Source organism: Anabaena sp. CA = ATCC 33047 (assembly GCF_963870205.1).
Lineage (GTDB): Bacteria > Cyanobacteriota > Cyanobacteriia > Cyanobacteriales > Nostocaceae > Trichormus.
Genome location: NZ_CAWMSA010000016.1, coordinates 1 through 115,343, shown reverse-complemented (window position 1 = coordinate 115,343; position 115,343 = coordinate 1). Strand labels below are relative to the sequence as shown.

The window sequence follows — 115,343 nt, the reverse complement described above, 5'->3', positions numbered from 1 at the left end:
CAACCTGACGGTCTACCTTCAGACCAAAGAAACATTTTTTTCCTGCCATTGCTTGATACCTTAATGAAGTGAAGTAGCAATTTCCGCCACTACCGAGCCACCATTGAGAGAATCTACTGATTGACTAGCTAAAAAAGCTGCAATTTCCGCCGCCGCCGACCGTCCATCAGTAATAGATTCCACAATTGCTTTTGGCCCTGTAGCTGTCCCCGCCAGAAAAATACCTTCTCTGGGGGAGGAATTATTGGAATATTGCATATTAGCAGTGACATAGAAACGGTCTGCACCAACCTTTAACCCCGCCACCTGTGATAATTCCGTATTGGCACACATCCCCACCATTAACACCAACATATCCACACTCAACCGCATCGGTCTAGCTGTTAAGGTATCTTCCAGTCTTAACAATAAGCTGCTGTCAGTTTTCTCATTCGCCTCAGACAACCGACCACGAATAAACTGAATACCATAATCTTCCTGAGAAGTGCGATAAAGTTCCTCATAACCGCGACCAAACACCCGAATATCCATATAGAGGCAATAAATCTCACAATTAGGAATCTGCTGTTTAAGTTCAATTGCCACCTTAATTGTGTTCGTACAACAGACTCTAGAACAGTAATTATTATTGACCTTCTCATCCCTAGAACCCACACAGTGAATCATCGCCACCTTTTGCGGCGTTTTACCAGATGCCGTCTTCACAGTGTGATGTTTCAACATAGCATCTAGCTCAATTGAGGTAATAGAATTATCGTAGATGCCATAACCATATTCTTCCTTCAAAGCAGCATCAAACGGCTTAAATCCCGTCGCCACCAAAATCGCAACTGCATCTATGATTTCACCAGTCGAAGTTGTCACTTGAAAATTGGGTGCTGACCCAGCAATCTCCGTCACTGTACAATCAGTTAAAATCTTAGTCTTGTTGAGATTCCCCTTTAAATTACTAATAATTTCCGTAGCATCAGTAAAATCAGGAAACACCTTATACCAATTCTTAACATGACCCCCAATAGCGGCTGCCTTCTCAATTAAAACCACCTCATAACCAAAATCCTGCAATCTCCCCGCCGCCGCCATCCCAGCAACACCGCCCCCAATCACTACAACATTTTTACCCATAACTTTCACCTCTAAACTCTCTTACTCTCTGCGCCTGGAGCGTGACAAAATCCAAAACCATGCAACACCGCAGACGATTAAAATGGCCTCCTACGCTCCTGTGCCGTTTTACTCTTGTCATAAGGAATACCAATCTTCTCCAACAAAGGCTCAATCGGGACAGCCTTAGCATTCAATCCACAATCCTTAAATGGGTCATAACCCAACAACAACCCAGTCAATTGAGCATAGTCAAGAATACTGACATTAAACTCTTCTTCCAAAACTTCCTTAATAGTTCCTTGTTCAGCATCAAGAAACACAGTACACCCCGGACAGTTAGTCAAGATTAAATTACAGTCTGGATGCGCTTCCTTCAAACTGACTAATTTTTTGTAAACACTACTGGCGGTATAGTCTCTGTTTTCTGGGAAAGCACACTGACGAAAACCCATACCACAGCAATGTCTGCGTTCGGGATAATCCACAATCTCAGCACCAAAGGCTTCTAGTAGCCCTACTAACACTTGCGGGAACTCAGCCCCACCCATAGCCTCACCTGGGAAAATCTTCCCGTAGTGACATCCAACATGGTCTGTAGCTTTGATTCCCTTCAGGCTGTACTTAGCTTTTGCCGCTAATTTATGCCGATTCGCAAAGAAAACATCGGAAGCATGAACCACAGAAGGTCTACCCCCAGAAACATGAGGAATCCAAAATTCTCGTCCGGTAGTTTCCTTCAAAGTCTTTTCGGTATACTCTCTTAACTCTGGTTCTTCTTCCCAAAGTTTAATCACTTCCGTATAGTTAGCAAAGGAAGTAACGCAAAATGAGAAGAGATTATCTACACCCAGTTCGTGATGAGCAACAGAAAAATTTCTTGCCGCCATTACCATCTGCGTTTCCAGGTTGGACACATCCCCGTGATAGCCAATAGCACCACAGGAGGTATGTCCGGCAGCTTCCCGCAGTTCCATACCTAAATCGTTTTTCAAGATTTTATAAGCAATACCTTCTGTGTAGGGGGCAGCACTCTGAAGAAAACAACTGCGAAAACATCCCCACAACTTACCACCTTCATCATCTACAGATGGCACAGCTTTTTGGTGTCTTTCCCAAGCCTGATTTTTTCCTGCCAGTTTCATTATTTTTCACCCTATATAGTTATTTCAGTTCGTAATTTCTGCTGTCGCCGGTTTCTAGCCAGTTTTGCCAATATTTATCTACTTCAGCCTTACTACCCAGTTTCTTTTCCATGCCTTGTTCCACTGCATCCATTAAAGAAACTGCACCAGTTTTTTGATAAATTGCCCGTACTTCTTCCATGTCTGTTTCTGGAATCATCCGGTGCGAACCTGCGCTATTTTCCAGATTCATCGGTACATCCCACCATTCCCGCATCTGTTGCATATTGTCGTAATAGTATTCCCAGTTGTCACCGAGTTCGGGGAAGTGGGAAGGCGCGATATTCTCCGCCAGCAAGGTATAACCTCGTTTGAGCATATTTTCCCCAAACAGCCGCTTGGCGATTAATTGCTGTCTGCCTTTTTCCGACTCGGCGAAGTAACCGTACCTAATCGACAGTCGGCGTAAGGCAAGAATGACGGAGGCTGCGCTGTTACCTCTAGGACACCGGGTTTTACAAGAAAAACACTGTCCGCAATACCAAATTTTGTCTGACTTGAGTAATTCCTCAATCAGTTCATCATCTTCCGACTGCACCAGATTCATCACTTCTCTAGGAGAGTAATCGCTAAACTCCGCCGCCGGACATACCGCAGTACATACACCACAATTTAAACAGGCATTCATCCCATGCTGATACAAGATATCTTTCTTCAGCTCGTTAAATAATTTGCCCATACATAAAACCTCGTCATTCCACTTTCTGAATGACATCCCTCTGAATGTTTTTCCATTATATAACTATATAGTAATATTATCAATCATATTAAGGAAACTTTTGTGATTTTTCTTAAAATTGTCTGAGGGATTGGATATTGGGCAAAATTCTCGTTTACACCCCTATTCCTGACTCTAGAATTTGGACTACCGATTTTCAAGTCAGTTACCCTGGAAAATGTCAAAATGAAAGGTGTTTTGCCATTGCCACTTTACACGGTGGGCATTTGAGATTAATAAACTGGTAATTTATGGGTAAGCAGCGTGTTCTTTCTGGAGTTCAACCAACTGGTAATTTACACTTGGGTAACTACTTAGGCGCGATTCGCAACTGGGTGGAAATTCAGGAACAGTATGATAATTTCTTTTGTGTCGTAGATTTACACGCGATTACAGTACCGCATAATCCAGCGACATTGGCAGCAGATAGTTATACAATTGCTGCACTTTATTTAGCCTGTGGTATTGATTTAAAATATTCCAACATCTTTATTCAATCCCATGTCTCAGCCCACAGTGAACTTGCTTGGTTACTCAACTGCATCACACCCTTGAATTGGCTGCAAGACATGATTCAGTTTAAAGAGAAAGCAGTCAAGCAAGGCGAAAATGTGGGTGCTGGCTTGTTAATTTATCCTGTGCTGATGGCGGCTGATATTTTGCTATACCAAGCAGATAAAGTGCCAGTGGGTGAAGACCAAAAACAACACTTAGAGCTAACACGGGATATTGTCAATAGATTTAATCATCAATTTGCTAAGGATCAGCCTGTGTTGAAACTTCCCGATCCTTTAATTCGTAAGGAAGGCGCGAGGGTAATGAGTTTGACAGATGGGACACGCAAAATGTCAAAATCTGATCCTTCAGAGTTAAGCCGGATTAATCTTTTAGATCCACCAGACCAAATTGCGAATAAGATTAAACGTTGTAAAACCGACCCAGTGCGGGGTTTAACTTTTGACGACCCAGAACGCCCAGAGTGTAACAACTTGCTAACATTATATATGTTGTTGTCTGGCAAGACTAAGGAAGAAGTAGCGACTGAGTGTCAAGATATGGGCTGGGGACAATTTAAGCCATTGTTGACAGAAACAGCGATTAATGCTTTGAAACCCATTCAAGAGAAATATCAGCAAATCATGGACGACAAAGGCTATTTAGAGTCTGTGTTGCGTGATGGTCGCGAAAAAGCCGAAGCCATAGCCAACCAAACTTTAAGAGACGTAAAAGCAGCTTTAGGCTATTCGATGCCTTTATGACTGCTGAATGTTGACTGTTGATTGTTGAGTGTCTTGTAGGGTGCGTCAGACTGCTTAAATAATGTCAATAAACAGATTGTTGATATCTGACGCACCCTACTATTATGCCAGTTGCGTAAGTCCTGTTGTTGATTGTTGAGTGGGGAGTGTTGAGTAAGCAATTCTTGAATTTTGAATTTTGAATTTTGAATTTTGAATTGATTAGTCCCCATTCCCCAATGTTTCCCTTTAAGGTGTGATTCATAATACCCTTAAAGAGAAACCACTTATAAACGTTATGGAACATCACCATAGCTGTAGCTATAGCACATTGAACAATTTTCGTAAAGCCGCGCAAGCGGGAGAATTCTTAGTTACCGCCGAGGTAGCACCACCGAAAGGGGTAAATCCAGCACACATGATTGAAATGGCGGCGACCCTTAAGGGGAGGGTTCATGCTGTCAATGTTACCGATGGTAGCCGTGCTGTGTTGCGGATGTCTTCGTTGGTAGCGTCAGTGATTTTGTTGCAACATGGGATTGAACCAATTTGTCAGATTGCTTGCCGCGATCGCAACCGTATTGGTTTACAAGCTGACCTCATGGGGGCGCACGCGCTAGGTATTCGTAATATCTTAGCTTTAACTGGCGACCCAGTAAAAGCAGGTGATCACCCTAAAGCCAAAGCAGTGTTTGATTTAGAAGCTGTGCGACTGTTACAACTGATTCGCAAAATGAATCAAGGTGTCGATAGCAACGATAACCCTTTAACAGATGGCGCAACAGATTTATTTGCAGGTGCAGCCGTAGACCCACAAAGTACCAGTTGGTCAGGTTTGCAAAGTCGCTTTGAACGTAAAATTGAAGCGGGAGCGCAGTTTTTTCAAAGTCAGTTAATAACTGATTTTGAAAGACTAGATAAGTTCATGGACAAGATAGCATCTGCCCATAATAAACCGATTTTAGCAGGAATTTTTCTGTTGAAATCAGCGAAAAATGCTCAATTTATTAATCGCATGGTTCCTGGTGTCAATATTCCTGACCATATCATTGATAGGTTAGCGAAAGCCAAACACCCCCTACAGGAAGGCGTGAAAATTGCCGCCGAACAAGTGCAAATTGCTAGGCAATTGTGTCATGGTGTCCATGTCATGGCGGTGAAGCGGGAAGATTTGATTCCGCAAATTTTAGATTTGGCTGGTGTTGCGCCAGTTCATCAGGTGGTTGTGAAATAGTTTCAGCAAGCCATTTATGAGTTGACAGGGGAGTGGGTAAGCTAGCAAAACCCTAGGTATAGCCCTCCTCCCCTTTGATTGTTAAACTAAAAAAACAACCCTTATCCCTGCAAAGGTAGCTTTATGACCTCTGCAAATCCAGTCACCGACCTCACCCCATTTCCCGACCATACGCAACTACCAGAGTCCGATGGTACATTTGTGTTCGCGAAGCGTGCCGGAGGCAAAAACTTTCAGGAACATCCGCAAAGCATTCTACTTACTGACTCGATTAAACCGATATTGCAACAACGCCATCCCGATGGGCAATATTGTATAGGTCAAGATAGCGGAATCTACTGGCGCATGACTGAACCGCCAGAAAAAGGCGCAGCAGCACCCGACTGGTTTTATGTCCCGAATGTACCACCGTTGTTAGATGGACAAACCCGTAGGTCTTACGTGTTATGGCGCGAGTTTATTGCCCCGTTGATTGTTTTAGAATTTGTCTCTGGGGATGGTAGTGAGGAACGAGACAAAACTCCTTGGAAGGGTAAATTTTGGATCTATGAGCAAGTAATTCGTCCGCCCTTCTATGGTATTTATGAAGTCAATAAAGCTAGTGTAGAAGTTTATCACCTGATTGAAGGACAGTATCAACTCTTACCCGCAAATGAACGGGGACATTATGCCATACATCCTTTAGGTGTTGAGTTAGGTATCTGGCAGGGAGAATATCAGAATATGCAATTACCCTGGTTACGTTGGTGGGATTTACAGGGTAATTTGTTATTAACTGGTGAGGAAAGAGCCGAACAGGAACGCCAACGGGCTGAACGCCTCATGGCTCAATTGCGATCGCTCGGTGTTGAACCAGAAGTATAATGATTTTCCGTTCACTGTTGACTGTTCATCGTTAACTGTTAACTGTCAACAGTCAACAATTATAGGATATTTTTTGACTTGAAGCCCCTTAACTGTTAACATCAGCCAATCGTGATGTTGTAAATCTATCCATCCATTTTTCCAGATAAACTAGGTTAGCATTCTGCTCAGATGGGTCTTCTGTATCCACAGGATGAGGCATTAAGCCTAAAATTGCGGCTGTAGTCACACAAAACATCGATTTTTGGAACGTTATACAAATCTGCACCCGCAAATCATCTTCACCTCTGGGACTGCGGCGATAAACTTCATGCAGATACTCTGGTAAATAATGGCGCATATCCTGCATTAACAATGTAGGCGGAATACCAGCACCACCAATCGGTAAAGGATCAGCGTATAATGCCCCATACTGGAATCGCGCTTGATCCGGTGGAATTTGATAAGCTTGGGCATTGTAGGAAACTGTTCCTAAAAATGGAGTCCCTCTAAAGAAAACTGCTTCTACATAAGGTACTGCGGTATCTGCTAAAAAAGTCAACCCTAAACTTTTAGGAATAATTTCATAAACTGTTTTGTTAATTTTCACAGAATAAGTAATTGGCTTTAACGCATCCGCTACCAATCCGGCTTTAATATGGTCTACAACTTGCGGAATGGTTTGAATTTCACCTCGATCATAGCGGTCTGATAAATTAAGGAAAATATCAGCCATCACTCGCCAAAATTGTCCTAAACCACTGTAATAAGAAGACACCCGTAACTGTTCGATTAAAAAGTCGGGAAATAGTTGATTTAATCCCAATATTAAGGGATTATTTACAAATTGCGCTTTGATAACTGCTTGCGCTATTTCTTGAAATTCTTTAGTATCTAAATAAGCATCTAAACCGCCTCCACCATGCCACATCATGGATTTCATACAGTATTCGGCGTATTCAAAATTGATTCTGTCGTGCCACCAATGGCTAAATAATTTGTTTAAACTTATTTCCCCATTAAAATATTTAAAAAATGGGAAAAATACTAAAAATTGATTTTCTGCTATATAAATTAAATTCTTAGAATAAGCATCTAAAACTACGCCGTAGCTTTTGAGAATCCCCACCACTTCTAAGACATTCTCTGGACTGTCTGCTAATAAAGCCTGTCCAGCTTTTAGACGTTCGATATATTCGGCTAATGGATGATTATTCTGTTTGTTTTTAATTGTTACCATTGTCAATTCTCCAAAATAGTAAAAATATAGTTTTTAATAATGTTTAGTAATTGATCATTGGTAATCGTGGGTTGTTTCCCATGATCAATTACCAATTTTCAAATACATGATATTTAGCTTTTGCTTTTGGGTTTATCTAGAGAGACAGTTGCAATTGGATTTTCTACATTTACCATAGCTGTCAGGGTGGGTTCAGTCCAACGTACTAACCAAGTGGGTTGGATACCGAAAATCACAATTAGCATAGCTAAGATAATTGCAGGTGCGCGATCGCTCCAGTAAACTCTAGGTAGGTTAATCACTGGCTCAGACAACCGCCCAAAAAAGGCACGATTAAGCAGAATTAAAAAGTAAACCGCCGTTAATCCAGTGCCAATCATGGATATCAGAGTCTGTACTGGAAAAACTGCAAAACTTCCCCGAAATACAATGAATTCCGAGATAAAGCCGACCATTCCCGGAGTTCCAGCACTAGCCATCACTCCTAGTACCATTAAACTACCAATCACAGGCAACCCTCTTTCTGGGTTTAGGAGTCCACGAATTACATTTAAATCACGACTACCAGCTTTTTTATACACAACTCCCACTAATAAAAACATCAGGGCAGAAATCAAACCGTGGCTAATCATTTGCATGACTGCGCCCAAGGTGCTTAATGGTGTAGCGGCGGCGGCGGCTAGTAAGACATAGCCCATGTGTCCGATTGAACTATAGGCTACCATTTTCTTCATATCAGTTTGAGCGATCGCACAAGATGAACCATACAATACACTCACCACAGCCCAAACTGCTAACCAAGGAGCTAAATACCCCCAAGCTTCCGGTAACAAGTTCATCCCAAACCGCAATAAGCCATAAGTTCCCAACTTCAACAACACACCCGCCAGTAGCACAGATATCGGTGTAGAAGCTTCAACGTGAGCATCTGGTAGCCAAGTGTGCAAGGGAACTAAAGGCATTTTGATGCCAAAACCAATTAAAATTCCCCCCAGCAGTAACAACTGTGTTGCTAAGGGTAGCGATTTAGCGTTTATCGATGCTAAGGCAAAACTACCAGCATCACTCAACCACACCAAGCCGAGGAAACTAGCTAAAATCAATATCCCAGAAACAGCAGTGTAAATCAGAAATTTTGTAGCTGCATAACCCCGTCTAGCACCGCCCCAAATGGCTATCAACAGATACAGGGGAATCAATTCTAACTCGTAAAACAAGAAGAATAGCAATAAATCCTGGGCGAGAAATGCACCATTCACTCCAGCACTTAAAATCAGAATCAAAGAGTAATAAAATCGCGGGCGTTGCAGAGATTCATCACTGCTATAGATGGCTATGGCAGTCAATAACCCATTTAACACGAGCAATGGCAAAGATAAGCCATCTACACCTAGATTATAATTTAATCCCAAGACATCTATCCAGGGTAGAAACTCTGTAAACTGTTGACTAACTTCCCCTGGATTGAATTGGCTAGCGAGTACCACCGACCACACACAAGTGAAACTCGCCACCCCCAAAGCTAGACTACGGGAAAATTTCCCATTCACACCAGCAGGTAATAAACCAACTAATAGCGCACCCAATAAAGGGGCAAAAATTAAAGCACTTAGCATAAGCAAACATGAGCAAGGGGACTAGGGACTAGGGACTGGGGACTGGAAGGGACTGGGGAAATAAGATAATTCTTCACTCAGCACTCACCACTCAGCACTATCAAAAAGGCAATTGATCTAGTAAGCCTAATGACCAGGCGATGAAAAATCCCAAAGCACTGATAACTGCTAGGATGGTTAACATATAAGCTTGGGATTGACCAGAAACGCTGTAACGTAAGCTTTGTCCGCTAAATATGGCTGCAAATCCGACTAAGTTAACTAAACCATCAACTAAATAGCGATCGCTCCAAGCGGAAATTTTCGATAACATGGCTACAGCACTAACTACGGTGAGGCGATAAATCCGGTCAATATAAAAGTCGTAACCCAATAAATCTTGTACCATCCGCCAAGCCATCATGTTTGACCTAGACCAAGCTTTGTGCAGATGAATAATTGACCCGATAACTACACCAGTGACAGTAGAAGACACCAACACTAAAACCACATACCAATCAATACTTTCCCAAGTTGGTAGTAAGTACCATTGCTGTAACATTAAGGGTAGTAGTAAAGTCAGAATTGTGAGTGTCACCATTGGGAAAGCCATCGGCCAGCCTACTTCCGGGGCGCGACGGGTTTTTTGTTGTGGTTGACCCCAAAATACTAATCTAAATACCCTGGTCAAGTTTAAGGCGGTTAAGCCGTTGACTATGGTTAAAATGGCAATTACCCAAGGGGTGACTCGGACTAAACCATCAGCCCAGGCTAGCATTGCCCAAAAGCTACCCAGTGGTAAAAGTGTGACCATTCCAGCTGCACCGACAACAAAAGCGGTGGTAGTTGCTGGCATTTTCGACCATAAACCGCCCATTTCGGTCATGTTTTGGCTGTGGGTGGTAAAAATGACAGAGCCAGAACTCATAAATAATAATGCTTTAGCGATCGCATGAGTCAGCAGCAACATCAAAGCTACTCCTCCTTGCTCTAATCCCACCGCTAAAAACACCAAACCCATATATGCGCTTGTCGAATGGGATAGAGCGCGCTTAATATCGGTTTGTGCGAGAGAAACTAAACTAGCTCCCACTGCTGTGACGCTACCGATAATGATTAAAGCATTCAATACAAATGGCGATATTACCAAGATTGGCTGCAATTTATACAACACATACGCCCCACCAGCTACCACCAAGGAGTTCCGCATCACAGAAGCTGGGTTCGGGCCTTCCATTGCTTCATCTAACCACAAATGTAAGGGAAATTGAGCGCATTTACCAGCCGGGCCAGCAATCAAACCCAAACACAACAACGCCGCCGTCAAGGAATTTAACTGTGCTGTTTGTGTCCATTCATATAAATCAGAAAAGTTTAAACTACCTGCTATAGTGGCAAGCGTCACCACAGCCATCAACAGCAACAAGTCTCCCACGCGCTTAGTCAAAAAAGCATCTCTGGCGGCTGTAACTACCAAAGGTTGAGCATACCAAAAACCCACCAACAAATAAGTAGAAAGGGTCAGCACTTCCAACAATGCGTAGCTGAGAAACAAGGAATCACTAATGGCTAGACCACTTAATGCGGCTTCAAAAAATCCAATTAGCCCGAAAAAACGAGCTAAAGACCAGTCTTTTTCCATGTACCCCAGGGCATAAATTTGAGCCAGTAGACTCAGCCCGGTGATTAATACTGTCGCCCCAATACTGACTGGTGAAAGTTCCAAGGCAAAAGATAAATTTAAATCCGCAGCTTGTAACCAAGTTACGACTAAATTCTCTTGTTCTCTGTTCCAGATATCTTTAAATACCAATAGGCTATGCAAAAAAGCCAAAAGGGTCGTCAACAAGTTGAGGTAGGCCGCAGGTCTTGGCCCTGTCCGGCGAATTATTCCTATTGCCCACGGCAATGTTAAAAGTGCGCCTAGCAAGCTATATAAAGGGACACACCAACTCGTTGCAAATAGAAATTGATTCATTTAGATTTCCCTTGATGACTCAGCCTTAATCTTTTTTAAACTCTTACAATAATCATTTATTAAAAATAATCACTTTTGCCAAAAACTACGCTTTTTTTAACTTTCTTAATTTTTCAAGTTTAATGCCTATGTTTTACTTAGTTAGCTTTAGTAACCTTTAATTAAACACAGGCGTTTAACTCAAAAACATTCGTTCTGATTACATCTATATCTTTGGCAAAAATGTATGTTACGGTTTTCTACAAATAAATTTATATGACTTATAAGAAAAAGTTATATATTGTTTAGACACTTTTGGTTTCAAATAGAAGATTGAGGAAAGACAGAGACAGCAAAAGCTACAGCCTGTTACTATTCCCCCCAGACATAATTTGTCTTGGTTATCAATATTTGTCTATGAATGTCATAAAAAAATTATAAAGCATAAGTGGTTGCTCTAGAAATCAATGAACTTTGATTGCCCAGAACACAAGTACAAAATTTTGTTAAGTTTTTTTAAACTTTTTAATTATAAACTATTATACTAATTTATATTGCCAGAGATGCCAAGCTTTCCTATGCTTAGTTTGGAAGTGTTTTTGTAGCTCAAGATGAGCTTCCCCGTCCAAAATTTCACACCACAATACTGATTGGATTAATTTTTGTAGGAGTTCTGGGATGCCAATTGCAGTTGGAATGATTGAAACTAAGGGATTTCCCGCAGTAGTAGAAGCAGCAGACGCGATGGTGAAAGCTGCGCGCGTAACTTTGGTAGGATATGAAAAAATTGGTAGTGCAAGAGTTACAGTAATTGTGCGGGGAGATGTATCTGAGGTACAAGCCTCAGTAGCAGCTGGGATTGAAGCAGCCAGAAGAGTGAATGGTGGTGAAGTTGTCTCAACACACATCATTGCTCGTCCCCACGAAAACTTAGAATACGTCTTACCGATTCGTTACACAGAAGCTGTGGAACAATTCCGTACCTAAAAGCTGATTAAAAAAAAGTAATTAACGGGGTTGCCTTCTTGAGCATCACTTAAGTCCAGGGCGAGAAATTTGATCAAGGAAACAAACGGATGTCAATTGCAGTTGGAATGGTAGAAACGCTGGGCTTTCCAGCAGTAGTAGAAGCAGCAGACGCGATGGTAAAAGCTGCGCGAGTCACCTTAGTAGGCTACGAAAAAATTGGTAGTGGTCGGGTGACAGTAATTGTTAGAGGAGATGTGTCTGAAGTTCAAGCTTCAGTAGCAGCAGGTGTGGAATCTGTCAAGCGGGTTAACGGTGGACAAGTATTGTCTACTCATATCATTGCTCGTCCTCATGAGAACTTGGAATATGTTCTCCCAATTCGATATACAGAAGACGTAGAACAATTCCGGGAAAATGTGAATGCAATTCGTCCCTTTGGTGGTAGAAGACCGTAATTCATAATGCAAATTGCCAAAGTTCGTGGCACAGTAGTTAGCACACAGAAAGATCCTAGTCTTCGAGGTGTGAAGCTACTTTTGTTGCAATTAGTAGATGAAGAAGGAAACCTCCTGCAACAGTATGAGGTAGCAGCAGATAGCGTTGGTGCAGGAGTAGATGAGTGGGTACTAATTAGTCGTGGTAGTGCTGCTCGTCAAGTGCTGGGTAATGAACAGCGTCCATTAGATGCAGCAGTAGTGGCGATAATTGATACTATTCACCTGGAAGATCGTCTCATTTACAGCAAAAAAGACCAATATAGGTAGTCATTAGTCAATAGTCAAGGTCTATAGACTATGGACTCCAGATAATAAGCTTAATTTAGGAGGAATCTCGCAATGGCAGTCCGCAGCACGGCGGCACCCCCAACCCCGTGGTCGAGAAATTTAGCAGAAGCCAAAATCCATGAGACCGCATTTGTACATTCTTTTTCCAACATTATTGGGGATGTTCGGATAGGTGCAAATGTCATTATTGCTCCAGGAACTTCCATCAGAGCCGATGAAGGTACACCTTTTCATATTGGAGAAAATACCAATATTCAAGATGGTGTAGTTATTCATGGGTTAGAGCAAGGGCGAGTAATGGGCGATGACGGCCTAGAATACTCGGTTTGGGTGGGTAAAAATGCTTCTATTACCCACATGGCATTGATTCATGGGCCGGCTTATGTTGGGGATAATTCATTTATTGGTTTTCGCTCGACGGTATTTAATGCCAGAGTAGGAGCAGGCTGCATCGTGATGATGCACGCTTTAATTAAGGATGTAGAAGTTCCCCCTGGTAAGTATGTTCCTTCAGGAGCGATCATTACTACCCAAAAGCAAGCTGATCGCTTGCCAGATGTGCAACCCCAAGACAAGGATTTTGCACATCATGTTATTGGCATTAATCAAGCATTGCGGACTGGATATCTTTGTGCTGCGGATAGCAAGTGTATTTCTCCGCTTCTCAATGAACAAGTTAAATCTTATACAACTAATAAAGTTAATGGGTTAGAAAGGAGTAGTGAAGTGGCAAGCAGCTTGGGTGCAGAAACCATAGATCAGGTACGCTATCTATTAGACCAAGGGTATAAAATTGGTACAGAACACGTAGATCAAAGAAGATTCCGCACAGGTGCGTGGACTAGCTGCCAACCAATTGAAGCCAGATCCGTAGGCGAAGCGGTGGCAGCGTTGGAATCTTGTTTGACAGACCACAGTGGCGAGTATGTGCGGTTGTTTGGTATTGACCCCAAAGGTAAACGTCGGGTACTAGAAACTATTATTCAACGTCCCGATGGTGTAGTGGGAGGTGCGACCGGCTTCAAAGCTCCTGCTAGTCAGACAAATGGCAGTTACAACAACGGTAATGGTGCCAGCTACAGTAGTAACGGCTCTGGTAGTGGTAAACTCTCGGCAGAAACTGTACAACAAATTAGCCAACTGCTAGCAAGTGGTTACAAAATTGGTACAGAACACGTAGATGAGCGGCGTTTCCGCACTGGTTCATGGAATAGCTGCAAGCCCATCGAAGCAACTTCTACTAATGCCGTTGTCTCAGCTTTGGAAGAATGTATGGACAGTCACCAGGGCGAATACGTGCGGTTGATTGGGATTGACACCAAAGCTAAACGCCGTGTCCTAGAATCGATTATCCAAAGACCGAACGGCCAAGTAGTCTCCTCTGGCAATGGCCACAGAACGGTTGCTAGTGCGCCAACGGCAACAGCTAGCGCAACAGCTAGCGCAACAGCTACCGCTACCCGTTTAAGTGGGGAAGTAGTAGATCAAATCCGGCAAATCTTGGCTGGTGGGTATAAACTAAGCTTAGAACACGTAGACCAGCGACGTTTCCGTACAGGCTCTTGGAATAGTTGCGGGACAATTGCGGCTAATTCCGAAAGGGAGGCGATCGCGGCTGTAGAATCTGCCTTAGCGGAATATGCCGGCGAATACGTGCGGTTAATTGGCATCGACCCCAAAGCCAAACGTCGGGTACTGGAAAGCATTATTCAGCGTCCATAGTAGAAGGTAGTAGGGAATAGGGAATAGGGAGTAGGGGAGATTTTTCCCCAAAATTCTTGAATTTTGAAGTTTGAATTGATTTATGCCCGATTCCCCATTCCCGATTCCTCATTCCCCATTGATATTTGGCTTCCGAGGTTAAAATTTCCATGTCTGTGCCGCCACTGCGCCTCCAGCATAACTTTGATTCCTACATTAGTGGCGAGGTAATAATTCATCCAAGTGCAGTCATTGCACCAGGTGTGATACTCCAAGCGGCTACAAACAGCAAGATCATCATCGGGGCAGGTGTCTGTATTGGTATGGGGTCAATTCTCCAAGTTGATGAGGGAACTATAGAGGTAGAAGCAGGTGCAAGCTTGGGGGCAGGTTTTTTGATGGTGGGTAAAGGCACTATTGGCAACAATGCTTGTATTGGGGCAGCAACAACGGTTTTCCAATGTTCGATTGCGCCAGGCTTAGTAGTGCCACCAGGTGCGATTTTAGGAGATCCCAGTCAGCCGATTGCTGAAGCAGAACCACCAACATCATCAACTAATAGCACTGCTGAGACAGATACCCAACAGCCTCAAGAAGAAAATGAGAGCAAAGTGATCACTTCAACTAGCGTTTCAGCTTCAGGTTTTGAGGAATTAAAACAAGAGTCTATTTCTGTCTCAGAACCCCCAGCCACACCAGAAAATCAGTCTGCGGCTGTAGAAGAAAATACGCCTTCTACTGACTCTACCCTGACACAACTCAGCCCTGAAGATTCAGAACCTGGTCAAACAGCCACTGAATCACCTAATGGCTTTGGGACTCAAATTTATGGACAAGGAAGCATCAAAAGACTTTTGGTGACATTGTTTCCCCATAGACAAGCCCTAAACAACCCGGTATCTGACGATCTGTCTGAGTAAGTGTTAAGTTGTGAATATCCTGGAGAATTCACATGGAGATATATAATAAAAGTTCTATTAGCACCAACCAGACATCCCATCGTCGAGATCACCTCAAGGATACTGCCCTAGGGTTAGTATCCACCCTCAGCTTCCCGGCGATTGTGGGAACAGCTGACATGATGTTGAAATCGGCTGGGGTTCACCTAGTGGGTTATGAAAAAATTGGCAGTGGTCACTGTACGGCCATCGTCCGGGGTGGAATTGCTGATGTCCGACTGGCGGTAGAATCTGGTGTGCAAACTGCTGAACAGTTTGGTCAGCTAGTTTCTAGTTTAGTCATTCCTCGACCTTTTCCTAATCTAGACGTAGTCCTACCAATTACTAACCGCCTGAACCAATTCATGGAGGAGGGAAAATACAGCCGATTGAGCAACCAAGCGATTGGTTTGGTAGAAACGCGGGGCTTTCCAGCAATGGTAGGCGCGTGTGATGCCATGCTAAAAGCGGCTGATGTCCAGTTAGCATCCTATGAAAAAATTGGTGCGGGCTTGTGTACAGCCATTATTCGTGGCTCTGTAGCTAACGTGGCAGTAGCAGTAGAAGCTGGGATGTATGAAGCAGAAAGAATTGGGGAGTTGAACGCAGTTATGGTGATTCCTCGACCCCTAGATGAATTAGAGCAAACCCTGCCAATAGCAAGTTGCTGGATCGAAGAGCGTCAGCCTTTAAGATTGCCAGTGAACATCAAAGAGCAAGTAGCCGAAGTGGAAGTGTTACAGTTGCCAGATTTAGCCACCCTGCCTGTAAAAATTACAGAAGAAGTATGGAATGATGAATGATGAATTATGAATTGCTAATCAAAGAATGATAATTTATGGGAAATTTTCATTCCACATTCAGCATTCAGTATTCAGCATTCATCTTGCAGCTGGAAGGCATCTTACGCTTTGCTTGTTTTTTTGATGATAACTTCTGAACACCATAAAGAAAATAATTTTCTTCTGATAGCGAGAATAGAGTTTTATCTATAATGAACTCATAACTTTTGTATGAGTGCAGCTGTGTCATGTATTAGTGTTGAGTGATACAAGTTTTATAATGATAAATCGCTATTGGAGGAGAATCACCCTTGAATCAGGCGACCCTACACCAGTTGAAGGTGTTCGAGGCGGCGGCAAGACACGGCAGTTTTACTCGTGCTGCTGAGGAATTATTTCTCACCCAGCCGACTGTTTCCATGCAAATCAAGCAACTGACAAAATCTGTGGGTTTACCACTGTTTGAGCAGGTAGGAAAGCGGCTCTATTTGACAGAAGCCGGGCGGGAATTGTTTGCAACGTGTAGACAAATTTTTGATAATATCGCCCAGTTTGAAATGAAGGTGGCAGACCTGAAAGGATTAAAACAGGGGCAATTACGTTTGGCAGTAATTACAACTGCAAAATACTTCATACCACGTTTACTTGGGCCTTTCTGTCAACTTTATCCAGGAATTGACATTTCGCTGCAAGTAACCAACCATGAACGCATCCTAGAGCGGATGATGAACAATATGGACGACTTGTACATTATGAGTCAAGTTCCAGAACACGTAGATGTGAATTGCCAACCGTTTTTAGATAATCCTTTGGTGGTATTTGCACCTGTAAATCATCCCCTAGCAAAAGAAAAAAACATTCCCATCCAGCGTTTAACTAATGAGCCTTTTATTATGCGCGAACCAGGTTCAGGAACACGCCGTGCTGTACAGAACCTTTTAGATGAACATGGAGTTACAGTCAAAGTCAAGCTGGAACTAGGGAGTAATGAGGCGATTAAACAAGCGATCGCTGGCGGATTGGGAATTTCTGTTTTATCTCGGCATACCCTGTTGTCAGACGCATCAGAGTTCAGCATTTTGGACGTACAATATTTTCCTGTGAAGCGGGCTTGGTATATAGTTTATCCGGCTGGTAAACAGTTATCTATTGTAGCTCGTACTTACTATGAGTATTTGCTAGATGCGGCACAAAAGTTCGTAGCGTCCACTCAGCAAACTGTTGCTTCTGAATACGTTCAGGTTGAGTAAGTTTTCAGGCAGGAGGCAGTCCTGATGAACTTCGTACAACCGTCAGGTACTCTGCGAACAAGTACGGGGAATACCAGTCACCTAGGTTGGTTGGGAAACCCGCCTACAACCTATAGGACTGGTATCACTGCACTAACACGTTTAATTGTGGCAATTTCACCAAAATATTTGCCCCACCTCATGAGTCATCACCGTCACATAACTATAGTGTAATTTCTTAAGATGATGATTTGGATTCAGAGTTTAAAGGTAAAACTATTGTAAATGTAGTACCTTGAGCTTCTTGACTGCTCACACGAATTGTACCTTTGTGAGCGTCAACGCAATTTTTCACTATAACTAAACCCAGGCCAGTCCCTTGAATTGTTTTAGCATTTGAGGCTCGATAAAAAGATTCAAACAGGCGCACTTGATCGGCTTGAGGAATACCAATACCTGCATCTTGAATACAAAAAGTTGCTACGCCTTCTGTTTGGTTACAAATTAATTCAAACTTAATTGTTGAATTTTCAGGTGAATACTTAACTGCGTTAGAAAGTAAATTCATTAACATACAATTTAATAATTTTTCATCCATGCGAGCCTGAGTATTTTCGTTATTACAGGTAAAAATAATTTCATGCCCGCTAGTTCTGACCGAGGTGAATTCTTCAATTAGCTCTTGACAAAATTCTTTCAGGTTCAATTGAATCGGATTACATTCCAGTTTTCCAGCTTCAGTCCTACCTATAAACAACACATCCTCCATGAGTTGCTTCATCGACTGCACAGCTCCTTGAATTCTTTTGAGATAGGTGTTTTTCTTAGCTTCTGTTAAATTTTCTCCTTGCATTTCTATCAGTTCTACTGCCGTTTGAATTACACTTAAGGGATTGCGGAATTCATGAGAAACTGTAGAGATAAATAAAGATTTGAGATGATTAAGTTCTTTTTCTTTATTTAATGCTTGTTCTAATAATTCGGTTTTCCGCCGTTCGCTGATATCCCAACAAACAATCACTACACCATTGACTTGATTGGGTAATCTTCTAATTGGTGACGCACTATCACCAATTGGGACTCGTTGACCATTTTTAGTGATCAAGGATGTAAATTCTTCTAAATAAACAACCTTTTTTTCTCTTAAAACCTTTGTAACTGGGTTTTCTATAGTAGTTTCTGTAACATCATCAACAATATGAAAAACTTGGGAAATATCTGCCCCCAAAGCCTCTGATTCATGCCATCCAGTTAGCTTCTCGGCTGCTGGATTCATAAATGTAATAATTCCATGCTCATTAGTAGCAATCACAGCATCACTCATTGAGTTTAAGAGAGTCGCTAACTGATCGCGATTTTCCCGGAGTTCACTTTCTAGGCGATGTTTTAACAGAGCTATTTCAATTGCTATGCGTAAATCTTTAGAAGTGAAGGGTTTAATAATATATCCAAAGGGTTGGGTAATTTTTGCTCGTTGCACAGTATCGTCATCACCATAGGCAGTTAAGAAGATGATAGGAATATCTAAACGTTCACGAATGTAACTAGCGGTGTCGATACCATCCATTTCCCCTTTGATAATAATATCCATTAAAATTAATGCTGGTTTGCTATCTAATGCTTTGGCGATCGCCGCTTTTCCAGAAGAAGCTGTACCGATAACGGTGTAACCTAATTGAGTGAGTTGACTAGCAATCGTTCTAGCCACAATTACTTCATCTTCTACAACTAATATTTTCGCTTGTTCCATCGCTTGGTTATTAATAAAAGTTTACTGAGGAAATTGAATCCTAAATAATGTTCCATGAAGCCGTTCTATGGTGATAGTGCCTTCAAGTTGTTCTGTCACTAGGTCATAAACCAAAGACAGACCTAACGAATTCGTATTATTCCAATTTATGTCATCTGATAAACCAACGCCATTGTCTTGAATAATCATCTCTATAGTATTATCAAACCGATGCAAAGCAATCATGATTTTGCCAATCTGGCTTTCTTTAAAAGCGTGCTTAAGAGCATTAGAAAATAGTTCATTGATGATTAAACCACAGGCTATAGCTTGGTCAACATTCAAATTAATAGCTTGAATATTAGTTTCTAAATTGATTTTGCCTGGCTGTATTTGATAAGAAATGAGGATGCTAGTGGCTAAATTATAGATATATTCTGCAATATTCAGTTGCCCAATATTAGGAGAAGTATATAAGTTCTTATGAATCAAAGAAATTGACTCAATCCGGTTCTGACTTTCTCTTAATGTTCTAATTAATTCCGGTTCTTTGAGGGTTTGTGACTGGAGTAGTAACAGTCCAGAGACTATTTGTAAATTATTTTTTACGCGGTGATGAATCTCTTTTAATAAAACTTCTTTTTCGGCCAAGGCACTTCTTAATTGAATTTCAGCTTTTTGCCGTTCAGCTAATTCACTCTGGGCTTGCTGAAATATGCTAGATTGTTGGATGGCGATCGCAATTGGTATTGAAAGTTGGTCAAGCAAATCGAGTTCATGTTTTTTCCATTCCCTAGGTGTAGAACACTGGTGCGCTATCAACAAACCCCAAAGGCTACGGCCAGTAAACTCTTCACCTACTTCTAAAAGAATTGGTACGACTAGGTTAGCTTTGACATCAAACTGTTCTAACAACTGAATATGACAATCAGTTAATCCAGCCTCATAGATATTAGCGATCGCTCTTTTTCTTCCTAGATAATAGTCTGCTCCCGCACCTGTCTGGAAACAAGTGTCTTCAATATCTACACCCAAGGAAACCTTCCATCCAGGTTGTACCGATTCTGCTACGATTTTACCACTCATATCTGCGGCAAACTGATACACTATAACTCGATCAACCTGAAGTAAATCTTTCACTTCTTTAACTGTGGCGTTAAGAATATCTTGAAGATTCAAAGACTGATGAATTCTTTGAGCAACAGTTCGCATAAGTTGCTCCCTTTCAGCTTGAGCTTTCAGTGTCCGTTCAGTTTGTTTGCGTTCTGTGATATCTTTACCGATACCGATGACTTGACCATTTGGCAATTTGACATTTGTCCAAGAAGTATCCAGTATCCGACCGTCCCGCAATTTAGTTCTGAGGTCACGCCAATATCCATCTGCCGATTGCATAAAATTAACGACAGATTGATAATATTCAGGGTCAGGGTATAATTCTGCTAAAACATTACGAGTTTGATATTCTTCTAAGCTATAACCTAGAATACTTTGTATTTCTTGGTTAACCCAATGGACTTTACCATCGGTATTTACAAGTGCAATCATTAAAGGTATGCCAGCAAAAATACTCTGTAAAAATGAATTTTCCTCTTGGAGCTTCACCTCAAAATTTTTACGTTCAGTGATGTCATATAGTACAGTTAAAATCGCATATTCATTGTGAAAATTTAAATATTGGAAAGAAGCGATCGCCCAGAAAAAAGTACCATCACCTCGCTTAAACTGGATATCGTAATTTTCTAAAGAACCATTCTGAGCCAGAGTTGCCAAAATAGTTTTTTGCTCATTTGGATTTTGATATATTTCAGAAATATAACGGTTGACTAAATCATTTGTAGTCAACCGAAATTTTTGCATGAATTCTGAATTACTATATAGTATCAAGCCATCTGTCACCCTTGAAATAACTAAAGGCACAGGAATAGCCTCGATAATTTCTCTGAGTCTAGCTTTACTTGTTTTTAGCGCGTGTTCAGTACGTTCACATTCTTTGATATTGATAATTTTCTGCCGTTGCAACTCTAAATGCCTGATTACCTGACGTGCTAATCTTTGTAATGAAGCTTGTGCTTTTAAACTCAAATGTCGTAGGACAAAATCCATTACAGCGAGACTACCTAATGCGAAACCATCAGAGGTAATTAGTGGAATTCCTGCATAGAAACGCACTTGTTTTTTTGACAAAAAGAAAGACTTTTTAGCATAATTATCATCTTGTAAAATATCGGAAATAATGAGGATTTCACTTTGCAAAATAGTATGAGTACCGAAACCCATGCTGCGAGGAAGTTCTGATTCAGTAACTCCTACCTTGGATTTGAACCATTCGCGTTCACTATCCACAAAGCTAACGACAGCAATTGGTGTTTCACAAATGTCAGCAGCAAGCTGTACCAAATCATCAAAAACTGCTTCTGGTTGTGTATCTAAAATCAGATATTGATGGAGTAATTCTAACCGTTGATTTTCGTTTTCCGGTAATAACATTAGTGCTTTCATTATCAAATAATATTAATGTGATCTGATAAGTAAAAATACTTAAAAAATCTCCTCTTGGGAGCAGATCAGCATCATTAAAGGCACTATTATACTGTATGGACAAGAGGACTGTTCGCTAAGTGCATTTGTTGGCAATAGAGATAGCAATGACTGAGATTGTTTCGCTCCTGAAAATCACAGTTTATACCATAATTCTTTACGCATATTTACTTTTAAATTCGATATTATATGTTACGATAAATAAGATACTACACCTATAAAGTTTAAACATAATAAATTTTATTAAAATGCACAGTAATGAGATAGATGAATTAGATAGACGAGAAAGTATCTAATTAAAGCAGTGACGTAATTAGTCAGTTCACCATAATTGATATCTCAGGTTAGAGTTGCTAAAGAAGAATGGTATTTACTCGTGCCAAGACACAAGCAAAAATGTGTAGCAACATCCCAGTCGGCTGGCTACTTTCTCCTATTCCTGAGTTGTTAGGGATAAATCGGCGTAAACACAGAAAATTGAAGATTTATCTTGGTCTACCGAGAGTTGTGATATATAACACAGCTTCATCAGCAGGAATCCCTAAAACTTCATTTACTTGGTTATCGAAGAAGCCACCGATACCACTGACACCCAAATTGAGTTGAATAGCTGCTAAATTTAGGCGTTGTCCCAAATGGCCAGCATCTATATGTAAGTAACGATAAACGCGATCGCCATATTGGGCAATAGCTGATTTTAAGTCAGCCGTATGGAAAATCACGGCGGCGGCATCTCGTCCTAATTCTTGTCCTAAGCAAAGGTAGTGTAACTCGCGCCGGAAATTTTTAAACCGAATTTGACGCAACTCTTGAGCTTTTGGGGCGTAATAGTAACAGCCAGATTCTAGTCCATTGACACCACAGACAGCAATAAATGTTTGGATTAAATTCAAATCGAAGTAATCAGGAGAATTATCTAAACTTTGGTCAATATAATTTTGAGGTTGATAAGTGAAATCCAATAAAGCCTGAAGTTCATCAAAAGTTAAGTTTTCGCTATTATAAGCACGGGTAGAACGTCGCTTGTGGATAGTAAGTTCTAAATCTGATAGGTTTTCTCCCCAGTAAATAGGTGTAGTAGCGGTAGGAATTTTCAAACAAAAAGGAAAATTATATTTATCTTCTAAGGATCTAGGTTGTTTAATCGCTGGTAAATTGAGGTTGCCAGTAATACCTGCCTTAATTTGGGTGTGGTGATGAAAATATCTCAGCAATTCGCCATCGGGGATATAAGGATAATTGGTTGCTGTGGCTGAAGGTAGGGCGGTACATCCAGGGGGTAAGTTTTGTTGAATATCTAATAAATCTGCCAACGGTAAAATAGCGATCGCACCTTCCTGTTCCGCATCGATGTAAAGTAAATCATTAATGGCTTCATCGATAAAACCACCAATCAGGTGTGGGCGATAATCGGTAATAGCCCCTGCTAACTCGATATTGCCCAATAAGTGTCCTATATCTAAACCAATTCGACGGTAAGCCCTGTCTTCATAACGCCACGCCGAACGATAAAAAACCGCCGTCACAATAATTGCTAATTGGGTACTTTCTAAAACCGGATGCCAAAAACAAGCGTCTTGTAATGCTTGCCAAACATCATTTTCCCAAAAACATACTAAAGAATGAGTCCGACATTGGTAGTTATACAGACCAGCCGGTAGTAAAGGCGTACCACGAGAAACTACATACAATTCCGCAGGATACAATCCCCCAGCACTAGGCGCAGAGCGTAAATATACCGTACTACCCATAGAGGGCATTCTCGCAGTCAGCCCATAACTGCAAAATAGTAACCGTGAAAGTCTTTGCCACCATTGAGCATGAGAATCATTAACAAATTTCTCTGGTGTGGCTTCAATATAGGGTATCAGGTCGATGTGAGAACCAATTCTGTATTCTTTAAACGGGACTGGCTGTTTAGCCCAATCTAGCCGATGATTTTTAGATGCTAGAGTGTTAGGGTCGTATTTAGTACGTTCGTGATAATGCTGTGCAATTGATTGGTGTATTTCTGGCATAAAAATTTCAATACCTTGATCATATCCTGATTTTTATCTTGGCATTCATCAGGCCGATTATTCGTTTTAATTAGTACATTCCTTATATTTAGTTAATCTTGTTTGAATAATTACAACGCTGTCATGTTTAAAAGCTTCAATAAGCAATTAAACATATTACATCAGCTTGCATCATGTTTATATATTTTCAATTTAAAAATTTGTGGTCAGCCAATTTTCTAAATTTAAACCCTGTATTCTTGCTAAATCAGAATCATCTTCCCCTAGAAACCGCACCTCCTCTAGTTTGTTATTGACACTTTGATTTTTCTTTAAAATAGCCGTTAAAATATTTGTATCAAGAAGATAGCCCATTTACTTCTATCTCCTGTTTACAGAGGAATCAAACATCTCTATTTGCTCTGGAGTTAAATCATTTAATGTTCCAGAAACAGCCTCTACCACCAAAATACTATCAATTCTATGTACTAATTCTTCATCAGAAATAGCTTTTAAAACTTCTGGAGAAAACTTATCCAACACTTGGATTAAATGTTGAATCATGTCTTCTTTATTAAGTCTTTGCTGATAGAGACGATTGCTTAGAAACAAATCCCCAATAATTTTTGATATTCGTTCTATCGCTAAGTTTCTCTCCCCTGAGAATTCCTGCATAATAGCCTGCTGTATTTTCTTAATTTTAGATTCTTTGATCATCAACCATCTACTTAATTATAACCTCTCGCCTATCTCCTCTCTCCTCTCTCCGCGCCCCTCTGCGTTTCCCTCCGCGCCCCTCCGCGTTAAAAAAAAAGGGCAGACAAAAAGCCCACCCCATAACTAAATTAAGAGAATATTCTATTGCGATTAACCCAACAATTTTTTAGCTGTAGCTAACACATTATCAACGCTAAAACCAAACTTCTCCAAACAAACACCACCGGGAGCAGAAGCACCAAAACGGTCAATAGTAACCGTATCGCCTTCAGTACCGATGTACTTATGCCAGCCGAAGCTACTACCAGCTTCCACAGCCAAACGCTTAGTAACAGCTTTAGGTAGAACAGACTCCTTATAAGCTGCATCTTGAGCTTCAAACAAATCCCAAGCAGGTAAAGAAACAACACGGACTTTCTTACCTTCGGCGGTGAGTTTCTCAGCTGCGGTGACACAGAGACTCAATTCCGAACCAGTACCAATCAGGATTAAATCTGGTGTACCTTGAGAATCTACTACTATGTAACCACCCTTAGCCACATTTTCGACAGATGTACCTGCCAAGTTGGGGACATTTTGACGAGTGAACGCCAACAAAGTAGGAGCATTTTCCTTAGCTCTCTCGATAGCTACTTTGTATGCGCCAGAGGTTTCGTTACCATCGGCGGGACGAATCACAGTCAAGTTAGGAATAGCGCGGAGAGAAGCTAGAGTTTCGATAGGTTGGTGAGTGGGGCCATCTTCACCTTGACCGATGGAGTCGTGAGTCATCACCCAAATCGCACCAGCTAGAGACAGAGCAGATAAGCGGATAGCTGCCCGCATATAGTCTGTGAAAATTAAGAAGGTCGCGCCGTAGGGAATTAAACCGGAACCATGTAACGCAATACCGTTACAAATTGCGCCCATAGCGTGTTCCCGTACACCAAAGTGGATGTTGGGGTTTTGGTATTGTCCTTTTTGGAAGTCGCCCTTACCCTTGATTTCGGTGAGGTTGGAGTGGGTTAAGTCAGCCGAACCACCAATCAGTTCAGGTACAACCGCCGCCAACTTGTTGAGGCAGGTTTCTGAGTGCTTACGGGTAGGAATGCCTTTGTCTTCTGGGGTGTAGGTAGGTAATACTTTGTCCCAACCTTCAGCCAGTTTACCGCTTAGGTAACGCTCAAATTCTGCGGCTTCTTGGGGATACTTAGCTTTGTAATCAGCAAAAGCTTTGTCCCAGTCAGATTCGTAGCTTGCACCACGCTCTACTGCTTTGCGGGTGTAGTTGAGGACATCTTCGGGAATGACAAAAGGCTCGTGTGGCCAATTGAGTTTTTCACGAGTCAGTTTTACTTCGTCTGCACCCAAAGCCGCACCGTGAACACCAGCAGTATTGGCTTTATTAGGAGAACCGTAACCGATTGTGGTTGTCACCTTAATCATGGTGGGCTTATCGGTGACAGCTTTGGCTGCTTCAATGGCTTTAGCGATCGCCTCTAAATCGGTGTTACCATCTTTAACGTGAAGAACGTGCCAGCCGTAAGCTTCAAACCGTTTAGAAACATCTTCGGTGAAGGCTACATCTGTAGAACCGTCGATGGAGATGTGGTTGTCATCGTACAGAGCGATGAGTTTACCTAATCCCAAGTGTCCAGCCAGGGAAGCAGCTTCACCAGAAACACCTTCCATGTTGCAGCCATCACCGAGAATGACATAGGTGTAATGGTCAACAATTTTGGCATCGGGTTTGTTGAATTTAGCAGCTAGGTGAGCTTCAGCGATCGCTAAACCCACACCATTGGCAATCCCTTGACCCAGAGGCCCGGTAGTTACTTCCACGCCAGGGGTGATAAAGTTTTCTGGGTGTCCAGGTGTTTGAGAACCCCATTGGCGGAATTGCTTGATATCTTCAATGCTTACACTGTCGTAGCCTGTGAGATACAGTAGGGCATACTGCAACATTGAGCCATGACCAGCAGACAAGATAAAGCGATCGCGGTTAAACCACTTGGGATTTTTGGGGTTATACCGCATAAAGCGATTCCATAGCACAAAAGCCATCGGAGCCGCGCCCATCGGTAATCCTGGGTGTCCTGATTTTGCCTTTTCTATAGCGTCAACAGCCAAGAAACGGATCGCATTAATAGAAAGTTCTTCGAGGGATTGGGTTGCAACAGCCATAATAAGATTGTTTTTAACGACGGGTTAGCACTCTTCGAGCTACTGTTTCTGGGGTTGTTTTTCACAGTTAACAGTTAACAGGTTAACAGTGAAAGCTGATTAGTTTTATGCGTTAGGGTTCAAATCCCTGACTATGAGCTGAATCACTGATTACTGATAACTGAACTACTGCTTGAGGTTCCCCTGCGGTATTCTCATCATCCCATTCCCAATTGTGTATGGACAAGCGGGATCTCTTGTGTTTGTGGTAATTTATCACGCCAAGAATCAGATTATGTTGAACTCTTGGCTGATTAGGGAATGAGATTGATGATACTTTTTCTGCCTTGATCACAGAATGCAAAACTGGGAAGTCAAAGCGAAGAATTCAGAACTCAGGAATCAGGATGCAGAATGGCAAAATTTGAAATTCTCAATTATTGCTCAAGGTTGGAAATTATGAGCAAGTTGATTACTCAAATTATCTCCTGATTTTGGAACTATTCTGTCCCCTGAATTCTGAATTCTGAATTCTCCCGACTTTAAATGTACTTTCTAAAGGCTAAGGTGACGTTATGACCACCAAAGCCAAAAGAATTGGATAAAGCTACCTCAACTTTTTGAGCGCGGCTAGAGTTGGGTACGTAATCTAAATCACAGTCTGGATCAAGGTTTTCAATATTGATTGTCGGTGGAATTTGATCGTTAGCGATCGCTAGCACCGTGGCTACAGCTTCAATACCGCCAGAACCGCCTAACAGGTGTCCTGTCATGGATTTGGTGGAACTGACAGCGATTTTATAGGCATGATCACCCAAAGCTGTTTTAATCGCGGCGGTTTCAGTGGAATCATTAGCAGGGGTGCTAGTACCGTGAGCATTGATGTAGCTGACTTGCTCTGGTGTGAGTCCTGCGTCTTTGAGCGCGAGTTGGATGGCTCTAGCTGCTCCTGCACCACCGGGAACTGGGGAAGTGATATGGTAAGCGTCACAGGTCATGGCATAACCGACGATTTCGGCGTAAATGCGCGCCTTACGACTCAGGGCGTGTTCTAGCTCTTCCAGAATCAGAATTCCCGCACCTTCACCCATGACAAATCCATCGCGATCGCGGTCGAAGGGACGGCAAGCATGAGCGGGGTCATCATTGCGAGTGGAAAGCGCGCGTGCAGCCGCAAATCCAGCTACAGATAGGGGTGTAATTGCGGCTTCACACCCTCCGCAAATCATCGCTTGGGCATAACCGCCTTGAATCATGCGGAATGCGTCCCCAATCGCGTTAGAACCAGCCGCGCAAGCAGTCACAGTACAGTTATTTGGCCCTTTTGCTCCCGTATGAATTGCTGTGAGTCCCGCCGCCATGTTGGCGATCATCATCGGAATCATAAATGGACTACAGCGATCAGGGCCGCGATTCAGATAGATGGTTTGCTGGTCTTCCATGACCTTAATACCACCTACCCCAGAACCAATAATAACTCCCACTTGTTCAGCGTTCAGTTCATTAATAACTAAGCTGGCATCTGCGAGGGCTTGTTTGGCTGCTGCGACTCCAAATTGGGAAAACCGATCCATGCGCTTGGCTTCTTTCCGATCCATATACTTATGTGGATCGAAGTTTTTTACCTCACCAGCAATGCGGCAATCATGACTAGACGCATCAAATGCGGTGATATAGTCAATGCCATTGCGTCCGCTTAACAATCCTTCCCAATATTCATCTGGTGTGTTACCAATTGGTGTAATCGCGCCAACACCAGTTACAACAACGCGCTTACGATTATAATCTGTCATGACTCAGTAAAAGATGGCGAGAAAGCTGCAAAAATTAGGGACTAGGGACTAGGGACTGGGGGCTAGGCACTAGGAAGAACCAAACGGGCAGAGAAAGTAGATCATTACTCATCTCTAATCCCTTCCAATCCCTTCCAATCCCCAGTGTTCCATCCCCAATCGCTGTTTAAGCGGATGTGGCAACTTTGCTGTTGATGTAATCCACTGCTTCTTGAACGGTTGTAATTTTTTCGGCGGCTTCATCGGGAATTTCAATATCAAATTCTTCTTCCAAAGCCATGACTAATTCAACGGTATCTAGAGAATCAGCACCTAAATCATTGGCAAAGCTTGCCTGTGGTGTGACTTTTGCCTCATCATCAACACTAAGTTGTTCGATGATGATTTTCTTGACTTTTTCAAAAGTTTCTGTTTGGCTCATAAATAACAGTCCTTAACCAAATTACTATTGTCTGCTCTTTATGGGAGACATGGTTTTGAGCATATACATCTTATCGGAAAGCGCGATCTTCCGTATACGTCCCTGTCCTAAAAACGGATAGATGAAGTTAGTGTTGAGTCATGAGTGCTGAGTCAGTATCCAGACTCACCATTCTTGTACAAACATGATTGGTCATGCCAGTACCTATCACTATTTAAACACCATACCCAAGCGAAATTTTGTTGTGTAATTCTTGAAATAAATACCAACCCCAAACCCAAGCAATCAGGGTAACAAAATTATATTGTGCGTTGGGTTATGCCCCACCGCAGGTGTTGACATACATTTTTTGACAATCCCCGAAATTCTGTTTCGGGGATTCTTGATAAAACAGTTATCATCGGGGCAGTTGCCTGAAATATCAACCTAGTTTTATGCTATCTCAAAGATTAAAATACGCTTACTTCCCTGGTTGTGTGGCTCAAGGAGCTTGTCGGGAACTGTATCAGTCCACTCACGCCCTCACCCAAGCTTTAGGTATTGAACTGATTGAATTAAAAAAAGCTGCTTGTTGCGGTTCCGGTACTTTTAAAGAAGATTCTCAACTGTTAGAAGATACAGTTAATGCTAGAAACATTGCCTTAGCAGAAGAATTAAATTTGCCACTACTGACTCATTGCAGTACCTGTCAGGGTGTAATTGGTCATGTTAACGAACGTTTGCAAGACTGTCAGCACAATAACCCAGCTTATGTTGAGCAAGTTAATAATTTGTTACACAAAGAAGGCTGTTCACCTTATCAGGGTAGCACGGAAGTTAAGCATCTTCTATACGCTTTGGTGACAGATTATGGTTTGGAGGAAATTAGCAACCGTGTCACCCGTAAGTTATCTGGTTTAAAGTGCGCTGCTTTTTATGGCTGTTATTTGCTCCGCGCCCAAAAGTTGATGCCTTATGATGATCCATACAATCCAGTAGCGATGGAAAATGTTTTTCGGGCGGTGGGTGCAACACCAATATATTATCGCGGTAGGACACAGTGTTGTGGCTGGCCTTTGTCTAGCTATGCTACTACTCAATCTTTCCAAATGGCGGGGATGCACATTCAAGACGCTTTAGCAAATGGTGCAGATTGTTTAGTTACGCCTTGTCCTCTGTGTCATCTCAATTTAGATTCTCGTCAACCAGAGGTAGAAAAAGTCATCGGTCAAAAGTTAGGTTTGCCAGTGTTACATTTACCTCAGTTGATTGCTTTGGCATTAGGAATTAATCCCAAAGAATTAGGTTTAGAAAAGCATATCGTTTCTACAAAACCCGTATTGGAAAAATTAGGATTTTAAAGGGGATTGGGGACTGGGGACTGGGGACTGGGGAATGGGGACTGGGTATAAACAAGTCAAAAGTCTTCGCGCCAGCGTCACGTAGTGAAGAATTCTAGGGAAAAATTATTTAATTTTGAATTTTGAATTTTGAATTTTGAATTTTGTAGCTTGCTTCCCGTAGGGTATTTTGAATTGATTTGTCCCCCTCCACTCTCCTATTCCTTATTGCCTACTCCCTTTGACTGGCGTTGCAGTTGTCTAAATGTTTGATACATTTCTGGTAAGCGGCTATAAATAGCATAAATTTTGAGATATAGTTTGTGAGGAATAGCTGGAGAACCTGAAACAATTTCTCCTGGGGCGACATCGTTATGAATTCCAGTCTGAGCCGATGCGATCGCACCATCTCCAATTTTCGCTTGATTGGCGACTCCAGTTTGTCCAGCTAAAATAACACGGTTGCCTAATTTTACGCCACCAGCCATCCCAGCTTGACCTGCGATCGCACAACCAGCACCAATTGTACAGCCATGTCCGATCTGCACTAGGTTATCAATTTTGGTATCTCGCCCGATTCTGGTTTCTCCCACTGCTGGACGGTCAACTGCTGTATTGCAACCGATTTCTACACCATCTTCTAACACGGTGTAGCCTGATTGTTGCATTTTGTACCAACCAGTACGGGTAGGGACAAACCCAAAACCTTCTGCACCGATGACCGCACCACTGTGAATCACGCAATCTGCGCCGATTTGGCTGCGTTCGTGGATGGTACAGTTAGCGTGTAAGGTAGTGCGATCGCCGATTTTCACATCTGGGTAAATTACCACATTGGGATGAATAACGGCATCGTTAGCAATTTCTACCCCTTGTTGAATTACAGCATGGGGGCCGATGTAAACATTCTTGCCAATTTTTGCTGTGGGGTGAATAACGGCGGTGGGGTGAATTTCTGGTGTGGGGTGGTATGGTTGGTAAAATAGAGCGATCGCTTTTGCAAATAACAGTCGGGGTTCGCTTGTAGCAATCCAAGCAATACCCCGTTCTTGTGCTTGTGCTTGTAATGTTTTGTCTGGTGGCAAAATTAAAGCACTAGCATTTGTCTTAGCTATAAAAGATGCAAATTTGGCACCTTCTACATAACTGATATTCCCGCTAGTAGCTTCATCAATCGCTGCTATGCCTGTAATTTCTGGGTCTTGGTTTTGGCTAATCGTCAGGCTATTATCAGTGGCAATGTCACCGAATAGGTTTACGATTTCACTGAATTTCATATTTCCGCATTTAGAAGTGTTCTTTACAAAGGCAAGAATATCACTCCTATGTTACTGCGGACATAGAAAGACTTAAAGTTTTGTATTGATTAATAATCAAATCATTACGCCTAGTAAAAAGATGTTATTGATTTGATATTAACCATCATGAATTGCGTCGAACAAAAATTTTCTGGATGAAGATATACTTGCTGATAGTGTGCCAACTGTAGGCGTATAGTCTATCTCTAGATTTTCCTCAACAAATTTATTTAGATCAACAGATGGTGCAAAAATGCGATTTTCCAAACCTATAGATTTAAGTAAGTCATTAACTTTTATTGACTTATTAGCTCTACTTAAAAAAGTAAATGGTTTGCCAAAAAGTATTGCGAATATAGTTCCATGATAGAAACTGGTTACAACATAAGAAGCTCTATTATAATACCCAAGCCAATCTGATACGCTAACAGTTACTAGATTTTTATCAGCGATTTTGTTATTACATCCTACAGAAAGTATCTCTAAACCATTGCGCTTTGCTAAAGCTTTAATTAAATCCGCTTCTTGAGGATTTAAAACATTTCCATATATTAACAAATATTTTTTATCATATTTAATATCAGACATAATCTCGCTGTAATCACCAAGGATAAATGTCGGATCTAAAACTTGTTGAGCTTGACATTTGCCTTCTTCAGTAACCAGTTTCAAACTATTTAAGTCTCGCACAGAAATGGCAGAAAACTGACCTAGGAGTTTACTGATTTCTTCTTGATGTATACCTAGTGTTGTTGTGCTACCAAAGCTGGCGGCATAACTAATTTTTTTGATGCCTTCTTGAGAAGAAAAATCCAAAAAGTAAGAAGGATCAAAGCCTCTAAATGAATTAATATTCCAAACTTCGTCGCTACCGGTAATTAAGACATCATAATCTTGACATTGCTTTGGAAGATTAGTCCTGGAATAAGTTGTAGGTTTACCCAATTTTATTTGAGTATTTAAAAACTTTTCTACTTTTGGAGCTTTAATAAGGTGACTGATAAAACTACTGCCAAAGAAGTATTGTTTGATTGCTTTGAATGGTCTATAGTCGATTATTTCTACATCATGATTTTGATTTTTTAGGGTTTTCCACAAAGCATAAGCTTGCAGATTGGCACCATAATTAATCGCATGATGGTAGGTGATTATTCCGATTTTCTTCATGAGTTTTTCTCCTGGATGTGATTTTTCAGTGAATAATTCAGTTGTTTCTTCTAAATTATGGCTTTACTTGATTTATGAATTTCTAAACAATCTTTTTTTCCTTTGACCGGAAAACAGACCATAATTCTACGATAATTTTTCTCATATTTCCATTCAATCCAAATAGTAATCCATAACTAACAGTTAGAATTGCAAAATTGATTAAAGGTGGTAAAAATATTCCAGCTACAAGAGGTGGTATGGATGCAATTACTATCCATAAAACATTCCAGTAGTTAGGGGAATTACACAATTTATTGAGCAATTTATCTAGCCAATAATAACGAGGTAATGCTAGGAGTTCTGCTGATACATAACCCCAAAGTCCAAAGTTAGGTATTAGTACAATGCAACCTAGCCACAGAACTACTAAATAACCAAGATTGAACATTGCAACTGCTTGGTTAAAACCTGCTGCATAAAGTGCAGAACTATGCAAATCAAAAATAGACTCGACTACTGCTGCTAATCCCAACAGGGGAAAAATCTCTGCACTCAATATCCATTTTTCACCAAAAACTGTGGGTATGAGCCAAGAAGCACAACAGGCGAAAGTTACAGATATTGTTCCCATGAGCAGAGCTTGATAAGTCATACCTCTACTAATTGCATTTCTTGTAGCATTTGGATCATCCACAAGCTTGGCAATTACACTCAAGGACATACGCTTGACAACTGCTCGCAGTAATGAAAGTTGCTGAATGATTCTAGTAGCCATATTGGCAATTCCAGCCGCTTCAATACCAGCTAAACGACTGACAAATAAAGGTATAGTCAGATACTTCATGCTAGTGAGCAAGATAGCCACATAGTAGGTTGAACCGTACTGTATGGCGGGTTTTAAATTCTGCCAATCCCACTGCCAACGCCAAGACATGGGATAAAACCAAAATGATAAGCTGGCAAAGATGATAAACTGTAGGATAGTGCCTGCAACCACTCCCCAATAATTTTGATAAATCAATACAACTGCAATAGAGAGTAAATAGTTGGCAATCTGTGCTATGGCATCTATCAGACCAACCTGCTTAAAACGTAGTTCACGCTCTTGCATACTAGCAGGTACACTACCAATCATGTCTAACCAGACTGCTGGGGCAAGCCACTGTAATAGTTGACCAACTTCAACTTCTCCAGTCCACCAACCAAATAGAGGAGCAGCTAACCAACAAAGCGAACAGAAGGCAATACCTGCAACGATATAAAAGCATAAAACTTGTTGAGCTTCATTTTCTGATAGATTAGGTTTGCGAACTAAGTATGTATTGACACCAAACCTTCCCGACCACTTCCAAAAGTAAAAAATTCCTAATGCTGTTGTGACAATTCCATAATTCTTTGGCCCTAGTATTCTGGCAATTAGTAAGGCACTTACCAGAGAACAAGCTGATGCTAATATTTGCCGGATAGTTAAGTAAATACTACCTTGGATAACTTTATTTTTGATGTTTTTGTTTTGCATCAATTTTTGACTTCAGGTTGACTACCCTATAAATTTGGAAACTAACGTTTGAGACTATAATTGCAATAACCTATTTGGTTGGAGTTTTATTTTGCAATTGAGGATTGACTTGTCGATTGGGTAACAGATGGAATGCGCCGACGGAGAGCATAAAATAGCTGGATAAATTTGTTATATCCATCAGCACCAAAGCATTGCATAACGGCGATCGCTACACTTAAACGAATGTATTCTTTAGAAAAAAGTAACTTATAATCATGCTTAAGAGCCTGCCGACGAAATATATTTGCTTGTTTATAGTCCTTATCCCTACTTTGCAAGCATTTCCAGGCTATTAATAAATTGAGATTGCCATAGCTACGATTTCTCAGGTGTAAAAGTTCAAATGGGGCAGATTGAAAAGCTTTTTCTATAATCGTGCGAAAGTCATGGAGGAGTTTAGGATAATTCTTAGATTTATTATTGGCGTGCTGGCGATAACTAACTAATGGTTCTTTGATGACTGCAAAAGGATAAACAGCAGCAATACGGAGCCACATATCCCAATCAGGTGCAGCATCAATACTTGTGTCAAATACACCTAAATCATCAAAGCAACGACGACGAATCATCGGCACGCTACCACACTCAATCAGATTACGCTCTGTAAATTTATCCCAGATGTAGCCTTGTGCTTCAGGTTTGACAATTCTACCTGTTGGTTCGCCTTTTTCATTTATATAATCTACCCATGTGTAGACTAAACCAACTTCTGGATTTTCCTCTAAAACCTGCACTTGCTTTTCTAACTTAGTGGATTGCCAAGAATCATCAGCATCCATAAAAGCTATAAACTCGCCTTGGGAATGTTTGATGCCTGTGTTTCTTGCTCCTGATGAACCTTGATTTGCTTGAGTAATGAATTTAACGTTAGGTTCTTTGATTTGAGATGCCCATTCAGCAGTTCCATCTGAGCTACCGTCATCAACAATGATTACTTCAAAATCCTTAAAAGTTTGGTTGAACAGGCACTTCAAGGTTTCAGGAAGATATTTCAAGGCATTGAATGCTGGAATAACAACAGAAACTTTTGGTATCATAGACATGATTAATTTAGTTTGGTAATTCAATATTTGAGCAATGTTTTTATGATTATTTTTGCTAATTTATATTTAAATTGATTGGTATCTATGCTCAGGGCAAATTCCCATTTTATTTAATAATAATTTGACTGGTTTTCTTGCCAATCCCAATTAACAATAGCTGATGTTGTTAACCAATAAAAGAAAAGAGTTGTATGACTCCAAATATTTTCGGTGATCATGCCTACTATTAATGCTATCAAAATAGCGATTAGAACTAAAGAAAGATTTTTCTGCGAAATATTTTTAGCTGAAGAGCGCAACACTTGAGTTAATCTTAAAATATTAGCTATCAGAAAAGTTATAAAAGCCATCAGTCCGACAATCCCACCTTCAACTAAGGCTCTTATATAATCATTGTGAGCGTAATTCGGGAAATAACCAACGGCAGAGGATGTTCCTAGCCCATAACCAAGCATTGGCGAATATTGCCAAGCTTTCAATAAAGAAGTCCACTGAGTAATCCGCCAATTAAAACTGTTACCATCTGATGCTGACAGTAAAATTGAACGTGAAATGTCAATGTCGGGATTCAGCAGTGGTGTATTAGCGATAGATGCAAGTCTTTCTCTGCCAAACTCTGTACTAGCATAAAGGCCAATAACCACGGCAAAAAACAATAAACCACCTATGAAGTTTAAAGGCGTTAATTTAGGACTAATTAAAACAAATATCAGGATAAATGTCATTACTAAAGCAATGAGAGTTTTGGTACTCACTAGAAAAAATACAAGAATACCTAATAACAATAGCCAAAATGAGCGTCGCCGAGATTGTTGCAATTGCCAACAGGTGAGTCCAATAAAAAATAATAAGAAAGTAGAGAAAGTGTTGGGATGGCCAAGAGTGCCATTTATCCGAGAAAGGGTTTCCAGATTTTGCAGAGCACTTGGGTCTGCTTTGGTCAGGAAAGCAGGGAGTAATGAAGGTGGTAGGATTGTTTGCAGCAAAGCTGCTGTCAGGGGTAGTACAAGACTGAGGAATAGCGCAGATATCATTTTTTGAGGATGAATTCGGTCTTTTAGTTGCATTACTAGCAAATAAACCATCGACCACGAAAATAGACGCAGCCATTCGCGCACAGCAGTTTGTAAATGTGTTCCATCTAGTCCTAAACCTCCTAGGGGTAATAGCACTACCCAAAGTGCCTGTAGTGCTAACCAGCCAGCAAAGAACCACCAGAATTGATCAACTTTAACCCTTTGACCTGTTAATAAAGAAACGGTTACATATAGCAGGGTCAAGATATTTAAACCAATAGCAAATGCGGCGGGTAGTTGCTGTGCTGCGAAGATATCCAATGAGCTACGCAGGACTAATAAACCGATGACTGCTTGCTCAAATTTACCAAAGAACCAGACAACAACTAATACTGCAAATATAGGTAAACCTAGCAATATGGGACTGGCACCAGCCAGGAAACCTGCAATTAGACCGATGCCAATGCCTGCTAACCCAATCAAAATTCCTATCCAGGAAGAACGACTTGAGCTTTTATTGGTCAACATTGTTATTTCAACCTCAAATCGTTATCAGAATCTTTTTCCCCACTACCTAAAGTAGCTAGGCGTTTAAAAGGTCTGGATAATAAGGATTGATTACTTTCCATTGCATAGCGATAATAGGTTTCAGTCTCTTTGGTCATACCATTGACTACTACTCCTAAAATCGGTATGCGATTTTGATTGAGTTCTGATACGGCTCTTTGCAGAACTTCCTTGAGCGTGAAACCAGGTCGTGTTGTCAATATCACTCCATCACTGTACTGACTTAAAGTAGCAGCATCAGCACAAGCACTTAATGGTGGTGTGTCTATAATTACTAAATCATAGTGTAATGCAGCTTCAGAAACCAAGGACTTCATGGCATCTGACTCTAAAATTTGCGAAGGTCTGCCGCGTAGTTCGCCACAAGTCAATACAAATAAGTTTTCAATATCCGTTGTCTGCGCGGCACTTAACAGTGATTTATTTCCGTCGATGACATCGGTAATGCCTGGTTTGGGTGCCAGATTAAATAATGTGTGCTGGGAGGGACGACGTAAATCTGCATCAATAATTAGTGTTTTCCGAGATAACATAGCTGCAACAGCCGCTAAATGCGCTACTACAACTGATTTACCTTCTCCAGAGATGCTACTACTAACAATGACAATCTGCAACTTGTCTGTACTGCGAAACTCTAGGTTTTTCAGCAGCATCCGGTAAGGTTCAACCAGTCCCACATCATCTAAGAATTTTTCGGCTGGCTCAAGACTTAGCCGAGTAGCAGGAAGACTTGGTAAGACTCCCAATAATGGTAATTTCAATAATTCCTCTGCGTCGGCAACATCATAGAGTCTGTTATCCATTGTTTCTAATAACAGCACTATACCAGTGGCTAAGATAGTGCCAAAGAAAGTAGCTATTACTATCACTACTAGAGGTCTGGGAGATGCAGGTGCAATTGGTAGTTGGGCTGTTTCTATAATGCGAATATTACTAACTTTTTGAGCTTCGGCAATACGTGCTTCTTCTAGTTTATTTTGTAATAATTGTAAGGATGCTTCTGCTTCTGCCCGTTGGCGGGTGAGCATGGTAAGTGGTTGTTGTCTAATTGGCAATAGTGCTAGACGCGATTGCAGATTAGCTTTCATTGCCTGGACAGCTCTGAATTTATTTTCGATTGCTAACCGCTCAATTTCATTATTGATTAGCTGTGAGGTGAGATTTTGACTGATCTGATCGGTGGCAATGTCTGCTGAAGAAATGTTCTGCCCATTAGAAGATACACGAGCCAGTTCTTGTGTGTACAATGCTCGCATGGAATCTCGTTGGCCAAGCAAGGATATAACTTTTGGATGACTATCTGTAAACTGCAACCGAGCCTCAATCAATTGAGTTTCTAAGTCTGTCAACTTGCCTCGTAGCACTCTTAATTGCTCATCTTGACCACTACGCACTGATGAGTAAGCATTATCCAGGGTTTGGGTGTCAGTAATTTGTCTGAGGGAGGCATCACGCGATCGCGCTTCTTGAAGTTGAGCCAGCAATAGGCGTTCCTGATTTTCTATGTTGGCTAAACTTTCAACCAAACTCCTAGTCTGGCTATCACCCTCAACTACCCCGCTTTGTTGTCTGTATTTATTTTCTGCAACTTCTGCTTGTTGCAACCTCTGGCGAGCCAATGGTACTTCTTTTTCCAAAAATTCTCGCACCTTTGTGGCTTCGGAACGGATGGTCTGTATATTTTCCTCTACCATTGCTTGGGCAACAGCATTGAGAATTTTGGCAGCGAAATTTGGATCTGGGTGTTGATAACTTAGTTCCAGAATATTGGTAGCTGGAACAATTTTTACTCTCACTAAAGGACTGATACTCGCCAATGTGAGTGTATTTTGAGCAGAATTATTCTCTGATTCGGGAAAAACTTTGGCAATCGCCCTTTCTAAAACAGCTTGTGAATTAACTAACTCAGCCTGATCTGCCAGTGGACTGCTACTTATACCACCCGTTGAACGCAATTCTGTGAGATCACGACCCAATTCTGAAACACTTACCCGATTGTTGTTTACCATCAATCGCGCTGAGGTTTCATACAACCGTGGCGTAACATTAAGATAGGCAATTGATGCCCCAATTACCGCCGCAAAAGTCGTAATAGCAGGCAAGCTTCTCCGCCGCAAGACTGCTAGTAAGGTTGAAACGCCTTTTCCCATTACATATACCTTAGTGACTGCAAGTAGGACAGTAAAGCTTGGACAATAGACTACAGCATATTAACTACTCGGTATCATACCTGATCAATGCAACAATATTGACATAAAAATGATCAAGTTTTACTTTTTTCCAAGTGTTCAATCCTATTTATCGGCGGTTCGACCGGTGACAGCAGAGGACAGAAGGGAAGAAAAAAGCTTTAGGTTTACCTAAGAGTCGCTACCAATTCTGTTTAAGACCGCTAATAATTGTTTAATTCAGTGGTCTTTAATTTAGAAGTAGTTCAGACTATATCTAATGACCTTCTGCCTTCTTCCTCCAGCATTACTCCTTTCTTCAATTCGTTTTATCTAACATTCGCAAAATCCCTATCTTGGGTTTCGCTTTGCAATTTGCCTAAACTTTGAGAAGTGTTTAAAACTTTGGCATAAAGTTTCAAATTTTCAGCAGTGATCGAATCCCAGCTAAAATTAGAACTTACGTGTTTTTCTGCATTATGAGCCATTAAGGCTAGTTTTTGCGGATTGCTTAATGCCTGATCTAATGCAGAAACACAAGAGTTGAGATTGCCGGCTTCAAATAACATACCTCGGTTATCACCCAGCAGTTGTTGATGTGGGGGAATGTCGCTACCTAAAACTGGTATACCTTCTTTCATTGCTTCTAGCATGGACAAAGGTAATCCTTCTAAATCAGAAGGCAGAACAAACAAACCAGCCCCGCGAACAATTTCCCACAGACGAGAGCCTCTGAGTTCCCCTGCCAATAATATATTTTCTTGATTGGCTACTTTCTTGAGCAGTTCAGCAGTAAAGGTTTTAGTATCACTGACTCCTCCAGCTAGTACCAGCTTCCATCCTTTTGGCTTCAGGGCGGAAAAAGCATCAATTAGTAAATCTGGGCGTTTTTCTGGTACCAGTCTGCCTAAAAACAGAATATAACGTCCTTTTTCTAGACCTAAGTTAGTACCATAGGTAAAATTCGGATCTGACTGACCGTAGTTAGCAGGAGCTGTGGGAATATAAACTGTTTCTTTGCCATAAGTTTGGGCAAAGTATGCTTGCAGTGCTTGCGATACCACAACCATGCCGTGAGAAAAGCGTACTCCTGCTTTTTCTCCGAGTTGGATCATTTTTGTTGATAAACTTCCCCACTTTGCACGTTGCCAATCTAACCCGTGACAAGTAACTACAATTTTTGCAGAGTCAGCGATTCTGGGTATACAGGTAAACAAAGATGGGCCAAGGGCATGGAAGTGAATGATATCGTATTTTTTGCCAGTAGATGCGATCGCTCCCATCGCTGATGTCACCAAAGCATCCATACCAGCATAATTTAACCCTGGTAAAGAAATAACTTGCACACCTTCATAATCATAGGTGTCCCACCCAGCAATATCTGTGTAAGATGAGCGAGCAAATAAATCTACACTGTGTCCCTGTGACACCATGCGAGGATAAATTTCTGCACAATAATGTTCAATTCCACCTTGTTTTGGAGGTATGCCTTTTGCACCAATTACTGCTATTTTCATAAGAATTAATTATTTTTTACTTGTGGACAATGAAATACATTCAGTAAAATTTGGACTGGGTTTCGTTTAGCTAAAAATTGGACTTATGTATTGATTTTGCTGACATTTTCCTGTGATTAGCTCACTAAAGATAGTTTTCCTATCTCCCAACGGTTGAACATTTCACCGTAAATATCTCTAATTACGGTGCGGGCGGCATAAGGTTGTGCAGTTCTGACACAAGCCTCAATGGGATAATCATCTGGATGTGACAGTACCTTATCTAAAGCATCTGCTAAACATTCGGGTGTACGTTGTTCACAAATTACTCCACTGTCAAGATGTAGTAATTTTGGCGTTTCACCGCATCTGGTGGTAACGATTGGGGTGCCACTACCAAGTGCTTCTAGGACTACTAACGGTAAGCCTTCGTAAGCACTACTTAAAACAAAGACGCTACTCAACCTATGTAATTTAGCTAGTTCCGGTTGCTTCAAGGCACCTAGCATCGTTACTTTATTAGACAAGCCTAGTTGCTCAATTTCCTGACGTACTGATGGTGCTAATTCTCCATCACCGGCTATCAATAAATGAGCATTACTTTCTTTTAACTTAGCAATAGCACGTACTAATAATATGGGATCCTTCTGTGGATGCAGCCTACCAGCAAATAGAATAAAACGTGTTTCTTCATCCAGACCCATCTGTGTTGCTATTTCGCGCCGATGAGCTTGCTTTTCTTGCCAATTCCAGGGGTAAAAAACTTCATTATCAAAGGAATTTTTGACATACTGAATACAATCTTGTAAGTGGGCATAATTTTGCCGATAGAATTCGGCTGCATCAGTGTTGCATGAAAGAATTTGATTAAATTGACCTATTAATAATCGTTCTAAAGCAAAATAAACACCAGGAAATTTTCTCCAGAGGATAGCCTTCTGGTCACTCACAGTTTTCATCTGTGTGCGAATATCATTATGAATAAATAGAATTTTTTCGCCTTGCCAATTCATAGCTGCCAAACTTGGCTCTAGTCTATGAAAGTGCATAAAATCGGAAGAAAAAGAACGACCTAGCAAGGCTGCTGTATATTTCAGTGTTGTGGGGATGAGGCTTCTTTTATTGTCATCCTCTACCAAAAATAAGGGAAAGAAACTGATTTCTCTGCCGGCAAATTCCGCTTGTTGCCATTTACCTATGGGCTGACTGGCATCACTGGCTGTTCCTACTAGCTTGACTTCAAACTCATCAGGAGCATATTTGATAAACGTATTGATGAGTGTTTGAATTCCTCCTATAGAAGCGTGCCAGGGATTAAATTGGTAAAAGATTGTGAGAACTGGTTTACGCATTACTGATACTCTAGATTATCCTTGCTTTATACAATCTCAAATTTGATCAACCAAAGAAACTACGGACAAATTTTGGTATTTTCTTAAACAAGAATACTGAATCACACACAGCAATATAGTAGTATTTCTATGTTCAAAAGTCACTGAATCACGAAACTCTTCACTAAAGTTTTATATTGTCGGAAAAATTTTGTTACCTAGAACTTCAAAACTTTATAATTTCTACCTACAGACTCTTGACTGATTAAGTTTATGAAGATGTTTGTATGTTTGTAACAGGGTATGCAACTAGCTTTATCTTATCTTTACAAATACACAAAATCATGGAGTGATAACTTGGTGCAATATGGTACATAGAATTAATAAACATCCTTAAATTTGCTGAGATACTCATTTGACTTATCAAAGCTGATTAAGAAGTTTATGCAATTTGATGACTGAATTTTATCCTGATCATCGTACTTTTTCCGAGTTACCGATTCCCATAGCGTTACCTGCTAAATAGGCGGTTGTCCAAGCACTCTGGAAGTTAAATCCACCAGTCACGCCGTCGATATCTAGAATTTCACCAGCAAAGTAAAGTCCAGGAACTAGCTTACTTTCCATTGTCTTGAAGTTAATTTCCTGGAGGTTGACACCACCACAGGTGACGAATTCTTCTTTAAAGACTCCCTTACCATTGACTAGGTATTTACTCTGGGTAATTTCTTGGACTAAGAGATTTAAGGTTTTGTTGGAGAGTCCTGCCCATCTGTCATCTTTGGTAATACCTACACGGGCAATCATGTATTGCCAGAGACGGTGGGGTAAATCAACGCCCCGATGCAAGGCGATCGCTTTTTTTCCCCATTCATTCTTAATTGCTAAAATTTTGGCACGTACTTGTTCTTGGGTGAGTTCAGGCAACCAATTCACCAATAAAGTCGCTTGATAGTTGTGTTCATGCAAAACTCTCGCACCCCAAGCTGATAGCTTCAGCACGGCTGGGCCACTTAAACCCCAGTGGGTGATCAGTAATGGCCCAGTTTGTTCTAATTGTGACTTCTCACCTACAAATAATTTTAAGCCTACAGGATTAACACTAATACCAGCTAATGCCCTCAGCTTGTCTTCTGGAATATTGAATGTAAATAAGGATGGTACTGGTGCTTCGATGTGATGTCCCAATGCTTGGGCAATTTTGTAACCTATGAGACTGCTTCCTGTAGCTAGGAGCAGGCGATCGCATCTAATTATCTCACCAGATTTTAAAAGTAGCTCAAATCCAGCATTAATACGGCTGACACCAACCACAGGGGTGCCAGTCCAAATCTCTACGCCCTCGGCTGTGGCGGTATTCATCAGACAGTTGACAATTGTTTCTGAACTATCTGTGATCGGAAACATCCTACCATCGGCTTCAGTTTTGAGTTTTACGCCGTGGTGAGTAAACCAAGCTACTGTATCTTGAGGTTGAAACCGAGTAAAAGCACCACGTAAAGCTTTACCACCTCTAGGATAATTTTGGGTTAACGCCTGTGGTTCAAAGCAAGCATGAGTTACGTTGCAGCGTCCTCCGCCGGAAATGCGGACTTTAGCTAATGGGTGACGACTAGCTTCGAGTAAGATGATTTGAGCTTCTGGATTGACTTGAGCGCAGGCGATCGCCCCGAAAAATCCTGCGGCTCCACCGCCAATAACTACAATCTTTAAAGGTAGCAATTTACAAAATATCTCTTCTACAGCACCTACTTTCTAGGCTAGTACAGTTAGGTCACAGTAGTGAGATGATTGTTAAATTTATTTAACCTTCGGCTGGTTCAAATAAATCTTTGGTAGCACCACAAACCGGACACACCCAATCTTCTGGTATAGCGTCAAAAGGTGTACCTGGAAGTATACCGCTATCGGGATCGCCTACTTCTGGGTCATACTCGTAGCCGCAAGCACTACAGATGTAAATTTGCATAGTGTCACCTGCTTCATAGTTGATCTTGCCTATATTGTTAACGAAAATCCCGGAGCAACACACCTTGCTGATTGCATAAAACAGACGTTTGTGATGTCTTTGCTCAATAAGACTTGAGAGAGATTATTTTTGTGAATAATTGTGGTATTTCTGGTATATTGTTGTGAAATCCTGTGGAAAATCTCCAGAAAATCAAAAACGCCACCAAGTTTTTTGAGCATAAGCAATCACACCTAGAGCGATCGCCCCAAACAACAATAGCCAAATCACGCCACCTGGAATAAATGACAGTAGTCCAAAGCCTCTAAGTAGCCAAACAGCTATACCCATACCGAGAAGTACACCAAAAGCCTGTGTTAACCTGCGGTTTAACGAAGATTGACTCACTATTTTGTCCTCTTAATTCCCAATTGGTTGTATATTCACAAGGTAAGCATAAATTTACAGAATTTTTACTAAAATTTGATTTTTATCAATTGCATAAAATATTCTATAGATTATATTTGTGGTATTTTAGCTTGTTTAAATAAAATTTTCCCTAGGGAAGTAGTGCGATTATTTCTGCTACGGAAATACAAAACAGTATTTGTAGTTTAAACCACGGATTTTTCCGTAAATTTTCAGATATTTTGGGAATGTGATTGGTTCCGGAAATCTGGTGTACTGAAGTGGAACTAATATTGATTGAGGTTGTAATTCATGAATCACAGATGGTTGATAGTTGCAACCTCAGCAGATGGTGAAGTTGAGGAGTAACGGACAAAAATTTATGTTGGCATACCATATCTCAAACCCAGCGTTTACAGGTTCAGATATGACATGGAGTAAAGAACAGCAAAACTTGCTGATGCAGGGCGAAATTTTAGTCAAGACGCGATCGCATACTGCTTGTGGTGGTGCAGTCAGTGCTTGTATGTACTTGCCAATAGTGCGATCGCATGTATGGCAGCAAATCACCGATTACCCCCGTTGGGTACAATACTTTCCCGACATCACTAAAAGTGAGGTGTTGCAACGTGGCGAAGTCAAGCGTCTATATCAAGCAGCACAAAAAGCTTTTCTATTTTTAACGGCTCAAGTTGAAATTTACCTCAACGTTGTCGAAGTCATCGGTCAACAAGTACAATTCCGTATGGAAAAAGGAACTTTTCTTGACTTTGAAGCCAATATTGAGTTAAAAGACTGTGGCAATGGGACTTTACTCCTTTATAGCGTCCAAGCTACCCCAAATATTCCCGTACCTAGCATTTTTGTTCAACAAGCCATGAATTTTGAGTTGCCCGCGAATATGCGTAAAATGCGGCAAGTTATTTGTCAAAATAGATCAGCATAATGTCACAGGCACAGTCAATAAGCGTTTTAGTCGCTTTCCTGATCACAATAGCATTTTAGAGTGTGTTTTTACTCCAGAAGCAGAATTGTTTAAACAGCCAGGCTCAAATTTTTAATCATAAACTTTCAAGACGCTTTTTCCTTCATAGGAGAAAGCGTCCAAACAATTATGCTTGAGTAAATCCCAGCAATTGGTTTTGTGTTGATAAACTTAAGGAATTTTGAGCATAACTAGGCTCACTTTCAAACCATACATTAGCTAGTTCATCTTCATTGAAATGATACCCAAGACTAGCTGCAAACTTAACTATTTTAGTTTTGTCCCAATGGCAACTATTTAATAAACCTCTACTACAGCACTTATTAAAGTATTCTTCATAAATAGTGGGTTCCGATATCAAAACTTCATAAAAAGCATTAACCTGTTCTAGAGACATAGAAATTTATCCTCTAAAAGTCTAATTTTGTATTCAATAATACATACATTCAATTACCAAAGTGTTCCGGATTGTATAATCCAGCCAGAAAAAGACTCTCGTTAAAGAAAGTAAAATTAAATGGATAAAAATTTATCTGACTTTTGGTAGAATTTTGATGAGCTACGAGTATATTTAATTACATAAAACTTTTGCTGATTACCAATTTTGAGAATCAAGCTACTAACAGTATTGGTGAGAGTAATCACGAGTATGAAGAGCGATCGCCTCTAGAGGATAATATCTTAACTCAAAGCAAGTTTACGCCTGATTTCTGTCCTGAAAATTCCACCTTCAACAAGTTAACCCGCGAGTGAAACTCAATTAACATCATCTGAAAATGATGATTTACAGAAATTGTTACTTAATCTCTATGTTTAAAACGAAAATAATCATATTAATGCTTTACTTATACACTCTCAAATAACTTTAACTGAATGTGTGGTAACTGATATAAAATACTCTGAGGATAATCTTCAATATATTCAAGTATACAACGAGCAACATATTCAGCCAGATTCACAGGAACAGCATTACCAATCATCTGTTCTAAATCTGATTTATTACCCTGAAACTTAAAGGTTTTTGGAAATGTTTGAATGTAACTGCGTTCAATTGTAGACAAAGGTCGCAGGTTTTCATTAATATCACAAGCATCTCCTTCATGTTTTTGATATGTTTTGGGAATAGGACGATTTACTCCCCGCACTGTTGGGCTAGGTTCATATATGCTGAAAATTGCCCTTCTTTTATAACTTCTAGGGTGACGATAAAAATATTCGATTCCTAACTGATTACCTAGATAGTCAAAAACAGTCATCGGCTTCTCAGATTGATTTTTTTTAAGATAATGACTCAAAGCATCATCTTCTCCGTGAAGCTGACCAATTAAAAAATATCTTTTTCTAGCTTGTGGAACTCCACAGTAGCTAGCATTTAGAATTGAAGCTGTTAAACTATATCCACTTTTCTTGAATATTTCTAAGGCTATTTTTAAAACTTGACTTTTAGAAATTCTTTCAACATTCTCCATTACAAACCAATTAGGTTTTACTTGAGCAACAATGTTTGCAAAAACCAAAGTTAAGTCCGCCCTACCAAGATTTTCATCTCGTTTCCCTGCGCTTGAAAAATCTTGGCATGGAGGGCCACCAATAATGATTTCTGGGCTAAAACTAGAAATTAATTCACAGACATCTTCTGTTAAAAGGTCTTTCTGAAAAATAGGATGTTGGAAGTTGTTTCTATAAACTTCAATTGCTGGTAGCCAATAATCGAAAGCTGCTACCACATCGAAGCCAGCATTTTGAAATCCTAGTGATAAACCTCCACAACCTGCAAATAAATCTACTGTTTTCATGTTTGAGTCGCTAGTTGAGAGTTGGTAATTTACTAATCAAATATCTCTAGTGAGTTGAATATTATAGCATCAAATCTTCTTTCGGGACTCAACAAGTTTTGACCACCACCTAAAATAATGTTTTTGATTTCTTGTTTTTTAATTCTTGGCTGTTTTAATGATTCCGATTGCATATAAGCATGGGTGACTCTACCGCTTACAGCAAATGCTTTATCATTTTTGGTATTATAAGAAAGACTATCTATAATTCTTCGATGATTAAAAGAACCATTAATACCAAATTCAAACAGCATTTTAAATAGCCAAATAATTGTGCGAGTATGCCTAGAAATATTTTTGATTCTTCCGTATGTACTAATCTCTATTTTTGCTAAATCTATAAATAATCTAGTAAAAGCAAGATTACTCCAAACAAATACATCTAAGCAATTATCTGATAGCCTTGGTGATTTACCTTCTGTTTTCCAAACAGGCTGTAGTAAAAAAGGTTTTTGTTCATTTAATATTGATAGTGCGATCGCATCTATACAATCAATCATATCTAGAATATAAGGTATTACATAAATCCCTTCATTCCAATCCCTAATATTTGCCAGATTTCCAGTAATAACACTTTCAATAAGAGACGGATTAAATCTAAAACTTTCTACAATACTGCAAGCTAAATAAACTATAGTATCTGGTCTTACTACAATTTCACAACCATAATAATCTTCTGCTAACTCACAGGTCGTATTATCTGGTAAAGCCGTCAATTTAATCTCAATTGCCTGTAAGCAAGAACCTAAATCTCTAGCTTGAGTAACCAAATCAACGCCTGGAAGGTTGCCAATTAAATATTGTTGATATGGTGTAAACTGTGTTTCAAAAGCATAGAAAAGGTTCTCAGAGTTTGGGTTGATTCCGTACAAGCTAGCTGTACTAATACTTGAATGCTCAACTTGAAGATTTGAGTTCAGTCTAATGTATACATTATCAAGATTTAAACTGTATAAATATGAGCAAAGAGCAGCCGGAAATGAAGAATTAAAACAGTTTTTACCCCAAGCTTCTTTTTGAGTAAAATCTCGGTTTGAGTGTCTTAAACCAAATAATCGAGGCTGCTGATTTGGTGTATTTCCTAAAAACACAAGTTGTAACCAGTAGTAACGGTTTAACTAGCTAGTTTGTTGGTATCATTGGCACTATACATTAAAATTAGTCAAAAAAATGCAAAGAGGCAGTTTTACCCCTTTGCGTCTTTGCGCCTACCCTGCGGGAACGCCTAACGGCGTATGCGCGAACCAATCTTCAACTAACTACTAAACACCTCAACAGGTAAACGACTAAAAGACAACCTTTCATTCTGCACATCGACAAAAATTGTATCCCCGTCATTAAACTCACCACGCAAAATCGCCTTAGCAATTTGCGTTTCTAACTCGCGCTGAATCGCCCGCTTCAGTGGACGCGCCCCAAATACTGGGTCATACCCTACTTCGGCTAAAAAGTCAAGTGCAGCTTCCGAAAGTCTCAGAGACATCTTACGATCGCCTAACCTATCCCTTAATCTCTCCACTTGCAACTGTACAATTTGCCGCAATTCTTTCTTATCCAAACCGTGGAAGATAATAATCTCATCAATCCGGTTAAGAAACTCAGGCCGGAAACTATTTCTCATCGTCTCCATCACCCGATGACGCATTTCATCGTACCTTGTATCATCCCCAGCCACATCCAGAATATACTGTGAACCGATGTTGCTAGTCATAATAATAATCGTGTTCTTAAAGTCCACAGTATGACCTTGGGCATCAGTTACACGACCATCATCAAGGATTTGTAGGAAAATATTAAACACATCTGGGTGTGCTTTCTCGATTTCGTCGAACAGAATGACAGCGTAAGGACGGCGACGAATTGACTCGGTGAGTTGTCCGCCTTCTTCGTAACCTACATAACCAGGAGGCGCACCGATTAACCGCGAAACTGCGTGTTTCTCCATGTATTCCGACATATCAATCCGTACCAGTGCTTCTTCCGTGTCGAACATATACGACGCTAACGCCTTCGCTAGTTCGGTTTTACCTACACCAGTGGGGCCAAGGAAAATAAAGCTAGCAATGGGACGATTAGGATCAGCCAACCCAGCACGCGATCGCTGAATTGCATCAGCAACAGCTGTCACCGCTTCATCTTGTCCAATCACACGATGATGTAATTCTTCTTCTAAGTGCAGTAGTTTCTCTTTCTCCGATTCCACTAACTTGCTGATTGGTATTCCCGTCCACTTAGAAATAATTTCCGCAATATCAGCTTCGGTGACTTCCTCCCGTAACAGAGATTTACCAGTACCTTGGGCTTGGGATAATTCCCTTTCTGTCGCTTCTAAGCGACGGTGCAAGTCGGTTAACTTACCATATTTCAACTCCGCCGCCCGGTTGAGGTCGTAGTTTCTCTCTGCTTGCTGAATTTCTAAGTTAACTTTGTCAATTTCTTCCTTGACAGACTGAAGTTTTGTAATAATATCCTTCTCAGACTGCCATTGAGCATTCAGGGTTCTCTGTTCTTCTTTAAGATCAGCCAGTTCTTTTTCCAGCCTTTCTAAACGTTCGCGGGAAGCTGCATCACTTTCTTTTTGTAAAGATAGCTTCTCCATTTCCAACTGCAAAATCTTGCGGTCGATTTCGTCGAGTTCTTCTGGCTTAGATGTAATTTCCATTTTCAGCCTAGCTGCGGCTTCGTCTACCAAGTCAATGGCTTTATCTGGTAAAAAGCGATCGCTAATATATCGACTAGATAATGTCGCAGCAGCCACTAAAGAACTATCAGAAATTTTCACCCCGTGGTGAACTTCATACCGTTCCTTCAACCCCCGCAAAATCGAAATTGTATCCGCAACGCTGGGTTGATCTACATAAACTTGCTGGAAACGTCTTTCTAAAGCGGCATCTTTCTCTATATATTTACGATATTCATCTAAAGTTGTCGCCCCGATACAACGTAACTCACCCCGCGCCAACATCGGTTTTAACAAGTTACCCGCATCCATCGCGCCTTGAGTCGCACCTGCGCCGACAACAGTATGAATTTCATCGATGAATAAAACTATATTACCGCCAGATTCGGTGACTTCCTTTAATACAGCTTTTAGGCGTTCCTCAAATTCACCCCGGAATTTTGCCCCCGCAATTAAAGCACCCATATCTAAAGCTATGAGTTTGCGGTCTTTCAGCGATTGGGGAACATCACCCGCGACAATACGCTGCGCCAATCCTTCGGCGATCGCCGTTTTACCTACGCCCGGTTCACCAATCAACACCGGGTTATTTTTGGTACGACGAGATAGAATCTGGATAGTACGACGAATTTCGTCATCCCGCCCAATTACTGGATCAAGTTGACCTTTGCGGGCTGCTTCCGTGAGATCACGCCCGTATTTTTCCAGTGATTGGTATTTTCCTTCTGGATTTTGGTCGGTCACTTTCTGGCTCCCACGAACTTGTTTAATAATATTTTTGAGTTTGTTTTCGTCTAAACCGAATTCTTGAAATAAACCTTTGCCGAAGCGATCGTCTTTAGCGTAAGCCAAGAATAAATGTTCAATAGAAATATATTCGTCTTTAAAATCTTTACGATGTCCTTCAGCCCGGTCTAAGAGTGTATCTAAGCTCCGTCCCAAGTATACAGATGTACTACTACCTGAGACTTTTGGTTGACGTTGGATAAATTGTTCAGTACGGTCATTAATTTTTTGTAAGTTCACACCTGCTTTAGTTAAAATTCCACTGGCTAAACCGTCTTGTTCCAGCAGGGCTTTCATCAGGTGTTCGCTTTCTATCTGCTGTTGTTGATGCTGTTTAGCAATCTCAGGTGTATGGGCGATCGCTTCCCAGGCTTTTTCTGTAAATTGGTTCGGATTAGTTGGTTGCATAGGCTAATTTAGGCTACCACTCTAGACGCAAAAGTGCAGATAGAACAAATTGTTCTTATATCGCCATTTTAAGAACAATGGCACAAATTGCTGGATCGGTCTTCACGTCTTCATCAAGTAGTATTCTCAATATCTAGAAGTAGGGAGTATGGATAAGGGTATAGGCGAGAATAACTAATGACTGATGACTAATGACCAATGACCAATGACCAAAAAACAAAAATTTCCTTTCTTACTCGGTTCTAAGTGGACAGCCACAAAAAAAGTAGATGGCTGGAGACACTTCCAAGTTGCTAACCGCAAAAATCAGGGTAAATGGGTTTATGCGGAAATGGTTGCAGCTTGTGATCCTAACGTCCGGTTTTGGATGAACGCTAAATTATTACAAGATAATTCGCAGTGGCAACCCGGATGGCAATCCCTGAAAGAAATTGAGGCAATTGAAACCGAATCAGGCAGTTAGTCAAGCCTAGATAGATTTAAAAAATTAATATTTTTTTACAAAAAAGTTCTATTCAGCTAATCTTTTCTGAATAGGCGAATTTGAGGTACAGGTAAACGGAGTCTGATCCCCCAACTTTTACCTTATTTCTCTCGTATAAATTACCCAACTGTCACAAATTAGTTTGTAGTAAGGACTTTAGTCCTCGCTGACAGACTCTACACGCACAACATTAGAGTCATATAAATGTCTTCAAAATATTGATAATACGTTATTTTGATAATTTGTTTATTGTAACTAATTTTATAAAATTAAAATTATAAATAAAAGCAAAAAAGCTTATTCAATTATTTAAAATGATTTTGAGAAAATATAAAAGAAATTTTCTTATAGTCTCAATCAGAAGCTATTTATCGCCATTTTTTAGATTTAACCCCCCTTTATTTCCCGTGGAATTTCGTCAATAATCACACTCACATACCTCACACATCACCGTCTGCGTTTAGGTGAAGGCGAAGGTTTTACCCAAGAGTTTGATAAAAAAACGATAAGAGGCAAACAACAGTGAAACTAGCAGTTTACGGAAAAGGTGGGATAGGCAAATCCACAACTAGCTGTAATATATCTGTCGCCCTAGCCAAACGCGGCAAGAAAGTGCTGCAAATTGGGTGCGATCCCAAACATGACAGCACCTTTACCCTGACTGGATTTTTAATCCCCACCATTATTGATACCTTGCAAGAAAAGGACTATCACTATGAAGATGTCTGGCCGGAAGACGTAATTTACAAAGGCTATGGTGGAGTGGATTGTGTTGAGGCTGGCGGCCCACCTGCGGGTGCTGGCTGTGGTGGTTACGTTGTGGGCGAAACCGTAAAATTACTGAAGGAACTCAACGCTTTTGATGAGTATGATGTAATCTTGTTTGATGTCTTGGGTGACGTTGTTTGTGGTGGTTTTGCAGCACCACTCAATTATGCAGATTACTGTATGATTGTCACTGATAACGGCTTTGATGCCTTGTTTGCTGCCAATCGGATAGCGGCTTCAGTGCGAGAGAAAGCACGAACTCATCCACTGCGTCTAGCGGGGTTAATCGGCAACCGCACCTCCAAACGCGACTTGATTGAAAAGTATGTGGAAGCTGTGCCAATGCCGATATTAGAAGTCTTGCCATTAATAGAAGATATCCGTGTATCTCGCGTCAAAGGGAAAACTTTGTTTGAAATGGCAGAGTCTGATCCGACGTTAAACTACGTTTGCGACTACTACCTGAACATTGCTGACCAAATTCTCGCACGACCTGAAGGAGTAGTTCCAAACGATGCTCCAGATCGAGAATTATTTACTTTATTGTCAGATTTTTATTTAAATCCGCATAAACCACAGGTTCCTATTCCTGAAGAAGAATTAGACTTGATGATTGTATAAATCATCTAGTTTTGAGGATGAGGGTCAATATGGCTTTCTTTGATAGCTTTACATCGTCGATTAGACAGAAGTGGTTGCAATTCTTCCAAGCTAATCGTGATTGGATTAAACTCCAGATGCAAGTGGAATCAGTGTATACACCTGATGGTGGGAAGCGTCCACCTTCGCACCTCATCCTAGGTGTGGTGAATGCGCTAGAACCAAAGTTAGCGCAGTTAATGTTTCCCTTTTCCAAGTTAAATCCTGATGCGGATACTTTAGTTGAGGTACTGGAATTAAATTTTGATCCAGACATTGCTCTCGGTAACAGTGTCATTCCAGCAGCAGAACCAGAATTTGAAGCAGAGGAGTCACCGGCGCAAGTCGAGGAAAACACGGAAGTTGAAGCTTTCACAATTTCTGACACCAATGGTTTTGGTGGAGATGTTGATTCTCAAACGCTGATAGTCGGCGACATGGACAATACCTTCAACGGACTCACAGATGAGTCCCTTGCAGTCACTAACTCAGAAGAAGATGATTTTGGTGATATTTCCTTTGATGTCGCTGGTGGAACTGTAGAAAAGCTGGAAGAACAAATTCTCGATGAACTGGAAACACCAGATGAAAATGCTTTTAGTGAAGTGTTATCTGATGTTTGGAGTGATGCAACATCCTTAGAACAGGGTGAAGAAAATAATGATTTGATGGGGGAAGAATTACCTGCTGGCGTTTTTGATGAATCAGAAATTGCCCGTCTCTTCCCCAACGCATAAATAAACCGTTGCTGTTGAATTTAGGGATTATTAGTTGGTGTTATGTGCCGAAAACCACCACAGGATGAGGAAGTAGGGAATAGGGAGTAGGAAATAGGGAGTAAAACTTACTACTCACTACTTCCCACTTACTACTCACCCCCTCAGATGCTGACCCTATATTCACCTGCCTTGAGATATTAAGGGGAGAACAATCAAAATGACCGTCGCTCAACAACCAACAGCTTTAAACTTTGAGTGTGAAACTGGAAATTATCACACCTTCTGCCCCATTAGCTGTGTGGCATGGTTATATCAAAAAATAGAAGATAGTTTCTTTTTGGTGATTGGAACCAAAACTTGTGGGTACTTCCTACAAAATGCGATGGGGGTAATGATTTTTGCGGAACCCCGTTATGCAATGGCAGAGTTAGAAGAAGGGGATATTTCGGCAAAACTGAATGATTATGAAGAGCTAAAGCGATTGTGCTTACAAATAAAACGCGATCGCAACCCTAGCGTCATTGTGTGGATTGGCACTTGCACCACTGAAATCATCAAAATGGACTTGGAAGGGTTAGCACCGAAGCTAGAAGGTGAAATTGGCATTCCCATTGTTGTCGCCCGTGCTAACGGCTTAGATTACGCCTTTACCCAAGGAGAAGACACCGTTTTAGCAGCAATGGCTAATCGTTGTCCTGATCATGCTCCTGTAGCGGAAAATGAAAAAGGCGATGGGCTACGCCCCGCCATAGGCGATCGCAATGCTATTCAAAAGCTGCTCAACTTCGGTAAGAAAAAAGAAGAAGTAGTTCAAGAAGAATCTGAGTATGTAGATCATCCGCCCTTGGTTCTCTTCGGTTCTCTACCTGATCCCGTTGTGACTCAATTAACCTTAGAACTGAAAAAACAAGGTATTAAAGTTTCCGGTTGGCTACCTGCCAAACGCTTTACTGAACTACCAGTCTTGGAAGAAGGGTATTATGTCGCTGGTGTCAACCCCTTTCTCAGTCGCACAGCCACAACCTTAATGCGTCGCCGTAAATGCAAACTCATCGGCGCACCTTTCCCCATCGGGCCTGATGGTACTCGCGCTTGGATTGAAAAAATCTGCTCAGTGTTTGGTATTACTCCCAAAGGCTTAGAAGAACGGGAAACACAAATTTGGGCAGGTTTAGAAGACTATGTAAAATTAATTCGTGGTAAGTCTGTATTTTTCATGGGTGACAACCTGCTAGAAGTTTCTTTAGCACGCTTCTTAGTCCGTTGTGGCATGACTGTTCATGAAGTTGGTATTCCCTACATGGATAAACGCTATCAAGCGGCTGAGTTAGCAATGCTAGAGAAAGCTTGCCTAGAAATGGGTGTACCCATGCCCAAAATTGTCGAGAAGCCAGATAATTACAATCAAGTACAGCGCATTTATGATTTACAGCCAGATTTAGTAATTACTGGAATGGCGCACGCCAACCCCTTAGAAGCGCGGGGTATTAATACAAAATGGTCTGTAGAGTTTACTTTTGCTCAAATACACGGCTTCACTAATGCCCGTGACATTTTAGAGTTAGTAACTCGTCCGTTACGTCGTAATAATAATTTGAAAGATTTGGGTTGGGATAAGTTGGTTAAGGAAGAAGCGAAGATTTAAATTTGGGTTTTCAATCAGCAACGGCTTAACAAAATAATTATTTCAGGCGAACTTTGTTCGCCTTTTTTCTTATTGCGCCCATACTCAGTAGATTGACCTAAAAAAACGTAATATCCAGATCCCCGACTTCTTTGAGAAGTCGGGGATCTATCCCATCATCATTTTACATTTAATTATGTTGACATACTTATGTACAATGATGTTGATGGCATGATATACATTAATTCTGCACCCTCTGGTTTATTCTCTTGAGTAGGAGTTAATTTTAGCCATTCATGAAAGCTGATACCTAGTTGAGATATTGCTTGTATTTCCGTTTGATAAGATTCAAAACGGCGATTGGTTTCTACCATAGATTCTATTAGCTCTAACACTTGAGGAAGACGTTTATCAGCTTCTCGCTTCAAATCATTGACATTGGGGCCTAACCAACCTCCTGGAACTTCAACACGACTTAGGATAGCTGTTGGCAGAGATTCCACCCACTTATTAGGCTCTTGCGCCATCTTATATAAGTTTTCTCGTTGCATTTCAAACACCGCATTTTCTTCCAAAGTTGGATCAATCCATTGGTAAACTTTGGTTAATCTTCTCAAATCAATCTGGTCTTTTAAATGAGGTTGCAGATAAGCTGCTGGGTTAGAAGTTAAAAGAATTTCTACATATTTTTGAATACGAGAACGAATAACTATTGTCCCTTCTTGAAAACGACGAAGTGCTGTTTCGTGTTCTTCTAATTCCAAATAACAACGTGTTTCAGCTAGATATGCCAAGGATAAAGTGAGGAGGAATTCATCAGCTATTTGGCTTTGCTGCTCAATTTCGATATCAGTTAACTCAGTATAAATATGTTCTGCTTCTAAAAATCGATTGATAGCTTGTAACGCGCTACTTCTACGGTTTTCAGATTTTTTCATTGTAAAGGCATTAATTGCTAATTCAATAGCTGCACGAAAATTAGCATAAAAACTTAAATCAATTTTTCGGTTAATCTTAGTTAATAACTCTTGTGCTTGTTGTAGGCGTTGCTCTAGTTCTTTAAGACGTTGTGATATCACAGCAAAGCCCATCACAGAAACACCAAGATTAAGTATGCTAGCAGCTGTAGTTACCTTGAAAATTCCTTGAGTTAGTTGTAAATTTTGTCCTAGTGCTTCTAACTGATTTTCAATACTACCCAAACGTCCGTTAACATCAGCTAAACCTTTTCCCGTAACAGCAGCGTTAGCAACAGTTGCAACCAAATTCGCCCCTGAAACAGCAAGATTTCCTAAATTTGTTTGTTCCACTCCGTCTAAACGCTGGCTGACATCTGTTAAACCTTTTCCCGTCACAGCAGCGTTAGCCCCTGAAGCAACTAGATTTGCTCCTGAGAAGATCATATTAAGGAAACCTTTAGAAGATGCAGTTGGTGTTGGCACTAAATCTCTTAACCAAGTAACTACTTGATTTGTTACAGCATCGACAATAACACCACCATTCCTTACATATATGCCCTGGGCTAGCCCTTTAACAATGTGAGGTGCGAGTGCAAAAGTTAATGTAAGTGCGTCCATCGTCTTCTCCTATGTCCTAAATCTCATCAGTTCAATAAACCACATTGTTTTTATGCAGCAGGTAGCTGCGCTTTAGTTAGTATTCCCAATTTGGGTTGGAAAGTATCTCATAAAATAGCGGCTATTTTGTAAATGCAGAGAACACAGTGAACACAGGGAGGGTAAAGCACATCACCCTAACTTACTACGCACCTAAATATAGAAACTTATAATAAATCCAGGTAAATTTTGTGTGTAAATCTAGCTTACATACAAGATTTACCTCTTGTAATTTGGTTGTTAATACCAATGCTCTATCATCTAGCAACAACTCAATGTTTGTATCTGAAGCCTCTGGAGCGTAATCATCTGTATAACTTTTTTTGATAGAAGATTTTTAAGAGCTTCATCAAAAATGTGATTTATCAAGCTTTAAGTTTTACCTAATGCTAAATTAGCAATTATACCTTGAGGATGATAATTTTTTCGCCAAAAGACATACTGTTTTTGATGCTCAGGGATACTTGTAGATATTGCATATAAAGCATCATCAGAAAGAGAAGACTTACAATAAAAAGGATGTTTTGGTTGTCTACTCGTATAATCATAAAATATGGCAAATCTGTCTGAAGATACCGGAACTTTTCCTTTATGAAAAATGCTAGCAGTATCAGCAATAATCACTGTGCCAAAAGCTCCTATGCAGGATTGCCAATTTGATGGGGAGATAGCTTTTGCCATTGTTTCATCTGTAAGGTATTTATAATCATAGTTTAAAGATTTAAAAATAGATGAAGTGAAAGATTTTGGTATGTATTGAAATGGCCCGCAATCTTCGTTAATCTCATTCAGATAAACAATAATTTTCATCATTCTTATATCTTCTTTGTCAAGGTGCCATAACCTTGATTTTTTTTGAACTTGATTACTGATATCCCTACGAAAATAAGCACCGTGATAAGCGACTGGTAGACTCAGATAATTCTCAGCAATATTGAGCAACCTTTGTTGGAGTCCCCAAAGAAAAATATGGGAATGTTCTATGATTTGCTCAGAGGTGGCATGCAGCGCAAATTCATTTTTATTTGCAGAAATGCTCTTGGATATTTTTGGCATCAAACTTTTGGCTGACAAGAGCATTTCCTGAGTTAAGGGAATTGATATATTTTCTAAGGATGTAATGACAATACCATCGTTGTTGAGAGTTTCCACTAATTTTGAGTCATCTGCTGAAAGCGCAGGTAAATTATTAGCATAATTTGTTACTGCTGCTTTATATTCATGGTCAATTGAGTGGCTGATCAATGGCATTTGATATATTTTGCGAACTATTTCGTTACGAAGTTTTTTGACAATAGTCTTCATAATTAATCACAATTTACTTAGAACAAATCGCTGTATAGTTTTTGCTAAATTATAAGTATAAATATTTTACTTTTGCCGTTACGCTCCCTAGTTTTGTCAACCATAAACTGGAAATAAGTCTAAGTAGAATATTTCCTATTTAGACTAAAAGCATAATTTGTATAAGAATAACTATTTTTTAATTTTTTTGGCCGCCATATCGGCATAAATGTCAAAAAATTTCATTAATATAAATAACAAAATTAAAATGACAAATTTGAAGTTTTAATAAAATGATGATTAATTTTATGTTAAATGAAAATTTTCACAAAATAAAAAACTCCCTGAAATATTTTTCAGGAAGAGTAGTTTATCGAAATGCAATTTGAGAGATTACCAATTAGTCATCGACTCGTGCAACTTAGAAAATATTCTAACCAGTAGTGATGACATTGCTTAACTATCAATATCTATTTTACTTTTTTACTGGTTAGTAATTTGTGCTAAACTTCATCAGAATCCTAATGAAGCTAACTGGTTAATAAGCACCGCTATTTCTATTAAATACAATGGCAACTGTTTTGAAGATTAACTTCAAATCGTACATTAAACTCCAGTTTTTCTGATACAGCAAATCTAGCTTAATCACATCTTCAAAACTGCGGACTTTAGACCTGCCATTTACTTGCCATTCGCCAGTCATACCGGGTTTTACATCCAGACGCTGCCACTCTGGGACTTCATAGCGTTCGACTTCATCCGGTGTGGGTGGTCGAGTTCCGACTAAACTCATCTCCCCTTTTAAGACGTTCCAAAATTGCGGAAACTCATCTAGGCTAGTGCGGCGTAAAAATTTGCCAACCCGTGTAATTCTGGGGTCATTTTCATTTTTAAAAAATGCACCTTCCACTTGATTGGTTACTTGTGCTTTTTTCGCTTCCGCATCTACACACATAGAACGGAACTTCCAAATTTTGAATCGTTTACCCATCCAGCCACAGCGAATCTGACCAAAGAAAACGGGGCCAGGATCATCAATTTTAATAGCAATCATGATGGGAATAAACAAAATTCCCATGATTACTAACCCCACCAAAGCACCAATAATGTCTAAAAATCGTTTCATCCAAGATTTGACAGATGGATGAGTAGTTGGTAGTTCAACACCCTTCTGGGTGTCAGTCAAATTATCAGCGTCTATTGATGCTGTTTCGCTACTAGACTCAATAGAAAAAACTTGGTTTAGTCCGGTGAGGTTTAGCACTGCCATGACTTGAGGTGTGACATTCCGCAGAGTCATGGCAATGCCTTTTTCTTGGGTAGTCTTATAACTACTAACCAAGGCTCCTAAACCACTACTATCCATAAAGGTGGTTTTCTGAAAATCAATAATGATTTGTTTGGGGTGAGAATTTTCTTGAGTTAATTCTTGGCAGGTATGCTTAAAGCTTACTGCTTCAATTACGCTTAAACGCGCAGGTACCTGCACTATTACCATTTCATCTAAGGTAGTAACTGGGAATTGTACCTCTGTGGGTTGGCTAGTCATGAAGCTCTGCACTTTCGTTGCCATATAAATTTAATCTGCCAAACATTATTTTGTCCTAAAAAATCACCTAACCTCATGTTAAATAAGTAGAAATAATGACTCATAGTTAGTGCCATAGAATTAAAGCAGAGATTGCCTGCAAAGATTCACAAAAGATTCACAATAGAACAAGAAGTAAAAACATACTTGTTATTGTGCCGATGCAGCGCGATCGCGTTGCTATTTTCCTATGACTGCTAACACTACAGCCGAACCTACTGCACGCCTGATTGAGGTCTTTTCTGCTATTCAAGGAGAAGGACTGAATGTCGGGACACGTCAAATTTTTATTCGCTTTGCTTTTTGTGACTTGCGTTGCCACTTTTGCGATAGTGTCCATACTTGGAATGCACCCACTAATTGTCGGATAGAGCGATCGCCCGGTAATAGAGACTTTGAAACTCACTCTAACCCCGTCCCCATTCCACTGTTACTGGAATGGATTGAACGGCAGAATTTACCTTCTATACACGATAGCATTAGCTTAACAGGTGGAGAACCACTTCTTCATGCAGCTTTCTTAAAGGAATTTCTGCCCCAAGTGCGATCGCTGACTGGTCTACCCATCTACCTGGAAACCGGCGGACATCGCCCAGAACAATTGGCGACTATCTTACCCTATCTAGACTTGGTGGGTATGGATTGGAAACTTCCCAGTGTGAGTGGTGAATCCCGTTGGCAAGAACATATCAAGTTTCTACAAATTTGTTATCCACATTTAGAAACTTTCATTAAAATAATTATTTCTGAGCAGACGGATGTCGCTGAATTGGAACAAGCTGCTTTATTAGTGGCAGATGTCAGTCCTGAGATTCCCGTCTTTTTACAACCTGTTACGCCTTTAGCTGAGTCTGAACAATTAACTCAAACGCCTATACTTGCTCCTAATCCAGAACAAGTTTTGACATGGCAAGCTTTGATGAAGCGATTCTTAAAACAGGTTCGTGTTGTACCCCAGACTCATAAAATGTTAAATCAGCTATAAACTGACAGCAAATCAGTTTGTTCTTGTCTTGGCTTTACCCCAAGAAATTCTTTTGTAAAATTTTGATGAAGATGAATCAAATATCAGCATTATCTGACATTATGCCAAAGCCATAGAATAATCGGATGGGCAATTCTGCCCACCCAAATTAGTTTTTGGTGACTACAGCGCGCCTTCATCTGCTACTCTCGATTTAGCTTTGGCTTTATTGGCACTACGTTTGAGAGCAGAGAGTCGCGCTTCATATCGGGAGCGTTGCCGTTTGCTAGGAGTATTATCGATGAGAGTTTTTAAGGCACTACCTAGACTTTTGTAGGCGTTAGGAAGACTATACCCAAAGCGAGTTGCTAAAGCGATCGCTTTCTCGTCAGCATCAATTAATTCTCTGAGTTGCTTTTCCCCGTTATTCTTTTGATACAGTCGCCAACCGGAAACGCCACTCAGAGCCAAGGCCAATACTAACAATAATCCATCCTGTACCCACAACTCACCTACAGCACCACCTAAGCCGATAGCTAATGCTGCCATTTCCCAACCATCTTTGGGAATTGTGTCATTTTGAATGCGGGCGACTTCATGCCAGAACAGCAGATTACGCTGATCCATTGCTAAGGTGTCCCATTTCACCAAGTCAATTTGAATTTCTACTTGGTCTTTGCCAATTTCTTCGCAACGGATCAGGGGTGGATTGACCTCAGTTGTACCTTCAACCGTGACCCAGCTCTGCAATTCTGGCGGTAGTAAGCCTTTCAACCGCCGGAGTTCACTCATTTCCGCTTTGGCAGAGGAGGTTGCATAGGATGTCATAAAATCCAGCCCTAGAAAATTTCAGTATATAGTGAGGGTATCACTTTGGAGTATAGCTATTTAAGTGATGTTTCGTCTCATTCCGTAGGAAAACTTCCTCGCTTCTTCCTCGCTTCTATTGCTTTTTCCAATATTTCTAGTAATCCGGGTGCTTCTTCCTGAATACTCAGTAGAATTCTTTCCCCAAGTTCTATATTCCCCGGATCTTGTCCTGTTTCCATCACCTCTTTCAGACGTGGTATAGCGATATTGTCCACAATCTGAATTAAGCCACTCAAACAGCGATGAAATTGTCTCTCTGTCAAAATTGAGTCTTCCAAAGGAAACTCTATCATGGCCCGGATTTCACCATCCAATGGGTCATATTCCCATTGCAGCATTTTCGTTTCCCAAGAAATTGTCAGGATTGTCTGTAATATAGCTGCCTTGTGAGGATGATTCTCAACTATTTCTAGAACTTGAGGCGCAAATACCCGGAAAAAATTTCCCCCTTCATCTAGTTGCACAACTATTAGGAAATCTTCTACGTTCTCAGCTTCTACACCTGTGATGATTTGGTCTGCTTCCTCATCAAAACGGTAGTCCCAACCTATTTTGTCTAAATAATTAGCAATCTGTTGTAGATTAGCTCCCATAAAAGCCTCTTTAACCAAACTTGGAGCAGCTGTCACCAAAATCTAGTTTAACTTCTTAGTGGCAAGTGCTGAAGTTGATGTAGTTAATTCACTTCTTTTAGGGACTTCCCAATCAAAAAATATCCCATATCTAGGATGTATCTCTCAGATAAAATCTGGAAATACTCAGAGGATGTTTGGAAAGCCGCAAAGTATACTAAAAACCCCTCTCCAAACCTCTCTCCTTTTAGGGGAGAGGCTTTGAAACCCCCATTCCCTTGTAGGGAAGGGGGGCTGGGGGGTTAGGTCTGAGAGACTTTGAAGTTAATAACAATACTTTTCAAACATCCTCTCAGAGATTCTTCTCTATCAAGCATCCTAATCACAGTCAATCGCACATAATTGATTTTTTGGCATTCCCTGAGAAGTATGCAATAAGTTTCTGCTCATTACCTAATTATGTTGCTGGAAATATCTACATTTATTAACTTACAGTCAGTTCTATTTTATCAACAAAATTTCCATCATCAAGTCTTTCAATTTATTAAAGTTTAACTATATTTGCCAACAAAAAATCAATTTAGTAATGTTATTTCATGTCTTAACCAAGTAGATTTAATAAAACTAAAACTAGATAAATGTTATTTAAATAAATCACATTTTAAATTGCTTAAATTTTTTATTCCTATTAATAAACATGAAATAAAATGTAATAATACCTATGCTTAACGACGAAATATATTATTTGATTACTATTCAGAATTAATCATAATATTGACCATAAATAGGCTTGACGTAAATTATGAATATCAATTTACTTCGCAAATCAAGCAACACAATCATTAATAAACTTGGCATTCCATGAAATTGCAACATAGGTACTCAAAAAGTTTTATATTACAAACATATATTTTGATTTAATCAGAGCATTGTATTGAATAATACATTTTTTTAGACAAATAACTGGGAACTTTATGAGAAAATCAGCTTTAATCCTGGCAACATCCTTAATTTTTGCTATTACTGCCTGTGGCGGCAATTCAGTCACAACAAGCAATCCAGGCAGTGTGTCAGCAAGCGATCGCTCGGATACTGTCAAAAGTCGAGGACAATTAATTTGCGGTGTCAGTGGTGAAGTTCCAGGCTTTAGCTTTGTAGGAACTGACGGTAAATATAGCGGCATTGATGTCGATATTTGTCGCGCTGTCGCCGCCGCCTTGTTTGACAACCCAGATGCGGTAGAGTTTCGTAACCTCAATGCCAAAGAACGCTTTACAGCTTTACAAACTGGCGAAGTAGATATCCTCAGCCGTAACACAAGCTGGACACTTAGCCGCGCCACATCAGTTGGTTTAGAATTTGCACCTGTGGTTTTTTATGATGGTCAAGGTGTGATGGTTCGCAAAAATAGCAACATTAAATCTTTAAGCGACCTAAAAGACAAAGCTATCTGTGTACAAACTGGTACTACCACGGAACAAAACCTAGCAGACCAAATGCGGAAACGAGGTATAACTTATAAACCAGTCGTGTTTGAAGACGTTAACGTTACCTTTGCTACCTATGCCGAAGGACGTTGTGAAGCAGTCACCGCCGACAGATCCGCTTTAGTATCTCGACGTACCACTCTCCCCAAGCCAGAAGATAACGTCATTTTAGATGAAGTCATTTCTTCCGAACCCCTCGCGCCAGCAGTAGCGAAAGGAAATACCAAATGGCGTGATAATCTAACTTGGGTAGTTTATTCCTTAATCAAAGCGGAAGAGTTAGGCATTAATTCTCAAAATGTGAGTCAATTAGCTAACAGTAATGACCCAGATATTAAGCGGTTTTTGGGAACAGAAGGCAATCTCGGCCAAGGACTTGGCTTAACTAATGACTTTGCCGCCAGAGTAATCAAACACGTTGGTAACTATGGTGAAATTTATGATCGCCACCTCGGCCCAAACACAAAACTTAACTTACCTCGTGGCGAAAATCAACAGTGGACAAAAGGAGGACTGTTATATTCACCACCGTTTAGGTAATGAAGACAATTGACTAATGACTAATTACTAATGACTAATGACTACCTCTAAACCCCCTTTATGGCGTGATGATCGCTTTTGGCGAATTGCTGGACAATTCATTGCTGTATTTTTAGCCTTAGCTATAGTGGCGATACTCTGGAGTAATCTTCATCGCAATTTACAGCAATTAGGAATTCAATTTGGCTTTGATTTTCTCAGGCAGCAAGCATCTTTTGATATCGGCGAAACACCCATACCTTATCAACCAACTGATACTTATAGTCTGGCTTTGTGGGTGGGACTGATTAATTCATTGCGAGTAGCAGTTTTAGGAATTATCTTCACAACAATTATCGGGGTAATGGCGGGGATAGGTAGACTTTCTGATAACTGGCTAGTGAGAAACATTATGCGAGTTTATGTAGAGGTTTTCCGCAATACGCCTTTACTTTTACAGTTGCTGTTTTGGTACTTTGCCGTCTTCCTGAGTTTTCCTAAAATAGAAAATAAAATTACCCTGGGGGGATTTTTGGGGCTGAGTCAAAATGGTCTTGAATTTCTGTGGTTTAACTTATCCCCAGAGTTTTCTGCTTTACTGTTGGGTTTAACTTTTTATACTGGTGCTTTCATTGCGGAAATTGTCAGAGGTGGAATTGCGTCAGTATCTAAAGGACAATGGGAAGCAGCGCGATCGCTCGGATTAAACCCTAGTTTAACTATGCGCCTAGTCATTCTCCCCCAAGCCTTGCGGGTAATCATTCCCCCACTGACTAGCCAATATCTCAATCTCACCAAAAATTCTAGTTTAGCGATCGCCATCGGCTACCCTGATCTCTATTTTGTCGCCTCCACCACTTTTAACCAAACTGGGAAAGCGGTAGAAGTCATGTTACTCATTACCCTCACCTATCTCACCCTCAGCTTAACTATCTCTTTAATCATGAACTTATTAAATCGCCGAGTCCAAATTCAAGAAAGGTAATACGTATTGGTTTACTGAGGAAGTGGAGGAAAAAAACTAACAACTAATAACTAATGACTAATGACTAAACAACTAACTTGGTTACGTAAAAACCTATTTAGCACTTGGTATAACAGTTTATTAACTGTTGTTTGCTTAATGTTCCTACTTTGGTTAGCCCAGGGAATGGTGATTTGGGCAACCACTCAAGCACAATGGCAAGTAATTCAAGTAAATTTACGTTTATTTTTAGTTGGTAGATATCCGCCCAGTCAATATTGGCGGATTTGGTTTGTATTAGCAATTATTTCTAATTTAGGCTCAATAACTACAGGTATCTTGTTGAATAAACAAAAGTTTTCTTGGCGTGGTGTGGCGTTATTTGCTGTCATCGCCACCTGGGGAATCATCCTCTTACCTGTAGATTTTACATCTCGCCTGTGTTTATTTGTCATTGCGACTTTACTAATTCCTAGTTTCTGGTTAGGAAAAAGGTTTGCTCAAGTTATATCCCCTTGGCTTTCCTTAATCTGGTTGTTAAATTTCCCCGTGATTCTGTGGTTAACTGGTGGGGGCTTTGGTTTACAACCTGTATCTACAACTTTATGGAATGGTTTACTACTTACCTTACTAACGGCCATAGTGAGTATTGTGCTTTCTTTTCCCATTGGCGTTTTACTCGCTTTAGGAAGAATTAGCAATTTACCTGTAGTTCGTTGGTTTTGTATTCTTTATATCGAAATCATTCGGGGAGTTCCCCTAATAGGGATTTTATTCTTGGCGCAAGTGATGTTACCCTTGTTTCTCTCAGCAGAAATCCGCCTAGACAGGGTTTTAAGAGCGATCGCTGGACTGGTGTTGTTTAGTGCTGCTTACATGGCCGAAAATGTACGCGGTGGACTGCAAGCTGTCTCTCGTGGACAAGTGGAAGCAGCTAAAGCATTAGGTTTGAATACTCCCTTAACAGTTATATTAATTGTTTTGCCTCAAGCTTTACGTGCTGTTATTCCGGCGATTGTCGGGCAATTTATCGGCTTATTTAAAGACACTTCCCTATTATCCCTTGTGGGCTTAGTAGAACTAACAGGTATTGCCCGTTCCATATTGGCACAGCCTCAATTTATAGGTCGTTATGCAGAAGTATATTTATTTATTGGTTTGATTTATTGGCTATTTTGTTATTCTATGTCTGTTGCTGCTCGGCGATTAGAAAAGCAGTTGAGTCATTAGCTATTAGTCATTAGTTATTAGTCATTAGTTACTCAAACTTATGTTCTGCTTTACTGAAAAAATTTGAGGTGAAAATCTGTGAACGAACCGACACCGATAATTATTGCTGAAGATGTTCATAAATGGTATGGCAAATTTCATGTTTTACAAGGTGTGAGTTTAACAGTTAATCGCGGGGAAGTCGTAGTCTTGATGGGGCCTTCTGGTTCGGGTAAATCAACGTTTATCCGCACATTTAACGCTTTGGAAGAATATCAGCAGGGCAAAATTAATATTGATGGTATTATCATCAGTCACGATTTGCGAAATATTGAAGCGATACGGCGTGAGGTGGGGATGGTATTTCAGCAGTTTAATTTATTTCCCCATCTCACAGTGCTGCAAAATATTACTTTAGCCCCGATTTGGGTGCGTCGCTGGCAGAAAACTCAGGCTGAAGAATTGGCGATGCAGTTATTAGAAAGAGTCGGAATTTTAGAACAAGCGCACAAATACCCAGGACAGTTGTCTGGGGGACAGCAACAACGGGTTGCGATCGCTCGTGCTTTAGCCATGCAGCCTAAAATCATGTTATTTGATGAACCTACATCCGCATTAGATCCAGAAATGGTGCGAGAAGTTTTAGATGTGATGCGAAACCTAGCCAGTGAAGGCATGACAATGGTAGTAGTTACCCATGAAGTCGGATTTGCCCGTGAAGTTGCCGACCGAGTGGTTTTAATGGATAGCGGTCATTTAGTTGAATCAGCTACCCCAGAAATCTTTTTCACCCAACCCCAAGAAGAACGAACTCGTAAATTTTTATCACAAATTCTTTAAGTTAGGGCAAACTCAGCTTTTAGTCAGGTCTTTAGGGACTGCCAGATAAAAAAATATTTAAAATGTAGGGTGCGTCAGTACGATAAACCCTAGCTAGACCAAGAAAATATTCATACTGACGCACCATACTAACTAAATTCCTATTAAATCGCAAAATTTAGCCTAAAATGTTTAAATTTACCTATAATTGCTAAACTTCACGGAATATTAGCCGTTGAGTTACTCTACAGCCAATTTCCACTCGCACAATCATCAGGCTGGTATCAATAGGCATGGGAATAGCGATCGCATCCTCTGGTTGACACGATCATTCAAAACTTTATTTTAATATTACAAAATATGTAGTTTTATAAAAAAAAATAACAATCAATCCTGATTATTACTGAGGAAAAAAAAGATGATTTTCCGTGAAATCTTGATATTCAGTGGAAAAAAAAGCAATTTTTCAGATATTTACTCAGTGTTACTGAGATATTTCCTATTAATACTAGCAATTTCTAGAAAATTTACTTAATTACCCCAGAGTTTATGCGTACATCAGATAATTAGAGAATAAGTAATATTTACAATCTAAAATTTCCCAAAAAATTATATCGTACTGAAATAATCTATAGCAATATTTACTAAATCTTCAACGAAAACCTACTGACACAGAAAGAGTATAAAGCCACAATTAAAAATATAGGTCTTAGTTGACGCTCCAGCTATCAACTTGAGGACAAGTATTGTTTTAATGAACACAACAACCAGGGACTTCTGACTAATTTGTTATGCGGATTTTAATTTACTCCTACAACTACTATCCAGAACCAATTGGAATTGCCCCGCTAATGACAGAATTAGCAGAGGGACTGGTGAAGCGGGGCCATGAAGTACGTGTGATTACCGCTATGCCTAACTATCCTGAGCGTCAAATTTATGAAGGATATCGAGGCAAATGGTATCTCACAGAATATAAAAAAGGTGTCAAAATCCAACGTAGTTATGTTTGGATTCGCCCACAGCCTAAGCTTTTAGATCGAATATTGCTGGATGCAAGTTTTGTAGCAACTAGCTTTTTACCTGCACTTTTAGGCTGGCGGCCTGATGTAATTCTCTCAACGTCACCATCATTACCTGTTTGTGTGCCTGCTGCCTTGTTAGGATGGTTACGTGCTTGCCCTGTGGTGTTGAATCTTCAAGACATATTACCCGAAGCCGCTATCCATGTCGGATTACTGAAAAACAAATGGTTGATTAAAGTGTTTTCAGTATTGGAAAAATTTGCTTATAAGAGTGCCACAAAAATTAGTGTGATTGCGGATGGATTTGTAGATAATCTAGTGTCTAAGGGCGTAGCACCTGAAAAAATAGAACAAATCCCTAATTGGGTGGATGTGAATTTTATTCGTCCCTTACCACAAGTCAACAACGCATTCCGGGAAGAACACAACCTGAATGGTAAATTTGTAGTCCTGTATTCAGGTAACATTGCTTTGACACAAGGCTTAGAAACTGTAATTAAAGCGGCGGCGATGTTGCGTCATGTTCCAGACATAGCCTTTGTGATTGTTGGCGAAGCCAAAGGGTTGCAGAGATTGCAACAGTATTGTTTAGATTGCGGTGCTGATAACGTTTTACTACTACCGTTTCAACCCCGTGAACATTTGCCTGAGATGTTAGCAGCAGCAGATGTGGGTTTGGTGGTACAAAAGAAAAACGTGATATCCTTCAATATGCCATCGAAAATTCAAGTCTTGCTGGCTAGTGGTCGAGCATTAATCGCATCTGTACCAAGTAACGGTACAGCAGCCAAAGCAGTCAGACAAAGTGGAGGGGGAATTGTAGTGGCTCCAGAAGATGCCGCAGCCTTGGCAATGGCAACTTTAAACCTATACAAACACCCAGAAAAAGTGAAAACTTTGGGTTATAACAGCCGGAAATATGCCACTGAGCAATATGCTTTCGAGCAAGCTTTAAATCAATACGAACAATTATTTAACTCTGTGACTGCGGAAAGTCAACCAATGGATGCCAAAGTGGTTTCTAAACAGGAAGTTTAAGTTCACCCTTGCGGCAAGGTATTAAAAAGTCAAAAAAAATCAAATATCTCAGGGCATAGAGAAGTGTGATACATCTGATTATCTGTGTCCTGTTTTCGTAGATAAGTACCAAGTTCAATTAGCTTTGTTAGTAATCATTATCAATCAGACTTAAGACAGAATCCACTGCTGTCCGCTTTGTTATATACTAATATATGGCAGAGTTATAGAGTTACAAGATAGTGAGATTGGTTAATTTTCAGCTTGACGACTCTGTGATTAGTCTCCCAGAACAGATGGCGGCTGGGCTAAGATGGGATAATGAACTGAAAGATGGCAAGGCGAAAACAGCCGTTGTGGCAGAGAACGCTACAAAAATTATACCACAATACAGCCATAGAAATATTGCAAGATATGAGCTAATACTTAGCCAATGCCATAAACACCTATTTTTTTGTTAGTATTCAAAAAAACCAAGAGATCAAGTTCTGGTTCGATTGTTGTTTGTCATTAATTCTCAAAAACAGTAACAAAAGGGATAAAGCACCTGAGGTTGAATGTCTGATTATTTCCAAGGCAATTTACCATTACAATCCGTCTCCGTCACCAAAAGCGCACTCAGCAGTCCAGAGGGTGAAACAGACTGGAGTGAAAATTTAGCTGTTACTATCGCCGCAGCTGCATCTGACCGTAAAGCGGGTGATATTTTAGTGCTGAAGGTAGCAGATGTCTCTTACTTGGCAGATTATTTTGTGATGTTGACTGGCTATTCTAGGGTGCAAGTCAGAGCGATCGCGCAAGCAATAGAAGATAGAGTAGAAACAGATTTGCACCGCCGTCCTTTGCGGACAGAAGGCAAAGAAGAAGGAAATTGGGTACTCCAAGATTACGGGGACGTAATTGTACACATCATGATGCCCAAGGAACGGGAATTTTATAATCTAGAAGCATTCTGGAGTCATGCAGAACGTATTTCCCTACCAAATTTTGAAGAAGGTGGTGGTAAACCAACATGATTAATTCCTCCCTGGCAAATTGCCCAGTTCCCACAGAACAACAACCCCTCAACGAGTACGAACAGCTAAAAACTTCCTGGCTATTTCGTGATTGCACCTTGAATGGGCAGGATTATGTCAAAAAACTGGTATGGATTTGGGGTTTATCTTGGTTGGTGGCGGGGCCCGTCGCTGCCGCTAGTTTTCCCCCAAGTAAACAATTGGGACATTTTATCCTCTGTGGCTCTGCTGGGGCGAGTGTCGGGGTAGTCTTGGGACTATTACGTTTATATTTGGGCTGGCTGTACGTGCGCGATCGCCTATACAGTACAACTGTCTTCTATGAAGAATCAGGCTGGTACGATGGTCAAACTTGGATTAAACCACAAGAAGTGATTAACCGCGATCGCTTGATTGTCACCTACGAAATTAAACCAATTCTCCGACGGTTACAAATTACATTCGCTAGCTTGGCGGGATTGTTTCTTATTGGTACTATAGTTTGGCATTTGTTTTAAATAGTCAGGAGTCATTAGTCACAAGCTCATGACTCCTGACTAATAACTCATAACTAAAAAGTGATAGATTTTCACCCATGACAATGGGCAAACGAACTCAAGCAGCAGCACTGGAAGTCCGGTTGTTGCGGGAAGGTATTATTGAATCCAGGCATCTAGTCCAAGCTGTAGTATGCGACGAGCGAGGACGGGTGTTAACGGTGGCTGGCAATGCCGAAACAGCTACCTTTGTCCGTTCCGCCCTGAAACCATTTCAGGCCTTGGCTGTCACCACAACAGGCACACTGGAACGTTACGATCTGAGCGATCGCGACTTGGCAATTATCACCAGTTCTCACAAAGGTACAATTGAGCAAGTCAGACAAGTATTTAACATCCTGTGGCGAGCTGATCTTGACCCCTCAGCCCTTCAGTGTCCCATTCCCCCAGGTAAACGCAGTCCTCTAGAATACAATTGTTCTGGTAAGCACGCGGGGATGCTGGCTGTTTGTCAACAACGCCATTGGCCTTTAAATAACTACTTGGAACGCAAGCACCCAATCCAACAACTCATTTTGGGTAAAGTCGCAGAATTATTGCGAATGCCCGCCGAGGAATTTATCAGCGCGCATGACGACTGTGGCGCGCCCACATATTTAATGCAATTGGGTCAAATAGCTTCTTTATACGCGCTTTTAGCCTCTAGCAATAACCTAGATATGGAGCGCATCGTCCGCGCCATGAGCCATCACCCCGCAATGGTAGCCGGAGATGGAGAATTTGACACCGAACTGATGCGCCTCACCCCAGGAGAACTGATCAGCAAATCCGGCGCAGAAGGCATACAGTGTATTGGTAGACTCGGTGAAGGCATGGGTTTGACAATTAAAGTTATGGACGGTGCTAAACGGGCAAAATATGCCGTCGCTATTCACCTGCTGCAACAAATGGGTTGGATTACCCCCAGCGTCGCCGACAGCCTCGCCGAAAAGTTCCTCAACCCAGGCAAATACACACGTCTAGAAGTTGTTGGAGAATTATCGTTTTTATAGTTGCCAAACTTAGACTCTTGCGTTATACTAAAAAAGTCAAGAGCGACGCGGGATAGAGCAGCCTGGTAGCTCGTCGGGCTCAACTAGCAAAATGAACTACGCGCTTATTAGTTGATTTTGCAGTGGGCGGTACATGAAGAAACTCATGTGCGTTTACCTGTCAAATTCGGGGAAGCCACTAGCGCGGTAATCCCGAACCAAGCTCTCGAAAGAGAGAAGGTGTAGAGACTGGAAGGCAGGCACCCTAACGATAACGCCGAGGGTGAAGGGACAGTCCAGACCACAAACCAGTTAAACTGGGCAACGAAAGTTGTAGATGGTAAGCATAACCCGAAGGTCAGTGGTTCAAATCCACTTCCCGCCACCAAATCAAAAACAAAACCCCTTCATCTCGCAAGATGAAGGGGTTTTGTTTTATGCTTGTATTATGTTTCCTTGCCTAACTAATAGACACAAAGCTGAGGGGAGACATAGCCGAACAAGCTGCTGTTCTTAAAACCGATTGGCGACCGACTACCTTACGATTTAGTATTTGATATAGAGGGAATTTTAGTTAAAATCCAAGTCAAATATGCTTGGTTGCATGAGCCATCTGGTAATTATGTTGTAGATAATCGCCGCACTAAAACAAATCGTCGGCTCATGCTGAGAGCAGTATACAAGCAATCGGACTTTGATTTTGCCCTAGCCTACATAGAACAACTTGATATATTCTATGTCTTCCCGGTAGATGTGTTTATTGGCTATGGTAGCGAAATACACCTTGTCGAAATCGAAAAACGACAGCGTAAACCTCGTTCAGCAAAATATCGTGAGGCTGGGGAGTTAATGTTAACTGTACAATTCGGTTAAGCAGGGTTTTGATCTATTCTTAAGTTGAAATCTTCCAAAAAGCGCGGAGAAACATGGTTGTGAAGTTGCAGCGACCTATATTAGTAGGAGGATTGGGTATATCCTTTTCCTTGTGGATGGTGCAAACTTGGCATCATTCTATTATGCAGGTGGGTGAGCTAGGTTTATTAAGTGCCTTAGCTGTTGGTGGTGGTTTGTGGTGGTGGCAGCAGCAGTTCCCGCAAGACCATGCAGAGCAGCCCAATGGTATGCTTGTAGATCGGGAAACAGCAGTTAGTGCGATCGCTAAAACAGAAGTCGTCATTAACCAACTAGCACAAGAAGCTGAAAACCATTCAGCTTTAGAGACACTGAAAACAAAGCTAGCCACATTACCTTTAGAGTTAGACAGACAAGAGATTAAATTAGCTGTCACTGGTGGTAAATTCGTCGGTAAAAGTACCTTAATCCAGGTGCTACAGTCTGATCAATGGCAAGAAACACAGAAAAGAGTCAACTTCCAAGAAACAGCACCTTTATTGAACGAGGTTGAAGGTTCGGATGCTGCTATTCTGACAGAAGTGACTAAATCTGATTTAGTGCTGTTCTTAACTAATGGTGATTTGACTGATTCAGAATTTCAAGCTTTACAGCAGCTAAAAGCAGTCAATCAACCACAAGTCTTAGTTTTGAATAAACAAGACCAATATTTACCAGATGAACGTGCTAGTATTTTGCAGTCATTAAAACAGCGAATGCAAGATTATGTAGTCGCCGTTGCTGCTTCTCCTGTAGCTGTGAAAGTGCGGAAACATCAGGCTGATGGTACTGTAAAAGAATGGATGGAACAACCAGCAGCAGATATACAGCAGTTGACGCAGCAACTCAATGAAATTTTAGTGCAGCAAAGTCAACAGTTAGTGTGGACAACTACCAGCAGACAGGCGTTTTTATTGAAAGCTGAGGCTAAAAATTATTTGAATGGGGTAAGATGCGATCGCGCCACCCCCATTATTGAACAATATCAGTGGATAGCTGCGGCTGCTGCTTTTGCTAACCCAGTGCCAGCATTAGATATTTTAGCAACTGCGGCGATTAATGCCCAAATGGTCATGGATTTGGGTAATATTTATCAGCAGAAGTTTTCCTTGGAACAAGCGCAAACCGTAGCCGGAACAATGGGAAGTTTAATGCTGAAATTAGGTTTAGTGGAACTTTCGACTAAAGCTATTAGCACAGTTCTCAAAAGTAACGCCGTTACCTTTGTTGCTGGTGGTTTAGTACAGGGTGTGAGTGCTGCTTATCTGACTAGGGTTGCTGGGTTGAGTCTAGTTGCATATTTTGAGCAGCAGGAAATTACTGTAGACTCTGGTAGTAATTTGAATTTAGATAAATTGCGTCAAACCTTACAAAATGTCTTCCAACAAAATCAGCAGTTAGCTGTTGTGCAAGGTTTTGTGAAGCAAGGGATGAAGCGTTTAGTACCAGAAGTTGTAGGTTAATTTCGCGCATACGCCGCTAGGCGTTCCCGTAGGGTAGGCGCAAAGGCGCAAATAACATTCTTGAGTCTGTTTGCGCTTTTGCGTGACATAAGAGAATTTATTCAAATACTCCAAAATAATCCCTGGTTTGCTGGTTGAGTGGAAAAACCTGAATTTAACTACTGCTTACAACAATCCCCGGTAGTGAATAAAAATCAACACCACTGCCCAAGAACCCAAGGCGACTTTGATGGCGACGATGATATTTAAGATGGGGAGAACACCACCACTAAACAACGCGCCTAATTCTCCGTGTGGTAACTCTATTCCCACTAGAGTGATGACTGCAAGGACAATGAACAGCAGTACAGAAACTTTTTCCCAGGTGGCGGCGTGCCAACGTTTATAAATTTCCTGCATCCATTGGTATGATGAGGTAATCGCTACCAGTCCAATGGCTGTTCCGCCTGCGACTCCAGCCGCAAAGCCACCGCCAGGGCTGAGATGTCCCCTAATCGCTAATTCAATACCGACTATGGCGGTAATTGTTGCACCTAAACGCGCCAACATAATTGATGGTTGATCTGTGAAGTGATAGATGGTGCAGGAGGGATTTTCATTAGACAGAAGAAACTTTACGCCCAAGATGGCAATTGTAAATACAATTACTTCAAAAATGGTATCGTATAAGCGATTACGGAAAATAATCCCTGATACAGCATTGGGAACACCACTATCTTGGACAACCAATTCGACAATAGAAGGAAGTGATGTATCAAGTTCGGGATTAGGTAGAACCAGCATTTTAACGTACAGTGCTATCCCCGCTAGGATGTAGACCCATTTCATGAATGCTGCTCCTGTAATTCGGAAACGTTTACGTAAGATAGAATTGTCTGTGGTGTAGACAGTTCAGCTTGCATGATTTCATAGAGGCGTGAAATTCTAGTTGTAGTTTGATAGGGCTGGATTTCGTTGCCATCGCCTACAATTTTTTGCTGACTGTCTGCTGTGCGGACACAGGTAGCATGAATTTCTTTTTCCATCAACGCCCTTTGCAAAGCTTGAGTATTGGTGTAGGGAACAATTTCTATACGCAGATAGTATTTATTAAAAATGGTACGTAGGTCATTGATGATTTTTCCGCAATCTTCATCTTGCACCTCGGTTGACTCATCTTCTTGGATTACCCCCAAACGCATCACCATTGATGAACGTACCGCCACCGCAAAGAGAGTAACTGCTAGCATCGTACCCATCAAGGCTTCGGTTAAAGCTACATCCACCGCGCCTAAAACCGCATCTACTAACGCGGCGACAGCACCTAATACCCCACGAATGATTAAAGCATGGTAGGGATTGGCTTGAGTGACTACCATGCCAGCCGCTAAGGGTAGCAGGGCAATAATTATATATAGATAGGTATCATTCATTTTTCCCCTCTTCAGTAGAACAGTACGCCAATACGTAACCGAGCATGGTATTCCAGATAGCTAAGGAGATAATACCGAGAATGAGTAGCGGCCATTCACTGGGTATTTTTAGCAGTAGTCCGAGAATCATCAGCATTGAGCCGAGAGTATCAGCCACGGAAAGACCATGTAGTTTGAATAATACTGAGCGATCGCTAACTAGATGAACAGTTCCCCAAAACCAGAAAATTAAACCTATGCCGATACAGGTATAACTCAGAATGTTGATCATACTTCATTCAATCGTTTTAGTATTTGTGCTAGTAGCATTAAGCCAGCATTACCCACACTCAAAATAATCACCGCCACCACGCCAATCATCCAATCATCACGGAGAACGGAAACGAACAAAAACATGATGGATACCTTGCTGGAAATGCTGCCCAAAGACAACATTTTCTGCCAAACATCATCAGTTTTCCAGGCTTCATAGATGGGGATGAGTAAGGCCACAATCATGGTAATTAAGGCAATTTCCAGGTTCATCGCTGTTTCCTCCGTTGAATCTGGTGAACTTCGTACCAGCCTTCTTCTAAATACTTGAAGACAATGGTTTTGGGTGTAAAGGTAATGATGAAGATATCTAAAAACACGAGTCCAGGCGATCGCTTGGGCTTGACTCGTTCTAAAATCAGTTGTTCTTCCTCATGGGGACGGAACATGATTTCAAAGGCTTCCAGATAAGCCACCGGCAGGGCTACGATAGTTTTAATTAGCACCTCTAGCCAATCTTTTAATTTTTCTCTTGATGTGTAACCCCGTGGTAATAACAGGGCAATAACCACACCGATGACAATATTTGTCAGACTCACATTAGCGGTGAGTAGTAGCCAGATTACCATTCGTAAGATGAAATGCCCTATCATGCCAGTGCCATCCAAAACAGTAGGATTAAAATCAAACTCATCACCCCAATTAAATGGTCAAATTCCTCTAGTACACGGGGCAAAGATATTGCTAAACGTTTAACAATGAATTGATAAGCTAACCAGCCTCCGCCAACGATGGCCAGGGATTTAACGATGTCGGCAATGTTATAAGCTTGTAAATACCCCAAATTGGCCACAAATAGCCCAGTGATTAATAAGAACACTGCTGGCCAAAAACCTGGTTTTACTGCCTGTTCCCCTTGTTGTTTATGGGGTAGAGTGATGAATTTGGCAAAGGTGATAACTGTTCCTACTGCGGCTACATTCATGGCGATCACTTGCCAGGGTAGTAGGTTTTTCATTGTCCACACTTTCGCCCCAAAGCCACATAATAAGGGAAAGCCGGAAATGGAAAGGCTAGCTATCACTAAGACTATCCAGATGTGATTATCGATTGGCTTTTGTCGTAGTTCCTGGAAGTTACGACTGGGTAATGAACCTGCGGTGAGGAACAATGATGATTTCACTAATCCATGTGTCAGGGCATAGAAACCACCCACTGCTGGTGCTGCGAGTATCCAGCCTAACTGTGAAATCGTACTCATCGCCAGCATCCGCTTGCTATCTTTTTCAAAGATGGCGTAAGTCACTCCCATCAAAGCTGTTCCTACGCCGAAAATCTTGACTATAGTTTCAATGTCTTCAGAAATGGCAGCGCAACGTAACAAAGGTAAAACGCTGGCTTTGACGACTACTCCCGACAGCAAAGCCGACACTGGCGTTTCCGATTCCGAGTGTGTTAACGGTAGCCACAAGCCGGAGACAAATATCCCGGCTTTGCCTAATAGTCCTAAAAATATCAGGGCGATCGCTTCTGGTGGTGAACCTTTTAAACCTGCAAAACCAAAGGAATGATGTGTCTGATAGACTAGCACCGCGCCTACCAGATAAAACAGCATAACTGTGTTGCTGACAAACAAATAACGCAAACCCACCCAAATCGAGCGATCGCTGCGGGGATAAGCGATTAATAAAAAGGCTGCAATCCCACTTACTTCTAAGGCAACGTATAAACTGATAAAATCCGCACAGACAAAAGCAGCATTCAGACTACCATGCACAATAATTGTCTGGGCATAAAAAAAAGCTGTCTTATCGCTGCGCCAACAGTAGATAATCACCGCAGTCGTGACGATGGCATTGGTTAAGATAAAGTAGCCGCTTAACTCATCGACTACTAACGTCACACCGAAATTATCTAGTAAATTGAGTTTTAGGGATGAGCGATCAACAAATAACTGTATGGCATAGGCCGCAGAAGCAATAGCCCCCCACATTGTTAGATGTCGGTTCAGTTTGGGGACGAGAAAAATCAGAAACCCCAAAAAAAATGGTACTGCAATCCAAATTAGTGTAATGGTCGTCATGGCGTATTATTCTTCTCAATCTCGTTGCTTTCCAATGTGGGATTATCCCGTGCCAGTTTCATCACACCGACTAGCATTAATGCTTGAATCGAAAAGCCGATGACTATCGCTGTCAAAATCACCGCTTGGGGAACTGGATCTGAGTACGCACTATTTCGGTTTGGGGCAAAAATGGGTGTGAGTAAGCCATCTCGCGATGAAATCAGCACATAATAGGCAACAACCCCAGTGCTCATAACATCCATAGAGATAATCTTCATCAACAGGTTCTTTTTCAGGATTATGCCGAAAAAGCCGCATAATATTGTTGCGAATATAAAGGCTTCTAACACAGGATTATCTATTGGGTAAGGGTGGAGCGTAATTATCTGGGAACAACAACAGATGCAACAAGCTCAACGGCAGTGACTTGTTGAAGTTGGAATCGCACGAACTGAGAAAATTTTATTGACACAAGCATTACTTTTGGTGCTTTACTTTCGTATTACTGTTCACTTTACACATATTTCCTATACAGAATATGTGGTATTAGGTATCTAAAGCAAGAGATTGCAGTAACTCTAATAAGCTAATAAATTCGCGGATAAGCCCAAAATATTATCATCAATCAATATCTCTGCTATCATCAAAATAACTTATGTCAATCATTGGATATTGCCAACAGGCTAAACTTATGCTGTTTGTAGGACGTGGTGAGATTATAATCCCTGATTTTGTCACTACCTGCAAGCTATTTAGTTTGTATTCTCCCTGATAATTAATAACTTTTATTATTTCCGTAAAAACATAAAACTACTTATTATATATTGGATAAAACGTCAATATCTTCTTGCTAAAATAGTTGATTTGTTAAATATTGTTACGCCTTGTATTTGCTCATTGTTCTCCGGTACAGGGTTTTTGATTTAGTTTTTAAACAAGCGGTTTTAATCTCGTTTATGTCAATAACATATTCTTCCCATTCATGGCAGCATATTTTTATTCACGCCAAGTATGGAAATTACCATCCTCAGAATATGGATATGATCATGACGAAACAGGAGACGTAAATTAAATTATTCAAGGGTACAAGCACAGAGTTTTGGAAGTTTAACCTAGGATGATAGTAAGTGAAATAATATTGTCGGCGTTAGGGATATATAAAAATTAAATTACTTAATTGCTGCATCAAATTAGACTATCAAGTTTATTCCAGAATAACAGTTGTTTATTAGCTGAAAAAATCATGTTTCAGTGCTACCTCATGCTAAACATTACTTGCAACCAAGTTGCCGCAGAAGATAATTCTCAAAACATCTTTTCAACATCTACATTATTGCGGGCATGATTCACTTATGAATATATTTAAAAATATCAGTAATAGCGTACTGATACGGTATCGAAAGCATGAACGCAAGCCATGCTGGATTTATCTGCACAGCACGGGAGAAATAAACACCCCATTGGCAACCTTGACAAAGATTTTCCCGTAAATAGACAAAACCTACCAAAATATCTGGCGGCGCAGTGTCCCCAGTTTCTTCCAGTCCGCTAGTTTTCAAGCTACACTCGAAATAGATATGGTTTAATTATAAGAAGAAGTTTAATTTTTTATAAAGGTTTATCATCAGTTATTTGGTAAAAAGCACGATGGCAGCAGACTATCCAGACATTGATATTGCGCCATTTATCGATCACGCCCTGTTAACCCCAACGGCTACTCCAGAGCAGGTTGAGCAATGGTGTGGACAAGCAGACAGATTTAATTTTGCCTCGGTTTGTGTGTACCCTGCTTATGTCAAGCAAGCTGCGGAACTGCTGCACGGTAAAAAGCCCCAAGTTTGTACGGTAATTGGTTTCCCGACTGGGGCGACAACTGGAGCAGTGAAATTATATGAGGCTCAAGAAGCAGTAGAAAATGGAGCCACAGAATTGGATGTGGTGATGAATTTAGGCTGGTTGAAAGCTGGCAAAACTGATGCAGTTCACCGAGAAATTGCCGAAATCTGTGAAGAGACAGGAAAGCCAATCAAGGTAATTTTGGAAACTAACCTGTTGACGGATGCGGAAAAAAAACTAGCAGCAGAGCTAGCTATGGATGCAGGAGCAGCATTCTTAAAAACCAGTACAGGTTGGAATGGTGGGGCTACGGTGGCAGATGTGCGTCTGTTGAAGGAAGTCGCACGGGAAAGGGTAGGAATTAAAGCATCGGGGGGTATCCGTACCCTGGAGCAAGCTTTAGACTTAATCTTGGCAGGCGCTACTAGATTAGGTACATCTCGGAGTATCGATTTGATCCGCCAGCGCGATAACCTGGAAAAAGGTGAATAGTCATTTGTTCTCTTGTTCTTTGTCATTTGTTTCCAGTCCGATCATCCATTGACTAATTACTGATGACTAATGACTAATGACTAATGACCAATGACTGATGACCAATGACTAATTACTCATGAGTAGAACCTATAAAGCCACGGGGATTAATCTCAAAACCCAAGTGCTGGGAGAATCAGATAGAATAGTGACAATTTTGACACGAGAATTCGGTTTGATTCGCGCAGTTGCCCCTGGAGCGCGTAAGCCTCACTCCAGTCTGGGTGGTAGAAGCGGGATGTTTGTAGTCAATGAATTACTAATTGCCAAAGGGCGATCGCTCGATAAAATTACACAAGCTCAAACTGTCAAAACTTACCCAGGTTTAACACAAGATTTGGGAAAATTGGCTGCTAGTCAGTATCTAGCAGAAATCGTGCTTTGTCAGGCTTTGAGTGAACATCCCCAAGCAGAACTCTATGAATTATTGAATCAACATCTCCAACTTTTGGAGGCTGTACCTTCAACTGAGCCATCTAGTATCATCGCCTGTCTAGCGCATGCAGTTTTTTACCTCTTAGAATTAGCCGGACTGAAGCCGCAAGTCGAAATCTGTTGTCTGTCTCAACGCTATTTAACACCAGATTTTGCATCTCCCAATTGGCAGGTAGGTTTTAGCATCCCGTCTGGGGGAATTGTCGCCTTGGAGGCTTGGGAAAATTTACGTCAAGAAGTTAGCAGGAAAGCCCATGAGAAGCTAGTATCTCATGCTTCACAGTCTTCTTCTACTTCTCAACCTGACTACCAAACAGTTGTGCATCGGCAAGAAATACCCGTAATTTCTATGCGTCTGAATGCTTCAGAATTGGCGATGCTGCAACAGATGTCACAACCAGAGATAATGCAAATTAACCCCACCAGCTATGAAAGCTGGTTATCTGTAGAGCAGATTTTGCGCCAGTATGCTCAGTATCATTTAGGTCGCCCGATTCGCTCTGCCTGTTTAATCGATTCTTATTTTGCTGCCAACCATGATGCAACCGTCTGATTTGGATACAAAAATTCTGCCGTTGTCACCTACTCACAGCAGAAAACAGAATAGGGTATCAGAACTTACACCCAATTATTTGAGTGCTGTGCCTCAGCCTACCCCTAGTCGCGCTGATAGCCAAGAATATTCTGCACCTGATGTCTCTCAAAACGGTAAAAGTGGGAAATCGGAAATCCCAAAAACTGGTGTGTCAGAAAAATTAACTCATGATCATACTGCCAGTGAAGACAACGCCAAAGGTCAACCAGTCGCCACCACTGTCAAAGAAGAATCTACATCATTCGATGGTTCTGGTGTGTCTGGGGAAGCACCATCAGAATATCAGCCACAACAGGGGTTTGCACCAGTGTTTAAAAACCCTAATTTTTTGGCACTTTGGGGTGGTCAAGTTTTTTGCCAGTTGGCAGATAAAGTTTATTTGGTACTGATGATTGCCTTGATTAATACTCAGTTTCAGGCCAGCAATCAAAGTATTAGTGGTTGGGTGTCAGCCTTAATGATGGCTTTTACTATTCCCGCCGTGCTATTTGGTTCGGTAGCCGGTGTATTTGTGGATAGATGGTCAAAAAAGACGGTTTTAGTAGCTACCAATGCTTGGCGTGGCATTTTGGTGTTGGCTATTCCCCCACTCTTGTGGTTGACTCATGATTGGCAACCTCTAGGGATGATACCTGTAGGTTTTGCCATTATTTTAGGGGTGACTTTTTTAGTATCTACATTAACACAGTTTTTTGCACCAGCAGAACAGGCAGCAATTCCTTTAGTGGTAAAAGAACAGGATTTACTGTCGGCGAACTCGCTATACACAACAACGATGATGGCTTCGGTAATCGTCGGGTTTGCCGTAGGAGAACCAATATTGGCACTGGCTGATAGTATTTGGGCGCAACTTGGTGGTAATTATGGATTAGGTAAAGAAATTTTAGTAGGTGGAAGTTATGCGATCGCTAGTATTATCTTGTTACTATTAGTGACTAACGAAAAAACCCACGCCCCAGAAACCGAGTTCCCTCACGTATTTTCTGACCTGCGCGATGGTTTAAGCTACCTGAAAGATAACTCTCATGTGCGGAATGCTTTACTACAACTGATGATTTTATTCTCTGTTTTTGCAGCTTTAACTGTTTTAGCAGTTCGCATGGCAGAAATCATCCCTCATATCAAAGCTTCCCAATTTGGCTTTTTATTAGCGGCTGGCGGTGTGGGAATTGCGGCAGGAGCGACTATTTTGGGTCAGTTTGGTCAACGCTTCTCCTATACTCAACTTAGTTGGTTTGGATGTTTAGGTATGTCGGCATCTTTGCTTGGCCTTTCTGTGTTTACGACTCAGCTATGGCTCGTGTTACTGTTGGTAACACTGCTGGGTGTTTTTGGCGCATTGGTAGGTATCCCGATGCAGACTACCATCCAAACAGAAACCTTGCCAGAAATGCGCGGTAAAGTATTCGGCTTACAAAACAATGTGATTAATATTGCTCTGTCTCTACCTTTAGCATTAGCAGGTGTCGCTGAGACATTTGTGGGTTTAAAGGCTGTATTTATGGGATTAGCTATGATTGTCTTTTCAGGAGGTATCTTAACTTGGTATAACTACCGTGATTAATTGTGAGATTTTTGAGCAAATTTATTGAATACCACAACCTGAGCAATTACTGAATAAAAGCTTTTGCTTTCATGCTAAACTAAACCTGAGAAAAATTTTATCGCCAACTTACCGGGTATCAGGATAAAATTAGCCAGACGAATCAGTTGTAAATCAATGTAAATTTACAACTGATAGACAATATAAATAAGACGATGAATTATCTGCTTTAGTAAACCTAAAGTTTGGCTTTGTGGCTAGTTTAGGGTGGGAACATATACTAAATAAACAGCCAACAACTAAAACCAGATAAAAAACAAAATTCCCCATAAATAACTAAACCCGCTCTTCTGATAGCTGAGAAAGAATGCGTATAGCCTGGATTGGAAAAAAATCACCCTTTTGTGGCAACGTCACTTACAGTAGAGAAATTACTAACTCTTTGTTAGATAGAGGGCATCAAGTTAGCTTTCTCCACTTTGCTCAAGAAGAATCTGAAAGCGACAACTGGCCGAATTTTCAAGAGGTTCCCCTACCATTTCTTTATAAGTCACAGGTTTACACGATTCCTACTTTTAAAGCCACAAAGGTTTTAACTCAGTCACTTAAGGAAATTCAGCCTGATATTGTCCACGCCTCTTTGACGTTATCTCCTCTAGACTTTTTTTTACCAGAGATTTGTGAGCAATTAAAGTTACCCTTGGTTGCCACATTTCATACACCATTTGCTGGTAAAGGGGCTAAGTTAATCTCAGGCACACAACTCTTAGCTTATCAACTATACGCGCCTTTTTTGGATAACTACGATCGCGTGATTGTATTCTCTCAGATTCAGCGCGAATTGTTAGCCAACATGGGGGTAAGGGAAAAAAATATTGCTGTTATCCCCAACGGTGTGGATGTTGATAAATATTCTCCGGGATATTCCACAGTTAAGGCAGAATTTAAAGCAGAGCGTTTATTTGTTTACCAAGGAAGACTCGCCCCAGAAAAAAATGTAGAATCGCTGCTCAGAGCTTGGAAACAAGCAAATATGGACGCGGGTAGTAAGTTGTTAATTGTGGGTGATGGCCCGTTAAGAGCTAGTTTAGAACCATTTTATGGTGAAGAATACAATATTATCTGGTTGGGATTTGTTGCCGATGAAGCCCGACGTATAGATATTTTACGGGGTGCAGATGTATTTATTTTGCCTTCGTTGGTAGAGGGTTTATCTTTATCGCTATTAGAGGCGATGGCTTGTGGATTAGCTTGTATAGCCACAGATGTAGGTGCAGATGGCGAAGTATTAGACAAAGGTGCAGGGGTAGTCATCAATCCCAAGACAGCGCGATCGCAACTGAGAACTCTTTTACCATTATTTCAAGACCATCCAGAGTTAACCACATTACTGGGACAAAAAGCTAGAATGCGGGTACTAGATTTATATACCCTGAGTAAGAATATTAGTCAGTTAGAAGCACTATACCGTGAAGTGTTGGCACAGCGTCCCGTAAAAATCACTTTGTAAGCATAGGCCAACCTAACTTAGTTGGTTGCTCATAAATCCGCTTCAGAGTATTTACATCTCTGGCAGAAATCGGCGGAGGGTTGCGAACTTGGGAATAGTATAAAGCATCAGTTTGTACAGGACTATGACCCCAAATTCCCAAGGCGTGGCCTAATTCGTGACGGGCGGCTGCAAATAAATAATTACCAGTTTGGCTGGGACTTAATAAAATTTGGCAGCGGTGTAATAAAACATTATTGCTAGTATATAACTCATAACGCGCCAGAGCAGAACGCGCACGCGGGATTTTACGGTCACGGGAAAACTCCAGAGGTGGGGTTTTGCGCTCAATTGTAATATCGGCAATTTCTGGCTGTTCTACAACTGTCAGAGGTAAATAATTATTCCATTCCTGTACAGCTTGGAAGATGCTATTAACCCAAGCTTGCGCCTGTTCGTTGTTAATTGTTTGTGGTCGTTTGATGTGAACTTTAACGGGAAATTGCGACCAAACTAAGTAACCAACTTCGGTGGTTGTGACTTGCGAGAAGTAATCACCGCTATTTGTGTTGTCTTGCCATTGTTGAAGTTGCGACGGTAAGGGGTGGGGTTTGGGTGCAGTGGTTGCTAAGTTCGCTCCTACAGGGTGACTAAATTGCAGGTTGATCAAAACAACTAGCAGCCCTGTACTTATAGCTAAGACAAAAGCTGCTAGTAATTGTTTATTAATGAATGTTTTCAGGGTATTAGGCTTTGGGTGTTGATTTTGATTTCCCATTTACCTATCTCCTGGGGATTTTATTGTTACTTAGGTAGCCAGCCAGCACTCAAAACTACTGTTAAACCCATAAACACCACTGTCAAAGCCCAGGTAACTCGGTTTAAAGTGTTTTCCGCGCTTTTGGTGCTGCTGAATAACTGGGCTTGTCCGCCAATAGCTCCGATACCGTCGCCTTTAGGGCTATGTAGTAATACTAAAACAATCATACCAATGGCGGCGATCGCCCAAATGAGTTGCACAATACTTGTAACTGTCATGGTAACAATCTCTTTTATAGAAATTTCAAAACAGAGGAGTTTCCGGTAAGAAAACAGTTAACAGTGTAAGTGTTAACTGGTTTCTCAAAGTTGAGTTTACAGACCTACTGGTACAGGTGTACGTGGGCGTTGCACTTCATATTCTGCTGGTTGCAGTAGCGATCGCCCGGTCATTTCTGGTGGTTGGGGTAGCTGTAAAATCTCTAGTATAGTCGGGGCAATGTCGGCTAATTTGCCATTATTTCTGAGTGTGACATTTGTCCCGTATCCAGGGATTTTCACTTTTTCCCCTTCCACTAAAATCAGGGGAACCGGGTTAGTTGTGTGTGCCGTCCAAGAATTACCTTCTGGATCTAGCATATACTCGGCGTTACCGTGGTCGGCGGTAATAATTGTAGTTCCGCCTACTTTGCTCACACCTTCTACCAGACGACCCACACAATTATCTACGGTTTCAATGGCGGTGACAGTAGCTGCCATCTGACCAGTATGCCCTACCATATCTGGGTTAGCATAGTTGATTACTACCAGAGAGTAGATACCCTTTGTAATCGCAGCCAGTGCTACATCTGTGACGGCTGTTGCTGACATAGTGGGGGCTTTGTCATAAGTCGCTACCATTGGACTGTTGACTAATTCCCGGTCTTCTCCCGTAAAAGGTTCTTCCAAGCCACCGTTAAAGAAATAGGTGACATGGGCATACTTTTCGGTTTCCGCAGTCCGAAACTGCTTTAAACCTTCGTTGGCGATGACTTCACCGAGAATGTTCGTCAAATTCTGTGGCTCAAAAGCTATAGATACAGGCAAATCAGAATCGTACTGTGTAAAAGTCACAAACGATAAAGGCTGAATTTGCTCTCTTTCAAACCCTGTAAAATTTGGGCTAACAAAAGCCTGAGTTAATTGTCTAGCTCGGTCTGGGCGGAAGTTGAAGAATATCACCCCGTCTCCTGGCTCGACAGCACCAGGAGCAAGGCGCACGGGTAAAATGAATTCGTCAGTCACGCCTTCTGCATAGGATGCTTGCAGGATATCAGCCGCTTTGCGTCCATCACCTGCACCATCTTGTGTGATCACATTGTATGCTTTTTGGACTCGATCCCAACGGCGATCGCGATCCATTGCATAGTAACGACCACTAATAGTAACAATGCGCCCAATTCCTACACGGTTGATGTAGTCTTCTATAGCATTAATTGCTTTGATTCCATCTGTTGGCGCAGTATCTCGCCCGTCAGTGATGGCGTGGATACAAACTTCTGAAATTCGCTGATCTTTGGCTAAGTCAAGTAGTCCGAACAGATGGGTAATATGTGAGTGTACGCCACCCTCAGAACACAGCCCAACTACATGCAGCTTGCCATTCCGAGAGCGAACTTCCTGGCAAATTTTGACAAGAGCTGAGTTGCTGAGGATAGAACCATCTTCCACAGCATCAGAAATGCGTACCAATTCTTGGGGTACGACTCTACCTGCGCCAATGTTCAAATGACCAACTTCTGAGTTACCCATTTGACCTTCTGGCAATCCTACGGCTTTCCCTGATGTGTGGATGAGGGTATGCGGATACGCTGACCATAAACTGTCCATGATTGGCGTTTTGGCAGCGACAATTGCGTTTCCTCGCGTCTCCTCGCAGTAGCCCCATCCGTCTAAAATGACTAGCACCACAGGAGCAACAGGTGCTTTGGTCATAGTAAAATTGCCCTTTACTTTTTGTAATACCCGAATGATACCACTGCTAACCACCACTGCAAGTGAATTTCTGCTTATTAACTTGTTTTATGCAATTAATCAGTGTTTGTTAGAGTTTTTTAAAGTTTGGGTAATTATTACACATCTTTTGTGATAAATATGCTAGCCAAACTTAGCAACATGGGTGTAGGGGTGTAGGGGTGTAGGGGAGAAAATCCAGTCTATCAATGCCCCATGCCCAATGCCCCATACCCCATGCCCTATTCCCTATTTTCCCAACAAATGTTTTACTTCTTCTTTGCCGATGCTTTGGCTGCTTTAGCGGCTTTTTTGGCGGCTTTTTCGGCAGCGATCGCAGCTAATCTAGCGGCTTCTTTTTCTTCGGCGATTTTATCGAGATAATAGTGGTAATCACCGAGGTAAACGCGAAATTCACCATCGCGAATTTCGACAATTTTATTCGCTACCTGAGAAATAAAATAACGGTCGTGAGAAACTATAATTGCCGTACCATCATAGTTTTGTAGTGATTCTTCTAACATTTCCTTGGCGGGAATGTCTAAGTGATTGGTTGGCTCATCTAAAATGATTAAGTTAGCCGGACGTAAGAGCATTTTGGCTAATGCTAAACGCGCTTTTTCTCCTCCACTCAATGCACCAACGCCTTTAAATACTGTATCCCCACTGAATAAGAATTTTCCTAGTAGGGTGCGGACTTCTTCATTTTTCCAGTCTGGAACTTCATCGTGAATGGTTTCCATGACGGTTTTTTTCAAGTCTAAAGCCTCAGCTTGATTTTGCTCAAAGTAACCAGGGATAACGTTATGTTCGCCTAATGCTACAGTGCCTTCTGTGGGTGGTTCTAAACCCATAATCATGCGTAATAATGTCGATTTACCAGCACCGTTAGGCCCTAAAAACGCGATGCGATCGCCTCTTTCAATCAGCAAATTTGCACCCAAAAACAAAATCTTGTCGTCGTAGACATGGGTTAAATCCTTAATTTTCACTACCTCTCGTCCGCTACGAGGCGCAGGAGGAAAGCGGAAATGCAAGGTTCTCACACTAGCTGTAGGTGCTTCGATGCGTTCAATTTTTTCGAGTTGCTTTTCGCGGCTTTTAGCTTGGGTGCTGCGGGTAGCACTGGCGCGGAATCTATCCACAAAAGCCTGTTGTTTTTCAATTTCTTTTTGCTGACGTTCATAAGCACTCAGTTGTGCTAATTGATTTTCAGCTTTTTGTTCTAAATAAGCAGAATAATTCCCTAGATAAGTTGTCGAAACACCCCGTTCAGTTTCCACAATTTGGGTGCAGAGACGGTCAAGAAATTCCCGGTCGTGGGAAACTATCACCATTGGGGTAGTTAAACCTTTGAGATAATTTTCTAACCACTCAATAGTTTCTAAGTCGAGATGGTTTGTCGGTTCGTCCAGCAGTAATACATCTGGTTTTTGGAGGAGAATTTTACCCAAACTCATCCGCATTTGCCAACCACCTGAGAAAGCACTGACGAGGCGATCGCCGTCTTCTGGCTCAAATCCCATTTCAGGTAAAATTTTGCCAATACGTGCTTCTAATCCGTACCCGTCTAAAGCTTCAAACTGACGCTGTAACCGATCCAATTTATTAATTAGCGCATCCAGTTCTTCTGGAGTCGCCTTTTCCATTGCCTGTTGTACCTCAGTCAAGGCTAACTGTACTGCGTTAGCTTCTTTAAATACAGTCCAAAATTCTTCTCTAACTGTCCGACCTGGGTCTACTTCAAATTCTTGATTCAGGTAAGCTATGTGTAAGCTAGCAGGACGAATAATTTCGCCGGCTGTCGGTTCCATTTCCCCCATGATGATTTTCAATTGGGTGGATTTTCCCGCACCGTTAACACCGACTAAGCCAATGCGATCGCCTGGTTTCACTTCCCAGTTGATATCTTTGAGAACTTCGCCTGTAGGATAAATTTTACTAATATGTTCTAATCTTAGCATCGAGTTTTTCTCAGGTAGGAATTATGGATAGTTGCGGACGAAGTAACAGTACCGTCTTCAATCTTAACAAAAATTAATCCACAATTCCTCGTGAGAAACTCTTTTTAGATGTATCCTGAATAATCTTTTGGCATTTAAGAAACTTATAAGCTCAATTCTCGCTTTGAGAATTAACAGACTGCTGTTGTGCAGCTTGCTGTACTTCCTCCACACTCAACTCTAAAGCTTGTGCTATTTGTTCTATAGTCAAACCTGCTGCTAACATTGGTGATATTGCTTTTAACTTACCTAAGCGTACACCTTCTTCTCTACCTTCCTGAAAAACTTCCTGATAAAATCTGGTTTGTTTTAAGTCACTCGTTCCAAACATTTCCTCCATCTCCTCCTTAGTGATTGTCGGCAACTTATACAACAAGATAGTCTCTATTAATTGTAATAATTGCTGTTGTTTGATGGTGGAGTTGATTTCTAATTTTGTTCTTTCTATCAACTCCCTAGCTTCTATGATTGCCGTATCTTCTGATGCCACTATTAACCTTACAGTTGCAATACCAATTGGTAGAGACGTAATTTTACTTAACTCATCCAGGTAAATGCGTCTGACTCTCTCACTTACAAAGAATTCTCTGTAATGTTTGATATCACCTATATCTATACTTCTGCTTGGGTATAAAATCACCGCACCCCAATCATTTACAGGTTGATTTTGGCGGAGATATAAGCAGACTTCAGCAAACAAGCGCGAGTAAAGTCTTTCGTCTGGTTGAAACTGCACTTCCACAAAATAAATCGGCTGTTCAATTTCCACTGTCGGGACAAACACACCATCAATTCTGAATGCTGTTTGTTTAATTTCAATTGATGAAAATTGATAGATATTCGCCATATCAGGAGAATTTCCGATTAATTCAAAAAATATATCTGGAAACTCTTGAAATATGCGATAAAAAATGCTGTCGGTTCTCATTACCTTTGACAAATCATTTTGAAATGTGAATTATACATTGGTGTCTTCAGAACCATCACGCACTGTCAACAATCTCTCTTTAGTAATTCCTAATATTCTTGCCAATGGTGCTAATAAACTATCATCAACTTCTTCACCAGCATAAATATTGTTTAATTCTGTGGGAGAAAGTTTAAAGGTATCGCAGAATTTAGCAAACTCTTGATTGCCTAAATCTAGTTCTTCTTGTCGCTCACGTAATAAAAGTGCGATCGCTCTCGTTCCATATTTAGGACGTTCACTAATTTTTATATATTTTTCCATTAAAATATCAACTTTGCTAATATCCTTACCTGCGGCTTTCAGTAAATCAACGCAAGCAATTTTTAAAGCTTTTTTTAAAACTTCATCTTCATTTAAAAATTTTATCAATTCTTCTGCATAATCTTGCTTAAAAAAGCCCACCAAATCCCCTTGATGGTAAACCGGAACATAAGCATCTTGAGAGTCTAATTCCCAGTCTAACTGTTCGTCACGTAGTCGCATAGCTGCACCTGTATAAATTTGAGTCTCACCATTTTAAAACTGTTTATACCCACGCGCAATTGGTAAAATTTGGGAAAAATGGCTCATACATAGCTTAAATCCCCAACTTCTTCAAGAAGTCGGGGATCTGGTTTTGACGAATTGACAAAGGTGATATACCAATTCTCTATAAAGTCGCACCAAATAAATAATGTAGAGACGTTGCATGCAACGTCTCTACAGTGCAGAATACAATGCAACTTGATTAAGCAGCATTATTATATAAATGATTAAACCGGACACCAAGGGCCTATAATATTAATTCCCTGTTTTTCTTTCTCAGCTAAATCTAAATTTAACGTCAGCAGTTTTTCTAAAATATCATCATCAGAATTAAAACCGTAAGCTTGTATCACTAATTTATCTAACTGTTGATGCAGTTTATAAAGCTGGCTTGTGGGTTCATCAAAAAACTTATTGTAAAGTGTAGTTATTCCCCACTGTTTTGACTCCATTTGTTGTGTGCGGTATTCGTGGAGTTCTTCAGCCTTAGCGCGAATTTTTTCAACTAATTTAGCCTCTGGGTTTTGCGGAAAGGGAAATGTTTCAAAACAGGTATTATGAGTATAGCGAGTGTCTCCCTTTAACGTAGAGCTTTGAGCTTTAACCCAGAGGCGATGAATTTTAGATGTTAAAATACCAAGAACATAGGAATCATCTGATGCGAGAACAATATTTAAGTCACCTGGTAGCCAGTGTAAAGGAGCAGGAATAAATACAGCCCATTTTGAAACTCTGGGAACTATAAAATAGCACGAGAGAGGTACTAATGCCTTCCTCATAGCTGGTCTTTTTTCCCCATATTTCCACCAATTAATTCTAGTAACTTCCCGGCGATTATTATCACGTTTTGGTTTAACATTAGTTTTAATATATTCAAAAGGTAATCGATAATCACTCGCCTCCTCAATAATCATATCATTAAAATCAATAATCCAACGCTCAGGCTTACCATGAGGATTTTTCGCCAAATTCGCACCCATTGAAAATAACTTTAATACCTCTTGATTTTTTGCATCAGCTTGAATCCAATCTTTTACTTGCTGTTCAGTAACTATAAATCCCTCACCAACTGGAATTACACCCTGAAAGCATTTATTTAAATTTGCTTTTAATCTGACAGCTTGAGAAACATCAATTGTAGATTTGAGTGAAGAATTAATTTGTGAAACTATCTGATCATCTAAATAAAGCTTATCCGATTTAACCTTACTCCAATTAACAATACTAACATGAACATTAGCCTCACCAGACCAAGGTTGAGTAGAAACAGCCTCATGAATATATCCGCCATTTTGCGTAATGTAATCTAATGCTGCAACTCTACTTTTACCTTGACTAATAGAGTTAGTAGCAACTAACCCGGCTCTACCTTTGTCGTCAATATGTTGGTGCGCTAACCGAAACCAATAAGCACAAAAATCTACAGAATCTTTAACATCAGTAAACCTTTGAAAAACTCTGTCGATATATTCATCACCTAAAGATATTCTGAGATGCTTACCATCTAAAAACGGTGGATTTCCGATAATTGCATCAGCCTTTGGCCATTTACTAAATAACGCATCTTGACAAACAATATTATTATCCAAACTATCCAGAGGTAAAGCAGCCTCAGTGAATTTTAAATTATCAATAGCAATCTTCCGCGCAATCATCAAAGTTACTCTTGCCAATTCCACAGCAAAAGGATTTGTATCCATACCAAAAAAATTTAATGGTGTTACAAAACCCATTTGCATTTGTTTATCTTCTGACTTACGACGTTGCTGCATTTTATCTAACAACAACATTTCAATCCGCTTCAGTTCTTGATATGCAATGTAGAGAAAATTTCCTGAACCACAAGCCGGATCAAGTACGCGATAACTTTGTAATTCTAAATGCAGTTTAGATAATTGATTAATTGTATTAGCTGCTTCGATTCTTTCTTCCCAATAACGGCTAATTGTCGGACGGACAATTTTCATAATATCCGCCTCAGAGGTATAGTGAATACCTCTAGCATGACGCTCTATACTATCTACTGTACTTTCAAATAAATTACCAAAAATAGCAGGTCTAACTTGACTCCAATTTTCCTTAGCTGACAACTCTAAAAACTGCAATTCCTCCTTAGTTAATTCAATCGGATGAATTACCGTAAACAAACCCCCATTAAAATAATCTACCCCTTGATAACGTCCAGCCGGTATAATTCCTGGCTGATTCATTTCCCGAAATAAACCACCTAAAACATCATAAGAACTAACCCCATTGATACAATCTTCAATGCAAGAGATAAACATATCACGGGGTAAAAGTTGTCTATCTTCTGCAAACATAGCTAACACACATTGCAGGATAAATCGCTGTGCTGTTAACTTTTCAATCTTGCGTTTTTCCAGTTCTAGCAGTAGCTCACCCATGCGACGAGCCGCCCTTTCTGTCACCTCTACCTGATTGTTACGGAAAATAGGAGTTTTTTCCCCTAATTCCATAAATCCAAAGGCTCCATCCCTTTCTGGTAGCTGCTCCAGAGGAATTACATCAACGGGTGTATCTAATTGGATATCAAAATCAAAAATCCAAAACTCATCAAAATTGCACAGAATGACATATTTAGGACGTTGGGGAACTAAGCGCGTCCAATAATCAAAGGCTTGCGAGTAATGCTTGCTTAAATCTTCCCCGCGTTTTTTCATTTCAATTAAAACGCGAGGTTTCCATACCAAATCAGCAAAACCTGTTTTACCCTTCTTGCTACCTTTTTTAATCGCCTCCTCGTAACTAGCTCCTGCTTCTAATGCGCCCTCATGTCCAAAAGCCCGAAAAAAGCGGTCTAAAAAAGTTTGTGCTTCTTTCTTTTCTTGTCCTGTAATATGCTGCTGACAAAAACTAACAAATTTATTCAGGCTTTCGGGTGTTGCTCTTACCATTTGATTGGGAGATTAGTTTCAGTAATCTTAACTATTCCCATGTTATAAATTAATCAATACAATTGGTGATAAAAATCTCAAGGATTTTGTTATTTAACTGGCTTTTGCTTGATCATCTGATGCGTCTGTGAGAGTAGCTAGTCTATCAGCCACCGCATGAACAACCAAAGCAAGTTGACTCTCTGGCATATACTTGATTTGTCGTAAGATAAAATTCAAGTCAGACTTTTCTGCTACTGGTTTACCCTCTAAGCAACAGAGTAATTCTTCCATTGTGTAGCCGGCTTTCGCGGCAATTTGCGCCAAATTTTCTGTATCTGGGACTTTTACGCCTTTCTCCCACATCTGAACCGCAGTGGCAGAAACTCCTAACATTTTGCCAAAGGCTCGCTGACTCAACGAACCACGAGCTAATTTAATGATTTCAACCAGTTTTTGTCTGCTTTCAATGTTCACAGTTTTGATAATTCGTTAGTTTTATTTACAAATTTAGTTCTAACACTACCAGTTTACTTTTTGATTGACAAATTTGTTTTTTAGCAGTAAACTATAAATCCTGAGTTTCAATATTATAACTAAAGTAATAGTAAAAATTGCTCTTAACTAGCTAGTCTTGAGCATAAATTTATTAGCCAAGGCTGCAATACCAGTGTGTGTCATTAGAAAAGGTGCATCGTGTCTCGTAAACTACGTAAAATTAATCAATATCGCCGTAAAAATAAAAACTTAATAGCTGCTAAGAAAATTCAACCAGAAAAATGGTGCATATCTAAGTCTGAGGCACAAGCAGCTTTAAACGCTCAAGGTTGTAATGTTAAAGAAATCAAAAAAGTTCATTGCCTCAAGCATCAAGTTAGTATCTCCTACTGGGATATCAAAGGTAATATATGTAGCAGCTTTTTTAGCTATCGAATTTTTAGCCGTTGGCAACAGGAAGTAGAAACTTTGATTGCGGAATGTCAAACCCTCAAGGAATGGCAGAAGTTAAATTATCTCCTGAAGTACGAATTTGCCTATTATCACTATCCTAGTGAGATGGCTTATAGACTGCAAGCGGCATTAGAAAATCGTCTGAGTTTGTTAGAGGATGTTGGGCAAGTCATGAAAATTACTGAAAACCCCTCTCAAAATCTCTCCCCTAAAACTGTAGAGACGTTGCATGCAACGTCTCTACATTAGACCCCCCTTCCCTTGTAGGGACGGGGGTTAAAGGGGTTAGGTTTGAGTGACTTTGATTTTAATAAAAGTTTAAGGGTGTAAGGGTTTGAATACTTACACCCCTACACCCCTATACACTTATCGAAAATTTGGGTTGAAAACCCCGTCGTTCTACGACGGCTTTCTGGTATACTAGCAGTAGGTTGTAGACCGTGAGAACGATGTTCGCGTAGCGTCCCGCAGGGAGGAAACAGGTAAAACGTCCTACTCCGTGATCTCAAAATGCCTAACAGTCAATGGTGTAAAAATAAGTCCAAACTGTAAGGTCGAAAAGCAATTAAATAGGGTAGGGCATACCCAAATTTACGCTTGGGGAGTAGTCCTTAAGTGGGGTATATCGAGAGATATGTTTCGGACTAGACATGAAACTGTAAGACCAAAATCAACATCGTTGGTGGAGGCAGGATTCAGCCCAAGAATCTCCGCACTTTTAGGGCGGAGAGTGTCAAACCCCGAATAACTAGGCAGCAGTGCCGGATGCGGCTAATTCTGCTAGTCGTTCCTGTTGATCTTGAGAAATACAAGATTGGATGAGTGATTCTATATCGCCTTCCAAAACTGGGTTAAGAGAAAAGTTTTGACCTAGACGGTGGTCTGTGACGCGGTTATCTTTATAATTATAGGTACGAATTTTTTCTGAACGCGATCCTGTACCAACTTGCGATCGCCGCATGGAAGTTACTTCTTCTTGTTGTTCCCGCAACTTCATTTCATACAGTTTCGCCCGCAGAATTTGCATTGCCCGTTCTTTGTTTTGTAACTGGCTGCGTTCTTCTGTACAGAAAATCCGTATTCCTGTTGGTTTGTGCATTAAGTCAACGGCAGTTTCTACCTTGTTGACGTTTTGTCCACCAGCACCACCGGAACGCGCTGTAGTCATTTCAATATCTTTCGGGTCAATGTGGATTTCTACATCATCCACTTCTGGCATAATTGCCACTGTCGCTGTAGAAGTATGAACTCTTCCCCCAGCTTCAGTTGCTGGTACACGCTGCACACGATGAACGCCAGCTTCAAATTTTAGCTTACTGTAAACGCTATCGCCCTGAATTTCTAGAATTACTTCTTTGAAGCCGCCCATTTCACCCAGGGACTCACTGACTAGCTTGACTCGCCAACCCTGAGTATCAGCATAGCGGGAATACATCCGCAGTAAATCCCCAGCCCAAATACTCGCTTCATCGCCACCAGTCCCGGCGCGAATTTCTAACATGATGTTTTTATCATCATTGGGGTCGCGGGGTAGCAGCAACACCTTCAAGCGATGCTCTAAATATTCAATTTTTTGTTCTAGTTCATCTACTTCCAGGGCTGCAATTTCTTGTAACTCTGGATCACCGTTTGCCTCTTTGAGTACCTGACGCGCCCCTACCAATTCTTCTTGGGCGGTTTTCCAAGTTTCGTAGGTATTGACTACCTCTTCTAAAGAAGACCGAGACTTAGCAATTTGTTGATACTCATCGGGGTTTTTAGCGGTATCTGGGTCGGCTAGACGACGAGTTAATTCATTGAATGTTTGTTCAACGGATTTGAGTTTGTCCAGCAGGTATGATTCAGCCATAACGAGTGCGATCGCTCCTTAAAAAAATAACAAGTTGGCTCGGCAAAAAATGACAATCGACCCAGCAGACGCAGGGTCGTCGTTAACAGCAGAGCCAACCCGCTACTTTTTGTTTTGGTCGCCAGCAGCTTGAGAGCCGCTCATACCGTACTTGCGGAGGAATCTTTCTACACGACCCTCAGTATCAATAATCTTCTGAGTTCCGGTATAAAATGGGTGGTTTCCAGACCAAACATCTACGTGTAATTCTGGTTTGGTAGAACCAACAGTCATTACAACTTGACCGTTGCAGTAAACTTTTGCGTCTGGATACCACTGGGGATGAATTTCAGATTTAGCCATTTTTCCTTTTGTGGTGAATCTAAAAGAATTATAACTTGTTGCGCTTGATTCGGGACTAGGTATTAGGGACTGGGGACTGGGGACTAGGAACTTTAAACTTTGCTCAATTAAAAAGCGTTTCCCAATACCCAATACCCAATACCCAGTCCCCAAAATTTTATCGCTTGGAGTATTGAGGAGCTTTGCGGGCTTTGTGCAAACCATACTTTTTCCGCTCTTTTGACCTGGGATCACGAGTTAAGTAACCTTCGGTTTTCAGAGGTGGGCGGTTATCGGGGTCTAGTTGGCATAAAGCACGAGCTACGCCTAAGCGGACAGAATCAGCTTGTCCGGTTAAGCCGCCGCCTTCTGCTTTAACTACAATGTCGTATTCGGTTTCTAAACCCAAGGTTTCCAAGGGTGCTTTGATCAGTCCCAAGTAGTTGGCATTGAATTGGAAGTACAAATCTCCAGGTTTGCCATTGACAATTATTTGACCGCTACCAGGAACTAAACGTACACGTGCGATCGCGGACTTACGGCGACCAGTACCCCAGTACACGGCACGGCCGCTATTTGCTTCTGCTACTACCATTAACCTTCTGCTCCAGGAATTGTATTAACGTTCAGTTCTTTGGGTTTTTGGGCTGCGTGGGGATGAGTAGGCCCAGCATAAACTTTTAGTTTAGTGAACAATTGCTTACCCAAGCTATTTTTAGGTAGCATCCCTTTAACAGCGTGTTCCACAATTCTTTCTGGTAAACGCTGTTGCAACTTGGTAAAAGTTTCGGTCTTCATTCCACCAGGACGGCCGGAGTGGCGACGGTAAACTTTTTGAGTCCGTTTTTTACCTGTGACTGCTACTTTTTCTGCATTGACAACAATCACAAAGTCGCCTGTGTCCAGGTGGGGGGTATAGTGAGGTTTATTTTTGCCTCTTAAAATCATGGCAATCTCGCTAGCCAAGCGACCGAGGCGTTTATCGGTAGCGTCTACTACGTACCAATCACGCTCAAGAGTATCTTGAGGAGGAAGGTAGGTTTTAGTCATGTTGGTTGTTCCTTTGTCATTTTATTTGGGAGTTCTTAGTCAATATTGACTCTTAACTCTTAACTAATAACTAACTTTGGCATGGTGTCATACCAAACATCGGGGGAAAAGGGAAAATCTGGATAGCCGACTCGCAACAAGCATAAGCCTTGGGGGGGTGCGGCGTGTTTTACTTCTTCCCGCCGTTGTTCTTTCCAGATGTCGGTGAAACTGGCAAGGGTTCTTTGCCCAGAACCTACTTGTACTAGCATCCCTACCAATAGCCGCACCATGCCATATAAAAATCCATCTGCTTGAATTTCAATATGGATAAACGGGTCTTGGCGATAACACTCGACTGCTTGCACTTCCACCCAGGAATGCGATCGCTTAGAACCGGCGCGATGAAATGCCTCTAAGTCATGCTTACCTACCAGTGGTTGCAAAGCAGCTAGGATGAGGGATTCATCCAGGGGTGCATGATAATAATGCCAACTGAAGGGTTTCACGAACAAGTTCGGACGACCTTCAGTATATATTGTGTAGCGATACCGTCGATATGCTGCACTAAAGCGAGCGTGCCAATTTTGGCTGACACCTGCGGAAGCTCTGATCAATATATCTTCAGGCAGATAACTATTGAGGATTGTTGCCCACTTGTGCGGCGGGATTAAACCAGGAGCATCAAAATGGGCGACTTGAGCAGCAGCATGGACACCGCTATCAGTGCGACCAGCACCGTGGAGTGTAACATGATGCCCGACAATTTGGGCGATCGCTGTTTCGATTTCTTCTTGAACTGATCTGTGATTTTTTTGCCGTTGCCAGCCATGAAAATGAGTGCCAAGGTATTGGATAACCAAGGCGACTCGCTCTTTTGGGATAGGCTGGTGGCTGAGTATCATAAAATCTAAATAGAGGCTGAAGTATAAAGCGTCAAGTATGAAATTTGAAATATGAAACGTGAAGCAATTCAGCCATATTTACCCTTCTTTATGCCTTCTGCCTTCTGCCTGCTGTTTAGACTAACTCAATGATTGCCATCTCGGCATTATCTCCCCGGCGAGGTACGGTATGCAGGATGCGAGTGTAACCACCTTGACGATTACCATACCGAGTAGGGACTTGCTCAAACAGCGCATGAACTAGCTGTTTATCATAGATATAACCTAAAGCTTGGCGACGGGCTGCTAATGAACCATCTTTAGCTAAAGTAATCATTTTTTCTACTTCACTACGTAGCACTTTAGCACGTACCAAAGTAGTGGTAATCCGACCATGACGAATCAGTTCAGTGGTGAGCGCACGCAACAGGGCGCGACGCTGATCAGCTGGTTTACCTAGTTTTTTAACTCGACAACGGTGACGCATAATAATTGTTGACTGTGAACTATGAAAGGTTTTGATTTAGCTGTGTTTAGAGCTTCTTTCTTGGGGCAAGGTAATACCTAAACGTCGCTGTAAAGCTTCTACTACCTCTTCTGCCGACTTCTGACCGAAGTTTTTAATTTCTAACAAGTCTTCTTGGGTATAATCCAATAAGTCAGCCACAGAATTAACCTGCGCTCGCTTCAGACAGTTATAAGCCCGCACAGACAGTTGTAACTCTTCGATAGGAATCTGAGCGGTGGGATCGTCTGGAATCTCTGAACTCGTATCTGTAGGTTCTAGAGAAATATCTTTCAACGGGTTGAATAAATCTACCAGAATCCCTGCGGCTGAAGACAGTGCTTCTTGAGGCGAAAGACTACCATTTGTCCAAACTTCTATCAATAGTCTGTCTTTGGTAATCGAACCATCTGCACGAGCTTCTTCAACACTGTAGTTGACTTTTCGCACCGGCATAAACACCGAGTCAATTTGCAAAAAGTCTAAAGATGTAGCTTCTTCCCGTCCTCTTTCTACGGTGCGATAGCCTTTACCTCTCTCAATGCGAAATTCCATTTCCAGTTTGCCACCTTCGGCAATGGTGGCTATATACTGGGTAGGATCGATGACTTCTACTTCACTTGGTAAATCAAAATGGGCGGAAGTTACTGTTGCTGGGCCGTTCACCAGTAATCTACCAATCTGGGGCTGAGAAGAATAACTTTTGAGAATGACTTCCTTCATTCGCATGATAATGTCAAGCACATCTTCCCGGACTCCCGGAATTGTCGCGAATTCGTGTGTCACACCTGCAATTCGCACGGCTGTAACTGCTGTTCCCTCTAAGTTGGACAGTAATACCCGCCGCAGGGCGTTGCCGACTGTGGTTCCTTGACCACGTTCTAGCGGTTCTAGGATAAATTTACTGTAATGGCTCCGACTTTCTTCTGTACTGGAATCTACACATTCAATTTGAAACTGCGCCACGGAGTAGCCTCCCTTATTTAAGGTGCTGCTAGCAGGCAAAAATTTTGCCTCTCGAATTTAATTTATTGCCTTAGACTGAATTTAGGTTGATCAAACTGCCAACTGCTGATGCCGACAATGTTTGTTGACCTGATTGAGTCTAACGGCGTTGATTATATTTTTGGTAATTTGAAGTTTAGCAGCCCTCCCTTATGGAAGAGCTGGTACTCTTCTTGTTGCCATAGCCGTCGGAAGTTTGCGCTCACCCTACTTAGCAACAGTAATTGCAGATGATTGTTTTTGCTGCAACTTATTGACCTGACTGGTCAAAGGTTTGGCTCTACACGCGGCGACGCTTGGGTGGACGGCAACCATTATGAGGAATGGGTGTGATATCCCGAATCAGTGTAATTTCCAGTCCTGCACCTTGAAGGGCGCGAATTGCAGTTTCTCGCCCTGCACCTGGGCCACTTACCATTACCTCAATTTGGCGCATTCCTTGGTCGATGGCTCGGCGGGCTGCACTTTCGGCGGCTGTTTGGGCTGCGAAAGGAGTTCCTTTTTTAGCACCTTTGAAACCGCTAGAACCAGCACTGGCCCAGGAGATGACATCGCCATTTTGATCGGTAATGGTGACAATGCTATTGTTGAAAGTAGACTGGATGTATGCCTTTCCGTTGGGAACGTTACGCTTCTGCTTCTTACTCCCAGATTTTTTAGTTGGTTGTTTCGCCATATTTGTTCAGTAAATCTAAAGGAAAACTTGCTTGAGTCAGCAAGCATAGAGATGTTATTTACCGGGAGCTTTTTTCTTACCGGCAACTGTCTGCCTTCTCCCTCGACGGGTTCTGGCGTTAGTACGAGTTCTTTGTCCTCTAACTGGTAAGCCCATGCGGTGACGGCGACCTCTATAGGTACCGATGTCAACCAACCGCTTGATGTTCATAGCTTCCCAACGGCGCAAGTCACCTTCAACTTGATGGTTGCTTTCGATTTCTGCGCGTAAGGCTGCCACATCGGCATCACTGAGTTCTTTAACACGGGTATCAGGATTTACTCCTGTCGCCGCTAAAATTTGGTGGGATTTTGTTAAGCCAATCCCGTAAATGTAGGTCAGACCAATTTCAACACGCTTGTCGCGTGGCAGGTCTACTCCGGCAATACGTGCCACAACTAATCTCTCCCTATTGTTTTCGCAGTTGCTGATCGTAAAACGCTTTGAATGCGTCTGTATCTTCTCTAGTGATTATCTGTGTTCCTAGTTACTCTCAATGTTTGAGAGGATTATCCTTGGCGTTGCTTGTGTTTGGGATTAATGCAAATCACCATGACGCGACCACGACGTTTGATCACGTTACACTTTTCGCAAATCTTTTTGACTGAGGCTCTGACTTTCATGCCTGTTGTAATGGACTCCAAATATTAAATTATAGCATTTTTAGGAAAAATTATCCAATTAAGTGAGTGAGTAACACCCAAATAAATTGTTTTATGGTAAACTTCCTTACATACGATTATTTTTTCCGCAAGCGATAAGTAATTCTACCTTTGGTCAGGTCGTAAGGGGTGAGTTCCACTTTGACGCGATCACCAGGTAAAATCTTGATGTAGTTCCGGCGAATCTTACCAGAAATGTGGGCTAAAACATTAAACCCGTTGTCAAGGTCAACGCGAAACATCGCATTCGGCAATGATTCGGTGACAGTGCCTTCCATTTCGATTAAATCTTGCTTAGACAACTTATTTATTCCTCAACTCAACAGTTTTGTTTGTTTTCACCTTGCTGATCTGCAAGAGAACACAAATTGATAAATATATCAATGGTTTATTAATATATCTTAGCTAAAATTGTCTAGCATCCTGAAACCGAAGGGAGTAGTGAGTGACGAATTCTCGATCTACTACTCCCAATGCTCAGTTTAGGAACGGATCACATTTTGCAATTCATCAGTGACTTCTTCTTGGGACTGATTGCCATTCACAGTCAGGAGTTTCTGGCGATCGCGATAATAATTGATCAAGGGTGAAGTTTCATTACGGTAAACTTCCAGACGACGACGAATAATTTCTTCCGTATCGTCTTTGCGTCCCCTTGCTAATAACCGCGTTACCACCACATCATCAGGCGCATCCAAATTGACCACCCTTTCGCCGCCTTGACCAGTTTTTTGCAGTAATTGTTCTAAAAAAGCTGCTTGTGTGACTTTACGGGGAAAGCCATCTAAAATCCACCCAGATTCAGCATCTGGTTGTTTTAAACGTTCCTCTACCAAGTCCTGCACCAACTGATCAGGAACTAGCTCACCGCTATCAACATAGCTTTGGGCTTTAACTCCTAAAGGAGTTTGCTCTTTCATGGCTTGTCTCAATATTTCCCCAGTGGAAATATGAGGAATGTGTAGATGTTCTGCCAAAATTTGAGCTTGCGTTCCTTTACCGGCTCCAGGCGGCCCCAAGAAGATTAATCGCGTCACTATTGCTTCACCATTCCTTCATATCGCTGAGAAATCACATAAGTTTGGACTTGCTTGGCTGTTTCTATCGCCACACCCACAAGGATGAGTAAGGAAGTAGCACCCAATCCTCTAAAAGTTGGCACTCCTAACGCTCTTTCAACGGCGGTGGGAATAATCGCTACCAAGCCCAAAAAGATAGCACCTAACAAAGTCAGTCGGTTAATTACACGCTCGATGTACTCGCTAGTTGCTTTACCTGGACGAATACCAGGAATACTAGAACCCATTTTCTTCAAGTTTTGCGCTATATCTACTGGGTTAATAATCAAAGAAGAGTAGAAATAGCTGAAGAAAACAATGGAAATTAAGTAAACTAGGGCATAAACCCAAGAACCAGAACCACCGGGACTTAAATAAGTATTAACAATGTTTGCTAGTTCGGGGTTTTTTGTAAAATTGGCAATCAATAGTGGCAAACTCAGAATGGCAGCCGCAAAAATAATCGGCATTACACCACCAGAGATGAGACGCAGAGGTAAATAACTGCGTTGTTCAGCTAATACACGTCTGCCTACTTGACGACGCGCCGAGATGATGGGGATACGGCGAATTCCTTCTTGAACAAACACGATCCCCACAATCGTCAACATAAACACCAAGACGAGGACAATCACGCGCCCGACGATTTCCCTACCGCCTACTTGCACCAAGTCAATTGTGTCACCCAAGGATTTCGGCAAGGAAGCAACAATGTTGACAAAAATCAACAAAGATGCTCCGTTACCTAGACCACGTTCTGTAATCAGTTCAGAAGCCCACATAACGAACATGGAACCAGCAGTGAGAGCGATCGCCGTTTCCCCGACGAATACCGGCCCTGGATTTAAAGCAAATTGCTGGAGAAATAAAGCCGAAAAAGCCACGCTTTGAACAATCGCCCAACCTAGTGCTACATAGCGAGTGATTTGGGAAATTTTCCGCCGACCAGCTTCTCCCTCATTTTTCTGTAAATTTTCTAAAGATGGAATGGCAGCTGTCAGCAATTGGATAATAATGGACGCATTAATAAAGGGAAGAATTCCTAAAGCAAAGACTCCTAATGTGGAAAGTCCTCGCCCGGAAAATATATCCAATAAACCGAATATGGAATTGTTTCCCGATATAGCTTCCGCGAACCGAGTCCGATCAATTCCTGGTACTGGTAAAAAGATACCCAGGCGAACCAAAATTAAAATACCGACAGTGACAAGCAGCCTACCTCTGAGTCCAGCTGCTTGTGCCATCTGCATAAAAGTTTCTTGAGCCGTTGGGGCTTTATCTCGACTGATCATAGAGTGCTACCTTTGTCGTGAACCAGACGCTGGAAGCGAGTTAGACGGCAGTTAAGTAAGTGCGCTTTGCTGGCTCACCCTAAAACTTCGCAACTCCCTCCAGCTGCCTCAATTTTGCTACGAGCTTGCCCTGTGAAAGCTGCCGCTTTGACTTGGAGTGCCACGCCCAATTCTCCGTTACCCAAAATTTTCAATGGGCCTTTCACAGCAGTGATGATCCCTGCTGCTTTGAGTGAGTCCAAAGTTACTTCTGTATTGGTAGGAAGAGAGGCTAGCTTCTCTACATTAATCGTAGTGTAAATTTTCCGATTAACTAAAGGAAAACCCTTGAGTTTTGGTATGCGGCGGTACAATGGCTGCTGACCACCTTCAAACCCTGGTCTGGTACTGCTACCAGAACGAGCTTTTTGACCTCTCATACCTGCACCAGCACTTGCGCCTTGACCAGCAGAAATACCTCTACCTACACGGCTACGGCGTTTTTTAGAGCCTTTTTGGGGCTTAACATCGTTGAGTCTCATAACCTTTCTTGTGTTTGTCAGTTGTCAGTTGTCATTTTCACATCGGACAAATGACGATTTAGATGTAGAGTTTTTCAATGGCAATGCCTCGGTCTTCAGCGACTTCAGCTAAGGTACGCAGGGTAGACAAGGCGTTAACAGCTGCTCTGGCGTTGTTGAGTGGGTTGTTAGAGCCGAGTTGTTTAGCTAGAACGTTACGAACTCCGGCTAATTCCAGCACTGTCCGCACAGCACCCCCAGCAATTACACCAGTACCAGGGGCGGCTGGCCGCATAATTACTTTAGCACCGCCACCTACACCATCAATCGGATGAGGGATGGAGTTAGATTTGGTGATGGGAATATCAATCAGGTGCTTTTTGCCATCGGCTACGCCTTTTTTCACAGCACCGATCACATCTGAGGCTTTACCAACTCCGACACCGACTTGGCCGCGTTCGTTACCAACGACGACGATCGCGCGGAAGCTGAGTTTTTTACCGCCTTTAACAACCTTGCTCACCCGTCGGATTTGAATTACCCGCTCTTGCCAGTTGGTTTCTTCTTTTTTCGCGCGGTTAGCTTTACGACGATTTGTTGCCATAATTACTGTTCTCTCAATGTCATTTGTCAATTGTCATTTGTCAGTTGTCATTTGCCCTTTGTCATTTGTTGAATGACCAATGACTAATGACTAATGACTAATGACTCTAGAAATCTAAACCAGCCTCGCGTGCTGCTTCAGCTAGTGCTTTAATGCGACCGTGATACAAGTTACCACCGCGATCAAACACGACTTGGGTAATGCCCTTTTCGAGCGATCGGGCGGCGATCAATTTACCCACTTGCGCTGATGCTGTACAGTTAGCACCTGAAGCTAGCTCAGATTTCAAACCTGGTTCTAAAGTCGAAGCAGCGACCAAAGTTTGATGTTTTGTATCATCAATTACTTGAGCATAAATATGCTCATTAGAACGAAATACAGACAGCCGTGGGCGTTCTGGCGAACCTTTAATTTTGGCACGGATGCGTCTGTGACGACGCTGTTTTGATTCTCTACGAGTAAGTTTCATGTTTACTTCTTACCACTCTTACCAGTCTTACCAGCTTTGCGTCTTACCACCTCATTGGCATAGCGAATACCTTTGCCCTTATAAGGTTCTGGTGGACGAACGCCACGAATTTTGGCTGCTGTATTCCCTACTACTTCTTTGTCATAACCACTGACAATGACGTTAGTGTTGTTTTCTACAGCAAACTGAATTCCGTCTGGTGGTTCAATTTGTACTTGATGGCTAAAACCAATATTCAAAACTAAGTTTCGCCCTTGTACTTGGGCGCGATAACCTACACCTTGAATTTCTAAACGCTTTTGGAAACCTTGAGAAACTCCCTCTACCATGTTGGCTACCAAAGTCCGGCTTAAACCGTGCATTTGTCTGGATCTACGGGAGTCATCCTTACGGGTTACTAGCAGTGTGTCCCCATCTTGAGTAACTGTGACATTGGTGGGTAAATCTTGGGAAAGTTCACCTTTCGGCCCTTTCACGCTCACTTTACTACCATCAATTGTCACTTGTACTTTGGTGGGAACAGTAATTGGACGTTTACCAATACGAGACATGATTCTGTGTCCTTTATCATTTGTCAGTTGTCAATGAGAATTGACCATTGACTATTGACGACTACCAAACGTAGCAGAGCACTTCACCACCCAAGTTCTGCCGCCGTGCTTCGCGGTCGGTCATGATCCCACTGGATGTAGAAATGATGGCAATACCGATGCCGCCTAGTACCCTTGGCAATTCTTTTCTGTTGGAGTAAACACGCAACCCAGGCTTACTTATACGCTTGAGGGCGGTAATTAAAGGCTGGCGATTTTTCCCCTTATATTTCAGGGAAATAACCAAGTTACGTTTTACACCTTCACCTTCTTCTGAAAATTCAGCAATAAAGCCTTCTTCCTGTAGCACTCTAGCAATGCTACGGGTCATTTTTGTGGCTGGCACTTGTGTAGTTTGATGCCTTGCCATGTTAGCATTGCGGATGCGCGTCAGCATATCTGCAATTGTGTCGTTAGCCGCCATCGTTCCCTCTTTAGATGAACTTATTGATCGCGAAAGGGCATTCCCATTTCTTTAAGTAGGGCGCGGCCCTCTTCGTCGGTTTTCGCTGTAGTGATAATAGAAATATCAAGACCACGGATTTGGTCGATGCTGTCGTACTCGACTTCAGGAAAAATCAACTGTTCTCTTACGCCCAGGGTATAGTTACCACGGCCGTCAAAGCTTTTGGGGCTAATGCCTCGGAAGTCTCTGATTCTAGGTAGAGATAAGTTAATCAGTCGGTCGAGAAAGGCATACATTCTCTCGCCTCTGAGAGTTACCATGATGCCGACAGGCATACCTTGACGAATTTTAAAGCCAGCGATCGCTTTTTTCGCTCTGGTCACCACTGGTTTTTGACCAGTAATCACGGCAATTTCGCTCAAAGATGCTTCCAGAGCCTTAGCATTTTGTGCGGCTTCCCCTAGACCTCGGTTAACAGTAACTTTCACCACTTTTGGTACTTGATGAACGTTGGTGTACTGAAACTGCTGGGTGAGTTTGGGGACAATCGTCTCTAGATATAAGGTTTTGAGTTTGGGTGTCGCCATAGTTTTTTGTCCTGATAATCCCTGGGCTTGGTCAGGGAAACTTAATTTCAGAGTTTCGATTTGGGATTAAATTTACAATCTCAAATCTCAAGCCAGCAAATCCTTTAATTATCGAGGATTTCGCCAGTTTTCTTGAGTTTCCTTACTTTCTTGCCTTCTGCGGTGAAAGTGTAACAAACACGGCTAGCGACGTTTTGTTTGGTGGAGTAAAGCATGACGTTGGAGCTATGGATGGGTGCTTCCTGAGTCACGATCCGCCCAGATTCCCCTTCCTGTTGGGGCTTGACGTGCTTGGTTTTAATATTTACGCCTTTGACAATGACTTTACTAAATTCGGGCAGTGCTTTGATCACTTCGCCTACTTTGCCTTTGTCTTTGCCAGCAATCACTTGCACTGTGTCGCCGGTTTTGACGTGCATTTTGTGGAATGTTTTGTCCTTTTGGCTTGCCATTACAGCACCTCCGGAGCCAGAGAAACAATTTTGGTAAAGTTCTTGTCGCGCAGTTCCCGCGCTACTGGGCCAAATACCCGTGTACCTCTGGGATTACCATCTTTGTTGATAATTACGGCAGCGTTATCGTCAAACCGAATGCTCATGCCGCTATCACGATTGATGTTATGGCGGGTGCGAACAATTACCGCCTCGACCACATCGGATTTTTTCACTGCCATATTAGGATTGGCATCTTTGACAACAGCGATAATTTTGTCGCCCACGAAACCGTAACGTCTGTTACCCCCGCCTAAAACACGGATACACATCAGTTTACGTGCGCCACTATTATCTGCCACATTCAGATAAGTTTGGGGTTGAATCACAATTTATCTCCCTTCTGCACAACTTTTAAGTTGTAGCCTTAGTGTTGAGGATTTCGGTCACTTGCCAGCGTTTGGTTTTACTCAGGGGTCTGGTTTCCTGAATCCGCACGCGATCGCCCACTTTACATTGATTTTCTGCGTCGTGAGCTTTATAACGCCGGGTTTGGACTACAATCTTGCCGTATTTGGGATGGGGAGAGCGGTTTTCTACGGCGACTACCACCGTTTTTTGCATTTTATCGCTCACTACCAAGCCAACTCGTTCTTTGACTGCCATAAATTCCTACTTTTCTTCTTGAGTCGGTTGACTGGCCACCTGCTTTCTTTCTGCTTCTACTGTCAGTAGTTGGGCGAGGCGATGGCGGGCATGGCGGAACTGGTGGGGTTTATCTAACTGTCTAGTTGCCTTTTGTAAGCGCAACTGAAACAGTTGTTTTTTAACGGCGATAATTTCCTCCGCCAGTTTCTCGTCAGTTAATTCTCTAGCTTCTGAAATCTTGGGAAGAGGCATAACCTACTCCTGCTCCTCTACTTGTTGAGAGCGCACAATAAACTTAGTTTTAATCGGTAGCTTGTAAGCTGCCAAGCGCATGGCTTCACGGGCGACTTCTTCAGAAACGCCAGCGATTTCAAACAAGATCCGTCCTGGTTTGACTACGGCTACCCAGAATTCTGGATTACCTTTACCGGAACCCATCCGGGTTTCAGCCGGACGCATAGTTACGGGTTTATCTGGGAAAATCCGAATCCAAATTTTACCACCCCGGCGGATGTAGCGAGTCATTGCCCGACGGGAAGCCTCGATTTGCCGAGAGGTGATCCAAGCTGGCTCTTGAGCTTGGAGAGCAAAATCTCCAAAGTTGAGGGTACTACCACGGTGGGCTAGACCCGTCATCCGTCCGCGCTGTTGTTTGCGGAATTTAGTTCTTCTAGGACTTAACATGACGACTAACTAGCGATTAGGGATTAGAGATTAGGGATTAGGAATTTAGGACTAAAGTCTAGTATGTTCTGTTCTAGGCTCTAGCCTAAGTTGGTCTAAACCCTAGCCTTCATTAGAGCGGTCTTCAAACTGTTGGCGACGACGCTGTTGTTGACGACGACGAGGTTCGCGTTCACGGGTTGCTGGTTGGGATGGGGCTTCTTCTTGTCCAGGAATAATTTCTCCTTTGAATACCCAAACTTTGATGCCCAGAATTCCATAAATGGTTTTAGCTGTGCAGTAAGAGTAGTCAATGTTAGCCCGTAAGGTATGTAAGGGTACTCTTCCCTCACGAGTCCACTCGGTTCGGGCAATTTCCGCACCGTTGAGTCGTCCACTGACTTGCACTTTAATGCCTTGAATACCTGCACGTTGAGCGCGTTGAATTGCTTGTCTAACTACACGACGGAAGGATACACGACGTTCTAGCTGTTGTGCAATATATTCGCCGATTAAGTTAGCATCAGCGTCTACTTTTTGGACTTCAACAACGTTAATGCGAATTTGGCGGTTGTTGCCTAACAGTTCTTGCAGTCCGGTACGTAATGCTTCAATACCTTGTCCACCACGACCTACAACTACACCAGGACGGGCGGTGCGTACTTCTAGGTCGATTTGGTCTGCTTTGCGCTCAATTTTTACTTCAGAAATGCCAGCATTGTTTTGAGCGTATCTACCCAGTTTCTGCTCTATGTATTTACGGAGTTTGTGGTCTTCTTGGAGCAGTTCTGGATAGCGTTCTGGATCTGCAAACCAACGTGATTGGTGTTCTTGGGTAATCCCCAAGCGAAAACCAATTGGATGAATCTTCTGTCCCACAAATGTTTCCTCTAAAATTTCTAACTTTACGCAATTTTTTGGGATGAGAACTTACTTAGCATTGGCACTTGCAGCCACAGCCAAGGTGATATGACACGTTGGCTTGCGAATTTGGTAAGCTCTACCTTGCGCTCTAGGTTGGAAACGTTTCAATACAGGGCCTTGATCAGCATAAGCCTGAGTAATTACTAGCTCGGTGCGATCTAACCCGGCGTTGTGTTCAGCGTTGGCGGCAGCACTTCTTAGCAGTTTTAAAACTGGCTCAGTGGCTCGATAAGGCATGAATTCCAGGATAATTAATGCTTCCCGATAGGAGCGTCCCCGGATTTGATCAAGTACACGACGTACTTTGAAGGGAGACATGCGTATATAACGGGCGATCGCCTTTACTTCAGTAGTCTCTGTAGCCATAATTTTCTCCTTGAGTCAATAGTCAATAGTCATTCAGTAATTACTTGCGACTTTTGACTGTTGACTTTTGACTATCTCCCTGCTTTTTTGTCACTTTTCCCATGCCCCCTGTAGGTGCGTGTGGGAGCAAATTCACCCAATTTGTGACCTACCATTTGATCACTGATAAACACTGGTACGTGCTGCCGTCCGTTATGAACTGCTATGGTATGGCCTACCATTTGGGGCAGAATTGTCGATGCTCTCGACCAAGTTTTAATTACTTGTTTTTCGTTTTTTGCATTCAGCTTTTCAATTTTGCTGAGTAAATGATCGGCAACGAAAGGACCTTTTTTAAGAGAACGACCCATAGTTCAGTTTTGGATTTTGGATTTGGGATTGAGAATTTTAGATTTTGAATAATTAAATGTCTAATTCAATGACAGTTAGACCCAATCTAAAACCTACAATTCTAGGACTCACGACCACCGCGACCGCGTTTAGAAGATTTACGACGACGACGTACAATCAACTTGCTGCTGGGTTTCTTAGGCTTGCGTGTTTTTGCACCCAAGGCTGGTTTACCCCAAGGTGTTACAGGGCCGGATCTACCGATAGGCGCTCTACCCTCACCACCACCGTGGGGGTGATCTACTGGGTTCATGACGCTACCTCTAACTTTGGGGCGGCGGCCTTTCCAGCGATTTCTTCCGGCTTTACCTGCACTCAGGTTTCTAGCATCTGTGTTACCTACTTGCCCAATGGTGGCGTAACACTCGCGGCGAATCATGCGGACTTCCCCAGAAGGTAACTTGAGTGTGACGTAATTACCTTCTTTTGCCATGACTTGGGCAGATGCACCAGCTGCGCGGACGATTTGCGCGCCTTTACCGGCAACTAATTCAACGTTATGAACGGTGGTACCCAAGGGAATATTCGCCAAGGGTAAAGCGTTACCATCTTCAATTGGGGCTTCAGGGCCAGCAATAATTTTTGTCCCTACTTTTAAACCATTCGGGTGGAGAATGTACCGCTTTTCACCATCTTCATAAGTTACCAGCGCAATCCGAGCATTGCGGTTTGGATCATATTCAACAGCTACTACTGTAGCGGGAATATTCCGCTTGTCTCTCTTGAAGTCGATGATCCGATACAGTTTTTTGTGTCCACCACCGCGACGACGGCTAGTAATCCGCCCTTGGTTGTTCCGACCTTTGGCGCGGTGTATATATACCGTCAGAGATTTTTCTGGTTCGGTTTTGGTAATTTCCGCAAAGTCAGAGATGGTAACTTGACGAGTGCTGGGGGTATAGGGGCGATAAGAACGAGTACCCATGATATCTTAGACCTCTGGGAATAGAACTTGTCTAATTTTCTCTACATCCCCAGGCGCAACGGTGACAATCGCACGCTTATATTGGGGCTTAAATCCAATAAATTTACCTACACGCCGCTTTTTCCGGGGAGGTAATGAGGTGTTTACTTGTACAACCTTGACCTGAAATAAGTCCTCTATTGCGGCCTTAATTTGTGGCTTGGTGGACTTGGGAGTGACTTCAAATGTGTATTTGTTCTGCTCCATCATAATGGTCGCTTTTTCCGTGAGGATGGGGCGACGCACTAAGTCAGCAAGGTTGCGGGGGTCAAACTTAGCCACTGTAGACCTCCTGAATTTTATCTAGGGCTGAGGTTGTCACTACAATCTTGTCAGCGTGTAGCAAGTCGTAAACATTTAGTTGGTCAGCAGCAAGCAGCTTTAAGTTCTCGATGTTGCGACCTGACAAGTAAATATTTTCGGAAAGCTCAGACAAAATTAATAATGTCTTTTGTTCTGGTGCCGCACCCCAACGCGCAAGTGCTGTTACCAATTCTTTGGTTTTGGGGCGAGCTAACTCGTTGTTAAATTCTTCTACTACAATCAGGTCTTCTGCACGGCTGACTAATGCTGTCCGCAGTGCTAACCGGCGTTCTTTCCGGTTCATTTTGACGTTGAAATCTCTGGGTTTTGGCCCGAAGATCACACCACCACCACGCCACAATGGTGAACGAATAGAACCAGCACGAGCGCGACCTGTGCCTTTTTGCCGCCAAGGTTTACGACCACCGCCTCGAACTTCAGCACGGGTTTTGGTGCTGGCAGTTCCTTGGCGGGAGTTGGTCATTTGTCTTACTAAAGCGCGGTGTACAATATGAGATGCTGTTTCCGCTTTGGCAGAGCGCAAGTCGAACGTTTTCTGTCCAACTTCTTCTCCTTGCCAATTTTTCACTACACTTTCAACCATTTTTGTGTCCTTTGTCGTTAGTCCATAGTCCATAGCTTGTAGTCCATAGTCCTGAGACTATCGACTGTTGACTGTTGACTACTTGCCAACTTTCTTGGCTGGCACAATATTCAGTAATGAGCCTGGTTTCCCAGGAACAGAGCCTTTGATTAACACCAAGTTACGCTCGGCATCTACTCGCACTACGGTTAGTTTGCGAATTGTGACTTGGCTACCACCTAAACGCCCTGCCATCCGCTTACCGGGATAAACACGACCTGGGGTTGTACCAGCACCTATTGAACCGGGTGCTCTATGGTTTTTAGAACCGTGTGACATTGGCCCACGACCAAAGTTATTCCGCTTTTGGTTGCCTGCAAAGCCGCGACCGATACTCGTACCGATAACGTCTACAATTTGACCTGCACTAAAAATATCTGCTTTAATCTCTTGTCCTAAACTGTAATCGCTAGAACTATCTGTGCGATACTCTTTGAGATGCCGTAATGCTGGCGCGGACGATTTGGCTAAATGTCCCAACAAGGGTTTATTGAGTGCCTTTGGTTTAACTTCGCCATATCCAACTTGAATGGCGGTGTAACCATCGGTTTGTTTACTTTTTACTTGTGTAACGACACATGGCCCTACTTGGACGACGGTTACAGGAATGGCTACTCCTGCTTCATCAAAGATTTGGGTCATGCCCAGCTTGGTGCCGAGAATTCCTACAGACACAGTAACTGGCTCTCCTTTCTACTAAATCGGATTTGGTGACACACTGTGCGAATTCCGGTGATGAACGGACGAATTAGATGAATTTGTAAGCGGCTGCTACCACTGCAAATTCTGCCGGAGACAACAGGCGGTGTCTTTACTGTTTGTGAATCTATTTAGTTGCACTCACTTAATCACCAGAACATCCACAAGCACCTTCTATCAGGGAAGGTTTAACTTCTGGTAGCAAGGCAAGGCTTGATAGCTTTGCGCTTCGTGCAGTAATGCTTTCGTCCTAGCAATTACTTAGGCACTTTCTGGCGGCAGTTTTCTGAGCGGTTCTCCCGATTCATTAAGACTGCCGTGTTTTAGTGGGACTTAAGCGGCTTTTGCTGCTCAGTATCCTTTCCACTGAGTTTTAGATAATGTCATGCAGGTGACATACTCACACACTGATGCTCAACATACAGTGTGGGCTTCTCAGCGACTCCCGGTATCCCGTCGGACATTGACTGAGCTTTGTTTATACTGCACGAGATGCCCCTCCGCACAGTTGAACAAGTACAAAATTTTTAGGTTTTGCTTGTTTTTCCATGACTACAAGAGTCAATGTAGCCTGAAACTCACTATAGGCTCGTTTTTTTGAGCCATCAGCTTTGTTGTGACTTTAAAGCTTTTCAAGTTTACCAGTTTTTGTGTAATCTCAGTGAATTTTTTTCTAGAGATTTCGGTGATTAGGCGCGAGGGCGATCGCTCTCTATCCTAATTACATAGTATCTTAAATTTGCAATTTTGGTCACAATCTCAGATTATAAACTCTTTGTTGCCGCTTGTCTAGAAACTTTGTCACAATTTTCTAAATTTTTTCGGGGCAGGAAGTAATTAACATGATCATTGCGTCTTTGACACCCTTACACCCGTAAGAAAACCGTTAACGGCTGGAGAAGATGCTGATAGAGACTGATAGAATTGAGTTTAGCTTATTTAGAGCATAAGCTTTGTTATCTCATTAATGATCACTTCAAAGTAAATAATAGAGATATCAAAGTGGGATAGGACAAAACTCCGGAAAATTTATGGCACTAATTACCACTGGCAACGGTTTCATCCGCAATCTAGAAAAATTTGGCTCTTTAGGGGTTTACGTACCCTTGGAAGGAGGCTATGAAGGTAGGTATCTTCGCCGCTTGCGTGCAGTCGGCTATAAGAGTCTGCATATAACTGCGCGGGGATTAGGCGATGTAGCTGCCTATCTTACCGGAATCCACGGGGTTAGACCTCCCCATCTTGGAAAAAAAAGCACTGGTAGTGGTGCAGCAGTAGGCGATGTCTATTATCTGCCACCAACTCTTAATTATCAACTAGAGCAGTTACCGCCAAAGTCTAAAGGTTTGGTGTTGTGGATTATTGAAGGACATATTCTTTCTGATCAGGAAGTAGAATTTTTGACCACGCTGCCTAGTGTAGAGCCAAAAGTGAAAGTAGTTGTTGAAAGAGGTGGCGATCGCGTCTTCCGTTGGAAACCTCTGAAAGATACATTCTCTACGAGTTATCAAGCCAGCTAGAGCAAGTATCAGACAGAAAACTTGATTTTCTGGTCTGAGGAGCATAAAATCTGGGCGATCGCCTGTGCCGTAATTCAGCAGAGTGCGATCGCCCATTTTTTTCAGAAACTCACTGCGTAAATTAAATCAAATTCACGATATAAAGTTATTTGGCAAGTATTACTAGGGTTTTCCAGGACTTCGTAATCTAATCCGCCTGTAATTTGAGTAACAGGTCGTTTTAAAGGTTTTTCAAACTGATACCATTCGCGGTTACTCCACTCAAAAATGGCAGCATCAACATCATTTTGTAATTCAGAAGCAAGCAAAAATAACTCTAGTTTTTCAGAAATGCTACCGATAATAAAAAATTTCACAGCAATTGACTGGCTAATAACTGGTCTGGGTTCGTTAGCGGCGGAAGTGTTGCATTCTCCGAAGTTGAGATCATAAGGCTGCAATTGCAGAGTGTCTGGTTGCTTCCAGCTATTAGCGATTTCCTGGAGACGTTGATCTAGATATGGTAGTAACCCTAGTTTGGCATCAGTTAACAACTGACGAATGTTAGAAGGTTGGGTCATTGCACAATTTTGAGCTATATACCCAGTAAGATTAGCGGTTTCTAGACATCAGAGGCGATAAACTTAGAAAAACTTTGTTTGTGGCTAGTCTTGTTGATGGGCGAATTTGTAACCACCCCACAGAGACAGAGCGATCGCCATCACTAGTAAAACTGGTACGCTATACCAAGGAAACTGAGTTAAAGGTAAATGGGCAGCTGCACGTAATCCAGTGCTGGCGTAGGTTAACGGTAATACGTAAACCACAAATTTCAGGGCGATGGGTAGTGTACTAGGATCAAAAAAAGTCGCTCCTAAAAAAGACATGGGGATAATCACAAAGTTATTGTATAGCCCCACCGATTCGAGCGATCGCACCGATAAGCCAACAATCACACCCAACCCAGCAAAGACAGCACAATTCAACACTAGCAACAGCAAAAACAAGGGACTGAGAAAATGCCAGTTCCTAGTTAATAGCAACGCCACCAGAATCACAGAACCAGAAGTCATCAACCCCCGCACTACACCCGCTAGCATTTTCCCAATGTGCAGTGGTGAACTACCTACATCGCCCTAGCGGGTCGATGTAGGCTTCTGGCACATTTTTAATGTTTCCAGAACT

At 41.5% G+C, this 115,343-nt stretch carries 117 protein-coding genes and 1 pseudogene (1 of these 118 running past the window's edge); 35 read left to right on the top strand and 83 right to left on the bottom strand.

Going from position 1 to position 115,343, the window contains the following annotated elements; all coding sequences use genetic code 11:
- From AACS98_RS03900 to AACS98_RS03885, 4 genes are all read right to left on the bottom strand, one after another.
- Positions 1–49, bottom strand: partial view of a 4Fe-4S dicluster domain-containing protein gene (locus AACS98_RS03900; RefSeq protein ID WP_066376603.1) — the start only. 533 nt of this gene lie to the left of the window's left edge; only the first 49 of its 582 coding nucleotides appear in the window; its start codon is at positions 47–49; the stop codon falls past the left edge of the window.
- Positions 50–60: 11 nt separating this feature from the next.
- The gene (locus AACS98_RS03895; RefSeq protein WP_066376601.1) at positions 61–1,125 is read right to left on the bottom strand and encodes an FAD-dependent oxidoreductase; all 1,065 of its coding nucleotides are present in this window, start codon (positions 1,123–1,125) and stop codon (positions 61–63) included.
- A 77-nt stretch (positions 1,126–1,202) separates the two neighbouring features.
- Positions 1,203–2,249: a heterodisulfide reductase-related iron-sulfur binding cluster gene (locus AACS98_RS03890; RefSeq protein WP_066376599.1), complete on the bottom strand. Its 1,047-nt coding sequence runs from the start codon at positions 2,247–2,249 to the stop codon at positions 1,203–1,205.
- Positions 2,250–2,268: 19 nt separating this feature from the next.
- Positions 2,269–2,967, bottom strand: a complete 699-nt coding sequence (locus tag AACS98_RS03885) for a 4Fe-4S dicluster domain-containing protein (protein ID WP_066376597.1) — start codon at positions 2,965–2,967, stop codon at positions 2,269–2,271.
- Positions 2,968–3,257: 290 nt separating this feature from the next.
- On the opposite strand from AACS98_RS03885, the gene trpS reads away from it, so the two are divergent.
- The 3 genes from trpS (at position 3,258) to AACS98_RS03870 (ending at position 6,342) form a co-directional block, all read left to right on the top strand.
- Positions 3,258–4,265: a tryptophan--tRNA ligase gene (gene trpS, locus AACS98_RS03880; RefSeq protein ID WP_066376595.1), complete on the top strand. Its 1,008-nt coding sequence runs from the start codon at positions 3,258–3,260 to the stop codon at positions 4,263–4,265.
- 277 nt (positions 4,266–4,542) lie between these two features.
- Positions 4,543–5,478: a methylenetetrahydrofolate reductase gene (locus AACS98_RS03875; protein ID WP_066376586.1), complete on the top strand. Its 936-nt coding sequence runs from the start codon at positions 4,543–4,545 to the stop codon at positions 5,476–5,478.
- 123 nt (positions 5,479–5,601) lie between these two features.
- On the top strand, positions 5,602–6,342 hold the full coding sequence (locus AACS98_RS03870) for a Uma2 family endonuclease (RefSeq protein ID WP_066376584.1): 741 nt from the start codon (positions 5,602–5,604) through the stop codon (positions 6,340–6,342).
- 88 nt (positions 6,343–6,430) lie between these two features.
- Here the strand turns inward: AACS98_RS03870 and AACS98_RS03865 are convergent, their stop codons facing one another.
- The 3 genes from AACS98_RS03865 to AACS98_RS03855 all read right to left on the bottom strand — a co-directional run bounded on the left by AACS98_RS03865 (position 6,431) and on the right by AACS98_RS03855 (position 11,134).
- Positions 6,431–7,561, bottom strand: coding sequence for a CO2 hydration protein (locus AACS98_RS03865; protein WP_066376581.1), 1,131 nt, complete (start codon positions 7,559–7,561; stop codon positions 6,431–6,433).
- Between the two features lie 113 nt (positions 7,562–7,674).
- Positions 7,675–9,177, bottom strand: a complete 1,503-nt coding sequence (locus tag AACS98_RS03860) for an NADH-quinone oxidoreductase subunit M (RefSeq protein WP_066376578.1) — start codon at positions 9,175–9,177, stop codon at positions 7,675–7,677.
- A 100-nt stretch (positions 9,178–9,277) separates the two neighbouring features.
- Positions 9,278–11,134 carry an NAD(P)H-quinone oxidoreductase subunit F gene (locus AACS98_RS03855; protein ID WP_066376576.1) on the bottom strand — a complete coding sequence of 619 codons (1,857 nt, stop codon included), beginning with the start codon at positions 11,132–11,134 and terminating at the stop codon, positions 9,278–9,280.
- Positions 11,135–11,791: 657 nt separating this feature from the next.
- On the opposite strand from AACS98_RS03855, the gene AACS98_RS03850 reads away from it, so the two are divergent.
- The 7 genes from AACS98_RS03850 (at position 11,792) to AACS98_RS03820 (ending at position 17,538) form a co-directional block, all read left to right on the top strand.
- On the top strand, positions 11,792–12,100 hold the full coding sequence (locus AACS98_RS03850) for a carbon dioxide-concentrating mechanism protein CcmK (protein WP_010995042.1): 309 nt from the start codon (positions 11,792–11,794) through the stop codon (positions 12,098–12,100).
- Positions 12,101–12,189: 89 nt separating this feature from the next.
- Positions 12,190–12,537 (top strand): carbon dioxide-concentrating mechanism protein CcmK, encoded by a 348-nt coding sequence (locus AACS98_RS03845; RefSeq protein ID WP_015111750.1) that lies wholly within the window; start codon positions 12,190–12,192, stop codon positions 12,535–12,537.
- Between the two features lie 6 nt (positions 12,538–12,543).
- Complete coding sequence (locus AACS98_RS03840) at positions 12,544–12,846, top strand: EutN/CcmL family microcompartment protein (RefSeq protein ID WP_066376574.1); 303 nt, start codon at positions 12,544–12,546, stop codon at positions 12,844–12,846.
- Positions 12,847–12,918: 72 nt separating this feature from the next.
- The gene (locus AACS98_RS03835) at positions 12,919–14,589 is read left to right on the top strand and encodes a ribulose bisphosphate carboxylase small subunit (protein WP_066376573.1); all 1,671 of its coding nucleotides are present in this window, start codon (positions 12,919–12,921) and stop codon (positions 14,587–14,589) included.
- 149 nt (positions 14,590–14,738) lie between these two features.
- Entirely contained in the window at positions 14,739–15,488 is a 750-nt protein-coding gene (locus AACS98_RS03830) for a transferase (RefSeq protein WP_066376571.1), read from the top strand.
- A 32-nt stretch (positions 15,489–15,520) separates the two neighbouring features.
- Complete coding sequence (locus tag AACS98_RS03825; RefSeq protein WP_066376552.1) at positions 15,521–16,309, top strand: carbon dioxide-concentrating mechanism protein CcmK; 789 nt, start codon at positions 15,521–15,523, stop codon at positions 16,307–16,309.
- Between the two features lie 290 nt (positions 16,310–16,599).
- Complete coding sequence (locus tag AACS98_RS03820; RefSeq protein ID WP_066376551.1) at positions 16,600–17,538, top strand: LysR family transcriptional regulator; 939 nt, start codon at positions 16,600–16,602, stop codon at positions 17,536–17,538.
- Positions 17,539–17,755: 217 nt separating this feature from the next.
- Here AACS98_RS03820 and AACS98_RS03815 read toward each other — a convergent pair whose 3' ends face one another.
- From AACS98_RS03815 to acpP, 8 genes are all read right to left on the bottom strand, one after another.
- Complete coding sequence (locus tag AACS98_RS03815) at positions 17,756–19,267, bottom strand: hybrid sensor histidine kinase/response regulator (RefSeq protein ID WP_066376550.1); 1,512 nt, start codon at positions 19,265–19,267, stop codon at positions 17,756–17,758.
- Positions 19,268–19,288: 21 nt separating this feature from the next.
- Entirely contained in the window at positions 19,289–21,736 is a 2,448-nt protein-coding gene (locus AACS98_RS03810; RefSeq protein WP_066376704.1) for a GAF domain-containing protein, read from the bottom strand.
- 536 nt (positions 21,737–22,272) lie between these two features.
- Positions 22,273–23,805 carry a SagB/ThcOx family dehydrogenase gene (locus AACS98_RS03805; protein ID WP_066376548.1) on the bottom strand — a complete coding sequence of 511 codons (1,533 nt, stop codon included), beginning with the start codon at positions 23,803–23,805 and terminating at the stop codon, positions 22,273–22,275.
- 192 nt (positions 23,806–23,997) lie between these two features.
- Positions 23,998–24,159, bottom strand: coding sequence for a hypothetical protein (locus tag AACS98_RS03800; protein WP_197480099.1), 162 nt, complete (start codon positions 24,157–24,159; stop codon positions 23,998–24,000).
- 6 nt (positions 24,160–24,165) lie between these two features.
- On the bottom strand, positions 24,166–24,501 hold the full coding sequence (locus tag AACS98_RS03795) for a hypothetical protein (protein ID WP_232317106.1): 336 nt from the start codon (positions 24,499–24,501) through the stop codon (positions 24,166–24,168).
- A 150-nt stretch (positions 24,502–24,651) separates the two neighbouring features.
- Positions 24,652–26,664: a transketolase gene (tkt, locus tag AACS98_RS03790; protein WP_066376546.1), complete on the bottom strand. Its 2,013-nt coding sequence runs from the start codon at positions 26,662–26,664 to the stop codon at positions 24,652–24,654.
- A 521-nt stretch (positions 26,665–27,185) separates the two neighbouring features.
- A complete protein-coding gene (gene fabF / locus AACS98_RS03785) occupies positions 27,186–28,436 on the bottom strand; it encodes a beta-ketoacyl-ACP synthase II (RefSeq protein WP_066376544.1) in 1,251 nt (416 codons plus the stop codon).
- A gap of 166 nt (positions 28,437–28,602) precedes the next feature.
- A complete protein-coding gene (gene acpP, locus AACS98_RS03780) occupies positions 28,603–28,857 on the bottom strand; it encodes an acyl carrier protein (RefSeq protein WP_066376542.1) in 255 nt (84 codons plus the stop codon).
- Between the two features lie 434 nt (positions 28,858–29,291).
- Here acpP and AACS98_RS03775 point away from each other — a divergent pair, with 434 nt between their 5' ends.
- Positions 29,292–30,197, top strand: coding sequence for a CoB--CoM heterodisulfide reductase iron-sulfur subunit B family protein (locus AACS98_RS03775; protein ID WP_066376540.1), 906 nt, complete (start codon positions 29,292–29,294; stop codon positions 30,195–30,197).
- 197 nt (positions 30,198–30,394) lie between these two features.
- Here the strand turns inward: AACS98_RS03775 and lpxD are convergent, their stop codons facing one another.
- The 11 genes from lpxD to AACS98_RS03720 form a co-directional block, all read right to left on the bottom strand.
- On the bottom strand, positions 30,395–31,453 hold the full coding sequence (lpxD, locus tag AACS98_RS03770; protein WP_066376538.1) for a UDP-3-O-(3-hydroxymyristoyl)glucosamine N-acyltransferase: 1,059 nt from the start codon (positions 31,451–31,453) through the stop codon (positions 30,395–30,397).
- 138 nt (positions 31,454–31,591) lie between these two features.
- Positions 31,592–32,641, bottom strand: a complete 1,050-nt coding sequence (locus AACS98_RS03765) for a polysaccharide pyruvyl transferase family protein (RefSeq protein WP_066376535.1) — start codon at positions 32,639–32,641, stop codon at positions 31,592–31,594.
- 82 nt (positions 32,642–32,723) lie between these two features.
- The gene (locus tag AACS98_RS03760; protein ID WP_066376532.1) at positions 32,724–34,142 is read right to left on the bottom strand and encodes an oligosaccharide flippase family protein; all 1,419 of its coding nucleotides are present in this window, start codon (positions 34,140–34,142) and stop codon (positions 32,724–32,726) included.
- An 86-nt stretch (positions 34,143–34,228) separates the two neighbouring features.
- Complete coding sequence (locus tag AACS98_RS03755) at positions 34,229–35,218, bottom strand: glycosyltransferase family 2 protein (protein ID WP_066376700.1); 990 nt, start codon at positions 35,216–35,218, stop codon at positions 34,229–34,231.
- Positions 35,219–35,337: 119 nt separating this feature from the next.
- A complete protein-coding gene (locus AACS98_RS03750) occupies positions 35,338–36,771 on the bottom strand; it encodes an O-antigen ligase family protein (protein ID WP_066376522.1) in 1,434 nt (477 codons plus the stop codon).
- Between the two features lie 2 nt (positions 36,772–36,773).
- Positions 36,774–38,960, bottom strand: coding sequence for a GumC family protein (locus AACS98_RS03745; RefSeq protein WP_066376518.1), 2,187 nt, complete (start codon positions 38,958–38,960; stop codon positions 36,774–36,776).
- A gap of 347 nt (positions 38,961–39,307) precedes the next feature.
- Positions 39,308–40,495, bottom strand: a complete 1,188-nt coding sequence (locus AACS98_RS03740; RefSeq protein WP_066376515.1) for a glycosyltransferase family 4 protein — start codon at positions 40,493–40,495, stop codon at positions 39,308–39,310.
- A 116-nt stretch (positions 40,496–40,611) separates the two neighbouring features.
- A complete protein-coding gene (locus AACS98_RS03735; RefSeq protein ID WP_066376510.1) occupies positions 40,612–41,826 on the bottom strand; it encodes a glycosyltransferase in 1,215 nt (404 codons plus the stop codon).
- A 453-nt stretch (positions 41,827–42,279) separates the two neighbouring features.
- A complete protein-coding gene (locus AACS98_RS03730) occupies positions 42,280–43,527 on the bottom strand; it encodes an NAD(P)/FAD-dependent oxidoreductase (RefSeq protein ID WP_066376508.1) in 1,248 nt (415 codons plus the stop codon).
- An 82-nt stretch (positions 43,528–43,609) separates the two neighbouring features.
- A complete protein-coding gene (gene rd, locus AACS98_RS03725; RefSeq protein ID WP_066376506.1) occupies positions 43,610–43,774 on the bottom strand; it encodes a rubredoxin in 165 nt (54 codons plus the stop codon).
- A gap of 192 nt (positions 43,775–43,966) precedes the next feature.
- Positions 43,967–44,161: a hypothetical protein gene (locus AACS98_RS03720; protein ID WP_066376504.1), complete on the bottom strand. Its 195-nt coding sequence runs from the start codon at positions 44,159–44,161 to the stop codon at positions 43,967–43,969.
- Positions 44,162–44,543: 382 nt separating this feature from the next.
- Here AACS98_RS03720 and AACS98_RS03715 point away from each other — a divergent pair, with 382 nt between their 5' ends.
- Positions 44,544–45,107, top strand: coding sequence for an SRPBCC family protein (locus AACS98_RS03715; RefSeq protein WP_066376501.1), 564 nt, complete (start codon positions 44,544–44,546; stop codon positions 45,105–45,107).
- 166 nt (positions 45,108–45,273) lie between these two features.
- On the opposite strand, the gene AACS98_RS03710 is transcribed toward AACS98_RS03715, so the two are convergent.
- Positions 45,274–45,543: a Nif11-like leader peptide family natural product precursor gene (locus tag AACS98_RS03710; protein ID WP_066376499.1), complete on the bottom strand. Its 270-nt coding sequence runs from the start codon at positions 45,541–45,543 to the stop codon at positions 45,274–45,276.
- A 191-nt stretch (positions 45,544–45,734) separates the two neighbouring features.
- On the opposite strand from AACS98_RS03710, the gene AACS98_RS03705 reads away from it, so the two are divergent.
- Positions 45,735–45,899, top strand: a complete 165-nt coding sequence (locus AACS98_RS03705; RefSeq protein WP_156481572.1) for a hypothetical protein — start codon at positions 45,735–45,737, stop codon at positions 45,897–45,899.
- Positions 45,900–45,991: 92 nt separating this feature from the next.
- On the opposite strand, the gene AACS98_RS03700 is transcribed toward AACS98_RS03705, so the two are convergent.
- The 3 genes from AACS98_RS03700 to clpB all read right to left on the bottom strand — a co-directional run bounded on the left by AACS98_RS03700 (position 45,992) and on the right by clpB (position 50,855).
- Positions 45,992–46,942, bottom strand: coding sequence for a DNA cytosine methyltransferase (locus AACS98_RS03700; RefSeq protein WP_066376493.1), 951 nt, complete (start codon positions 46,940–46,942; stop codon positions 45,992–45,994).
- 32 nt (positions 46,943–46,974) lie between these two features.
- Positions 46,975–48,072, bottom strand: coding sequence for a HindVP family restriction endonuclease (locus AACS98_RS03695; RefSeq protein ID WP_066376491.1), 1,098 nt, complete (start codon positions 48,070–48,072; stop codon positions 46,975–46,977).
- A 164-nt stretch (positions 48,073–48,236) separates the two neighbouring features.
- Positions 48,237–50,855: an ATP-dependent chaperone ClpB gene (gene clpB, locus AACS98_RS03690; RefSeq protein WP_066376489.1), complete on the bottom strand. Its 2,619-nt coding sequence runs from the start codon at positions 50,853–50,855 to the stop codon at positions 48,237–48,239.
- A 205-nt stretch (positions 50,856–51,060) separates the two neighbouring features.
- Between clpB and AACS98_RS03685 the strand changes: the two genes are divergently transcribed.
- The 4 genes from AACS98_RS03685 (at position 51,061) to AACS98_RS03670 (ending at position 55,110) form a co-directional block, all read left to right on the top strand.
- Entirely contained in the window at positions 51,061–51,318 is a 258-nt protein-coding gene (locus AACS98_RS03685) for a TIGR02450 family Trp-rich protein (RefSeq protein ID WP_066376487.1), read from the top strand.
- A 543-nt stretch (positions 51,319–51,861) separates the two neighbouring features.
- Positions 51,862–52,728, top strand: coding sequence for a ferredoxin:protochlorophyllide reductase (ATP-dependent) iron-sulfur ATP-binding protein (gene bchL / locus AACS98_RS03680; RefSeq protein ID WP_066376485.1), 867 nt, complete (start codon positions 51,862–51,864; stop codon positions 52,726–52,728).
- Positions 52,729–52,757: 29 nt separating this feature from the next.
- Positions 52,758–53,483 carry a DUF5331 domain-containing protein gene (locus tag AACS98_RS03675; RefSeq protein WP_066376483.1) on the top strand — a complete coding sequence of 242 codons (726 nt, stop codon included), beginning with the start codon at positions 52,758–52,760 and terminating at the stop codon, positions 53,481–53,483.
- Positions 53,484–53,682: 199 nt separating this feature from the next.
- A complete protein-coding gene (locus AACS98_RS03670) occupies positions 53,683–55,110 on the top strand; it encodes a ferredoxin:protochlorophyllide reductase (ATP-dependent) subunit N (protein ID WP_066376481.1) in 1,428 nt (475 codons plus the stop codon).
- A 173-nt stretch (positions 55,111–55,283) separates the two neighbouring features.
- On the opposite strand, the gene AACS98_RS03665 is transcribed toward AACS98_RS03670, so the two are convergent.
- From AACS98_RS03665 to AACS98_RS03655, 3 genes are all read right to left on the bottom strand, one after another.
- Positions 55,284–56,666, bottom strand: a complete 1,383-nt coding sequence (locus AACS98_RS03665) for a hypothetical protein (protein ID WP_066376471.1) — start codon at positions 56,664–56,666, stop codon at positions 55,284–55,286.
- A gap of 411 nt (positions 56,667–57,077) precedes the next feature.
- Positions 57,078–58,010, bottom strand: coding sequence for a phytanoyl-CoA dioxygenase (locus AACS98_RS03660; RefSeq protein ID WP_066376469.1), 933 nt, complete (start codon positions 58,008–58,010; stop codon positions 57,078–57,080).
- 517 nt (positions 58,011–58,527) lie between these two features.
- Positions 58,528–59,562 carry an anti-sigma factor antagonist gene (locus tag AACS98_RS03655; protein ID WP_066376468.1) on the bottom strand — a complete coding sequence of 345 codons (1,035 nt, stop codon included), beginning with the start codon at positions 59,560–59,562 and terminating at the stop codon, positions 58,528–58,530.
- Between the two features lie 205 nt (positions 59,563–59,767).
- Here AACS98_RS03655 and AACS98_RS03650 point away from each other — a divergent pair, with 205 nt between their 5' ends.
- Positions 59,768–60,562 carry a 7-carboxy-7-deazaguanine synthase QueE gene (locus AACS98_RS03650; RefSeq protein WP_066376465.1) on the top strand — a complete coding sequence of 265 codons (795 nt, stop codon included), beginning with the start codon at positions 59,768–59,770 and terminating at the stop codon, positions 60,560–60,562.
- 162 nt (positions 60,563–60,724) lie between these two features.
- Here the strand turns inward: AACS98_RS03650 and AACS98_RS03645 are convergent, their stop codons facing one another.
- Together AACS98_RS03645 and AACS98_RS03640 are read right to left on the bottom strand one after the other, a co-directional pair.
- Entirely contained in the window at positions 60,725–61,369 is a 645-nt protein-coding gene (locus AACS98_RS03645) for a DUF3318 domain-containing protein (RefSeq protein ID WP_066376462.1), read from the bottom strand.
- Between the two features lie 77 nt (positions 61,370–61,446).
- The gene (locus AACS98_RS03640; RefSeq protein WP_066376698.1) at positions 61,447–62,004 is read right to left on the bottom strand and encodes a hypothetical protein; all 558 of its coding nucleotides are present in this window, start codon (positions 62,002–62,004) and stop codon (positions 61,447–61,449) included.
- Positions 62,005–62,957: 953 nt separating this feature from the next.
- Between AACS98_RS03640 and AACS98_RS03635 the strand changes: the two genes are divergently transcribed.
- The 10 genes from AACS98_RS03635 (at position 62,958) to AACS98_RS03590 (ending at position 73,900) form a co-directional block, all read left to right on the top strand.
- Positions 62,958–64,010, top strand: a complete 1,053-nt coding sequence (locus AACS98_RS03635; RefSeq protein ID WP_066376460.1) for an amino acid ABC transporter substrate-binding protein — start codon at positions 62,958–62,960, stop codon at positions 64,008–64,010.
- A 37-nt stretch (positions 64,011–64,047) separates the two neighbouring features.
- Positions 64,048–64,974 carry an amino acid ABC transporter permease gene (locus tag AACS98_RS03630; protein WP_066376458.1) on the top strand — a complete coding sequence of 309 codons (927 nt, stop codon included), beginning with the start codon at positions 64,048–64,050 and terminating at the stop codon, positions 64,972–64,974.
- A 60-nt stretch (positions 64,975–65,034) separates the two neighbouring features.
- The gene (locus AACS98_RS03625) at positions 65,035–66,183 is read left to right on the top strand and encodes an amino acid ABC transporter permease (RefSeq protein ID WP_066376456.1); all 1,149 of its coding nucleotides are present in this window, start codon (positions 65,035–65,037) and stop codon (positions 66,181–66,183) included.
- A gap of 78 nt (positions 66,184–66,261) precedes the next feature.
- Positions 66,262–67,002 carry an amino acid ABC transporter ATP-binding protein gene (locus AACS98_RS03620; protein WP_066376454.1) on the top strand — a complete coding sequence of 247 codons (741 nt, stop codon included), beginning with the start codon at positions 66,262–66,264 and terminating at the stop codon, positions 67,000–67,002.
- A 770-nt stretch (positions 67,003–67,772) separates the two neighbouring features.
- Positions 67,773–69,044 (top strand): glycosyltransferase family 4 protein, encoded by a 1,272-nt coding sequence (locus AACS98_RS03615; protein WP_066376452.1) that lies wholly within the window; start codon positions 67,773–67,775, stop codon positions 69,042–69,044.
- A 536-nt stretch (positions 69,045–69,580) separates the two neighbouring features.
- Positions 69,581–70,039 (top strand): ribosome silencing factor, encoded by a 459-nt coding sequence (rsfS, locus tag AACS98_RS03610; protein WP_066376445.1) that lies wholly within the window; start codon positions 69,581–69,583, stop codon positions 70,037–70,039.
- Positions 70,036–70,536, top strand: a complete 501-nt coding sequence (locus AACS98_RS03605) for a CGLD27 family protein (protein WP_066376442.1) — start codon at positions 70,036–70,038, stop codon at positions 70,534–70,536. Before rsfS ends, AACS98_RS03605 begins: the two co-directional genes overlap by 4 nt.
- Before the next feature lie 77 nt (positions 70,537–70,613).
- Entirely contained in the window at positions 70,614–71,567 is a 954-nt protein-coding gene (locus tag AACS98_RS03600) for an asparaginase (RefSeq protein ID WP_066376439.1), read from the top strand.
- A gap of 483 nt (positions 71,568–72,050) precedes the next feature.
- The gene (locus tag AACS98_RS03595) at positions 72,051–72,419 is read left to right on the top strand and encodes a group I intron-associated PD-(D/E)XK endonuclease (protein ID WP_339373683.1); all 369 of its coding nucleotides are present in this window, start codon (positions 72,051–72,053) and stop codon (positions 72,417–72,419) included.
- A 53-nt stretch (positions 72,420–72,472) separates the two neighbouring features.
- Complete coding sequence (locus AACS98_RS03590) at positions 72,473–73,900, top strand: slr1306 family protein (RefSeq protein ID WP_066376435.1); 1,428 nt, start codon at positions 72,473–72,475, stop codon at positions 73,898–73,900.
- Between the two features lie 165 nt (positions 73,901–74,065).
- Here AACS98_RS03590 and AACS98_RS03585 read toward each other — a convergent pair whose 3' ends face one another.
- The 7 genes from AACS98_RS03585 to AACS98_RS03555 are packed head-to-tail and all read right to left on the bottom strand — an operon-like array spanning position 74,066 to position 77,979.
- Positions 74,066–74,728, bottom strand: coding sequence for a Na(+)/H(+) antiporter subunit B (locus AACS98_RS03585; RefSeq protein WP_066376433.1), 663 nt, complete (start codon positions 74,726–74,728; stop codon positions 74,066–74,068).
- Positions 74,725–75,312 carry a DUF4040 domain-containing protein gene (locus tag AACS98_RS03580; RefSeq protein ID WP_066376431.1) on the bottom strand — a complete coding sequence of 196 codons (588 nt, stop codon included), beginning with the start codon at positions 75,310–75,312 and terminating at the stop codon, positions 74,725–74,727. The genes AACS98_RS03585 and AACS98_RS03580 overlap by 4 nt, the downstream gene beginning before the upstream one ends.
- Positions 75,305–75,583 carry a monovalent cation/H(+) antiporter subunit G gene (locus tag AACS98_RS03575; RefSeq protein ID WP_066376422.1) on the bottom strand — a complete coding sequence of 93 codons (279 nt, stop codon included), beginning with the start codon at positions 75,581–75,583 and terminating at the stop codon, positions 75,305–75,307. Before AACS98_RS03575 ends, AACS98_RS03580 begins: the two co-directional genes overlap by 8 nt.
- Positions 75,580–75,837 carry a hypothetical protein gene (locus AACS98_RS03570; RefSeq protein ID WP_066376420.1) on the bottom strand — a complete coding sequence of 86 codons (258 nt, stop codon included), beginning with the start codon at positions 75,835–75,837 and terminating at the stop codon, positions 75,580–75,582. The genes AACS98_RS03575 and AACS98_RS03570 overlap by 4 nt, the downstream gene beginning before the upstream one ends.
- Positions 75,834–76,217: a Na+/H+ antiporter subunit E gene (locus AACS98_RS03565; protein ID WP_066376418.1), complete on the bottom strand. Its 384-nt coding sequence runs from the start codon at positions 76,215–76,217 to the stop codon at positions 75,834–75,836. The genes AACS98_RS03570 and AACS98_RS03565 overlap by 4 nt, the downstream gene beginning before the upstream one ends.
- Positions 76,214–77,647 (bottom strand): cation:proton antiporter, encoded by a 1,434-nt coding sequence (locus AACS98_RS03560; RefSeq protein WP_066376415.1) that lies wholly within the window; start codon positions 77,645–77,647, stop codon positions 76,214–76,216. Before AACS98_RS03560 ends, AACS98_RS03565 begins: the two co-directional genes overlap by 4 nt.
- A complete protein-coding gene (locus AACS98_RS03555; RefSeq protein ID WP_066376410.1) occupies positions 77,644–77,979 on the bottom strand; it encodes a cation:proton antiporter subunit C in 336 nt (111 codons plus the stop codon). Before AACS98_RS03555 ends, AACS98_RS03560 begins: the two co-directional genes overlap by 4 nt.
- A gap of 1,067 nt (positions 77,980–79,046) precedes the next feature.
- Between AACS98_RS03555 and AACS98_RS03550 the strand changes: the two genes are divergently transcribed.
- From AACS98_RS03550 to AACS98_RS03530, 5 genes are all read left to right on the top strand, one after another.
- Positions 79,047–79,181 (top strand): hypothetical protein, encoded by a 135-nt coding sequence (locus AACS98_RS03550; protein WP_255362685.1) that lies wholly within the window; start codon positions 79,047–79,049, stop codon positions 79,179–79,181.
- 95 nt (positions 79,182–79,276) lie between these two features.
- The gene (gene deoC, locus AACS98_RS03545) at positions 79,277–79,957 is read left to right on the top strand and encodes a deoxyribose-phosphate aldolase (protein WP_066376409.1); all 681 of its coding nucleotides are present in this window, start codon (positions 79,277–79,279) and stop codon (positions 79,955–79,957) included.
- Between the two features lie 118 nt (positions 79,958–80,075).
- Positions 80,076–80,984: a DNA repair protein RecO gene (gene recO, locus AACS98_RS03540; protein WP_066376408.1), complete on the top strand. Its 909-nt coding sequence runs from the start codon at positions 80,076–80,078 to the stop codon at positions 80,982–80,984.
- Positions 80,971–82,590, top strand: coding sequence for an MFS transporter (locus AACS98_RS03535; RefSeq protein WP_066376407.1), 1,620 nt, complete (start codon positions 80,971–80,973; stop codon positions 82,588–82,590). Before recO ends, AACS98_RS03535 begins: the two co-directional genes overlap by 14 nt.
- A 346-nt stretch (positions 82,591–82,936) precedes the next feature.
- On the top strand, positions 82,937–84,079 hold the full coding sequence (locus AACS98_RS03530; RefSeq protein ID WP_066376405.1) for a glycosyltransferase family 4 protein: 1,143 nt from the start codon (positions 82,937–82,939) through the stop codon (positions 84,077–84,079).
- On the opposite strand, the gene AACS98_RS03525 is transcribed toward AACS98_RS03530, so the two are convergent.
- The 8 genes from AACS98_RS03525 to AACS98_RS03490 form a co-directional block, all read right to left on the bottom strand.
- The gene (locus AACS98_RS03525; RefSeq protein WP_066376403.1) at positions 84,069–84,836 is read right to left on the bottom strand and encodes a matrixin family metalloprotease; all 768 of its coding nucleotides are present in this window, start codon (positions 84,834–84,836) and stop codon (positions 84,069–84,071) included. The two genes, AACS98_RS03530 and AACS98_RS03525, sit on opposite strands and share 11 nt — an antisense overlap.
- Positions 84,837–84,862: 26 nt before the next feature.
- Complete coding sequence (gene secG / locus AACS98_RS03520; RefSeq protein ID WP_066376401.1) at positions 84,863–85,096, bottom strand: preprotein translocase subunit SecG; 234 nt, start codon at positions 85,094–85,096, stop codon at positions 84,863–84,865.
- A gap of 96 nt (positions 85,097–85,192) precedes the next feature.
- The gene (gene gpmI, locus AACS98_RS03515; protein ID WP_066376696.1) at positions 85,193–86,791 is read right to left on the bottom strand and encodes a 2,3-bisphosphoglycerate-independent phosphoglycerate mutase; all 1,599 of its coding nucleotides are present in this window, start codon (positions 86,789–86,791) and stop codon (positions 85,193–85,195) included.
- 287 nt (positions 86,792–87,078) lie between these two features.
- The gene (locus AACS98_RS03510) at positions 87,079–88,773 is read right to left on the bottom strand and encodes an ABC-F family ATP-binding cassette domain-containing protein (RefSeq protein WP_066376399.1); all 1,695 of its coding nucleotides are present in this window, start codon (positions 88,771–88,773) and stop codon (positions 87,079–87,081) included.
- A gap of 151 nt (positions 88,774–88,924) precedes the next feature.
- Entirely contained in the window at positions 88,925–89,740 is an 816-nt protein-coding gene (locus tag AACS98_RS03505) for an Rpn family recombination-promoting nuclease/putative transposase (RefSeq protein WP_066376397.1), read from the bottom strand.
- Between the two features lie 30 nt (positions 89,741–89,770).
- A complete protein-coding gene (locus AACS98_RS03500) occupies positions 89,771–90,265 on the bottom strand; it encodes a hypothetical protein (protein ID WP_066376395.1) in 495 nt (164 codons plus the stop codon).
- A gap of 269 nt (positions 90,266–90,534) precedes the next feature.
- The gene (locus AACS98_RS03495) at positions 90,535–93,222 is read right to left on the bottom strand and encodes a DNA methyltransferase (RefSeq protein WP_066376393.1); all 2,688 of its coding nucleotides are present in this window, start codon (positions 93,220–93,222) and stop codon (positions 90,535–90,537) included.
- Positions 93,223–93,315: 93 nt separating this feature from the next.
- Positions 93,316–93,678: a helix-turn-helix domain-containing protein gene (locus AACS98_RS03490; protein WP_066376392.1), complete on the bottom strand. Its 363-nt coding sequence runs from the start codon at positions 93,676–93,678 to the stop codon at positions 93,316–93,318.
- A gap of 219 nt (positions 93,679–93,897) precedes the next feature.
- On the opposite strand from AACS98_RS03490, the gene AACS98_RS03485 reads away from it, so the two are divergent.
- Positions 93,898–94,401 carry a hypothetical protein gene (locus tag AACS98_RS03485; protein WP_066376389.1) on the top strand — a complete coding sequence of 168 codons (504 nt, stop codon included), beginning with the start codon at positions 93,898–93,900 and terminating at the stop codon, positions 94,399–94,401.
- Between the two features lie 499 nt (positions 94,402–94,900).
- Here the strand turns inward: AACS98_RS03485 and prfA are convergent, their stop codons facing one another.
- The 31 genes from prfA to rplC form a co-directional block, all read right to left on the bottom strand.
- Entirely contained in the window at positions 94,901–96,001 is a 1,101-nt protein-coding gene (gene prfA / locus AACS98_RS03480; protein WP_066376387.1) for a peptide chain release factor 1, read from the bottom strand.
- Between the two features lie 102 nt (positions 96,002–96,103).
- Positions 96,104–96,343, bottom strand: coding sequence for a 50S ribosomal protein L31 (gene rpmE, locus AACS98_RS03475; RefSeq protein ID WP_066376694.1), 240 nt, complete (start codon positions 96,341–96,343; stop codon positions 96,104–96,106).
- A 157-nt stretch (positions 96,344–96,500) separates the two neighbouring features.
- Positions 96,501–96,917 (bottom strand): 30S ribosomal protein S9, encoded by a 417-nt coding sequence (gene rpsI / locus AACS98_RS03470; protein ID WP_066376384.1) that lies wholly within the window; start codon positions 96,915–96,917, stop codon positions 96,501–96,503.
- Positions 96,917–97,372, bottom strand: a complete 456-nt coding sequence (gene rplM / locus AACS98_RS03465; RefSeq protein WP_066376381.1) for a 50S ribosomal protein L13 — start codon at positions 97,370–97,372, stop codon at positions 96,917–96,919. Before rplM ends, rpsI begins: the two co-directional genes overlap by 1 nt.
- A gap of 59 nt (positions 97,373–97,431) precedes the next feature.
- On the bottom strand, positions 97,432–98,256 hold the full coding sequence (truA, locus tag AACS98_RS03460) for a tRNA pseudouridine(38-40) synthase TruA (protein ID WP_066376379.1): 825 nt from the start codon (positions 98,254–98,256) through the stop codon (positions 97,432–97,434).
- Positions 98,257–98,371: 115 nt separating this feature from the next.
- On the bottom strand, positions 98,372–98,722 hold the full coding sequence (gene rplQ, locus AACS98_RS03455) for a 50S ribosomal protein L17 (RefSeq protein ID WP_066376377.1): 351 nt from the start codon (positions 98,720–98,722) through the stop codon (positions 98,372–98,374).
- Positions 98,723–98,758: 36 nt separating this feature from the next.
- Complete coding sequence (locus AACS98_RS03450; RefSeq protein WP_066376375.1) at positions 98,759–99,706, bottom strand: DNA-directed RNA polymerase subunit alpha; 948 nt, start codon at positions 99,704–99,706, stop codon at positions 98,759–98,761.
- Between the two features lie 319 nt (positions 99,707–100,025).
- Positions 100,026–100,421: a 30S ribosomal protein S11 gene (gene rpsK / locus AACS98_RS03445; RefSeq protein WP_066376373.1), complete on the bottom strand. Its 396-nt coding sequence runs from the start codon at positions 100,419–100,421 to the stop codon at positions 100,026–100,028.
- A gap of 54 nt (positions 100,422–100,475) precedes the next feature.
- The gene (gene rpsM / locus AACS98_RS03440) at positions 100,476–100,856 is read right to left on the bottom strand and encodes a 30S ribosomal protein S13 (protein WP_066376371.1); all 381 of its coding nucleotides are present in this window, start codon (positions 100,854–100,856) and stop codon (positions 100,476–100,478) included.
- 113 nt (positions 100,857–100,969) lie between these two features.
- Complete coding sequence (rpmJ, locus tag AACS98_RS03435) at positions 100,970–101,083, bottom strand: 50S ribosomal protein L36 (RefSeq protein WP_082803684.1); 114 nt, start codon at positions 101,081–101,083, stop codon at positions 100,970–100,972.
- Between the two features lie 116 nt (positions 101,084–101,199).
- Complete coding sequence (infA, locus tag AACS98_RS03430) at positions 101,200–101,424, bottom strand: translation initiation factor IF-1 (RefSeq protein WP_006276978.1); 225 nt, start codon at positions 101,422–101,424, stop codon at positions 101,200–101,202.
- Positions 101,425–101,604: 180 nt separating this feature from the next.
- Entirely contained in the window at positions 101,605–102,159 is a 555-nt protein-coding gene (locus tag AACS98_RS03425; protein WP_066376368.1) for an adenylate kinase, read from the bottom strand.
- Positions 102,159–103,472: a preprotein translocase subunit SecY gene (secY, locus tag AACS98_RS03420; protein WP_066376364.1), complete on the bottom strand. Its 1,314-nt coding sequence runs from the start codon at positions 103,470–103,472 to the stop codon at positions 102,159–102,161. The genes AACS98_RS03425 and secY overlap by 1 nt, the downstream gene beginning before the upstream one ends.
- 74 nt (positions 103,473–103,546) lie before the next feature.
- On the bottom strand, positions 103,547–103,993 hold the full coding sequence (gene rplO / locus AACS98_RS03415) for a 50S ribosomal protein L15 (RefSeq protein ID WP_066376359.1): 447 nt from the start codon (positions 103,991–103,993) through the stop codon (positions 103,547–103,549).
- 58 nt (positions 103,994–104,051) lie between these two features.
- Positions 104,052–104,576: a 30S ribosomal protein S5 gene (rpsE, locus tag AACS98_RS03410; RefSeq protein WP_066376357.1), complete on the bottom strand. Its 525-nt coding sequence runs from the start codon at positions 104,574–104,576 to the stop codon at positions 104,052–104,054.
- Positions 104,577–104,682: 106 nt separating this feature from the next.
- Complete coding sequence (gene rplR, locus AACS98_RS03405; RefSeq protein ID WP_066376354.1) at positions 104,683–105,045, bottom strand: 50S ribosomal protein L18; 363 nt, start codon at positions 105,043–105,045, stop codon at positions 104,683–104,685.
- A gap of 2 nt (positions 105,046–105,047) precedes the next feature.
- Positions 105,048–105,596 carry a 50S ribosomal protein L6 gene (gene rplF / locus AACS98_RS03400; RefSeq protein ID WP_066376353.1) on the bottom strand — a complete coding sequence of 183 codons (549 nt, stop codon included), beginning with the start codon at positions 105,594–105,596 and terminating at the stop codon, positions 105,048–105,050.
- A gap of 61 nt (positions 105,597–105,657) precedes the next feature.
- Positions 105,658–106,059, bottom strand: coding sequence for a 30S ribosomal protein S8 (gene rpsH, locus AACS98_RS03395; RefSeq protein ID WP_066376349.1), 402 nt, complete (start codon positions 106,057–106,059; stop codon positions 105,658–105,660).
- Between the two features lie 20 nt (positions 106,060–106,079).
- The gene (rplE, locus tag AACS98_RS03390) at positions 106,080–106,628 is read right to left on the bottom strand and encodes a 50S ribosomal protein L5 (RefSeq protein WP_066376347.1); all 549 of its coding nucleotides are present in this window, start codon (positions 106,626–106,628) and stop codon (positions 106,080–106,082) included.
- A gap of 104 nt (positions 106,629–106,732) precedes the next feature.
- The gene (rplX, locus tag AACS98_RS03385) at positions 106,733–107,080 is read right to left on the bottom strand and encodes a 50S ribosomal protein L24 (protein ID WP_066376337.1); all 348 of its coding nucleotides are present in this window, start codon (positions 107,078–107,080) and stop codon (positions 106,733–106,735) included.
- Positions 107,080–107,448 carry a 50S ribosomal protein L14 gene (rplN, locus tag AACS98_RS03380; RefSeq protein ID WP_066376335.1) on the bottom strand — a complete coding sequence of 123 codons (369 nt, stop codon included), beginning with the start codon at positions 107,446–107,448 and terminating at the stop codon, positions 107,080–107,082. Before rplN ends, rplX begins: the two co-directional genes overlap by 1 nt.
- Positions 107,449–107,473: 25 nt before the next feature.
- Complete coding sequence (gene rpsQ / locus AACS98_RS03375; RefSeq protein ID WP_066376334.1) at positions 107,474–107,725, bottom strand: 30S ribosomal protein S17; 252 nt, start codon at positions 107,723–107,725, stop codon at positions 107,474–107,476.
- Between the two features lie 6 nt (positions 107,726–107,731).
- Positions 107,732–107,959 (bottom strand): 50S ribosomal protein L29, encoded by a 228-nt coding sequence (gene rpmC / locus AACS98_RS03370; protein WP_066376332.1) that lies wholly within the window; start codon positions 107,957–107,959, stop codon positions 107,732–107,734.
- A gap of 3 nt (positions 107,960–107,962) precedes the next feature.
- Positions 107,963–108,391 (bottom strand): 50S ribosomal protein L16, encoded by a 429-nt coding sequence (rplP, locus tag AACS98_RS03365; protein ID WP_066376330.1) that lies wholly within the window; start codon positions 108,389–108,391, stop codon positions 107,963–107,965.
- A gap of 102 nt (positions 108,392–108,493) precedes the next feature.
- Positions 108,494–109,249, bottom strand: coding sequence for a 30S ribosomal protein S3 (gene rpsC / locus AACS98_RS03360; protein ID WP_066376327.1), 756 nt, complete (start codon positions 109,247–109,249; stop codon positions 108,494–108,496).
- A gap of 51 nt (positions 109,250–109,300) precedes the next feature.
- Positions 109,301–109,660 carry a 50S ribosomal protein L22 gene (gene rplV / locus AACS98_RS03355; RefSeq protein ID WP_066376325.1) on the bottom strand — a complete coding sequence of 120 codons (360 nt, stop codon included), beginning with the start codon at positions 109,658–109,660 and terminating at the stop codon, positions 109,301–109,303.
- Between the two features lie 71 nt (positions 109,661–109,731).
- Positions 109,732–110,010 carry a 30S ribosomal protein S19 gene (rpsS, locus tag AACS98_RS03350; protein ID WP_066376322.1) on the bottom strand — a complete coding sequence of 93 codons (279 nt, stop codon included), beginning with the start codon at positions 110,008–110,010 and terminating at the stop codon, positions 109,732–109,734.
- A 101-nt stretch (positions 110,011–110,111) separates the two neighbouring features.
- A complete protein-coding gene (gene rplB, locus AACS98_RS03345) occupies positions 110,112–110,975 on the bottom strand; it encodes a 50S ribosomal protein L2 (protein WP_066376319.1) in 864 nt (287 codons plus the stop codon).
- 6 nt (positions 110,976–110,981) lie between these two features.
- On the bottom strand, positions 110,982–111,296 hold the full coding sequence (locus tag AACS98_RS03340) for a 50S ribosomal protein L23 (protein WP_066376318.1): 315 nt from the start codon (positions 111,294–111,296) through the stop codon (positions 110,982–110,984).
- Positions 111,289–111,921, bottom strand: coding sequence for a 50S ribosomal protein L4 (gene rplD, locus AACS98_RS03335; RefSeq protein WP_066376315.1), 633 nt, complete (start codon positions 111,919–111,921; stop codon positions 111,289–111,291). Before rplD ends, AACS98_RS03340 begins: the two co-directional genes overlap by 8 nt.
- A gap of 78 nt (positions 111,922–111,999) precedes the next feature.
- A complete protein-coding gene (gene rplC, locus AACS98_RS03330; protein WP_066376313.1) occupies positions 112,000–112,635 on the bottom strand; it encodes a 50S ribosomal protein L3 in 636 nt (211 codons plus the stop codon).
- Positions 112,636–113,690: 1,055 nt separating this feature from the next.
- Here rplC and AACS98_RS03325 point away from each other — a divergent pair.
- A complete protein-coding gene (locus tag AACS98_RS03325) occupies positions 113,691–114,179 on the top strand; it encodes an NAD(P)H-quinone oxidoreductase subunit N (protein WP_066376310.1) in 489 nt (162 codons plus the stop codon).
- 101 nt (positions 114,180–114,280) lie between these two features.
- Here the strand turns inward: AACS98_RS03325 and AACS98_RS03320 are convergent, their stop codons facing one another.
- Complete coding sequence (locus AACS98_RS03320) at positions 114,281–114,739, bottom strand: hypothetical protein (protein WP_066376308.1); 459 nt, start codon at positions 114,737–114,739, stop codon at positions 114,281–114,283.
- A gap of 84 nt (positions 114,740–114,823) precedes the next feature.
- Positions 114,824–115,273, bottom strand: a pseudogene (locus AACS98_RS03315) (ABC transporter permease); the annotation flags it as partial.
- Between the last annotated feature and the right edge of the window lie 70 nt (positions 115,274–115,343).

Bases quoted from the DNA above. Each gene is read 5' to 3' on its own strand.
- AACS98_RS03825 (WP_066376552.1), top strand. From the start codon at position 15,521: ATGGAGATATATAATAAAAGTTCTATTAGCACCAACCAGACATCCCAT.
- tkt (WP_066376546.1), bottom strand. From the start codon at position 26,664: ATGGCTGTTGCAACCCAATCCCTCGAAGAACTTTCTATTAATGCGATC.
- rplR (WP_066376354.1), bottom strand. From the start codon at position 105,045: ATGAAACTTACTCGTAGAGAATCAAAACAGCGTCGTCACAGACGCATC.
- AACS98_RS03525 (WP_066376403.1), bottom strand. From the start codon at position 84,836: ATGGGAAATCAAAATCAACACCCAAAGCCTAATACCCTGAAAACATTC.
- rplX (WP_066376337.1), bottom strand. From the start codon at position 107,080: ATGGCAAGCCAAAAGGACAAAACATTCCACAAAATGCACGTCAAAACC.
- AACS98_RS03665 (WP_066376471.1), bottom strand. From the start codon at position 56,666: ATGGACGCACTTACATTAACTTTTGCACTCGCACCTCACATTGTTAAA.
- AACS98_RS03735 (WP_066376510.1), bottom strand. From the start codon at position 41,826: ATGCGTAAACCAGTTCTCACAATCTTTTACCAATTTAATCCCTGGCAC.
- AACS98_RS03835 (WP_066376573.1), top strand. From the start codon at position 12,919: ATGGCAGTCCGCAGCACGGCGGCACCCCCAACCCCGTGGTCGAGAAAT.
- AACS98_RS03635 (WP_066376460.1), top strand. From the start codon at position 62,958: ATGAGAAAATCAGCTTTAATCCTGGCAACATCCTTAATTTTTGCTATT.
- AACS98_RS03760 (WP_066376532.1), bottom strand. From the start codon at position 34,142: ATGCAAAACAAAAACATCAAAAATAAAGTTATCCAAGGTAGTATTTAC.
- gpmI (WP_066376696.1), bottom strand. From the start codon at position 86,791: ATGACCAAAGCACCTGTTGCTCCTGTGGTGCTAGTCATTTTAGACGGA.
- AACS98_RS03815 (WP_066376550.1), bottom strand. From the start codon at position 19,267: ATGGAACAAGCGAAAATATTAGTTGTAGAAGATGAAGTAATTGTGGCT.
- rplB (WP_066376319.1), bottom strand. From the start codon at position 110,975: ATGGGTACTCGTTCTTATCGCCCCTATACCCCCAGCACTCGTCAAGTT.
- AACS98_RS03700 (WP_066376493.1), bottom strand. From the start codon at position 46,942: ATGAAAACAGTAGATTTATTTGCAGGTTGTGGAGGTTTATCACTAGGA.
- AACS98_RS03550 (WP_255362685.1), top strand. From the start codon at position 79,047: ATGCTGGATTTATCTGCACAGCACGGGAGAAATAAACACCCCATTGGC.
- AACS98_RS03660 (WP_066376469.1), bottom strand. From the start codon at position 58,010: ATGAAGACTATTGTCAAAAAACTTCGTAACGAAATAGTTCGCAAAATA.
- AACS98_RS03510 (WP_066376399.1), bottom strand. From the start codon at position 88,773: ATGCTAAGATTAGAACATATTAGTAAAATTTATCCTACAGGCGAAGTT.
- rsfS (WP_066376445.1), top strand. From the start codon at position 69,581: ATGTCTGATTATTTCCAAGGCAATTTACCATTACAATCCGTCTCCGTC.
- AACS98_RS03645 (WP_066376462.1), bottom strand. From the start codon at position 61,369: ATGACATCCTATGCAACCTCCTCTGCCAAAGCGGAAATGAGTGAACTC.
- AACS98_RS03750 (WP_066376522.1), bottom strand. From the start codon at position 36,771: ATGTTGACCAATAAAAGCTCAAGTCGTTCTTCCTGGATAGGAATTTTG.
- rplQ (WP_066376377.1), bottom strand. From the start codon at position 98,722: ATGCGTCACCGTTGTCGAGTTAAAAAACTAGGTAAACCAGCTGATCAG.
- AACS98_RS03715 (WP_066376501.1), top strand. From the start codon at position 44,544: ATGTTGGCATACCATATCTCAAACCCAGCGTTTACAGGTTCAGATATG.
- rpmJ (WP_082803684.1), bottom strand. From the start codon at position 101,083: ATGAAAGTCAGAGCCTCAGTCAAAAAGATTTGCGAAAAGTGTAACGTG.
- AACS98_RS03590 (WP_066376435.1), top strand. From the start codon at position 72,473: ATGGTTGTGAAGTTGCAGCGACCTATATTAGTAGGAGGATTGGGTATA.
- AACS98_RS03830 (WP_066376571.1), top strand. From the start codon at position 14,739: ATGTCTGTGCCGCCACTGCGCCTCCAGCATAACTTTGATTCCTACATT.
- AACS98_RS03530 (WP_066376405.1), top strand. From the start codon at position 82,937: ATGCGTATAGCCTGGATTGGAAAAAAATCACCCTTTTGTGGCAACGTC.
- AACS98_RS03655 (WP_066376468.1), bottom strand. From the start codon at position 59,562: ATGGCAACGAAAGTGCAGAGCTTCATGACTAGCCAACCCACAGAGGTA.
- AACS98_RS03800 (WP_197480099.1), bottom strand. From the start codon at position 24,159: ATGGGCTATCTTCTTGATACAAATATTTTAACGGCTATTTTAAAGAAA.
- rpmE (WP_066376694.1), bottom strand. From the start codon at position 96,343: ATGGCTAAATCTGAAATTCATCCCCAGTGGTATCCAGACGCAAAAGTT.
- AACS98_RS03810 (WP_066376704.1), bottom strand. From the start codon at position 21,736: ATGTTATTACCGGAAAACGAAAATCAACGGTTAGAATTACTCCATCAA.
- AACS98_RS03605 (WP_066376442.1), top strand. From the start codon at position 70,036: ATGATTAATTCCTCCCTGGCAAATTGCCCAGTTCCCACAGAACAACAA.
- clpB (WP_066376489.1), bottom strand. From the start codon at position 50,855: ATGCAACCAACTAATCCGAACCAATTTACAGAAAAAGCCTGGGAAGCG.
- prfA (WP_066376387.1), bottom strand. From the start codon at position 96,001: ATGGCTGAATCATACCTGCTGGACAAACTCAAATCCGTTGAACAAACA.
- rpsS (WP_066376322.1), bottom strand. From the start codon at position 110,010: ATGGGTCGTTCTCTTAAAAAAGGTCCTTTCGTTGCCGATCATTTACTC.
- rpsH (WP_066376349.1), bottom strand. From the start codon at position 106,059: ATGGCGGCTAACGACACAATTGCAGATATGCTGACGCGCATCCGCAAT.
- rpsI (WP_066376384.1), bottom strand. From the start codon at position 96,917: ATGGTAGTAGCAGAAGCAAATAGCGGCCGTGCCGTGTACTGGGGTACT.
- AACS98_RS03840 (WP_066376574.1), top strand. From the start codon at position 12,544: ATGCAAATTGCCAAAGTTCGTGGCACAGTAGTTAGCACACAGAAAGAT.
- AACS98_RS03795 (WP_232317106.1), bottom strand. From the start codon at position 24,501: ATGATCAAAGAATCTAAAATTAAGAAAATACAGCAGGCTATTATGCAG.
- rd (WP_066376506.1), bottom strand. From the start codon at position 43,774: ATGCAAATTTACATCTGTAGTGCTTGCGGCTACGAGTATGACCCAGAA.
- AACS98_RS03865 (WP_066376581.1), bottom strand. From the start codon at position 7,561: ATGGTAACAATTAAAAACAAACAGAATAATCATCCATTAGCCGAATAT.
- AACS98_RS03535 (WP_066376407.1), top strand. From the start codon at position 80,971: ATGCAACCGTCTGATTTGGATACAAAAATTCTGCCGTTGTCACCTACT.
- rplV (WP_066376325.1), bottom strand. From the start codon at position 109,660: ATGGCTACAGAGACTACTGAAGTAAAGGCGATCGCCCGTTATATACGC.
- AACS98_RS03845 (WP_015111750.1), top strand. From the start codon at position 12,190: ATGTCAATTGCAGTTGGAATGGTAGAAACGCTGGGCTTTCCAGCAGTA.
- AACS98_RS03685 (WP_066376487.1), top strand. From the start codon at position 51,061: ATGACCAAAAAACAAAAATTTCCTTTCTTACTCGGTTCTAAGTGGACA.
- rplE (WP_066376347.1), bottom strand. From the start codon at position 106,628: ATGGCGACACCCAAACTCAAAACCTTATATCTAGAGACGATTGTCCCC.
- acpP (WP_066376542.1), bottom strand. From the start codon at position 28,857: ATGAGCCAAACAGAAACTTTTGAAAAAGTCAAGAAAATCATCATCGAA.
- AACS98_RS03670 (WP_066376481.1), top strand. From the start codon at position 53,683: ATGACCGTCGCTCAACAACCAACAGCTTTAAACTTTGAGTGTGAAACT.
- AACS98_RS03570 (WP_066376420.1), bottom strand. From the start codon at position 75,837: ATGAACCTGGAAATTGCCTTAATTACCATGATTGTGGCCTTACTCATC.
- AACS98_RS03600 (WP_066376439.1), top strand. From the start codon at position 70,614: ATGACAATGGGCAAACGAACTCAAGCAGCAGCACTGGAAGTCCGGTTG.
- secG (WP_066376401.1), bottom strand. From the start codon at position 85,096: ATGACAGTTACAAGTATTGTGCAACTCATTTGGGCGATCGCCGCCATT.
- rplM (WP_066376381.1), bottom strand. From the start codon at position 97,372: ATGACTAAAACCTACCTTCCTCCTCAAGATACTCTTGAGCGTGATTGG.
- AACS98_RS03500 (WP_066376395.1), bottom strand. From the start codon at position 90,265: ATGCGACTACGTGACGAACAGTTAGACTGGGAATTAGACTCTCAAGAT.
- AACS98_RS03565 (WP_066376418.1), bottom strand. From the start codon at position 76,217: ATGATAGGGCATTTCATCTTACGAATGGTAATCTGGCTACTACTCACC.
- rplO (WP_066376359.1), bottom strand. From the start codon at position 103,993: ATGAGACTCAACGATGTTAAGCCCCAAAAAGGCTCTAAAAAACGCCGT.
- AACS98_RS03560 (WP_066376415.1), bottom strand. From the start codon at position 77,647: ATGACGACCATTACACTAATTTGGATTGCAGTACCATTTTTTTTGGGG.
- AACS98_RS03895 (WP_066376601.1), bottom strand. From the start codon at position 1,125: ATGGGTAAAAATGTTGTAGTGATTGGGGGCGGTGTTGCTGGGATGGCG.
- AACS98_RS03320 (WP_066376308.1), bottom strand. From the start codon at position 114,739: ATGACCCAACCTTCTAACATTCGTCAGTTGTTAACTGATGCCAAACTA.
- AACS98_RS03740 (WP_066376515.1), bottom strand. From the start codon at position 40,495: ATGAAAATAGCAGTAATTGGTGCAAAAGGCATACCTCCAAAACAAGGT.
- AACS98_RS03885 (WP_066376597.1), bottom strand. From the start codon at position 2,967: ATGGGCAAATTATTTAACGAGCTGAAGAAAGATATCTTGTATCAGCAT.
- rpsQ (WP_066376334.1), bottom strand. From the start codon at position 107,725: ATGGCAGTCAAAGAACGAGTTGGCTTGGTAGTGAGCGATAAAATGCAA.
- rpsE (WP_066376357.1), bottom strand. From the start codon at position 104,576: ATGGCAACAAATCGTCGTAAAGCTAACCGCGCGAAAAAAGAAGAAACC.
- rplD (WP_066376315.1), bottom strand. From the start codon at position 111,921: ATGGTTGAAAGTGTAGTGAAAAATTGGCAAGGAGAAGAAGTTGGACAG.
- AACS98_RS03860 (WP_066376578.1), bottom strand. From the start codon at position 9,177: ATGCTAAGTGCTTTAATTTTTGCCCCTTTATTGGGTGCGCTATTAGTT.
- AACS98_RS03765 (WP_066376535.1), bottom strand. From the start codon at position 32,641: ATGAAGAAAATCGGAATAATCACCTACCATCATGCGATTAATTATGGT.
- rplP (WP_066376330.1), bottom strand. From the start codon at position 108,391: ATGTTAAGTCCTAGAAGAACTAAATTCCGCAAACAACAGCGCGGACGG.
- AACS98_RS03850 (WP_010995042.1), top strand. From the start codon at position 11,792: ATGCCAATTGCAGTTGGAATGATTGAAACTAAGGGATTTCCCGCAGTA.
- AACS98_RS03640 (WP_066376698.1), bottom strand. From the start codon at position 62,004: ATGGGAGCTAATCTACAACAGATTGCTAATTATTTAGACAAAATAGGT.
- AACS98_RS03745 (WP_066376518.1), bottom strand. From the start codon at position 38,960: ATGGGAAAAGGCGTTTCAACCTTACTAGCAGTCTTGCGGCGGAGAAGC.
- AACS98_RS03775 (WP_066376540.1), top strand. From the start codon at position 29,292: ATGCTATCTCAAAGATTAAAATACGCTTACTTCCCTGGTTGTGTGGCT.
- fabF (WP_066376544.1), bottom strand. From the start codon at position 28,436: ATGACAGATTATAATCGTAAGCGCGTTGTTGTAACTGGTGTTGGCGCG.
- AACS98_RS03625 (WP_066376456.1), top strand. From the start codon at position 65,035: ATGACTAAACAACTAACTTGGTTACGTAAAAACCTATTTAGCACTTGG.
- secY (WP_066376364.1), bottom strand. From the start codon at position 103,472: ATGATCAGTCGAGATAAAGCCCCAACGGCTCAAGAAACTTTTATGCAG.
- AACS98_RS03855 (WP_066376576.1), bottom strand. From the start codon at position 11,134: ATGAATCAATTTCTATTTGCAACGAGTTGGTGTGTCCCTTTATATAGC.
- AACS98_RS03575 (WP_066376422.1), bottom strand. From the start codon at position 75,583: ATGATCAACATTCTGAGTTATACCTGTATCGGCATAGGTTTAATTTTC.
- AACS98_RS03505 (WP_066376397.1), bottom strand. From the start codon at position 89,740: ATGAGAACCGACAGCATTTTTTATCGCATATTTCAAGAGTTTCCAGAT.
- AACS98_RS03325 (WP_066376310.1), top strand. From the start codon at position 113,691: ATGGCACTAATTACCACTGGCAACGGTTTCATCCGCAATCTAGAAAAA.
- AACS98_RS03580 (WP_066376431.1), bottom strand. From the start codon at position 75,312: ATGAATGATACCTATCTATATATAATTATTGCCCTGCTACCCTTAGCG.
- AACS98_RS03675 (WP_066376483.1), top strand. From the start codon at position 52,758: ATGGCTTTCTTTGATAGCTTTACATCGTCGATTAGACAGAAGTGGTTG.
- deoC (WP_066376409.1), top strand. From the start codon at position 79,277: ATGGCAGCAGACTATCCAGACATTGATATTGCGCCATTTATCGATCAC.
- AACS98_RS03585 (WP_066376433.1), bottom strand. From the start codon at position 74,728: ATGAAATGGGTCTACATCCTAGCGGGGATAGCACTGTACGTTAAAATG.
- AACS98_RS03875 (WP_066376586.1), top strand. From the start codon at position 4,543: ATGGAACATCACCATAGCTGTAGCTATAGCACATTGAACAATTTTCGT.
- lpxD (WP_066376538.1), bottom strand. From the start codon at position 31,453: ATGAAATTCAGTGAAATCGTAAACCTATTCGGTGACATTGCCACTGAT.
- rpsK (WP_066376373.1), bottom strand. From the start codon at position 100,421: ATGGCGAAACAACCAACTAAAAAATCTGGGAGTAAGAAGCAGAAGCGT.
- AACS98_RS03650 (WP_066376465.1), top strand. From the start codon at position 59,768: ATGACTGCTAACACTACAGCCGAACCTACTGCACGCCTGATTGAGGTC.
- AACS98_RS03710 (WP_066376499.1), bottom strand. From the start codon at position 45,543: ATGTCTCTAGAACAGGTTAATGCTTTTTATGAAGTTTTGATATCGGAA.
- AACS98_RS03805 (WP_066376548.1), bottom strand. From the start codon at position 23,805: ATGCCAGAAATACACCAATCAATTGCACAGCATTATCACGAACGTACT.
- AACS98_RS03615 (WP_066376452.1), top strand. From the start codon at position 67,773: ATGCGGATTTTAATTTACTCCTACAACTACTATCCAGAACCAATTGGA.
- AACS98_RS03890 (WP_066376599.1), bottom strand. From the start codon at position 2,249: ATGAAACTGGCAGGAAAAAATCAGGCTTGGGAAAGACACCAAAAAGCT.
- AACS98_RS03495 (WP_066376393.1), bottom strand. From the start codon at position 93,222: ATGGTAAGAGCAACACCCGAAAGCCTGAATAAATTTGTTAGTTTTTGT.
- rplF (WP_066376353.1), bottom strand. From the start codon at position 105,596: ATGTCTCGTATTGGTAAACGTCCAATTACTGTTCCCACCAAAGTACAA.
- rpmC (WP_066376332.1), bottom strand. From the start codon at position 107,959: ATGCCTCTTCCCAAGATTTCAGAAGCTAGAGAATTAACTGACGAGAAA.
- AACS98_RS03630 (WP_066376458.1), top strand. From the start codon at position 64,048: ATGACTACCTCTAAACCCCCTTTATGGCGTGATGATCGCTTTTGGCGA.
- recO (WP_066376408.1), top strand. From the start codon at position 80,076: ATGAGTAGAACCTATAAAGCCACGGGGATTAATCTCAAAACCCAAGTG.
- trpS (WP_066376595.1), top strand. From the start codon at position 3,258: ATGGGTAAGCAGCGTGTTCTTTCTGGAGTTCAACCAACTGGTAATTTA.
- AACS98_RS03870 (WP_066376584.1), top strand. From the start codon at position 5,602: ATGACCTCTGCAAATCCAGTCACCGACCTCACCCCATTTCCCGACCAT.
- truA (WP_066376379.1), bottom strand. From the start codon at position 98,256: ATGATACTCAGCCACCAGCCTATCCCAAAAGAGCGAGTCGCCTTGGTT.